The organism is Hyphomonas adhaerens MHS-3, from assembly GCF_000685235.1.
In the GTDB taxonomy this organism is placed as follows: Bacteria; Pseudomonadota; Alphaproteobacteria; order Caulobacterales; family Hyphomonadaceae; genus Hyphomonas; species Hyphomonas adhaerens.
Genome location: NZ_ARYH01000003.1, coordinates 113,880 through 225,876, shown reverse-complemented (window position 1 = coordinate 225,876; position 111,997 = coordinate 113,880). Strand labels below are relative to the sequence as shown.

Annotated in this window: 107 protein-coding genes and 1 tRNA gene (2 of these 108 only partly in view); 63 read left to right on the top strand and 45 right to left on the bottom strand. The window is 63.5% G+C overall.

What is annotated here, in order from left to right; all coding sequences use genetic code 11:
* The 6 genes from HAD_RS15370 to HAD_RS18195 form a co-directional block, all read left to right on the top strand.
* On the top strand, positions 1-71 hold the final stretch of the coding sequence (locus HAD_RS15370) for a DUF2314 domain-containing protein (RefSeq protein ID WP_035573280.1). 415 nt of this gene lie to the left of the window's left edge; 71 of the gene's 486 nt are visible here — the last part of the coding sequence; the start codon falls outside the window, past its left edge; its stop codon occupies positions 69-71.
* Positions 72-104: 33 nt separating this feature from the next.
* Positions 105-347 carry a CDGSH iron-sulfur domain-containing protein gene (locus tag HAD_RS15365; protein ID WP_035573277.1) on the top strand — a complete coding sequence of 81 codons (243 nt, stop codon included), beginning with the start codon at positions 105-107 and terminating at the stop codon, positions 345-347.
* A 52-nt stretch (positions 348-399) separates the two neighbouring features.
* Positions 400-2,295 (top strand): caspase family protein, encoded by a 1,896-nt coding sequence (locus tag HAD_RS15360; RefSeq protein WP_035573274.1) that lies wholly within the window; start codon positions 400-402, stop codon positions 2,293-2,295.
* Between the two features lie 95 nt (positions 2,296-2,390).
* Positions 2,391-4,601, top strand: coding sequence for a glycine--tRNA ligase subunit beta (glyS, locus tag HAD_RS15355; protein ID WP_035573272.1), 2,211 nt, complete (start codon positions 2,391-2,393; stop codon positions 4,599-4,601).
* Between the two features lie 215 nt (positions 4,602-4,816).
* Positions 4,817-7,510 carry a pyruvate, phosphate dikinase gene (ppdK, locus tag HAD_RS15350; protein ID WP_035573722.1) on the top strand — a complete coding sequence of 898 codons (2,694 nt, stop codon included), beginning with the start codon at positions 4,817-4,819 and terminating at the stop codon, positions 7,508-7,510.
* Between the two features lie 428 nt (positions 7,511-7,938).
* Positions 7,939-9,018, top strand: coding sequence for a cell wall hydrolase (locus HAD_RS18195; RefSeq protein ID WP_241765387.1), 1,080 nt, complete (start codon positions 7,939-7,941; stop codon positions 9,016-9,018).
* An 84-nt stretch (positions 9,019-9,102) separates the two neighbouring features.
* On the opposite strand, the gene HAD_RS15340 is transcribed toward HAD_RS18195, so the two are convergent.
* The 7 genes from HAD_RS15340 to HAD_RS15310 form a co-directional block, all read right to left on the bottom strand.
* Complete coding sequence (locus HAD_RS15340) at positions 9,103-9,912, bottom strand: SDR family oxidoreductase (protein ID WP_035573270.1); 810 nt, start codon at positions 9,910-9,912, stop codon at positions 9,103-9,105.
* 45 nt (positions 9,913-9,957) lie between these two features.
* Positions 9,958-10,812, bottom strand: a complete 855-nt coding sequence (gene nadC / locus HAD_RS15335; protein WP_035573268.1) for a carboxylating nicotinate-nucleotide diphosphorylase — start codon at positions 10,810-10,812, stop codon at positions 9,958-9,960.
* Complete coding sequence (locus HAD_RS15330; protein WP_051596363.1) at positions 10,812-12,350, bottom strand: L-aspartate oxidase; 1,539 nt, start codon at positions 12,348-12,350, stop codon at positions 10,812-10,814. The genes nadC and HAD_RS15330 overlap by 1 nt, the downstream gene beginning before the upstream one ends.
* A 1-nt stretch (position 12,351) precedes the next feature.
* Positions 12,352-12,816, bottom strand: coding sequence for a hypothetical protein (locus HAD_RS15325; RefSeq protein ID WP_035573265.1), 465 nt, complete (start codon positions 12,814-12,816; stop codon positions 12,352-12,354).
* 71 nt (positions 12,817-12,887) lie between these two features.
* The gene (gene nadA / locus HAD_RS15320; RefSeq protein WP_035573263.1) at positions 12,888-14,030 is read right to left on the bottom strand and encodes a quinolinate synthase NadA; all 1,143 of its coding nucleotides are present in this window, start codon (positions 14,028-14,030) and stop codon (positions 12,888-12,890) included.
* Between the two features lie 213 nt (positions 14,031-14,243).
* Positions 14,244-15,542 (bottom strand): amidohydrolase, encoded by a 1,299-nt coding sequence (locus HAD_RS15315; RefSeq protein ID WP_035573714.1) that lies wholly within the window; start codon positions 15,540-15,542, stop codon positions 14,244-14,246.
* 250 nt (positions 15,543-15,792) lie between these two features.
* Positions 15,793-16,362 carry a LabA-like NYN domain-containing protein gene (locus tag HAD_RS15310; protein WP_035573260.1) on the bottom strand — a complete coding sequence of 190 codons (570 nt, stop codon included), beginning with the start codon at positions 16,360-16,362 and terminating at the stop codon, positions 15,793-15,795.
* 157 nt (positions 16,363-16,519) lie between these two features.
* Between HAD_RS15310 and rpoZ the strand changes: the two genes are divergently transcribed.
* Genes rpoZ through recO form a run of 8 tightly spaced genes read left to right on the top strand, consistent with a single transcriptional unit; the run spans position 16,520 to position 23,283 of the window.
* A complete protein-coding gene (rpoZ, locus tag HAD_RS15305; protein ID WP_034766242.1) occupies positions 16,520-16,870 on the top strand; it encodes a DNA-directed RNA polymerase subunit omega in 351 nt (116 codons plus the stop codon).
* Positions 16,871-16,878: 8 nt separating this feature from the next.
* The gene (locus HAD_RS15300) at positions 16,879-19,134 is read left to right on the top strand and encodes a RelA/SpoT family protein (protein WP_035573249.1); all 2,256 of its coding nucleotides are present in this window, start codon (positions 16,879-16,881) and stop codon (positions 19,132-19,134) included.
* On the top strand, positions 19,124-19,705 hold the full coding sequence (gene pyrE, locus HAD_RS15295; RefSeq protein ID WP_035573247.1) for an orotate phosphoribosyltransferase: 582 nt from the start codon (positions 19,124-19,126) through the stop codon (positions 19,703-19,705). Before HAD_RS15300 ends, pyrE begins: the two co-directional genes overlap by 11 nt.
* Positions 19,705-20,448 carry a pyridoxine 5'-phosphate synthase gene (locus HAD_RS15290; protein WP_035573245.1) on the top strand — a complete coding sequence of 248 codons (744 nt, stop codon included), beginning with the start codon at positions 19,705-19,707 and terminating at the stop codon, positions 20,446-20,448. Before pyrE ends, HAD_RS15290 begins: the two co-directional genes overlap by 1 nt.
* Positions 20,445-20,855: a holo-ACP synthase gene (gene acpS, locus HAD_RS15285; protein WP_035573243.1), complete on the top strand. Its 411-nt coding sequence runs from the start codon at positions 20,445-20,447 to the stop codon at positions 20,853-20,855. Before HAD_RS15290 ends, acpS begins: the two co-directional genes overlap by 4 nt.
* Positions 20,852-21,601, top strand: a complete 750-nt coding sequence (gene rnc, locus HAD_RS15280) for a ribonuclease III (protein WP_084332000.1) — start codon at positions 20,852-20,854, stop codon at positions 21,599-21,601. The genes acpS and rnc overlap by 4 nt, the downstream gene beginning before the upstream one ends.
* Before the next feature lie 2 nt (positions 21,602-21,603).
* Entirely contained in the window at positions 21,604-22,551 is a 948-nt protein-coding gene (gene era / locus HAD_RS15275; RefSeq protein ID WP_035573241.1) for a GTPase Era, read from the top strand.
* Positions 22,552-22,557: 6 nt separating this feature from the next.
* Positions 22,558-23,283, top strand: coding sequence for a DNA repair protein RecO (recO, locus tag HAD_RS15270; protein WP_035573239.1), 726 nt, complete (start codon positions 22,558-22,560; stop codon positions 23,281-23,283).
* Positions 23,284-23,286: 3 nt separating this feature from the next.
* Here recO and HAD_RS15265 read toward each other — a convergent pair whose 3' ends face one another.
* On the bottom strand, positions 23,287-23,898 hold the full coding sequence (locus HAD_RS15265; protein WP_035573237.1) for a glutathione S-transferase family protein: 612 nt from the start codon (positions 23,896-23,898) through the stop codon (positions 23,287-23,289).
* 123 nt (positions 23,899-24,021) lie between these two features.
* Between HAD_RS15265 and HAD_RS15260 the strand changes: the two genes are divergently transcribed.
* Positions 24,022-24,210, top strand: a complete 189-nt coding sequence (locus tag HAD_RS15260; protein WP_156942306.1) for a hypothetical protein — start codon at positions 24,022-24,024, stop codon at positions 24,208-24,210.
* 4 nt (positions 24,211-24,214) lie between these two features.
* Here HAD_RS15260 and HAD_RS15255 read toward each other — a convergent pair whose 3' ends face one another.
* Positions 24,215-24,898, bottom strand: coding sequence for an extensin-like domain-containing protein (locus HAD_RS15255; protein WP_035573233.1), 684 nt, complete (start codon positions 24,896-24,898; stop codon positions 24,215-24,217).
* 130 nt (positions 24,899-25,028) lie between these two features.
* Here HAD_RS15255 and parC point away from each other — a divergent pair, with 130 nt between their 5' ends.
* Positions 25,029-27,263: a DNA topoisomerase IV subunit A gene (parC, locus tag HAD_RS15250; protein WP_035573231.1), complete on the top strand. Its 2,235-nt coding sequence runs from the start codon at positions 25,029-25,031 to the stop codon at positions 27,261-27,263.
* Between the two features lie 42 nt (positions 27,264-27,305).
* Here the strand turns inward: parC and HAD_RS15245 are convergent, their stop codons facing one another.
* Together HAD_RS15245 and HAD_RS15240 are read right to left on the bottom strand one after the other, a co-directional pair.
* The gene (locus HAD_RS15245) at positions 27,306-28,055 is read right to left on the bottom strand and encodes an SIR2 family NAD-dependent protein deacylase (protein ID WP_199285853.1); all 750 of its coding nucleotides are present in this window, start codon (positions 28,053-28,055) and stop codon (positions 27,306-27,308) included.
* A 32-nt stretch (positions 28,056-28,087) separates the two neighbouring features.
* Positions 28,088-28,546 carry an SRPBCC family protein gene (locus HAD_RS15240; protein WP_035573227.1) on the bottom strand — a complete coding sequence of 153 codons (459 nt, stop codon included), beginning with the start codon at positions 28,544-28,546 and terminating at the stop codon, positions 28,088-28,090.
* Positions 28,547-28,593: 47 nt separating this feature from the next.
* Between HAD_RS15240 and HAD_RS15235 the strand changes: the two genes are divergently transcribed.
* Entirely contained in the window at positions 28,594-28,956 is a 363-nt protein-coding gene (locus tag HAD_RS15235; RefSeq protein WP_051596362.1) for a helix-turn-helix domain-containing protein, read from the top strand.
* Here the strand turns inward: HAD_RS15235 and HAD_RS15230 are convergent.
* Both HAD_RS15230 and HAD_RS15225 read right to left on the bottom strand, forming a co-directional pair.
* The gene (locus tag HAD_RS15230; protein WP_206741287.1) at positions 28,932-30,137 is read right to left on the bottom strand and encodes an APC family permease; all 1,206 of its coding nucleotides are present in this window, start codon (positions 30,135-30,137) and stop codon (positions 28,932-28,934) included. The genes HAD_RS15235 and HAD_RS15230 overlap by 25 nt on opposite strands.
* An 81-nt stretch (positions 30,138-30,218) precedes the next feature.
* Positions 30,219-30,932, bottom strand: coding sequence for a VIT1/CCC1 transporter family protein (locus tag HAD_RS15225; RefSeq protein ID WP_051596405.1), 714 nt, complete (start codon positions 30,930-30,932; stop codon positions 30,219-30,221).
* 166 nt (positions 30,933-31,098) lie between these two features.
* Here HAD_RS15225 and HAD_RS15220 point away from each other — a divergent pair, with 166 nt between their 5' ends.
* Complete coding sequence (locus HAD_RS15220) at positions 31,099-31,653, top strand: LemA family protein (RefSeq protein WP_035573225.1); 555 nt, start codon at positions 31,099-31,101, stop codon at positions 31,651-31,653.
* 46 nt (positions 31,654-31,699) lie between these two features.
* Positions 31,700-32,059, top strand: a complete 360-nt coding sequence (locus HAD_RS15215) for a hypothetical protein (protein WP_035573223.1) — start codon at positions 31,700-31,702, stop codon at positions 32,057-32,059.
* 70 nt (positions 32,060-32,129) lie between these two features.
* Here the strand turns inward: HAD_RS15215 and HAD_RS15210 are convergent, their stop codons facing one another.
* The 8 genes from HAD_RS15210 to HAD_RS15175 all read right to left on the bottom strand — a co-directional run bounded on the left by HAD_RS15210 (position 32,130) and on the right by HAD_RS15175 (position 40,603).
* The gene (locus HAD_RS15210) at positions 32,130-32,450 is read right to left on the bottom strand and encodes a hypothetical protein (protein ID WP_035573222.1); all 321 of its coding nucleotides are present in this window, start codon (positions 32,448-32,450) and stop codon (positions 32,130-32,132) included.
* 268 nt (positions 32,451-32,718) lie between these two features.
* A complete protein-coding gene (locus HAD_RS15205; RefSeq protein WP_035573220.1) occupies positions 32,719-33,846 on the bottom strand; it encodes a pyridoxal phosphate-dependent aminotransferase in 1,128 nt (375 codons plus the stop codon).
* Positions 33,847-33,868: 22 nt separating this feature from the next.
* Positions 33,869-35,452, bottom strand: coding sequence for a TRAP transporter large permease (locus HAD_RS15200; RefSeq protein WP_035573219.1), 1,584 nt, complete (start codon positions 35,450-35,452; stop codon positions 33,869-33,871).
* Complete coding sequence (locus HAD_RS15195; RefSeq protein ID WP_035573218.1) at positions 35,442-36,110, bottom strand: TRAP transporter small permease subunit; 669 nt, start codon at positions 36,108-36,110, stop codon at positions 35,442-35,444. Before HAD_RS15195 ends, HAD_RS15200 begins: the two co-directional genes overlap by 11 nt.
* Before the next feature lie 14 nt (positions 36,111-36,124).
* Positions 36,125-37,234 carry a TRAP transporter substrate-binding protein gene (locus HAD_RS15190; protein ID WP_035573216.1) on the bottom strand — a complete coding sequence of 370 codons (1,110 nt, stop codon included), beginning with the start codon at positions 37,232-37,234 and terminating at the stop codon, positions 36,125-36,127.
* Positions 37,235-37,289: 55 nt separating this feature from the next.
* Positions 37,290-38,048 carry an arginyltransferase gene (locus HAD_RS15185; protein ID WP_051596361.1) on the bottom strand — a complete coding sequence of 253 codons (759 nt, stop codon included), beginning with the start codon at positions 38,046-38,048 and terminating at the stop codon, positions 37,290-37,292.
* 16 nt (positions 38,049-38,064) lie between these two features.
* Positions 38,065-39,909, bottom strand: coding sequence for an SLC13 family permease (locus tag HAD_RS15180; RefSeq protein ID WP_035573214.1), 1,845 nt, complete (start codon positions 39,907-39,909; stop codon positions 38,065-38,067).
* A gap of 46 nt (positions 39,910-39,955) precedes the next feature.
* Positions 39,956-40,603, bottom strand: a complete 648-nt coding sequence (locus tag HAD_RS15175; RefSeq protein WP_035573212.1) for a flagellar motor protein MotB — start codon at positions 40,601-40,603, stop codon at positions 39,956-39,958.
* 172 nt (positions 40,604-40,775) lie between these two features.
* Between HAD_RS15175 and HAD_RS15170 the strand changes: the two genes are divergently transcribed.
* From HAD_RS15170 to HAD_RS15155, 4 genes are all read left to right on the top strand, one after another.
* On the top strand, positions 40,776-41,633 hold the full coding sequence (locus HAD_RS15170; RefSeq protein WP_035573210.1) for an NAD(P)-dependent oxidoreductase: 858 nt from the start codon (positions 40,776-40,778) through the stop codon (positions 41,631-41,633).
* The gene (locus HAD_RS15165) at positions 41,630-42,631 is read left to right on the top strand and encodes a TIGR00341 family protein (protein ID WP_035573209.1); all 1,002 of its coding nucleotides are present in this window, start codon (positions 41,630-41,632) and stop codon (positions 42,629-42,631) included. The genes HAD_RS15170 and HAD_RS15165 overlap by 4 nt, the downstream gene beginning before the upstream one ends.
* Positions 42,632-42,659: 28 nt before the next feature.
* The gene (locus HAD_RS15160; protein WP_035573207.1) at positions 42,660-43,214 is read left to right on the top strand and encodes a GNAT family N-acetyltransferase; all 555 of its coding nucleotides are present in this window, start codon (positions 42,660-42,662) and stop codon (positions 43,212-43,214) included.
* A 126-nt stretch (positions 43,215-43,340) separates the two neighbouring features.
* Complete coding sequence (locus tag HAD_RS15155) at positions 43,341-43,778, top strand: FKBP-type peptidyl-prolyl cis-trans isomerase (RefSeq protein WP_035573205.1); 438 nt, start codon at positions 43,341-43,343, stop codon at positions 43,776-43,778.
* Positions 43,779-43,962: 184 nt separating this feature from the next.
* Here the strand turns inward: HAD_RS15155 and ftrA are convergent, their stop codons facing one another.
* On the bottom strand, positions 43,963-44,973 hold the full coding sequence (ftrA, locus tag HAD_RS15150; RefSeq protein WP_084332026.1) for a transcriptional regulator FtrA: 1,011 nt from the start codon (positions 44,971-44,973) through the stop codon (positions 43,963-43,965).
* A 79-nt stretch (positions 44,974-45,052) separates the two neighbouring features.
* Here ftrA and HAD_RS15145 point away from each other — a divergent pair, with 79 nt between their 5' ends.
* A complete protein-coding gene (locus tag HAD_RS15145) occupies positions 45,053-45,655 on the top strand; it encodes a tetratricopeptide repeat protein (protein WP_035573204.1) in 603 nt (200 codons plus the stop codon).
* Positions 45,656-45,692: 37 nt separating this feature from the next.
* Here HAD_RS15145 and HAD_RS15140 read toward each other — a convergent pair whose 3' ends face one another.
* Positions 45,693-46,547 carry a metal-dependent hydrolase gene (locus HAD_RS15140; protein WP_035573200.1) on the bottom strand — a complete coding sequence of 285 codons (855 nt, stop codon included), beginning with the start codon at positions 46,545-46,547 and terminating at the stop codon, positions 45,693-45,695.
* A 68-nt stretch (positions 46,548-46,615) separates the two neighbouring features.
* Between HAD_RS15140 and HAD_RS15135 the strand changes: the two genes are divergently transcribed.
* Positions 46,616-47,218, top strand: coding sequence for a TetR/AcrR family transcriptional regulator (locus HAD_RS15135; protein ID WP_035573199.1), 603 nt, complete (start codon positions 46,616-46,618; stop codon positions 47,216-47,218).
* Positions 47,219-47,234: 16 nt separating this feature from the next.
* Here HAD_RS15135 and HAD_RS15130 read toward each other — a convergent pair whose 3' ends face one another.
* Positions 47,235-47,789, bottom strand: coding sequence for a helix-turn-helix transcriptional regulator (locus HAD_RS15130; protein WP_206741286.1), 555 nt, complete (start codon positions 47,787-47,789; stop codon positions 47,235-47,237).
* A gap of 104 nt (positions 47,790-47,893) precedes the next feature.
* On the opposite strand from HAD_RS15130, the gene HAD_RS15125 reads away from it, so the two are divergent.
* Positions 47,894-48,697: a COG4705 family protein gene (locus tag HAD_RS15125; RefSeq protein ID WP_035573197.1), complete on the top strand. Its 804-nt coding sequence runs from the start codon at positions 47,894-47,896 to the stop codon at positions 48,695-48,697.
* Positions 48,698-48,760: 63 nt separating this feature from the next.
* Here HAD_RS15125 and hemB read toward each other — a convergent pair whose 3' ends face one another.
* Both hemB and HAD_RS15115 read right to left on the bottom strand, forming a co-directional pair.
* Entirely contained in the window at positions 48,761-49,759 is a 999-nt protein-coding gene (gene hemB / locus HAD_RS15120) for a porphobilinogen synthase (protein WP_035573195.1), read from the bottom strand.
* A gap of 29 nt (positions 49,760-49,788) precedes the next feature.
* Positions 49,789-50,325 carry a GNAT family N-acetyltransferase gene (locus tag HAD_RS15115; RefSeq protein ID WP_035573194.1) on the bottom strand — a complete coding sequence of 179 codons (537 nt, stop codon included), beginning with the start codon at positions 50,323-50,325 and terminating at the stop codon, positions 49,789-49,791.
* A 65-nt stretch (positions 50,326-50,390) separates the two neighbouring features.
* On the opposite strand from HAD_RS15115, the gene HAD_RS15110 reads away from it, so the two are divergent.
* Together HAD_RS15110 and HAD_RS15105 are read left to right on the top strand one after the other, a co-directional pair.
* Positions 50,391-51,530, top strand: a complete 1,140-nt coding sequence (locus HAD_RS15110; protein ID WP_035573193.1) for an isobutyryl-CoA dehydrogenase — start codon at positions 50,391-50,393, stop codon at positions 51,528-51,530.
* Positions 51,531-51,683: 153 nt separating this feature from the next.
* Positions 51,684-52,157 carry a hypothetical protein gene (locus HAD_RS15105; RefSeq protein ID WP_035573191.1) on the top strand — a complete coding sequence of 158 codons (474 nt, stop codon included), beginning with the start codon at positions 51,684-51,686 and terminating at the stop codon, positions 52,155-52,157.
* Positions 52,158-52,162: 5 nt separating this feature from the next.
* Here HAD_RS15105 and HAD_RS15100 read toward each other — a convergent pair whose 3' ends face one another.
* Positions 52,163-53,452 (bottom strand): APC family permease, encoded by a 1,290-nt coding sequence (locus HAD_RS15100; protein ID WP_035573189.1) that lies wholly within the window; start codon positions 53,450-53,452, stop codon positions 52,163-52,165.
* A gap of 108 nt (positions 53,453-53,560) precedes the next feature.
* Here HAD_RS15100 and HAD_RS15095 point away from each other — a divergent pair, with 108 nt between their 5' ends.
* From HAD_RS15095 to HAD_RS15085, 3 genes are all read left to right on the top strand, one after another.
* Positions 53,561-56,059 carry a zinc-dependent metalloprotease gene (locus tag HAD_RS15095; protein WP_051596360.1) on the top strand — a complete coding sequence of 833 codons (2,499 nt, stop codon included), beginning with the start codon at positions 53,561-53,563 and terminating at the stop codon, positions 56,057-56,059.
* An 80-nt stretch (positions 56,060-56,139) separates the two neighbouring features.
* Positions 56,140-57,795 (top strand): acyl-CoA dehydrogenase family protein, encoded by a 1,656-nt coding sequence (locus HAD_RS15090; RefSeq protein WP_035573186.1) that lies wholly within the window; start codon positions 56,140-56,142, stop codon positions 57,793-57,795.
* A 93-nt stretch (positions 57,796-57,888) separates the two neighbouring features.
* A complete protein-coding gene (locus HAD_RS15085; protein WP_035573184.1) occupies positions 57,889-58,728 on the top strand; it encodes a TauD/TfdA dioxygenase family protein in 840 nt (279 codons plus the stop codon).
* Between the two features lie 19 nt (positions 58,729-58,747).
* Here the strand turns inward: HAD_RS15085 and HAD_RS15080 are convergent, their stop codons facing one another.
* Positions 58,748-59,008, bottom strand: coding sequence for a PilZ domain-containing protein (locus HAD_RS15080; RefSeq protein WP_035573182.1), 261 nt, complete (start codon positions 59,006-59,008; stop codon positions 58,748-58,750).
* Between the two features lie 103 nt (positions 59,009-59,111).
* Between HAD_RS15080 and HAD_RS15075 the strand changes: the two genes are divergently transcribed.
* From HAD_RS15075 to HAD_RS15055, 5 genes are all read left to right on the top strand, one after another.
* The gene (locus tag HAD_RS15075) at positions 59,112-60,170 is read left to right on the top strand and encodes an enoyl-CoA hydratase/isomerase family protein (RefSeq protein ID WP_035573181.1); all 1,059 of its coding nucleotides are present in this window, start codon (positions 59,112-59,114) and stop codon (positions 60,168-60,170) included.
* A gap of 75 nt (positions 60,171-60,245) precedes the next feature.
* Positions 60,246-60,971, top strand: a complete 726-nt coding sequence (locus HAD_RS18190) for a DUF805 domain-containing protein (RefSeq protein ID WP_051596359.1) — start codon at positions 60,246-60,248, stop codon at positions 60,969-60,971.
* A 221-nt stretch (positions 60,972-61,192) separates the two neighbouring features.
* The gene (locus HAD_RS15065) at positions 61,193-61,687 is read left to right on the top strand and encodes a MarR family winged helix-turn-helix transcriptional regulator (protein ID WP_035573695.1); all 495 of its coding nucleotides are present in this window, start codon (positions 61,193-61,195) and stop codon (positions 61,685-61,687) included.
* 142 nt (positions 61,688-61,829) lie between these two features.
* On the top strand, positions 61,830-62,228 hold the full coding sequence (locus tag HAD_RS15060; RefSeq protein ID WP_035573180.1) for a VOC family protein: 399 nt from the start codon (positions 61,830-61,832) through the stop codon (positions 62,226-62,228).
* Between the two features lie 84 nt (positions 62,229-62,312).
* Positions 62,313-62,978: a hypothetical protein gene (locus HAD_RS15055; RefSeq protein ID WP_035573178.1), complete on the top strand. Its 666-nt coding sequence runs from the start codon at positions 62,313-62,315 to the stop codon at positions 62,976-62,978.
* A gap of 10 nt (positions 62,979-62,988) precedes the next feature.
* On the opposite strand, the gene HAD_RS15050 is transcribed toward HAD_RS15055, so the two are convergent.
* Entirely contained in the window at positions 62,989-63,564 is a 576-nt protein-coding gene (locus tag HAD_RS15050; RefSeq protein ID WP_035573693.1) for a c-type cytochrome, read from the bottom strand.
* A 278-nt stretch (positions 63,565-63,842) separates the two neighbouring features.
* Between HAD_RS15050 and mutL the strand changes: the two genes are divergently transcribed.
* Together mutL and HAD_RS15040 are read left to right on the top strand one after the other, a co-directional pair.
* Positions 63,843-65,723, top strand: a complete 1,881-nt coding sequence (mutL, locus tag HAD_RS15045) for a DNA mismatch repair endonuclease MutL (protein WP_035573177.1) — start codon at positions 63,843-63,845, stop codon at positions 65,721-65,723.
* 3 nt (positions 65,724-65,726) lie between these two features.
* Positions 65,727-66,395 carry an HAD family hydrolase gene (locus HAD_RS15040; RefSeq protein WP_035573176.1) on the top strand — a complete coding sequence of 223 codons (669 nt, stop codon included), beginning with the start codon at positions 65,727-65,729 and terminating at the stop codon, positions 66,393-66,395.
* Positions 66,396-66,401: 6 nt separating this feature from the next.
* On the opposite strand, the gene HAD_RS15035 is transcribed toward HAD_RS15040, so the two are convergent.
* The 3 genes from HAD_RS15035 to HAD_RS15025 all read right to left on the bottom strand — a co-directional run bounded on the left by HAD_RS15035 (position 66,402) and on the right by HAD_RS15025 (position 68,472).
* The gene (locus HAD_RS15035; protein WP_035573175.1) at positions 66,402-67,043 is read right to left on the bottom strand and encodes a hypothetical protein; all 642 of its coding nucleotides are present in this window, start codon (positions 67,041-67,043) and stop codon (positions 66,402-66,404) included.
* 62 nt (positions 67,044-67,105) lie between these two features.
* Entirely contained in the window at positions 67,106-67,423 is a 318-nt protein-coding gene (locus HAD_RS15030; protein ID WP_035573174.1) for a hypothetical protein, read from the bottom strand.
* On the bottom strand, positions 67,420-68,472 hold the full coding sequence (locus HAD_RS15025; RefSeq protein WP_035573173.1) for a proline iminopeptidase-family hydrolase: 1,053 nt from the start codon (positions 68,470-68,472) through the stop codon (positions 67,420-67,422). Before HAD_RS15025 ends, HAD_RS15030 begins: the two co-directional genes overlap by 4 nt.
* A gap of 95 nt (positions 68,473-68,567) precedes the next feature.
* On the opposite strand from HAD_RS15025, the gene HAD_RS15020 reads away from it, so the two are divergent.
* A complete protein-coding gene (locus HAD_RS15020) occupies positions 68,568-69,713 on the top strand; it encodes an alpha-hydroxy acid oxidase (RefSeq protein WP_035573172.1) in 1,146 nt (381 codons plus the stop codon).
* Here the strand turns inward: HAD_RS15020 and HAD_RS15015 are convergent.
* Genes HAD_RS15015 through HAD_RS14995 form a run of 5 tightly spaced genes read right to left on the bottom strand, consistent with a single transcriptional unit; the run spans position 69,703 to position 74,653 of the window.
* Complete coding sequence (locus HAD_RS15015; protein ID WP_035573171.1) at positions 69,703-71,109, bottom strand: FAD-binding oxidoreductase; 1,407 nt, start codon at positions 71,107-71,109, stop codon at positions 69,703-69,705. The two genes, HAD_RS15020 and HAD_RS15015, sit on opposite strands and share 11 nt — an antisense overlap.
* Positions 71,106-71,723 (bottom strand): FMN-binding negative transcriptional regulator, encoded by a 618-nt coding sequence (locus HAD_RS15010; RefSeq protein ID WP_051596357.1) that lies wholly within the window; start codon positions 71,721-71,723, stop codon positions 71,106-71,108. Before HAD_RS15010 ends, HAD_RS15015 begins: the two co-directional genes overlap by 4 nt.
* Before the next feature lie 9 nt (positions 71,724-71,732).
* Positions 71,733-72,671 (bottom strand): L-threonylcarbamoyladenylate synthase, encoded by a 939-nt coding sequence (locus HAD_RS15005; protein WP_035573170.1) that lies wholly within the window; start codon positions 72,669-72,671, stop codon positions 71,733-71,735.
* A 48-nt stretch (positions 72,672-72,719) separates the two neighbouring features.
* The gene (locus HAD_RS15000) at positions 72,720-73,916 is read right to left on the bottom strand and encodes a cytochrome b/b6 domain-containing protein (protein ID WP_035573169.1); all 1,197 of its coding nucleotides are present in this window, start codon (positions 73,914-73,916) and stop codon (positions 72,720-72,722) included.
* Positions 73,917-73,927: 11 nt separating this feature from the next.
* Entirely contained in the window at positions 73,928-74,653 is a 726-nt protein-coding gene (locus tag HAD_RS14995) for a YceI family protein (protein ID WP_035573168.1), read from the bottom strand.
* A gap of 119 nt (positions 74,654-74,772) precedes the next feature.
* On the opposite strand from HAD_RS14995, the gene HAD_RS14990 reads away from it, so the two are divergent.
* Complete coding sequence (locus HAD_RS14990) at positions 74,773-76,542, top strand: acyl-CoA dehydrogenase family protein (protein WP_035573167.1); 1,770 nt, start codon at positions 74,773-74,775, stop codon at positions 76,540-76,542.
* A 77-nt stretch (positions 76,543-76,619) separates the two neighbouring features.
* Positions 76,620-77,159 (top strand): DUF3833 family protein, encoded by a 540-nt coding sequence (locus HAD_RS14985; protein ID WP_035573166.1) that lies wholly within the window; start codon positions 76,620-76,622, stop codon positions 77,157-77,159.
* Positions 77,160-77,223: 64 nt separating this feature from the next.
* Here the strand turns inward: HAD_RS14985 and HAD_RS14980 are convergent, their stop codons facing one another.
* Positions 77,224-77,433 (bottom strand): cold-shock protein, encoded by a 210-nt coding sequence (locus HAD_RS14980; protein WP_035573165.1) that lies wholly within the window; start codon positions 77,431-77,433, stop codon positions 77,224-77,226.
* 225 nt (positions 77,434-77,658) lie between these two features.
* The gene (locus HAD_RS14975; RefSeq protein WP_035573164.1) at positions 77,659-78,831 is read right to left on the bottom strand and encodes an MFS transporter; all 1,173 of its coding nucleotides are present in this window, start codon (positions 78,829-78,831) and stop codon (positions 77,659-77,661) included.
* Between the two features lie 221 nt (positions 78,832-79,052).
* Here HAD_RS14975 and HAD_RS14970 point away from each other — a divergent pair, with 221 nt between their 5' ends.
* The 13 genes from HAD_RS14970 to HAD_RS14910 all read left to right on the top strand — a co-directional run bounded on the left by HAD_RS14970 (position 79,053) and on the right by HAD_RS14910 (position 91,796).
* Entirely contained in the window at positions 79,053-80,099 is a 1,047-nt protein-coding gene (locus tag HAD_RS14970; RefSeq protein ID WP_084331997.1) for a pseudouridine synthase, read from the top strand.
* Positions 80,100-80,151: 52 nt separating this feature from the next.
* A complete protein-coding gene (locus tag HAD_RS14965; protein WP_035573162.1) occupies positions 80,152-81,219 on the top strand; it encodes an MBL fold metallo-hydrolase in 1,068 nt (355 codons plus the stop codon).
* A gap of 70 nt (positions 81,220-81,289) precedes the next feature.
* Positions 81,290-82,171 (top strand): signal peptidase I, encoded by an 882-nt coding sequence (gene lepB / locus HAD_RS14960; RefSeq protein ID WP_241765384.1) that lies wholly within the window; start codon positions 81,290-81,292, stop codon positions 82,169-82,171.
* Between the two features lie 112 nt (positions 82,172-82,283).
* Complete coding sequence (locus HAD_RS14955; RefSeq protein ID WP_035573160.1) at positions 82,284-82,880, top strand: histidine phosphatase family protein; 597 nt, start codon at positions 82,284-82,286, stop codon at positions 82,878-82,880.
* 84 nt (positions 82,881-82,964) lie between these two features.
* Positions 82,965-83,210 carry an exodeoxyribonuclease VII small subunit gene (locus HAD_RS14950; protein ID WP_035573158.1) on the top strand — a complete coding sequence of 82 codons (246 nt, stop codon included), beginning with the start codon at positions 82,965-82,967 and terminating at the stop codon, positions 83,208-83,210.
* A gap of 7 nt (positions 83,211-83,217) precedes the next feature.
* Positions 83,218-84,114: a polyprenyl synthetase family protein gene (locus tag HAD_RS14945; RefSeq protein ID WP_051596355.1), complete on the top strand. Its 897-nt coding sequence runs from the start codon at positions 83,218-83,220 to the stop codon at positions 84,112-84,114.
* 39 nt (positions 84,115-84,153) lie between these two features.
* Positions 84,154-86,076 (top strand): 1-deoxy-D-xylulose-5-phosphate synthase, encoded by a 1,923-nt coding sequence (gene dxs, locus HAD_RS14940; protein WP_035573156.1) that lies wholly within the window; start codon positions 84,154-84,156, stop codon positions 86,074-86,076.
* Between the two features lie 70 nt (positions 86,077-86,146).
* On the top strand, positions 86,147-86,788 hold the full coding sequence (locus HAD_RS14935) for a hypothetical protein (protein WP_156942304.1): 642 nt from the start codon (positions 86,147-86,149) through the stop codon (positions 86,786-86,788).
* Positions 86,789-86,887: 99 nt separating this feature from the next.
* On the top strand, positions 86,888-87,538 hold the full coding sequence (locus HAD_RS14930) for a hypothetical protein (RefSeq protein ID WP_035573152.1): 651 nt from the start codon (positions 86,888-86,890) through the stop codon (positions 87,536-87,538).
* 176 nt (positions 87,539-87,714) lie between these two features.
* Positions 87,715-89,466: a class I adenylate-forming enzyme family protein gene (locus HAD_RS14925; protein WP_035573150.1), complete on the top strand. Its 1,752-nt coding sequence runs from the start codon at positions 87,715-87,717 to the stop codon at positions 89,464-89,466.
* 4 nt (positions 89,467-89,470) lie between these two features.
* Positions 89,471-90,487 (top strand): aldo/keto reductase, encoded by a 1,017-nt coding sequence (locus HAD_RS14920; protein WP_035573148.1) that lies wholly within the window; start codon positions 89,471-89,473, stop codon positions 90,485-90,487.
* Positions 90,480-91,133, top strand: a complete 654-nt coding sequence (locus HAD_RS14915; RefSeq protein ID WP_051596354.1) for a DUF938 domain-containing protein — start codon at positions 90,480-90,482, stop codon at positions 91,131-91,133. Before HAD_RS14920 ends, HAD_RS14915 begins: the two co-directional genes overlap by 8 nt.
* 51 nt (positions 91,134-91,184) lie before the next feature.
* Positions 91,185-91,796 (top strand): hypothetical protein, encoded by a 612-nt coding sequence (locus tag HAD_RS14910; RefSeq protein ID WP_035573147.1) that lies wholly within the window; start codon positions 91,185-91,187, stop codon positions 91,794-91,796.
* Between the two features lie 26 nt (positions 91,797-91,822).
* Here HAD_RS14910 and metG read toward each other — a convergent pair whose 3' ends face one another.
* Together metG and HAD_RS14900 are read right to left on the bottom strand one after the other, a co-directional pair.
* Positions 91,823-93,559, bottom strand: coding sequence for a methionine--tRNA ligase (metG, locus tag HAD_RS14905; protein ID WP_035573145.1), 1,737 nt, complete (start codon positions 93,557-93,559; stop codon positions 91,823-91,825).
* Positions 93,560-93,813: 254 nt separating this feature from the next.
* On the bottom strand, positions 93,814-94,293 hold the full coding sequence (locus HAD_RS14900; RefSeq protein WP_156942303.1) for an OmpA family protein: 480 nt from the start codon (positions 94,291-94,293) through the stop codon (positions 93,814-93,816).
* 371 nt (positions 94,294-94,664) lie between these two features.
* Here HAD_RS14900 and HAD_RS14895 point away from each other — a divergent pair.
* A tRNA-Thr gene (locus HAD_RS14895) sits at positions 94,665-94,740 on the top strand.
* 112 nt (positions 94,741-94,852) lie between these two features.
* Positions 94,853-95,842 carry a LysR family transcriptional regulator gene (locus tag HAD_RS14890; RefSeq protein ID WP_035573141.1) on the top strand — a complete coding sequence of 330 codons (990 nt, stop codon included), beginning with the start codon at positions 94,853-94,855 and terminating at the stop codon, positions 95,840-95,842.
* A gap of 47 nt (positions 95,843-95,889) precedes the next feature.
* Here the strand turns inward: HAD_RS14890 and HAD_RS18185 are convergent, their stop codons facing one another.
* The 3 genes from HAD_RS18185 to HAD_RS14875 all read right to left on the bottom strand — a co-directional run bounded on the left by HAD_RS18185 (position 95,890) and on the right by HAD_RS14875 (position 102,498).
* A complete protein-coding gene (locus HAD_RS18185; RefSeq protein ID WP_051596353.1) occupies positions 95,890-96,216 on the bottom strand; it encodes a helix-turn-helix domain-containing protein in 327 nt (108 codons plus the stop codon).
* A gap of 316 nt (positions 96,217-96,532) precedes the next feature.
* Positions 96,533-100,651, bottom strand: a complete 4,119-nt coding sequence (locus tag HAD_RS14880) for a translocation/assembly module TamB domain-containing protein (protein ID WP_035573139.1) — start codon at positions 100,649-100,651, stop codon at positions 96,533-96,535.
* A complete protein-coding gene (locus HAD_RS14875) occupies positions 100,651-102,498 on the bottom strand; it encodes an autotransporter assembly complex protein TamA (RefSeq protein ID WP_084331996.1) in 1,848 nt (615 codons plus the stop codon). Before HAD_RS14875 ends, HAD_RS14880 begins: the two co-directional genes overlap by 1 nt.
* Before the next feature lie 168 nt (positions 102,499-102,666).
* Here HAD_RS14875 and HAD_RS14870 point away from each other — a divergent pair, with 168 nt between their 5' ends.
* Positions 102,667-103,695, top strand: coding sequence for a calcium/sodium antiporter (locus HAD_RS14870; protein ID WP_035573135.1), 1,029 nt, complete (start codon positions 102,667-102,669; stop codon positions 103,693-103,695).
* A complete protein-coding gene (gene queF, locus HAD_RS14865; protein WP_035573133.1) occupies positions 103,688-104,155 on the top strand; it encodes a preQ(1) synthase in 468 nt (155 codons plus the stop codon). Before HAD_RS14870 ends, queF begins: the two co-directional genes overlap by 8 nt.
* Before the next feature lie 4 nt (positions 104,156-104,159).
* Here the strand turns inward: queF and HAD_RS14860 are convergent, their stop codons facing one another.
* Positions 104,160-104,783 carry a nitroreductase family protein gene (locus tag HAD_RS14860; protein ID WP_084331995.1) on the bottom strand — a complete coding sequence of 208 codons (624 nt, stop codon included), beginning with the start codon at positions 104,781-104,783 and terminating at the stop codon, positions 104,160-104,162.
* A 128-nt stretch (positions 104,784-104,911) separates the two neighbouring features.
* Between HAD_RS14860 and HAD_RS14855 the strand changes: the two genes are divergently transcribed.
* The 5 genes from HAD_RS14855 to HAD_RS18180 form a co-directional block, all read left to right on the top strand.
* Positions 104,912-105,607 (top strand): TetR/AcrR family transcriptional regulator, encoded by a 696-nt coding sequence (locus HAD_RS14855; protein ID WP_035573675.1) that lies wholly within the window; start codon positions 104,912-104,914, stop codon positions 105,605-105,607.
* Complete coding sequence (locus HAD_RS14850; RefSeq protein ID WP_035573131.1) at positions 105,607-106,788, top strand: efflux RND transporter periplasmic adaptor subunit; 1,182 nt, start codon at positions 105,607-105,609, stop codon at positions 106,786-106,788. Before HAD_RS14855 ends, HAD_RS14850 begins: the two co-directional genes overlap by 1 nt.
* Before the next feature lie 6 nt (positions 106,789-106,794).
* Positions 106,795-109,926 (top strand): efflux RND transporter permease subunit, encoded by a 3,132-nt coding sequence (locus HAD_RS14845; protein ID WP_035573129.1) that lies wholly within the window; start codon positions 106,795-106,797, stop codon positions 109,924-109,926.
* Positions 109,927-110,010: 84 nt separating this feature from the next.
* Entirely contained in the window at positions 110,011-110,826 is an 816-nt protein-coding gene (gene cysE / locus HAD_RS14840; protein ID WP_035573127.1) for a serine O-acetyltransferase, read from the top strand.
* 339 nt (positions 110,827-111,165) lie between these two features.
* Positions 111,166-111,997, top strand: partial view of an OmpA family protein gene (locus HAD_RS18180; RefSeq protein ID WP_156942301.1) — the 5' portion only. The gene runs 371 nt beyond the window's last position; the window shows 832 of its 1,203 coding nt (coding positions 1-832); the start codon lies at positions 111,166-111,168; its stop codon lies off the right edge, out of view.

Below are 111,997 nucleotides of genomic sequence, written 5' to 3'. Positions count from 1 at the left end.
TGATGAATTTGGCGCCCGACGCCAAAATCGATAACATCCGGGCCATGTTCCACGACTCGCCGGTGCCTTAGGCCCGGAGAGGATCGCAATGGCGGAGGCTGTACATGTCCGGAGACCCTGAAATCGGCGGGCGTGAGCCTGTGGCTGTCGAAGTCGAAGAAGGCAAGATCTACTGGTGGTGTGCCTGTGGGCGATCGAAGACCCAGCCTTTCTGCGATGGCAGCCACAAGGGCACGGAATTCGTCCCGCAGGGCTGGGAAGCGTCGAAAACCGGCAAGGTCTTCCTCTGCGCCTGCAAGCGGACCGGCAAGAGCCCTCTGTGCGACGGCAGCCATAACAAGCTTTGATTTGGTCCATAGCGGGCGTCGGGGTAACCTCTCTTTCGTGGGAGGAATTCAGATGTTCCGGACGGTCTGCCTGCTGTTGATCTCGGCCTGCCTTGCGCAGATGGCGGCCGCGCAAACCAATCGCGCCCTGATTGTCGGGGTCGGCGATTATGCCGAACTGACAGATTTACGGAAAACGGTCGGCGATGCGAACGGCTATTCCAGCGTGTTTGCCGATGATCTGGGCTTCGAGGTCACCCGGCTGATCAACCCGGATACCGATACATTCCTGGAACAGTTCGATGCGTTCCTGCAGACGATCGAGCCGGGCGACCGGGTGGCGTTCATCTTCTCGGGGCATGGCTGGTCGGATGGCGGGAAGAATTATCTCGCCCTGACGGACGCCCCTTATCACAGCTCGCTGCTGGGCCTGCGCAAGCGGACGATTTCGCTGAGCGATGAAGTTCTCGACGAAATCCGGGCGCAGCAGCCGGAAATGGTGTTCGCGGTCATCGATGCCTGCCGGGACAATCCGTTCGACACAGGCACGCGCAGCATGACCAAGGGCATGGCGCGCACCGGCATCACCTCCGACACGCTGGTTGTTTATGCCGCTGGGGCCAACCAGATGGCGCTTGACCGGCTGAGCCCCGACGATGATGTGCCGTATTCCGTTTTTACCCGCAGCCTGTTGCCGAAACTGAAGGATCCGAACTTTCCGCTGTCGTTCGCCGTTGGGGAAGCCAGTGAGGAAGTGTCCGAACTCGCCGCATCTGTGGAGCACACGCAGAAGCCGGCGATTTATTCCGATGTGGATCCCCGCTTCTGCTTTTCCGGCGAGTGCCAGTTCGGTGAACTGGATCAGGAAGAGAAGGACTGGATCTACATTTCCAGCGCCGGTTACGTGCAAATGGACGTCTGTTCCAAATACAGCCAGCACCTCAAGAAATATCCGGACGGCAAGTTTGCTGCGGTTGCCGAGCGTTACCTGTCGAACCCGCCCTGCGCGCTGGAGCGGCTGAAGCTCAAATCTGCGTCCTGGTATGCCGACCTTCAGGGCCACACCGACGAAATCTACGGCCTGGACTACGGCCCCAGCGGCCGGTTCCTGGCCAGCGCATCAGCGGACAATACGGCGCGGATTTGGGTGGTGGGCATGTCCCCGGCGGAGTTTGGCGAACTGTCGGTGCTGGAGGGCCATACCGAACCTGTCCTGTCCGTGCAGTTCAGCCCGGACGAGGAATATGTCGTGACGGCGTCCCAGGACGACACGGCCCGGATCTGGCGGTCGACGGGCGGAGACCCGGTGCAGGTGCTGAGCGGCCACACAGGGGACGTCTCCTTTGCCGATTTCAGCCCGGATGGCGCGCGCGTGGTCACCGCGTCCTATGATGGCACCGTCAGGGTGTGGGAGGTCGCGACGGGGGAGGAAGCTTTCCGGATCGACACGCATTCGGCGGCTGTACGCTCCGTTCACTACAGCCCGCTGGGGAACCGGCTGCTGACCGCGTCGAATGACGGCACGGTGCGGCTGTTCAATTCCAGCGATGGCTCGCTGGTTCGTACGATCGAGTCCGGCCCCGTGCCGGCGACCTATGCTGAGTCCGACGCCAATGCCGACCGGGTGCTGGTGGCCTCCGCCGACGGCATGGCGCGTATCTGGCGGGAGTCCGGCGACCCGGTTGTGCTGGAAGGCCATGACGGCCCCTTGTGGAATGCCGCGTTCAGCCCCGATGGCGAAATGGTGGTCACCAGCGCGGATGACCTGTCCGCCCGGCTGTGGGACGCCCGGAACGGCGCGATGCTGGCCAAAATCCAGGACCTCGGCGCCTTCGGGGCGAACTGGGCTGTGTTCTCGCCGGATGGGCAGATGGTCGCCGCCGCGATGAAGGGCGCACACCTCCAATTATGGAAACTGACCTTCGAGACGGAGTTCGTGCCGGAGGAAAGCGCCGAGCCGTCGCCCTGAGGCCTGCCGCCGAACTGCAGGATCAGCGCTTGACCCATGTGCGGGCGCCTGTAAGCCGTGGCGGTCTTTATCTTTCCTGACCAATGCAGGGCATTATGGCTGAGCTGCTTCTAGAACTCTTTTCCGAGGAAATTCCTGCGCGCATGCAGGCGAAGGCCGAGGCGGACCTCCGCGACGCCATGGAGAAGGCCCTGAAAGAGGCTGGCCTCAAATGGAAGCTGCTGGCTGCCTGTTCCGGCCCGCGCCGCCTCACCGTCTCGATCACCGGCCTCAGCGAGCGTTCGGCGGACGTGAAGGAAGAGCGCAAAGGTCCGAAGGTTGGTGCGCCGGACAAGGCCGTCGAAGGCTTCCTGCGCGGTGCCGGCCTCAGCGACATCAGCCAGGCAGAAGTGCGCTCCGATCCGAAGAAGGGCGATTTCTATGTCGCCGTGATCGAGACGCCGGGACGCGACGCGACCGACATCATCGCAGAGGCGGTGCCCGCCATCATCCGTGGCTTCCACTGGCCGAAGTCGATGCGCTGGGGCACGGGTGACCTGCGCTGGGTGCGTCCGCTGCAGCGGATCACCTGCGTGCTGGATGGCAAGATCGTGCCGTTCGACGTGGACGGCATCGCCAGCGGCAATCAGGTGGAAGGCCACCGCGTGCATGGCCGCGGGCCTTACACCGTGACCGGCTGGGAAGACTATTCCAAACAGCTCGAAGGCGCCGGCCATGTGAAGCTGACGCGGGCCGACCGCCGGGAGGTTATCCGCAAGGGCATTCAGGATGTCTGCGCCAAGGCCGGGCTCGACTGGATCGAGGATCTGGGCCTGCTGGAAGAGGTCACCGGCCTCGCGGAATGGCCGGTCGTCGTGTTGGGCGACATGGACCCGGATTTCCTGAGCCTGCCGCCGGAAGTGATCCAGCTCTCCATGCGCACGCACCAGAAATACTTCGCCGTGAACGATGCGAAGACCGGCAAGCTCGCGCCGCACTTCATTGTGGTGGCGAACATCGACGCGGCCGATGGCGGCAAGAAGCTGGCCGAGGGTAACTCCCGCGTCCTGTCAGCCCGTCTCGACGATGCCCGCTTCTTCTGGGACCTCGACAAGGCGAAGCCGCTGGACGAGATGGCGGAGAAGCTGTCGACCATCGCCTTCAAGGCAGAGCTCGGCTCGCTGGGTGAGAAGGTGGAACGTGTGGCGGCGCTGGCCCGTGAACTGGCCCCGAAAGTGGGCGCCGATCCGGACCTCGCCGAACGCGCCGCGCGGCTTGCCAAGGCAGACCTCGTGTCGGAGATGGTCGGCGAATTCCCGGAATTGCAGGGTGTGATGGGCCGCTATTATGCGCTGGAAGCGGGCGAGCCCGCCGCTGTGGCCGACGCGATCCGCGACCATTACAAGCCGCAGGGCCCGAGCGACAATGTGCCGACCGACCCGGTAGGCATCGCCGTCGCCCTCGCCGACAAGCTGGACACGCTGGTCGGCTTCTGGGCCATCAACGAGAAACCGACCGGCTCGAAAGACCCGTTCGCGCTGCGCCGCGCAGCGCTGGGCGTTGTGCGGATTATTCTAGAGAACGACATCCGGCTGGATCTTTTTGCGGTGGTCTTTGGGCGGACGTCGCTTTTGGGCATGGAACTGCTTTCTGGCATCACGAAAGAAATCAAGTCCCGTTACCTTCCGATACTTGAACGGCTCGGCATTGCTGATCGGCAGACCTTGTCTTCGGTGGATCAGGCAGCCTTGGATGAACTTTTAGAACACCACCTGCCTGAAACTCTTATGAAGGCTCCAGAAGACCTCCTCTCCTTCTTCGCGGACCGCCTCAAGCAACACCTCCGCGATCAGGGCCAGCGGCATGACCTGATCGACGCCGTGTTTGCGCTCGGCGAAGACGATCTCGTGTTGATCACCAAGCGCGTCGAAGCGCTCGGCGCCTTCCTCGGCACCGAAGACGGGGCGAACCTGCTGGCGGGCTACAAGCGCGCGGCGAACATCCTGCGGGCCGAGGAGAAGAAAGGCGCGCTGCCGGAGACCCTCACCGTCGATGGCGCGTTGATCGATGCCGGGGCGGATCAGGAGATCGCGCTGCACCAGACGCTCGGCCAGGTACGCCACGACATCGAAGAGCCCCTGAAAAACGAGGACTTCGGGGCCGTGATGACCGAACTCGCCAGGCTGCGCGGGCCGGTCGATGCCTTCTTCGAGCATGTCATGGTCAATGATCAGGATGCCGCCATCCGCGCGAATCGCCTCGCCCTGCTGGCCGATATCCGCGACACGCTGCACCGCGTAGCGGATTTCTCCCAGATCGAAGGCTGAACCGGCGGGCCGCCGTCCCGCATCGGAACAGATTTTCCTCTTCAAACCCTGACCGTTGGGATTTGATACAGCTATGTGACGAAAAACAACGTTGTCAGGGCATAAGCGACCTTTCAACCGCTGGCATTTGGCGCTGCGATGCAGCATAGGGTTTGCAATCCCCTCGCGCGCGAGCGGGCATGCATTGGCGCGCGCAGACAACGGAAGAGGACACCATGGGTGAAGCAGCACTGAAGCACGCGGAAGAGACCTGGGTTTACGCATTCGGCGGGGGCACCGCCGATGGCGATGCCTCCATGAAGAATTTGCTGGGCGGCAAGGGGGCGAACCTCGCCGAAATGGCCAAGCTGGGCCTGCCGGTGCCGCCGGGCTTTACGATCTCCACCGCTGTTTGCACCGCCTATTACGAGCTTGAGCGGGAATATCCTTCCACGCTCGCCCCGCAGGTGGACCAGGCGCTGGCCGATCTTGAGAAGAAGTCCGGCAAGGGCTTCGGCGATCCGGAAAACCCGCTGCTCGTGTCCGTGCGCTCAGGCGCGCGCGCCTCGATGCCGGGTATGATGGATACGGTGCTGAATCTCGGCCTGAATGAAGCGTCTGTGGTTGGCCTGGCCAAGAAGGCCGGCGACCGCTTTGCCTATGACAGCTATCGCCGCTTCATCCAGATGTATTCCAATGTCGTGCTCGGCATGGGCCATGACGAGTTCGAACACGTTCTCGACGAGTACAAGGACCGTCAGGGCATTGATCTCGACACCGACATGAGCGCCGATGACTGGCAGAAGATCATCGTGCTTTACAAGGAAACGGTCCAGAAAGAGCTGGGCAAGCCTTTCCCGGAAGACCCTAAGGAACAGCTGTGGGGCGCCATCTCCGCCGTGTTCGGTTCCTGGATGAATGATCGCGCGATCACCTATCGCAAACTGAACGACATCCCGGCCGAATGGGGCACGGCGGTGACCGTGCAATCCATGGTGTTCGGCAATCTGGGCGAATCCTCCGCGACGGGCGTCGCCTTCACGCGCGACCCGTCGAACGGGGAGTCGATCTTCTATGGCGAATATCTGATCAATGCGCAGGGCGAGGATGTTGTTGCGGGCATCCGCACCCCGGCCCCGATCTCGCGCGAGCGCGCTGACACGCTGGGCTCCGAAGATGCCCCGCTGGAAGAGGCCATGCCGGAAGTCTACGCCCAGCTGCGCGATGTCGCGAACACGCTGGAGCGCCACTACAAGGACATGCAGGACCTCGAATTCACGGTCGAGGACGGCAGTCTCTACATGCTGCAGACCCGCAACGGGAAACGCACCGCCGCCGCCGCGCTCAAGATCGCTGTGGACATGGCCCGCGAAGGCCTGATCACCGAGAATGAAGCCGTTCTGCGCCTGCTGCCATCGCAGCTGGATCAGCTGCTGCACCCGACAATTTCCGAAGACGCCGAGCGTGACGTGCTTGTGGTTGGCCTGCCGGCCAGCCCGGGCGCGGCTGTCGGCAAGGCCGTGTTCGATTCCGACGAGGCGTTCCAGTTGGCCGAGAAAGGCGAGGATGTCATTCTCGTCCGTGTCGAGACGAGCCCTGAAGACATCAAGGGCATGCACGCCGCCCGTGGCATTGTGACGGCTCGCGGTGGCATGACCAGCCACGCCGCCGTTGTGGCGCGCGGCATGGGCCGCCCATGTGTTTGCGGTGCCGGCGGCTTGCAGGTCGACAGCAAGGCCGGCGTGTTCCGCGTCATGGGCCGTGAAGTGAAAAAGGGCGACATCATCACCGTGGACGGCGCAACCGGCCAGGTGATGCTTGGGGCCGTGGACATGGTCCAGCCGGACCTTTCCGGCGATTTTGGTACACTGATGACCTGGGCCGATGCAGCCCGCCGTCTGAAAGTACGCGCCAATGCGGAAACGCCGCTCGACACCCGGACAGCGGTTGAGTTCGGTGCTGAAGGTATTGGCCTTTGCCGCACTGAACACATGTTCTTCGAAGAAGAGCGTATCCCGGAAGTGCGGGCCATGATCCTGTCAAACGACGTGGCGGGGCGCCGTGCCTCCCTGGACAAGCTGCTGCCGATGCAGCGGAGCGATTTCGAGGAGATCTTCCGCATTCTGGAAGACCGTCCGGCGACGATCCGTCTGCTCGATCCGCCGCTGCACGAATTCCTTCCGCATACCGATGAGGATATGGAAGACGTTGCCAAGGCGTCCGGTGTCAGCGTTGCTGAACTGAAGCGCCGCGCAGATGACCTGCATGAGAGCAATCCGATGCTGGGGCACCGCGGTTGCCGTCTGGGGATTACGTACCCCGAGATTTACGAGATGCAGGCGCGGGCCATCTTCGAGGCGGCGGTAAATATCGCCAACGAAACCGGCCGCAAGCCCATTCCGGAAGTGATGATCCCGCTGGTGGCGACCCACCGCGAGTTGCAGATCCTCAAAGCCGTGGTCGATGAGCAGGCCAAGGCCGTATTCGCCGAAACCGGCGTCACGCTCGAATATATGGTCGGCACGATGATCGAGCTGCCGCGGGCCGCACTGCGGGCTGGCGATATCGCGCAGTCGGCCGCGTTCTTCTCCTTCGGCACAAATGACCTGACGCAAACCACGCTGGGCATCTCGCGCGACGATGCCGGACGCTTCCTCAAGATCTATGAGGACAAGGGAATCTACGAAAAAGACCCCTTTGTCACATTGGACCAGGAAGGTGTCGGCGAACTGGTGAAAACCGCCGCTGAGCGGGGCCGTAACACCCGTCCGGGCATCAAGCTGGGCATCTGCGGCGAGCATGGCGGAGATCCGGCTTCGGTGGCCTTCTGCCACCGGACTGGCCTCGATTATGTGTCCTGTTCTCCCTACCGGGTGCCGATCGCGCGTCTCGCTGCGGCACACGCCGCGTTGTCGGAATCGGACAGCTGACAGTTTCGGTCTCGAATCGATTACAGACGGCTGTGGCAATCTTGCCACAGCCGTTTTTTTGCACCGCAACATATTCCGGTTCAAAAACGTAGAAATTTTACGAAAAATCAACAAGTTGAACGCTGGGGCGAAAATTACACCGAATTTACTCGCCTAATAGGCGATTCCAGCCTGACGGAATTGTCACTCCAGACTCTGGCCAGCTTCTTGCTAGGTAGCTGTTCGACAGCATATTCCGCTCATGAAACGGCGGAAAATACTGCCGGAAACAGTAAATCCAAGCAGTCCCGAAACTGCAAAACAGGGCGGAATGATATCGCCCAACGGGACTTAGGAGAGCGGTGATGTTAAGGGTTCTTCAACCACGAACGGCGACTCTGTCGTCAATGCGTGGGCTCCAAGGGCGGCTCAAGCGTTGGTGGATGGCCATGACGAATGAGGAACAGCGCGATATTGTCATTCGCGGCGCGACCGTAGCGGTCTGCGCTGTGGCGGCAACTGTGACCCTGCCGGTGATCGGCTCGGTCCAGTCAGATATTCGCGCACAAGCAGACTTCAGCGAGCAGGCCCAGCGGTTCGCGCAGATCGAAGATGGCGGCGCCAGCGTCCGTCTGGCCGATCATGCGCCGTCACTGCTGGACACGCCGTGGATCCGCACTGTCGAATACACTCTGGAGCGCGATACCGCCTCCTCGATGAGCCGCTATGCCAAGCGTGACCGGGATGGTGCGGCAATCGCCTCGCTCGTCTCTTTCCGGCCGGAGCACCTGAAGCGCGCGGAAGCGCTCGACTCCGAAGCGCATTGTATGGCGCAGGCCATCTATTACGAATCCCGGAATGAGCCGCTGGCCGGCCAGCTGGCCGTTGCCGAAGTGATTTCCAACCGGATGCGCGATCATCGCTATCCGGATACCGTTTGCGGTGTGGTCTTCCAGGGCGCAACCCGGACGACCGGCTGCCAGTTCACCTTCACCTGCGACGGCGCGCTTGGCCGCAAGCCGAAAGGCACGGCCTGGGAGCAGGCGCAGGAGATTGCGGCGCATGTCCTGATGAACCTGGCCGAGGATCGGACAGGCGGCGCGACGCACTATCACGCAACATATGTTGATCCGGTCTGGAGTGCTGGCCTGATCAAGACCGACAAGATCGGCCTGCACGTGTTCTACCGTTTCCCACGTGGCTCCGAATGGGCAAAGGTTCGCCGCGCCAGCGCGTCGCGGTCCGCTCCGGCCCCGGTCGTGGCTGCAGCTGAAACGAAAGACCTGAATAAAGAGACTCTGTCCGTCCTGCGTGAAGCGACGCCGGGCGAAATGAAGGTCGCAGGCACTGTCGATGCGACTGCGGCCCCGGCCACAGTGACCACGTCCACCCGCACGATCACCAATGGCGCCCCGCGCATGACAACGGCCCGGGACGATTCCTTTGAAGTGGCCTCCAACGACGCGATCGATTCCTATACCGCTGCCCAGGCCGCAAAGGCCGTCTCCGCAGCCGGCGGAATGCGCTGATCTGAAATTCTGAAACAATGAAAAAGCCGCCGGCATTCCACCGGCGGCCTTTTTTTGTTTTTGCGGGGCGCGGGTGAGGCTGGCTCAGTCGCGCGACGGGACGGACTTCTTCACCTGGTTGCGGATCAGGCCCGGTGCCCAACGGCTGATGAATTTCGCCCGCTGCGCGGCCTTGCCGGCCATATAGTGGATGTCGTCGCCATGTGCTGCGTCCCATGCCCGCTGCGCGGCGAGCGAGACGGGATAGACGTCCTGTCCGGCATCGCGGATCTCGTCGGCCATTTTGACATTGGCACCTTCGGTCGTGCCCATGTCCAGGATTGGCGTATCGATGAACCAGGGCATCAGGCTGGTGACGCGGATGTCGAGATCCCGGAATTCTGCGTCGAGCGCTTCCGTCAGCCCCCGGACGGCGAACTTCGTGGCGGAGTAAACGGCAAGACGGGGGGAGCCGACCATCCCGGCAGTCGAAGCCGTGTTGACGATGCGCGCGCCTTCCGTGTCCTTCAGCAGCGGCAGGCAGGCCTGCACGCCATTGATAACGCCTTTGACGTTCACATCGACGACCAGATCATTGTCGTCGCCGGAGATTTCCTCGAACCAGCCGTGCCGGCCGATTCCGGCATTGTTGAACAGGACATGCATCTTGCCGTCTGTCGCTTCCGAGAAGCTCTTTACGGCCAGTGCCCAATCATTGCGGTCGCGGACATCCAGTTTTGCGTAGACCGAATTGCCGGCCCCGAGTTCGCCGGCCACGTCTGCGAGGCCTGCCGTGTTCACGTCATAGAGACCGCAGAACCAGCCCTTTTCGGAAAAGAACCGCGCTGTCTCTGCGCCGATACCGGACGCGGCGCCTGTGATGAAAATGCTCTTGCGGCCGTTCGCGCTGGCCATGTCTGAAGTCCCTCCTGCGTGGGCAGTTGCCCGATGACCGCAGTGTCAGACCACATCCATTCCGAGGTCAAGGTTTGGCGCCGAATGGGTGAGTGCGCCGACCGAGATGAAATCCACGCCCGTCTCCGCAATCGCGGCCACAGTATCGAGGTTCACACCACCTGAAGCTTCCAGCACGACCTTGCCACCGGCAATGGCGACGGCTTCTCGCAGCGTGTCAGGGCTCATATTGTCCAGCAGGACTGCGTGCGGGCCATGTGGCAGCGCCTCTTTCAGCTGATCCAGCGAGTCGACCTCCACCTCGATCATCCGCAGGTGTCCGGCATACGCCTTCGCGCGTTCAAGGGCAGTCGAGACTGATCCGCAGGCCGCGATGTGGTTGTCCTTGATGAGAACGGCGTCATCGAGCCCATAACGGTGGGCCGTGCCACCGCCGCAGCGCACCGCGCGCTTTTCGAGGGCGCGGTGTCCCGGCGTTGTCTTCCGGGTACAGACAATAGTGGCGTTTGTATGTGCAATCTTGTCGGCGAATGTGCGCGTCATGGTGGCGACGGCGGACAGGCGGCCCAGGAAATTCAGCATCGTGCGTTCCGCGATCAGGATGGACCGCGCAGACCCTTCGAGGCGGGCGACCACATCGCCTTTCGCCAGAATGGAGCCGTCCGGCTTCTCGACGGTCAGTTTCACGGACGGATCGATCAGCTTGAGCGCATATGCCGCTGCATCGAGCCCGGCGATTACGCCCGTCTGGCGCGCCGCGATGACGACTTTCAGCTGGGTGTCCGGTGCAATGGTCGCGTCTGTGGTCAGGTCACCGGCGCGGCCGAGGTCCTCCGCCAGCGCCAGGCGCACAATCGGATCCAGGATGATGTCGGGAAGGGGCGGAGGAACGGGAGTCATTATGAAACGCTCTCTTCGAAGGGGCGTTGGAGGAACTGGCGATGAGGCTCGCCGGCTTCGGGAAAATCGGATCTGTAATGGCCGCCACGGCTTTCATGGCGGTCCTGCGCGCTTTTCACGATCAGTCCGGCTGACGTCACGGCCCGGGCCGGGCCATGTTGGGTGCGCAGCTGGTCGATCAGTTCAGCGACTTCGGCAAGTCCGGTGGCATTGCGCACAACGCCGCAATCCCGGGACATCGCCAGGCGAAGTGTTTGCAGGGCCTCATGCGGCAGCGCGTCCGGGACATGACCTTTGCTGGCGCGAATATCGGGCAGCTTTGCATCCCGCAGGCGTTCGGCAATACGGTGGGCGAAGACCACTGCTTCCAGCAGGGAGTTGGAGGCAAGGCGGTTCGCGCCGTGCACACCGGTCGATGTACATTCTCCGCAGACGGAGAGACCATCCAATGAAGACCTGCCCCAGAAGTCCGGCACGATGCCGCCCATGTGATAATGCGCTGCCGGGGCGATGGGGATCATGTCGACCCGCGGGTCGATCCCGGCTGATTTGCAGGCCGCAAAAACCGTCGGGAAGTGTTCGGGGAAATGCTCTCCGACCGCTTCGCGGCAATCGAGGAAAGCCCCGCGGCCGGATAAGCGCTCTGTATGTACGGCGCGGGCGACCTCGTCTCGCGGCGCCAGTTCGGCTAGTTCATGGTAGGATTCCATGAAACGTGTGCCGTCACGATTGCGCAGCGTGGCGCCTTCACCGCGTAGGGCTTCCGTGGCGAGCGGGGCCGGGTCGCGGCCGATGTCGATTGCGGTGGGGTGGAACTGGACGAATTCCAGATCAGCGACCAGGGCGCCGGCCTCCCAGGCCATGGCGATGGCATCCCCTCTTGCGGCAGGCGGGTTTGTGGTCACCTGGAACAGGCCGCCGGACCCGCCGGTGCACAGAACTGTCTCGCGGGCCGTCTGGGTGGACAGCCGTCCGGTCGCATCGCGCAGGATAACGCCCGCAACATTCAGCTGGTCGTCCTGCATCAGGCCGACGGCACGGACGCCTTCCACGATGCGGATGTGAGAGGCGGAATGAACCGCCGCGACGAGCGCGTCCATGATGGCCTTGCCCGCAAGGTCTCCGGCCACGCGGGCAACCCGGGGGTGGGAGTGGGCGGCTTCCAGCGACAGGGCGAGGGCGCCGTCGGGTGTTCGGTCGAACGGTACGCCGAGGGCGATCAGGTCCCGGACGCGGGCCGGGCCTTCTTCGGCGATGAGGCGGGCGATGATGGGATCCACCAGGCCCGCGCCGGCTGCGATCGTGTCGGCGGCGTGCTGTTCCGGGCTGTCATTCGGGTGAAGGGCTGCGGCGAGCCCCCCTTGTGCCCAGGCCGATGAGGCGGCCTGGCCGAGCGGCGCGGGCGAGATCACGATACAGGGGCGCGGCGCCAGTTGCAGCGCCAGGAACAGGCCGGCAAGGCCCGCTCCCACGATCAGGACATCGCTGCCGGCGTGTGGATCTGCCGTCAGGGTCTGGACATGTTGCCCGTCTGCCAAGTCAGGAAATACCGTTTGTTGCGCGCTGGAATTCCGCCGGAGCGGTCACCGCCGATACAAGCGCGCCGAACATGCGGTTCGCCGACTCGATGGTGAGGGTGAAATTGTCGGGGACGTAGATCAGGCCTTCGACTTTGGATTCCAGCATTTCCTCGATTTCCGACCGAATGGAAAGCTGATTGCCGAAACGCCGCGCCTTGCAGGACTGGCGCACGACAGAGCGGCCCCAAAGGGTGCAGACTTCCACTGCCGTCAGCTCGCAGGTGTACTGGTCGCTTTCCGGGTGAGGCGTCAGGTACATGGTTCCGGTCATCAGGCATTCCCCGCCGCGATAGGGCTTGGTGCGGAAACTCCACGTGCCGAGCACATCTGTGGGGTCTTCCTCTGTTCCGGCATGAACCGGGGTGGTTGCCAGCAGGGTCCCTGCCAACGCGAGCGCGGCCATGCGTGCCAGGCGGGAGGTCATGCTGCCACTCCTATTTGTCCTCACACGCATAACCTAGCGCCAGCGGCTGCCGACGCCAACGCCTCAGCCGCTTAAACCACCATCTCGATTTCGAGAGGCTCGAGGCCGGTCACGAAATCGAGCGGCTTTTCCATGCGTGGCAGGGCCATCATGGCATCGAGCGCTTCCTTGGCCCGCAGGCGCACATCTTCCGGAATGGTCACCTCATGTTCGCCTGTGACCAGGCAATCATAGATGTTCTCCAGCGTGATGCGCTTCATGTGCGGGCACAGATTACAGGGACGGATGAAGTTCGTGCCGGGGTTCTCGGCAGCAACATTGTCGCTCATCGAGCATTCCGTCAGCAGGACCACTTTCGGCGGGTGCTTTTCGGCCACATAATTGGCGAGCGCGGCCGTGGAGCCGGCATAGTCAGCCGCTTCCAGAACGTCCGGCGGGCATTCCGGGTGGGCCAGGATGACGACACCCGGGTGGGCGTCCCGCAGCTGGTGGACGTCTTCGGCGCTGAACATCTCGTGCACCTCACAGGCGCCCGGCCAGGTCATGATGCGGATGTCCGTCTGGGCCGCGACGTTCTTGGCGAGATACTGGTCCGGCACCAGGATGACGGTGTCGGAATTCCATTCCTTCGCGACGGCCTCGACGACCTGCGCCGCATTGGAACTGGTGCAGGTGATGTGGCACTCGGCCTTCACGTCGGCCGTCGTGTTCACATAGGTGACCACGGGATAATTCGGGTACTTCTCCTTGATCAGGCGCATATCGGCGCCCGTGATCGACGCGGCGAGCGAGCAGCCCGCGCGGGTATCCGGGATCAGGACCGTTTTCTCAGGGGCGAGAATCTTGGAGGTCTCGGCCATGAAGTGCACGCCGGCCTGGACGATGATATCGGCATCGACCTTGGACGCTTCGCGGGCGAGCTGGAGGCTGTCGCCCCGGAAATCACCGACGAGACGGAAAATGTCCGGCGTCATGTAATTGTGCGCCAGGATGACGGCGTTCTTCTGGACTTTCAGGCGGTTGATCGCCGCGACGAGCGGGGCCATTGCCGGCCACTCCATCGGCGTCACGAAATCCTTGACGAGCGGGTAAAGGTGGTCCGTTTCGGCGCGCACGGCGTCATCATAGGTAAGGCCGCGGGCTTCAGCCGCATTCGGGCCGCGCAGCGGTGTGGGGGTAGGGCAGCCAGGACCAGAATCGATCAGACGAGCCATGTCACGTCCTCCTTTGACCAACCGAGCACCTTTTGCTCGATTTGAGTATAATATGGCCCCGAAAGTGTGCGTTTCAAGGGGAAGACCTTCAAACGTCCGGGATCAGGGCGCTCGTGCGACAAGCTTTTAAAGCTTTTGCGCACTATGAGCAAAAGGGGGTTTAGCGCAGCCGGTGTGAAAACGCAATCACAGAAAGCCCGGGTTGGCGCGGCGTCAGTCCTTGAAGAGCTCCAGCGCCGCAGCGGTCATCGCATCGGTTCCGGTCTGGATCGTGCGGGCATAGTCCGGCGCAAACAGAGAGGAGTGCAGGGAAGGGAGCGGCATGCCATCGGCCTTTGCCTTGGCGTATTTCGAAGGCTCCACCGCACCAACCCAGAACAACACGCTCGGGATCTTGTCGGCGGTGCGGCTGTACTGGGAGAAATCCTCTCCGCCCATGACCGGTTTTACCTGACTCACATATTCCGAGCCCAGCTTCTTGCTGACCGCCTTCATGGCGCGGCCAGTGGTGTCCGGATCGTTATAAGTTGAGGGCGTATAGTCCGTCTCGATGGTGATTTCCGGTTCCGGCGCGTCGAAGGCCGCGGCTTCCGCCTTCGCGATGCGCTCAATGCCATCCAGCAGCATCTGGCGGGTATCATCGTCATAGGAGCGAACCGTCAGCAGAAGGGTGGCTTCGTCCGGAATGATGTTGTGCTTGGCGCCGGCCTTGAACGATCCGACAGTCACGACGGCGCTGTCCAGCGGATTGACGTTCCGCGAGACCAGGCTCTGCAGCGCTGTCACGATGTGCGAACCAATCAGGATCGGGTCGCGCGTCGTGTGGGGATAGGCGCCGTGCCCCCCGATCCCCTTCACGTGGATGTCGACGCTATCGACATTCGCCATGGCATAGCCGGAGGAATAGACGACGGTGCCAGACGGGGCATCGGCGGAGACATGCAGGGCAAGATTATAGTCAGGCTTGGGGAAGCGCTCGAACAGGCCGTCGGCCAGCATCGCTTCGGCACCGAGGCCGATTTCCTCGGCCGGCTGGGCAATCATGACTAGCGTGCCCTTCCATTTGGACTTCTGTGCGACAAGGGCGCGGGCCGTGCCGAGCCAGGCCGTCATGTGCACATCGTGACCGCAAGCGTGCATGACCTTGCTGTCGACGCCCGTCCAGGTTTGCGCTTCGACAGTCGAGGCGTAGGGAACGCCCGTCTGTTCCGGCACGGGCAGGGCGTCCATGTCCGTCCGGATCAGAACGGTGGGGCCATTGCCGTTTTTGAAGACACCGACCACGCCATAGCCGCCGACGCCCGGTTTGACTTCGCCGATATCGCGCGTCGCCTTGTCGACCACCCAGTCCTGTCCGACGCCGGTGGTCACTTCGAATCCGAGAGACTCCAGTTCGCTCGCCAGGATGGAAGAGGTCTTGGCCTCCTTGAACGAGAGTTCCGGCGCCTGGTGAAGCTGGAGATAGAGGTCGAGGATCGACTGGTCCGGCGTGCCGACTTCGCGCACAGACATGGCCGCCGGCTGGACCGCTGCCGTTTCGGAGGCTGTGGCGGCCGCTTCGGTGCTTGTGACCGCGCCTTTGGCAGGTTCGCCGGCCGAAGGCGCTTCGTTCTTGCTGCATCCGGCAAGGGCGAGGCCCAGGGCGAGGGTCGAAATGAGAGTAGGGCGCAGCATGGCAGGTCTCCGGAAAATAGATCGGCCGACCCTAGCAAGGTTTGCCCCACTGCCAAGTGCGGTGACAGCACGCAGACGGGAAGGTGGCCTACTCGTCTTCGTCGGAGGCCGGGTCATCCGATTGGTCACGGCGTGGCCGGGCGATCATGTCCGCGATATCTTCCAGTTCGATGAAGGCATCGGCCTCCCGGCGCAGGTCATCTGCCACCTGGGGTGGGCTGGATGTGTTCGTTGAAACGACCGAAACCCGCACGCCTTTGGCTTTCACCGCTTCCACGACGCGCCGGAAGTCGCCATTCCCGCTGAACAACACGATATGGTCCAGATGTGCGGCGGCTTCGAGCATGTCGACCGCGAGTTCGACGTCCATATTCCCCCGATGGCGCTTGCGGCCTTCGCGGTCCGTGTATTCCCGGGCAGCCTTCTTCACCACGCTGAACCCGTTATAGGCCAGCCAGTCGACCAGGGGGCGGATCGGGCTGTATTCGTCGCTCTCGACCAGTGCGGTGTAATAATTCGCCCGCAACAGCCGGCCACGGCCCTGAAATTCCTTCAGTAATTTTCGAAAATCGATTTCGAGCCCCAGTGCACGGGCGGCCGAATAGAGGTTTGCACCATCTATGAAGAGCGCGAGGCGCTCATCTTTGTAAAACGCCATGATTAAGCCTCGAAATGTCCGCAGCGGCGGGCGCGGCCGTAAATTGGGCAAAGTAAGACCTTACAGCTTAGTTTCCGCTGCAATCCGGCGCAAGGGACGGGTTGCGCGCCCTTGCTGCGCTGCATATAAGGGGCGGTTCAAAGGAGACTCTGAATCCATGGCCCGAGTGACCGTCGAAGACTGCATCGAGCAGGTACCGAACCGTTTTGATCTTGTGCTGCTTGCCGCGCACCGTTCCCGCATGATCCGCGAAGGCTCGCCGATCACTGTGGACCGCGACAATGACAAGGATCCAGTCGTCTCCCTGCGCGAAATCGCCGATCAGTCCGTTGACCTGAAAGTGGTGAAGGAAGCCCTCATCTCTGGCCTGCAGGACATCCGTCCGGGCGAAGAGAACGAGCGCGAAGCAGACCGTATGGCCCTCGAAGCTGCCCCGGCAGCGACGGAAGAAGATGTCATGCGGGCTTATCAGGCTGAGCTCGAATCCGGGCGCGACGACCGGCTCTAGGAGGTTCGATGGACGGCAGCACCCTTTCCGCCAAGGACAAAGGGGCTGGCGAAGCATCACCGGCCGCTGAGGCCGTGGGTGAACACCATGTCCTCACCCGCGAAGAACTGATTGCCAAGGTCCGCGCGTACCATCCGCGCGTGAAGTCCGAGCTGCTGGGCGCTGCCTACGATTTTGCCAAGACACATCATGGCGAACAGAAGCGCGATTCCGGCGACGCCTATTATTCCCATCCCGTAGAAGTCGCGAGCCTGCTGGCGGACGTGCATCTCGATGAGATCACGATCGTGGCGGGCCTGCTGCACGATGTTGTCGAGGATGTGGAAGAAATCGACATCGGCGAAATCGAAGTGCGCTTCGGCGCCGATGTGGCCGAACTGGTCGATGGCGTTACCAAGCTCGACCAGATCGAGTTTTCCTCCAAGGAAACGGCGCAGGCCGAGAATTTCCAGAAGTTCATCCTGGCGACGACCAGCGATATCCGCGTCCTCCTGGTGAAGCTGGCAGACCGGCTCCACAACATGCGGACACTGCATTTCCGCAAGAAGCCGGAAAGCCGTTATCGCACCGCGCGCGAGACGATGGATATCTACGCGCCGCTGGCGCGCCGGGTCGGCCTTTACCAGCTGGCAGCCGAGATGGAGGACCTGGCTTTCCAGGAACTCAACGCCGAAGCACGCCGGGCCATCCTCTATCGCCAGGAAGAACTGGCGCTGGAGAATGCTGACGATCTTGAACGCATACGGGCTGACCTGACTCAATTGATGGAAATGGCCGGCATCCCGTGCCGTATCAAGGGCCGGAGGAAGGCGCCTTACTCGCTGTGGCGGAAGCTGGAGCGCAAATCGATTTCCTTCCGCGATGTGGCTGACCTTTTTGCTTTCCGTGTGATCGTTCAGTCTACGGAAGAGTGTTATCGGGTTTTGGGAGAAGTCCACACGCTGTGGGCCTGCATTCCGGACCGGTTCCGCGATTTCATCTCCGTGCCAAAGCAAAACGGATATCAGAGCCTGCACACCACGGTGCGTGCGTCCGGCAACCGGCGGGTGGAGCTGCAGATCCGCACCGAGGCGATGGACCAGACCGCGGAGTTCGGTGTCGCGGCACACTGGGGCTACAAAAACAAGCAATATGGTTTCGATGCGGAATCCGCGAAGGCGGCAGGGCTTGATCCGGCGGCCAGCCTGGAAACGATTTCCGGACTGCTGCAGGACGGGGCCGATGCGCGGGAATTCCTCGAACATGCCAAGCTCGAAATGTACCGCGAGCACGTCTTCACGTTCACACCGAAAGGCAAGTTGATCATCCTGCCGGCGGGGGCGATGCCGCTGGACTTTGCCTACGCCGTCCATTCGGCTGTGGGCGATACGTGCGTTGGCGTGAAAATCAATGGCGAGATCAAGGCGCTGCGCCGGCCGTTGAAGAATGGCGATGTGGTGGAGATCATCCGCGGCAAAAGACCGTCAGCGGTTCATGGCTGGGAAGGACTGGCGATCACCGGGCGGGCCCGTTCGGCGCTGCGCCGGCTTGTGCGTGAGCGCGATACGGCGGACTTCCGCCGCCTTGGCGAAGGCCTGGTCAATCAGGCGCTGCGGCGCGCTGGCATCGATCCGGTCGATGTGAAGATGACCCATACGGCCCGGCTCGCCGGATTTGAGACACGTGAGGAGATGGCCGAAGCCGTCGGGCGCGGCAGGATCAGTTCAGCGGATGTGATCCAGGCAGCATTCCCTGGCTACAAGGCCGAGCCGATGGGCGACCCTTCCAAGACGAAGGTCGACTCCCAGCATGCCCCGCTGCTCGTGTCTGGCCATGACCTGACCCCCGGCGTGACGCTGCACCTCGGCAAATGCTGCTGCCCGCTGCCGGGAGACCGCATCATGGGCGTCCAGGTGCCGGACCAGGGGATCGTCGTGCACGTGGCGAGCTGTCCGAAGCTGGCAGAATATGACGACAAGCCTGACCTGTGGGTGGACCTGAGATGGACCGAGCTTGCCCGGACCGATGCCATGGCGGTCGGCCGGATCCGCATCAATGCCGCCAACACGCGCGGCGTGCTGGCCAAGCTCTGTGCCGCTGTGGCGCAATCAAACGGCAACATCGTCAACATCGCCACGGTGGAGCGTCAGAAGGATTTCACTGAGCTGGTCATGGAAATTGAGGTTGAAGACCTGAAACGCCTGACGCAGATACTGGCCGCGCTCCGGTCGCTCGCAGTGGTCGACCGGGCGGTGCGTGACCAGGAGGGTGAAGATGACCAATGAAGAAGTGCTCGCGGTGTTCCGCGAGGCAGGTGCGTTGCTGGAGGGGCATTTCATCCTCTCGTCCGGGCGCCGCAGCCCGGTGTTCCTGCAGAAAGCATTGGTTTTCTCCCAGCCGGACAAGTCCGAAAAGCTCTGCGCGGCGCTTGCGAAGAAGCTGACCGAGAAATTCGGCAAGATCGACGTTGTTGCCGGACCGGCCGTCGGGGGTATCATTCCGGGCTACGAACTGGCCCGCCAGCTTGGCTGCCGGTCGATCTTTGCCGAACGCGTGGATGGGCAACTTCAGTTTCGCCGTGGCTTCTCCATCACTGAGGGGGAACGCGTGCTGATCGCCGAGGATATCGTGACGACCGGCCTGTCTTTCCGTGAAACTGTCGAGGCGCTTGAGGCACTTCCGGGCGAAGTGGTTGGCGGGGCGTGTATTATCGACCGGTCGGGTGGCCGCGCCGATGTCGGGTGCGAACTTGTCTCGCTCGCATCGGTCAACTTCCCTGACTATGACGCCGACGACCTGCCGCCGGAACTGGCCCTGATGCCAGCCGTGAAACCAGGTTCGCGAGGACTCGCCTGATGAGCGGGCGGCTGCGCCTCGGGGTGAATATCGATCATGTGGCGACCATCCGGAACGCCCGTGGCGGTGCACATCCCGATCCGGCGCGGGCCGCAGAGATTGCCGCGGCTGCCGGGGCAGACGGTATTACGATCCACCTTCGCGAAGACCGCCGCCACATCCGCGACGGGGATCTCGACGCGATCCGCAGCGCATCCAGCCTTCCGATCAATCTGGAAATGGCGGCGACAGAGGAAATGACTGCGATTGCGTGCGGGTTTCGTCCGCATGCGGCCTGCATTGTGCCGGAAAAGCGTGAGGAGCGCACGACCGAGGGGGGCCTCGATGTCGCCGGCCTGCACAATCAGATCTCTCCCATTGTGCGCCAGTTGCGCGATGCCGGGGCGCGTGTGTCGCTGTTCATCGAGCCGGACCCGGTTCAGATCGCCGTTGCTGAAGTGCTCGGCGCGCCGGTCGTGGAGCTTCACACAGGACGTTATGCCGAGCTCTGGAATCAGGGCGGTGCCGAGGCCGCTGCACCGGAGCTTGGCCGCCTGCAGGCCGCGGCGGATGAAGCCCGCAAGCGCGGGATTGAGCCCCATGCCGGCCACGGTCTCACATTCGAGAATGTCGGCCCGATTGCGGCCATTCCTGAAATTGCCGAACTGAACATCGGCCATTTCCTGGTCGGCGAAGCGATCTTCATTGGCCTGGACGCTGCCATCCGCGAGATGCGCCGCCTGATGGATGAGGCACGCGGATGATCATCGGTATCGGAAACGATCTCTGCAATATTGATCGCATTGAAAAGACGCTTGAGCGTTTTGGTGAGCGGTTCGAGAACCGCGTGTTCACCGAAACGGAGATCGCGCTGGCGCGCCGCCGCCGCCGCACGGCTGAGACCTATGCAAAGCGTTTTGCCGCCAAGGAGGCCTGCGCCAAGGCGCTGGGCACGGGCGTGCCGCGGCGCGGGGTGCACTGGAAACATCTCGGCGTCGTGAACCTGCCGACAGGCAAGCCGACCCTGGCCCTGACCGGCGGCGCTGCAAAGCGCCTGGAGGCCCTGATGCCGGAAGGCCACGAGGTCGTCATCCATCTGACAATCACCGATGACCATCCCTGGGCCGAAGCCCATGTGATCATCGAAGCCTTGCCGGTGACCGGCCAATGAAGCCCGCCCGTCCAAAACGTACCCGCTTGCGCAGCAAGGGAAAGGCCGGTGTGCCGGTTCTCTCCGACGACCGCCTGAAGGCGGCACAGGACGTTCTCGGCTACAAGTTCAAGGATGCGAAGCTGCTGGTTCGGGCGCTGACGCATCCAAGCGCTGTCGGCGGAGGCGATCCGGTACGGGAGTCCAACCAGCGTCTGGAATTCCTTGGCGACCGGGTCCTGAACCTCGTCATTGCCGAGCGCCTGATGGCGCGCCGCAAGATGGAGAGCGAGGGCGAATTGGCTCCGCGCCTGAACCGCCTCGTGAAGAAGGGCGCCTGCGCCGATGCGGTGCGCCATCTGGACCTGCACGAGTTCGTCCTTTTGTCCGATGGCGAAGAAGCCGCTGGCGGGCGAACGCGGGAATCCACGCTGGGCGATGCCTGTGAGGCGATCATTGGCGCGATCTTCAAGGATGGCGGCCTCTCGCCTGCGCGCAAATTCATCGAGAAAGCCTGGGCACCGCAGTTTGCGTCCACCCCGGCGGAGACGAAGGATCCGAAAACCCTGCTGCAGGAATGGGCGCAGGGACAGGGCCTTCCATTACCGGACTATGATGTGCTGAGCCGGTCTGGCCCGGACCATGAACCCGTTTACGAAATCGAAGCGAAGGTCGAAGGACGCGGCAGTGCCGTGGCGACCGGACCTTCCAAACGCGAAGCCGAGCGCAGCGCTGCTGCCCTGCTGCTCCAATCGCTGGCAGGATAGATATGAGCGACACAGACATAACCCATGCCGGCTTCTGCGCCATTATCGGCGCACCGAATGCCGGCAAATCGACGCTGACCAATCTGTTGGTCGGTGCCAAAGTGGCCATCGTTACGCACAAGGTGCAAACGACGCGCTTTCCCGTACGCGGCGTTGCGCAGACCGATCACACGCAAATCGTGCTGGTCGACACCCCCGGTATCTTCGCGGCGAAGCGCCGGCTGGACCGGGCCATGGTGAAAGCCGCCTGGAGCGGCGCAGACGACGCCGATGCGATCGTGCACCTTGTCGATGCGGCGTCCTGGGTGGCGGACAAGTCGGGCAAGGAAACGGCGGCGCAGAAGCACTCGATCGAGGATGACCGCCGGGTTGTCGAACAGCTGAAAGCGAGCGGCCGGAAAGCCATTCTCGCGCTCAACAAGATCGACCTGTTCCCGCACGATCAGGTTCTGCCGATCATTGCGGAACTGAACGAGACGGGCGCCTATGAAGAGGTCCACATGATCTCGGCCGAGAATGGCGACGGGGTCGAAAAGCTGGAAGGGGCAATTGCCGCCCGTATGCCGGAAGGCCCGGCGCTTTACCCGCCAGACCAGGTGGCGGACCTGCCCATGCGTCTGCTGGCGGCGGAGGTGACGCGCGAGAAACTGATGCTGCGCCTGCACCAGGAACTGCCCTATCAGCTGATGGTCGAGACCGAGAGCTGGGAAGAACGCAAGGACGGATCTGTCCGGGTTCAGCAGGTCATCGTTGTCGGCCGCGAGAACCATAAATCCATGGTGCTGGGCAAGGGTGGCCAGACGATCAAGGATATCGGCCGCATGGCGCGTGAGGAACTCTCCGAAATGCTGGGCCGAAAGGTGCACCTGTTCCTTTTTGTGAAGGTCGACGAACGCTGGCAGGAACGCCGGGAAAGCTATCAGGGGCTTGGCCTGGAGTTTGATGTCTGAGGCAAGATGAACTGGTCCGATGACGGAATTATCCTTGGAGGGCGCCGCTTTGGTGAAGGCGGCCTTATTCTGGATGTTCTGACGCGGACCCGGGGGCGCCGGTCCGGCCTCGTCTATGGCGGCAATTCCCGTCGGCGCCGCGCGCAATACGAAGCGGGCAATTCCGTATCCCTCTCCTGGACAGGCCGGCTGGAAGATCAGCTGGGCCGGTTCGAGGTCGCCGAAGCCACCAAGGAACGGGTATCGCGCGTGCTGGACGATGCGAGGGCGCTGGCGGCGGTTTCGGCCATTACCGCCATCCTCAGAATGTCGCTGGATGAAGGTGACGTTGCGGGCTCGGCCATGTTCGAGGCGACGGAGCTGCTGCTCGACCAGATCGAGGCCCGCGAGATCTGGCCGGCGCTTTATGTGCGCTGGGAACTTGGCCTGCTGTCTGCGCTGGGCTTTGGACTTGATCTGGACGAGTGCGCGATCAGCGGCGCGAATGACGGCCTGACGCACGTCTCACCGCGAACCGGCCGGGCCGTACGGGGATCGGAGGCGGAAGACTATGTCTCGCGACTGCTCCGGTTGCCGTCCTTCCTCGTCGCGTCTTCAGCCCCCGTCGGCGGCGAGGATGTCGCCGACGGGCTGAAGCTGACAGGATACTTCCTGGAGTCGCGGGTGTTCCACGCGATGAACAGGGCCATGCCGCCGGAACGGGAGCGGCTGATAAAGCGATTGGTGGGCTGAGGATCAGGCCTTGGCGCTCGGGCGTTCACCGACTTTGGCGAACCAGGCCGCATAGTTCTTGAATTCCGGATTTACCGGCTGTCCGACGGCATTGCCGAAAGCCTGGAAACAGAAGAGCAGGATGTCTGCCAAGCCGAATTCATCGCCCGCAACGTAGGGCTGGTCTGCCAGGCGGGCGTCGAGGAATTTGATCTTGTCCTGCGCGCACGCTTTCAGGCCGTCCGCTGCTTCCGGAATGCAGCGCATGCGGTCCTTGAACATCGGCAGGCCTTCGGACGAGCGGAACCCGTTGCCCATTGGCTCGACAATGTTGAGGTCGACCCAACGGGTCCAGCGGCGATTCTGGGCCCGCTCTTCCGGCGTATCGCCAATGAGCCTGTCGCCCGGAAATTTTTCATCCAGGTATTCGCAGATGGCTGTGATCTCTGTGACGACAGAACCGTCATCGAGAACAAGGCAAGGCGTCTGGCCGGCGGGATTGGTTTTCAGATAGGGCGCCTGACGGTTCAGGCCCTTCTGGATATCGAGGTCTTCCAGCGGAATGTCGATGCCGCGTTCCGCCATGAACATGCGAACGACATGCGGGTTGGGGCCGACCGAGTTGATGAGTTTCATGTGCTTCCTCCCAGAATGCTTCGCTCGTCATCTGCGAGCCTGAAGCATTCATAGTCGGTTCAGACAGCGCCGTCATATGTGACGTCGGGGTAGATGGGCGTTTGCTTCCTGGAGGCTGATGCCATGAAAAATTCGATGATCCTCGCCGGCGTGTTGCTGGCAGCGAGCCTGTCCGGCTGTATCGCCGTCACCGGCGTGCATGACGAGGATGTTGTGCGGGCCAATACCGACCTCGCGATCCGCGTCTGCGGCGGCGAGGCGAACGTCAAGGAGGTGACCGAGGACGGTTACCGCTGCCAGACCCGCCCATAGGGGTTTAACGACAGGTGCTGCCGGGACCCATATCCATGTGGAAATGGTCCCGGTGCGCCGCATTGTAGTCCGGGCCCAGCGTCACCGAGAACAGGTCGCACGCGCCGGAATGCACCTTTTTCAGGAATTTGGCTTCCTTCCCGCCTTTTCCCCAGAAAGTCTTCACGTCGATCAGACGGCCGTCTTCCAGCCGGAAACCCGAAATATCGACCGCATTGCCATGCGCATGTTCTGACAGGCGGCCGGATCCGGCGATATTCCGGCAGGAAAAGCTGCCATAGGTCTCGATCCGCGCGAGGGGCGAGCCGAGGATATCCACTGCCGCCGGGCGGGCGACATGGCGCTCCCACACATAAAGCGCCGCCGCCTCTCCACAGGTCATGCGCAACGTGGCGGAATAGGGCGTGAGGGTCCGGTCAAGGGTCAGGGCATTGTAAAGGCCGCACTTTTCCCCCTTCGGCGCATCGTCGAGGCGCGTATAGAGCACGCCAGCCCTGTCCAGCGCCGGGAAGCAGACCTGCGGATGCTTGGCCGCACGGGCCAGCTGATGGCCCGTGCCGAGGCCAATTCGGTCGCTCAGGTCGACCGGCGCGAAGGGATTATGCCGGGGCGGCGCCGACAACAGGAACAGCGCCACGCACAGCGCGGGGACGGTCAAGAGGACAAACCAGGCGCGTAAGTGAGGCATCTGCAGTCAGTACCTATAGGGTTCCTTAACCAAAGGGCTATTTCTGTTAACTTAAGACTGTTCGCGACTCGCAGGCGATTCTGCCCGCGGACCTGCACCAGAATGTGGCACGAACCGAGAAGGGGCCAGAATGTCCGACCTCAAGGATGGCGAGCCGGAAGACCGGATCATCAATGAACCCATGAGCGAGGCGCTTTCCAAGCGCTATCTCGCCTATGCGCTCTCGACGATCACGGCGCGGGCCCTGCCGGATGTCCGCGACGGCCTGAAGCCCGTTCAGCGGCGTATCCTGTACGGCATGCGCGTGCTGCGGCTGGACCCGGAAGGCGGCTATCGCAAGTGTGCGAAGATCGTCGGCGATGTGATGGGTAACTTCCACCCGCACGGTGACAGCTCGATCTATGACACACTGGTGCGCCTGGCGCAGGACTTCACGGTCCGCTACCCGCTGGTCGACGGTCAGGGGAACTTCGGCAACATCGACGGCGACAGCGCCGCCGCCTATCGTTACACCGAAGCGCGGATGACCGTTGCAGCAGAATTGCTGCTGGACGGGCTCAGCGAAGACGCGGTCGACTTCCGGGCGAACTATGCCGAGAACGATGAAGAGCCGGTCGTCCTTCCGGCTGGCTTCCCGAACCTGTTGGCCAATGGCGCAAGCGGTATTGCCGTCGGCATGGCGACCTCGATCCCGCCGCACAATGCGGCCGAAGTGATCGATGCGGCGCGGCTGCTGATCGAGAAGCCGAAGGCCACCACAGCCGAACTCATGGACTTCGTGAAAGGGCCGGACTTCCCGACCGGCGGCATCATTGTCGAACCCTATGAGTCGATGCTCGACGCCTATGAGACAGGCCGCGGCAGCTTCCGGATGCGGGCGCGTTGGGAAACCGAAGACACCGGCCGGGGCACTTACCAGATCGTCGTCACCGAAATTCCCTATCAGGTGCAGAAATCGCGTTTGCTGGAGAAGCTGGGCGAACTGATCGAAGCCAAGAAAGTTCCGCTGCTGGACGATGTGCGTGACGAGTCCGCTGAGGATGTCCGCCTGGTCCTCGTGCCGCGGTCCAAGACGATCGAGCCGGACGTGCTGATGGAAAGCCTGTTCAAGGTCTGCGATCTTGAAACGCGCTTCAGCCTCAACATGAACGTGCTGCACAACGGCGCGCCGCAGGTCATGGGCCTGAAGGATGTGCTGCAGGCCTATCTGGAGCACCGCCGCGAGGTCGTCGTTCGCCGGGCGCAGCATCGCCTCGACAAGATCGAGAAGCGCCTCCACCTGCTCGACGGCTACCTCAAGGCCTTCCTCAATATCGACGAGGTGATCCGCATCATCCGGACCGAGGACGAGCCGAAACCTGTCCTGATGGAGACGTTCAGTCTGACGGATGTGCAGGCTGAAGCGATCCTTAATCTCCGCCTGCGCGCCCTGCGCAAGCTGGAAGAAATGGAGATCCGCGGTGAGCACAAGAAGCTGACCGAGGAACGCGAACAGCTGGTCCTGCTGCTCGGATCGACACGCCGCCAGTGGACGAAAGTGTCGAAAGAGCTGAAAGCGGCACGTGATGCCTTTGATCCGGACTCGGAGCTCGGCCGCCGCCGTGCCACCTTCTCCGACGTCAAGGAAGTGGACCTCGCCGCCGCCCTCGAAGCCTCCAAACCCAAAGAGCCGATCACGGTTGTCCTGTCGCAACAGGGCTGGATCCGCGGCATGAAGGGCCACGGCCTCGATACCAGTTCCGTGAAGTTCAAGGATGGGGACGAGCTCTACCTTGTCGAGGAAGTGATGAGCACGGACAAGCTCATTCTGATGTCCTCAGACGGACGGTCCTTTACCATGGCGGCCGACAAGCTGCCCGGCGGACGGGGGCATGGTGAACCGATCCGCCTGACGATTGACCTGGAAGACAGTGTCGACATCATCGCCATGTTCCGGTTCGAACCTGATCGCAAACGCGTCATGGCGTCCTCCACGGGCTATGGTTTCGTGGTCGACGAGAAGGAGCTGGAGTCGAACCGCAAGGCCGGCAAGTCTGCCGTGAACACCGGCAAGGGCCATCTCGTCTGCTGCCCGGTCGTCGAAGGCGACATGCTTGCCGTCGTCGGCACCAACAAGAAGATGCTGATCTTCCCGCTGTCCGACCTGCCGGAAATGGCACGCGGCAAAGGCAACAAGGTGCAGGCCTATAGCGGCAAGGCAGAGTTGAAAGACCTGATCACCTTCGACAAGCGCGACGGCCTCATCGTCATGACCGGCGGGCGCCACCGCGCCTTCCCGGAATGGAAAGACTGGAAAGGCCAGCGGGCCCAGGCCGGCAAGGTCGTTCCGAAAGGCTTCCCGAGAAGCGGGACATTTACAGGCTGATAAAGAGCGCCCGGCCAGACAGCCGGGCGTTTTTCATTCCACTCAGTAAACCCGCGCGACGGTCTGCTTCATAAGTGGTCCGATCTCCGTGTGCAGAACAAGGTCGGCATAGGAGTCGTGGTCGGTTTCGTCGCGATTGACGATCACCACCGTGGCGCCCGTGCGCTTGGCGATCACCGGCAGTTCGGCGGCCGGGTAGACGACCAGCGATGACCCCAGCACGATGAATAGGTCGCTGAGGGCGGCCTCTTCCATGGCGCGGTTCATTTCGTCTTCCGGCATGGCCTGGCCAAAGGAGATGACCGCCGTCTTCACAAGTCCGGTGCAGAAGACGCAGGTGATGTCCTCGCCAGCTTCCCAGCGGGGCTTCAGGTCTTCCAGTTCGTAGCGTTTGCTGCACTGCAGGCAGCGGGCATAACTGGCATTGCCGTGCACCTCGATCACCCGGTCGTCGGCCACGCCGGAGGCCTGGTGGAGATTGTCGACATTCTGGGTGATGACACTGGAAACCTTGCCCATCTGGACGAGGTCGGCCACGGCGTGGTGGCCATCATTGGGCTTGGCGCCGGTCCAGCCGGCGGGATTGTTGAACACCCGGTTCCAGGCCTCGGTCCGCTGCTCGCGGGAGCTGACGAAATCCTGGAAATAGATCGGTTTCATCTTGCTCCACACGCCGCCGGGGCTGCGGAAATCGGGAATGCCGCTTTCGGTCGAGATGCCCGCGCCGGTGAAAACCACGGCGCGGCGGCATTGAGAAATCAGGCTGGCAAGTTCTTCGGGTGCGTCAGTCATGTTCCTAATGCTACACAATTTTCCGGCTTGGGCTACTTGTACATGCCGTCGCGCAGGTTGATGCCATGTTCGACCCACGCCTTCATCGCGCTCAGCATCTGCGACCAGCCCATGCAATTGCCATAGGATTTGCCGAATCCCTGTTCGGTCGCAGGCCAGCCTTCCTCAGCAATGGAGACAATGGTGCGGCCGTCGCCGGTCGGCTCGAAGCGGATCGTGACTGTCGTTTCGACGTCAGAGCTGTCGTCGCCGCCTTCGCCCCATTTGAAGACGATGCGCTTGTCCTGCTCCACTTCGACAACCTTCACCGGGAAGGCGCCGGGGAATTCATGAAAGGCCCACATCACGGTAGCACCTTTCTCGATACGGCCTTTCGCACCCCCGGTTGTGAAGTATCGGGACAGGATGTCCGGGTTCACGAAGGCCTCGAAGACTTCGGACACCGGTCGGCCGATGCGGCTGCTCACTTCGAATTTGGGTTTGAATTCCATCACCACATCTCCTTGCCCTCTGACCCAACATGTTATAAAAACATAACATGTCAAGCGATACCAACGACGACCTTATTTTCAAGGCCCTGGCCGCGCCGGTACGGCGGCAAATTCTCGATGCTCTGCGAGACAATCCGCAGACGACAGGCGAGCTGTGCGCCCGGTTTCCGGATCTCAACCGGTGTACGGTGATGCAGCATCTTCGCGTACTGGGAGAGGCGGATCTGGTGCTGGTTCGCCGGGTTGGGCGCGTGCGGTGGAATTACCTGAACGCCATTCCGGTCAAGCGCATTCATGACCGTTGGATCGGGCCTTATGCCGCCCGCGCGGTAGATATGCTGGACGAATTGAAAACCCGCCTGGAAGCAGACGAGGCTCCGGCGTCTCAGCCTGCACCTTCCACGGGCTGACCCAAGAACATGACGGCGGCGCCCAGGATGGCGAACGCCGCGAAGGCGGTGCCGCGTATGGGGGCTTTCGCTTCCCGGAAGGCGCCCACGGACGCGATCGCGCACTGCAGCGCGTAGTAATAGGCGAACGCTTTCGAGGCGAAGCTGATGATCTGGAAGATGTGCGAGAACCAGGTCAGGCCCAGCCCGATCAGGACGAGGATCAGGTAAGCCATCCGCGGCGACATCCGGCCTTTGGACAACTCTTCCACCAATCCGCCTGCGCCGCTCGTGTCCGCAATGGCGGCGCTGAATTGCGCCGCCAGGGCCGCGACGATCAGCATTGCCGGCAGAACGGCCGAGACGATCCTCATCATGTCGACGATCGCCGTTTCCGTCAGCGGCACGGTTTCGGCATCGAAGGCGTAGGTCAGCAGCAGGACATAAATCATGTAGATGGCGGTCGCGAGCCATTGCGAATACTGCATCGAGCGGACCCGCATGGCGGGCTTGTATTCATCGCCCAGATAGCGGGATGTCTCGAACCCCTGCACGGTGATGATCAGGCCAAACGCCAGTGCGATGCCGGTCCAGCCCGTTTCGGCCGGCGCCATGGCGACGAGGTGTCCGCCCCGGGCTTGGCCGGCGAAATAGATGCTGAGGCCGGCCAGAAAGCCTGCAATGATCGCGAGCTTCAGGCTGACGGTGACCTGCTCCATCCGCTCCATGGCCGAGAAGCCGCGCAACCAGCCAACCGCAAGGATCAGGATCAGCGCCGCGCTGGTGACCGTCTTCGCGGCGGCGGGGGAGTTGAGCGGCGTCATCTTCACCGCAAAAGCGCCGAACAGGTTCAGGTAATAGGCAACCGAAATGCAGTAGGCGAAGGACAGGGCCCAGGAGGCGATATATTCGGTCCGCTGTTCCAGGGACGAGCGTTTCGGGTGGCGGTCAATGTTCGCGATATTGAACCGGATTGCCGCGCCGAACGAATAGGCGGCGAGGCACAGCAACGCCATCACCGCCGGCGCATACTTGCCATAGGAATGGGACAGGATCGGCCCGAGGACGAGAAAGCCGCTGCCGATGATCGAAGCGAGCGGCGTCACCGTCGCACGCCAGGCGCGGAGATCGCGCACGCGCGGCCACATCAGCAGGCCGAGAATACCAAGCGTGATGACGCTGATGAGGATTTCCTGCAACAAGCCGGCCGGTTCCTTCAATGCCCTGAACAGAATGGATGAGACTGCACCGGGTTCCGTTTACGGGGCGTTTCGGGCTGCCGTCTACACGACTGTCCCGAACAAGTGGCCGATCACGCCGGTCACAACCATGGCGGCAACGCCCCAGAAGACGACGCGTGCGGACGCGCGCAGCTTGCTGGCTCCGCCCGCCCTGGCCGAGGCGGCGCCGAGGATTGCGAGGCTGATCAACGAGACCACCGCCACGACCGGCGTGATCTGGCCGAGCGGCGCGATGGCCGCGGCGAGGATCGGCAGGGCCGCGCCAATGGTGAAGCTGGCGGCAGAGCTGAAGGCCGCCTGCACCGGCCGGGCGGCGACCGCGTCGTTCATGCCCAGTTCGTCGCGCGCATGGGCTTCGAGCGCATCATGCTCCGTCAGCTGGCGGGCCACTTCGCGGGCTGTTTCCTCGTTCAGGCCGCGGCTCTTGTAGATGTCGGTCAGTTCCTGCAGCTCGGCTTCCGGATGGCTCTTGAGGGCTGCCCGCTCCACTTCGAGGTCGGCTTTTTCAAGATCGGCCTGCGAGGAGACGGAGACATATTCGCCCGCCGCCATCGACATGGCACCGGCCACCAGGCCCGCCAGGCCTGCGGTGAGGATGGCGCCCGTCGAAGCCTCTGCCGAGGCGACGCCGATGACAAGGCCGGCGGTCGACAGGATACCGTCATTCGCCCCCAGCACGGCCGCGCGCAGCCAGCCGATCCGCTGGAAATAGTGGTGTTCGGTATGGATGTAGGTATCGGCAGATTTGGGAGGCATTTCTGTCATGACGGGATCCTCTGCGGTTTTCCATGCGTGGCCAAACAGGGCCCGATGGTCAAGCATGCATATCGCCCCGGCTTCGCCAATGCTGGCGGGCTTTCACTTGCGCGATGTCGCGGTGCCGTTTAGGCGTTGAGACACAAGGCTTTCCGGAGGGACACCCATGCTTATTGCGCTTGGCATTATCGTCGCCATTATCGGCTTTATCATCCTGATCTACAACGGGTTGGTGATGAAGCGGCAGCGGGTCAACCAGGCCTTTGCCGACGTTGATGTGCAGCTGAAACAGCGCCAGAACCTGATCCCGAACCTCGTGGAAACGGTCAAAGGCTATGCCAAGCACGAGCAGGAAACCTTCCAGCAGGTGATCGAGGCCCGCAACGCCGCGCAAAGTGCGTCGACCCCCTCCGAAATGAGCCAGGCCGAGGGCATGCTGACCGCGTCGCTGGGCAAGCTGTTCGCCCTCGCCGAAGCCTATCCCGACCTGAAGGCCAACCAGAACTTCATCCAGTTGCAGAACGAGCTGTCCTCCATTGAGGACAAGCTGGCCGCCGCGCGCCGCTTCTACAATTCGGCGGTTCAGGACTACAACACCTCCCGCGAACAGTTCCCGGGCTCCATCATTGCCGGCATGTTCAATTTCGAAGGCCGCGACTTCTTCGATGTCGGCGTCGAAGGCCGCGAGGCGCTCAGCACACCGCCGGAAGTGAAGTTCTAGGCGCCTGCCGAATGTGTTAATCTCCTGCCGAACACGGGAGGTGACCATGAAAAGATTTATCGGATCGGCGGCAGTCCTGACTGTCGCCGTCCTTGTATCCGGCTGTGCCTCCGGCGCCAGCAGCGCCGGCTGGAGCGCGTCGAGCTGGAACGGCCTGGCGCCGCAGAATGTCTATGGCGGCAATTACCAGTTCTACGCGGCGCCCGCCGAAGGGCAGGGATTCAAGCTGAAATTCTCGGTCAAGACCGACGGCAATTTCAATATCGCCAGCGCCGGCCCGCCAGCCGAGGCAGACCTTGAAGCCGCCGCCAAAGCTGCTGCGCCGGAAGGCTGCACGCTCGTGTCGGTGGCGCGCACGGCGGATGGCGGTGCGATCGCCGATTATGATTGCGGCGAGACGGAATAGGCTGGCCAGCGCGCGCGACGCCCGTAAAGGCGCTTGGTCGGCAGGCTAAGTTTTCGAAAGCATCTCTGCGTCAGGTTTCCGGCAGAGGCAGGTTTCGCGAAGACGCGGGCACGCCTCCGCACGGCGCCCGAAACGCAGCAAGGCGGTCAGGGCGCACATCGAACCGATTATAGGAGGGCTGCATGGCCGTGCCGTCGCAGGCCGTGGCAAGCCGGGCATTCGGATACGGCGACGGTGTCAGACTTTGCCGTTCGCGCTTCTGCGACGGCATCCAGTCAATGCTCGTCAGGAATACGCGCCCATTCGGTGAGACGCTCCAATGGTACTGCACGCCTCTTCCATAGGCGGCCCGCACCGCTGCGCGAAGCAGCAGCACCTGGACCCAGATCATGGGCCAGAAATACGTAAGGTGCGGCGGAAAGCCTGCGGGTGGATGAAAGAGTGACATGTGCCGGACTATACGTCAGGCCACGGAGGTGTTGGATAAGTTTCTTTTTGGGTGTGTGGTTACGGCAGGTTTGGGTCGCCTGGCTGGTGGATACGTACCTGCTTGCGTCATCCTCGTCCGCGCAGCGGCTTGGGGATGACGTCCACAGAACAAAAACCGTCGAAGCCATGACCATGCATGACAAGCCATGACTATACCGGACTAAGCCGGACTATAGTTTGCTGAACCACGGAACCAGCCGGTCGATCGCTTCCTCGATTTGCGGCGTGGAGAGCGCGAAGGAGAAGCGCATGAAGTGCTTGCCGTCGACGGGGTCGAAGTCGACGCCCGGCGCAGTGGCGACGCCCGTCTCTTCCAGCAGCTTCAGGCAGAAGGCGAGGCTGTCGTCTGTGTAGCGCGAAACATCGGCATAGACATAGAAGGCGCCATCCGGCGGGGCGATCTTTTCGAGGCCGAGCTTTGGCAGCGCTTCCAGCATGAGTTCGCGGTTGCGGCGGTAGACCTCGACATGGCCGTCCAGTTCCTCGCGCGCATCCATGGCCGCAAGCCCGGCATGCTGGGACAGCGAGGGGGCGGTGAGGAACAGGTTGCCGATATAGGCGCCGGTGCGGCGGGCCATGTCCGGCGGAGAGACCAGCCAGCCAAGCCGCCACGGCGCCATGGAAAAGTATTTCGAGAAGGAGTTCACGATGAAGGCGTCCGGCGCATATTCCAGCATGGAGTGGATCTCCGGGCCGAAACTCAGCCCGTGATAGATCTCGTCTGAAATGATGCGGATGCCCTTGGCCTTGGCAACATCGGCGATGGCGGCAAGTTCCGAGGCCGGGATGATCGTGCCGGTCGGGTTCGCGGGGCTGGCGATGATGACGCCCTGCGGCGCCGGGTCCAGCGCGTCGAGGGCGGCGGCGGACAACTGGTAGCGCGTGTCTTCCCCGCAGGCGATTTCCACGCCTTCAAAGTTCAGGGCGCGGACCGTGTTGCGATAGGCGACATAGCCCGGCCGGGCAAAGGCGATGCGGTCGCCCGGCGAGAAGGCCGTGGCCAGCGCCAGCACGAGGGCAGGCGAGGCACCGTTCGTGATGGCCAGGCGCCCGGGCGTCAGGTCCACGCCGTACATGTCCTTGTAGTGCTGGCAGATGCGCGCCTTCAGGGGCTGGCTTTCCCAATAGCCCATCGGGTCTGTGTCCAGCACTTCGTGGCTGCGGGCGATGGCGGCTTTCGGCGCCGGTGTGGAGGGCTGGCCGAACTCCATATGCAGGATGCTGCGGCCTTCTTCCTTCAGTTCATGCGCGCGTTTGGAAATCGTGATCGCGCGGAACGGATCGATGTCTTGTCCCATGGGAGAAATACTTCTTGGTGGTTTACTTGGCGACGAGGGAGGGGAGCCAGGTGGCAAGGCCCGGCAGGGTGGCGACCAGCGCGATCATGATCAGCTGCAGCATGATGAACGGGATGGCCCCGCGCCATATCTGCATCGTGGTGACTTCGGGCGGGGCGGCGCCGCGCAGGTAGAACAGGGCGAAGCCGAAGGGCGGGGTCAGGAAGCTGGTCTGCAGGTTCAGCGCCATCAGGATGGCCAGCCAGACCGGGTCGAAGCCGAGCAGGATCAGCGGCGGGGCGACCAGCGGCACGACCACGAACACGATCTCGATGAAGTCGAGGAAGAAGCCCAGCACAAACATGACGATCATGGTCATCAGCAGCGCGCCCCAGCGCCCGCCCGGCATGGCGTGCAGCACGTCCTTCACGATGTCGTCGCCGCCGAAACCGCGGAAGACGAGACTGAACAGCGAGGCGCCGATCAGGATGAGGAAGACCATTGATGTGATATGCGTGGCCGATTTCAGCGCCGGCATCAGCTGGCGCATCCGGCGCAGCACCAGCAGGCCCGCGCCGATGGCGGCGAAGAAGATCAGCGTGGCGAGCAGGGTGACGACCACCCCCGCCGTGTTGGCCGCGCTCATGTCTTCCACACCGAGACGCAAATCCATCGTGTTGCGCACGACAAGGACGAGGATCAGGCTGATCAGGCCGGCCATGATGACCGGCGTCAGGCGGCTGCTGGTCTCGCGGGAGAGACGCAGGCCGGCCAGAAGGATGGCCCCGGCCGCGCCGATGGCGGCGGCTTCGGTGGGCGGGGCAATGCCGCCGAGGATGGCGCCCAGCACGGCGAAGATGAGGGCCAGCGGCGCCCCGAACCCGAAGGCGACTTCCTTGAAGGTCAGCGGGGCGGTGTCGTCGTCCACGGTCACGGCCGGGCAGCGATTGGGCTTGGTCACGGCGTTGAAGGCGATCCAGGCGAGGTAGAGCCCAACCAGCAGGAGGCCGGGGATCAGCGCGCCTGCGAACAGGTCTCCCACGGAGACGACGAGCGACTTGCCGCCGCCCGACAGGCTGGCCTGGCTGGCCGCGTTGGACACGGCATCCGCCAGCAGGATCAGCACGATGGAGGGCGGGATGATCTGGCCGAGCGTGCCGGACGCAGCGATCGTGCCGCTGGCAAGGCGCGGGTCATAGCCCTGCTTCAGCATCGACGGCAGGGCGATCAGCGACATGGTGATCACGGTCGCGCCGACAATGCCGGTAGAGGCCGCCAGCAGCGCGCCGACCAGGACGACAGCATAGCCAAGCCCGCCATTCAGCTTGCCCAGCATCCGGCTGGCGATGTGCAGCAGGTCTTCGGCCACGTGCGAGCGTTCGAGCACCACGCCCATCAGCACGAACAGGGGCACGGCAATCAGCGTCGTGTTCTGCATGATCGAGCCGCCCTGGATCCGGCTGGGCAGGGAGCGCAGCATCGGTTCCGGGAACACGCCGAGGCCGATGCCGATCAGGGCATAGATCAGCGCGGTGCCGCCAAGGGTCAGCGCCACGGGATAGCCCATCAGCAGCGCACCGATGGCGCTGGCGAACATGAGCAGGGCGAGGATGATCTCAAGCTCCATGAGCGCTCTCCGTCTCGGAGGTGGCAGGAACTTCATTCTCCAGCTTGCCGGTCAGGCGCAGGGCCGCCTTCAGCGCTTCCGACACGCCCTGGGCCAGCATCAGCACGGCAAAGGCCGGCACCAGCGTCTTGAACAGGTAGAGGAAGGGCAGGCCGTCGGACTCGCTGGAGCCTTCGAACAGCGACCAGGCGCGGGCGAGGCCTTGCTCACCGGTCGTCAGGAGGCGGATACAGATCGGGAAGAGGAAGAAATAGATCCCCGCCAGTTCGATCCAGTTGCGGCCATCGGCGCCGAAGCGCGGGCGCAGGATATCGACCCGGACATGGCCGTCATCACGCAGCGTCGCCGCCGCGCCCAGCATGAACATCGCCGCGAACGCATAGATCACCAGCTCATTCAGCCAGGTGAAGCTGATGCCATAGGTGTATCTCAGCACGACCACGGACAGCTGGAAGAGGACCAGCAGCAAGGCGCTGGCAATCGCGCCGCCGAGGGCGATGCTGCTGATCGCGTCGATGATCGCGCTGACGCGTTTGGCCAGCGCTTCCACGAGGCCGGGCACAACCAGCGTGATCAGCGGCAACAGGAAGACCGGCAGCAGGGCGATGCCCACCCATTTCAGGATTGTGCCGAGGTGAAGGAAGAAGGCCGGATCCATGACGGGCTGACCGGCTATTTGTTCGCGTCGCGGGCGGCGTAATAGGCGCCGTCCGAAATGGTGGACCAGCCGCGCATCAGCTTCAGCGATTTTTCGAAACTGTCATAGATGCGCTTCTCGATGCCGTCCTTGCCAGAGGCGGCCCGCACATCCCATGCCGCTTCCGCCATGGCGGTGACGACTTCCGGCGGGAAACTGCGCAGCTGCACGCCGTGCTCGTTGACCAGCATGTCGAGGTGGACCGAGTTCTGATAGGTGAATTCGCCGAGCGAGGTGTGGTTCACGCTTTCACACGCCGCTTTGACGACGGCCTGTTCGCCGGGGGAGAAGCTGTCCCAGACACGGCGGTTGATGCCGCAGGCAAGGCTGGAGCCCGGCTCGTGGAAGCCGGGGCCGTAATAGTAGGGCGCCTCCCGGTAGAAGCCGAGATAATAGTCGTTCCACGGGCCGACCCATTCGGTCGCGTCGATCGAGCCGGTCTGCAGCGACTGGTAGATCTCTCCGCCCGGAATGGCGATGGACGAGCCGCCAAGCGCGCGCAGCACATCGCCGCCCTGTCCCGGAATACGCATCTTGAGCCCGACAAGATCGTCGAGGCTGTTGATCTCCTTGCGGAACCAGCCGCCCATCTGGTGGCCGGAATTGGCCGCCTGGAAGGCCTTCACGCCGAACTGGCCGGACAACTCATCCCAGAGTTCCTGCCCGCCGCCGAAATCGATCCAGCCCATGATCTCCTGCGCCGTCATGCCAAACGGCACGGCGGTGAAGAACGGGTAGGCGGAGGATTTGGCCGTCCAGTAATATTCGGCGCCATGATACATGTCGGCCGAGCCGTTCGCGACGGCGTCGAAACACTCAAAGGCCGGGACCAGTTCGCCGGCCGCGAAGACCTTCACCTCGATCACGCCATCGGTCTCGGCCATGATGCGGCGGGCGACGCGCTCGGCCGCTTCACCGAGGCCCGGCAGACCTTTCGGCCAGGTCGTGACCATGTTCAGCTTGCGCCGGTTGCGGGTGATCGCCGGGGTGCCGGCCAGCGGTGTGGTGCTGGGATTGGCAAAGGCGGCGGCTGCGCCGCCAAGGCCGAGCACACCCGCGCCAACGAGGTTGCGTCTGTTGATCATGCGTTTCCTTCCCCATTACCCGCCAAGGTGCCCCGGACCCGGTCTCTTTACGGACCTATTCGTCGTCGCGGAGCAGTCTCCACCGGTCTCCGTCGAGCACCTCAAGCGGTTTGTAACGGCGCTTGTAATCCATTTTCGGGCTGCCCTTGACCCAATAGCCCAGATAGACGTGCGGCAGGCCAAGGTCCTGCGCATGCCGGATATGGTCAAGGATCATGAAGTGGCCGAGCCCGCGGCTCTCCAGATCCGGGTCGAAGAATGTGTAGACCATCGAGAAGCCGTCATGCAGCACATCGGTGATCGAGCAGGCGACCAGCGGCGCGTCTTCTTCCGGCCCGTCGCGGTATTCGAAGATCAGGCTTTTCACCGGGCTTTCGCCGACCATGGCCGAATAGTCGCGATAGGACATGTCCGACATACCGCCGCCTTCGTGGCGCGTATTCAGATAGGCCTTCAGCAGGGCGTATTGTTCCCGCGTCGGTTCAGCCTCGACCTGGTGGCGCACGAGGCTGCCATTGCGCTGCATGGCCCGCCGGTCATTGCGGGACGGGATGAAATCCCGCGTCGGCACGCGCACGCTGCGGCAGGCATTGCAGCGCGGGCAGGCCGGCCGGTAGGCAATGGTCTGGCTGCGCCGGAATCCCGACTGGCTGAGCAGGTTGTGGACGAGATCCGATTCGGTGATCGAGAGATTCGTGAAAGCTTTGCGCTCGCGCCTGCCTGGCAGGTACGGGCAAGGGCTCGGATTCGTTACGTAAAAACGCAACGAACGCTCCAGACCGGGGGGCAGGATCTTCGAGTCCGTAAATTTCATGTGTCTGACACTACACTTACAGATCGAACCGCCAAGAGGCGAAGACTGTAAACACGCACCAAAGCACAAAAACGAGCGGTCCGCCGAAGCGGACAAAGTCCCCGAAACGGTAATGGCCGGGGCCCATGACCAGCATGTTCGTCTGATAGGCGATCGGCGTCGCGAAACTACAATTGGAACCGTATATGACCGCCAGCAGGAAGGGCAGCGGGTCGCTCAGGTTCATCTCGTGGGCCGCTGACAGGGCAATCGGCGAGAACAGAATGGCCGTTGCGGCGTTCGAAAGCAGGTTGGTGAGGATGGCCACGGCCAGGAACAGGGCCGACAGGACAGCCAGCGTGCCATAGGGCGAGGCGACATTGACCACAGTATGGGCGATGGCGGAGGCTGCGCCGGTCTTCTCCAGCGCCATGCCCATGGCCAGCGCGGCGCCGATGACGAGGAAAATCCGCAGGTCCAGGGACCGGCTGGCCTGACGGTAATTGAGACAGCCCGTGACAAGCATGGCCACGGCCGCCAGCACCGAAGCGTGCAGGATCGACAGCACGCCGGAAGCCGCTGCGCCAACCATGACGAGAGAGATGATGCGGGCCGCCAGCGCCTTGGTGGTCAGCGGGATTTCGGTCTGCGACCATTCCAGCAGGATCAGGTCGCGGCTCTGGCGCATTTCCAGGAACGCGTCAGGCGGGCCGCACAGCAGGAGCGTGTCGCCGGATTCGAGGCGAATCTCGCCGAGCTTGGTGCGAATCATGCGGCTGCGGCGCTGGATGCCCAGCGTCACGGCGCGGGTGAGGCGGCGGAAGCCCAGCATTTCCACCGTGCGGCCCACCATGCGCGAGCCGGGCGCGATGACAGCTTCTGTCAGGGACAGGCGGCGCGGCTTGCCGCTGTCGTCCAGATCTCCGCCTGCAGACTGCCAGACTTGCTGGAGGAAGTCCGGCTGGCGGGCGAGGACGTTCTGCAGGGCCGCCCGCGTGGCGGCGACGATCACAAGATCGCCGGGGCGCAGCTTGATGTCTTCATAGGGCGGCAGGAAGGCGCGTTCGCCGCGCTGGATCATGCGCACAGTCATGTCGGGCAGGTCGGTGAACATGCCGGCGATGGGCTTCTTGCCTTCCAGGAAATGACCGTGCGTGACTTCGATCTGGGTCAGGAACTGCTTCGACGAGGTCGGCGCGATGTCTTCTGTCAGGCCCTCGCGGACGGGCAACAGGAAGCGCGAGAAGACGAGCAGGTAGATCATGCCGGCCCCGGCCAGGAGCAGGCCCATCGGCGACTGTTCGAAGAAGCCGAGCTGGCGGCCTTCGAGCCGGTCGAAGGCTTCGGCGGCCAGCAGGTTGGTCGATGTCCCGATCAGCGTGGTCATCCCGGCGAAGATCGAAATGAAGCTCAGCGGCATCATCAGCTTCGATGCCGAGGATTTCATCCGGTGCGCGATGGCACTCATCACCGGCAGGAACATGATCACGATTGGCGTATTGTTGACGAAGGCACTGATCGCGAACACGGCGAGAAAGGCGAGCAGCAGGGTGATCCGCGGCCGCCGGTCGTAGCCGGACAACAGCGCCTTGGTCGGGCCTTCGAGCGCGCCCGTCTGGAACAGGCCCTGTCCGATGACCAGCAGGGCCATGATGGTGATCAGGGCCGGATTGCCGAATCCGGAGAGCAGGTCCTGCGCACTGATCGGGGTGCCGTCCTCGCCATGCGCGCCCGGCAGGGTGAACAGGACCAGCAGTGCGGCGATGACGCAGACCGAGACCAGTTCCATCGACCAGCGGTCGATCATGTAGAAACAAATGGCGGCACAGACGACGCCGAGGCTCGCCCACATAGGCCAATCTGACAGGAATGCTGCGAGCATCGGAGCTCCGGGACTTTCTGGTGTAGCCCCCGGAAACCGGAGGGCGTTAACCCTCTACTTGTACCAGTATGCTGACCCGCCGGTTAACGGGCAAGTGGGGCTGTGCTGCGACCAGGGGGCGCGTATCGGCCAGACCGGCCACGCCGCGGATACGCTCCGAGGCGATCCCGGCGGCTTCGAACACGCGCCGCGCCTCGTTCGCACGGTCGGAAGACAACTCCCAGTTGGAATAACCGGGGGAAAGGCTGGGGAAGGCGTCGGTATGGCCTTCAAGGACAAGGGTCCCCTCCGTCCCGGCAAGGGCCGTTGCGGTTTCGTGCGCCAGGGCCCGGCCGGTGTCGGTGAAGCGGCCGTCGGCGCGGTTGAACAGCGGGCGCTCGGCCGTGTCGACAAGGTCGATGCGGATGCCATCTGCCTCTTTCGCCAGCACGACGCTGGATCCGGCGGCAACAAGGGCCGGGTTCTCGCTGAGCGCGCTGAACACGCGGTCGGCTGCCGAGGCGCCGGATGTGACGGCCACGGCGGTGGCGGCATCGGGGGTGCGGTTGTGGAAATAGTCGGCAATCTCGGCCCGGTCGTCGGCGGAGACGCCGCTGACCAGCCACATGAGAAGGAAAAACGCCATGAGCGCCGTCAGGAAGTCGGCATAAGCCATCTTCCAGGTGCCTGCCTTTCGGGCGGGCGCAACGGGCATTCTGCCCGCGCCTTGTGAAGAGTAACTGGCATAAGCCATCTGCTCGCTCGAACCCTCTCCTTCTGAGTGGTCTGCTCTTTCTAACAGGCCTTGGTGAAGGTCAGGTCACGCGAGACGGTGGGATTTAGATGAAATTCGATCTATCTGGTACGGGCAGAATTGGAGAATCGACATGGCACGAACGGCATTTCTTGGCCTCGGGGTGATGGGGTTTCACATGGCGGGCCATCTGGCCGCCAAGGGGCATGAGGTCGTGGTCTGGAACCGCACCCGCTCGAAGGCAGAGAACTGGGCATCTCAGCACAAGGGCGAGGTGGCGAAAGATCCGGCCTCGTCGGTCTTCGGCGCCGAATATGTCCTGCTCTGCCTGGGAGACGATCCGGATGTCGCCGAAGTCTTTGCCGCGCTGGAGCCGAATGTGGCCGCGGGTATGGTCGTGGTGGATCACACCACCGCCTCGGCTGATCTCGCCCGCGACCTCTATGCCCGCTGCAAGGCGAAGGGCGCACACTTCCTGGACGCGCCGATCTCCGGCGGGGAAGCCGGCGCACTCAAGGGCGCCCTGACCATCATGTGCGGCGGCGACGACCCGACCTTCGAACAGGCACAGCCCATCATGGCGGCCTATGGCAAGCGGATGACCCATATCGGCTGTGCCGGGTCCGGCCAGCTGGCCAAGTCCGTCAACCAGATCTGCATCGCGGGAATCGTGCAGGGCCTCGCCGAAGGCCTGCACTTTGCCGAGAAGGCCGGCCTGGACACAGCCGCCGTGATCGAGGCGATCAGCGGCGGCGCGGCACAGAGCTGGCAGATGGAAAACCGCTGGAAGACAATGGTGGATGATCATTACACGCACGGTTTTGCCGTCGACTGGATGCGCAAGGATCTCCGCATCACGCTGGAAGCGGCGCGTGACAATGGCGCGACCCTGCCGGTGACCGCGCTGGTCGACCAGTATTACGCCGATGTTCAGGCCATGGGCGGCAATCGCTGGGATACGTCCAGCCTGCTGGCCCGGCTGAAACGATGAGACGGCTCGACATCCATCTGAAGGCGGGCGACCGTTTCGATAATGTGCTGAGCGCCGTGAAGGCGTCTGAGCCGGTGGATTATTACATCCTCGATACCGAGCAGAAGGACCGCAGGCTGATATCCGTGTTCATCCGTGAAGGGGTGGAACAGGTTCTGATGGATAATGTCCAGTCGGCGCTGGAAGGCAGCAATGGCTGGCGCATCAGCATCCTGCCGATCGAAGCGACCGCGCCCAAGCTGGAAGAAGCGACGGAAGGCAAGCAGGCAAAATCACAACAGGCGACGCGGGAGGAGATCTATTCCGACGTCAAAACCGGCGCCCGGCTGGATCGCAATTTCATCGTGATGGTGATCCTGTCGACCATCGTGGCCACGATTGGCCTGAATTCGGATGGGGTTGCGGCGGTGATCGGCGCGATGGTGATTGCGCCGCTGCTTGGCCCGGTTCTGGGCTTTTCCATGGGCGCGGCGCTGGGAGACGACGGCCTGTTGAAGCAGTCGACGTTGACGCTGGCCGCTGGCATCGGCGTCGCCCTCGCGCTTTCGCTCGCATTGGCTTTCGTCTTGCCGATCAATCTGGAGAGCCGCGAACTGATGACGCGGGCCGAGGTGCGGCTGGATGGGCTTGCGCTCGCCATGGCGGCGGGCGGGGCAGCGGCGCTGTCCCTCACCAGCAGTCAGTCTTCGGCGCTTGTCGGCGTGATGGTTGCGGCGGCGCTGCTGCCGCCCGGCGCGGCGGTCGGACTGTTTGCCGGCGCAGGCGAATGGACCCTGGCGCTGCGGGCCTGCCTGCTGCTGGCGCTGAACGTGGCGGCGCTGATCCTGTCGGCGCTGATCGTTTTCCGGCTGCGCCGTATCCGGCCGCGGTCATGGATCGAGCAGAAGAATGCCAACCGGGCTGTCCTGCTGAATGCCCTTTTATCAGGCTTTGTGCTGATCGCGTCCGTGGCGCTGATACTTTATCTTGATCTCGGGAACAAAGTGTCGATCGGATAAGACGAGACAGACAATTCCAGAGTTTCAGATGGCCGACCCAAACCGATTCCGCTCACGGATTGCGACGGAAGACGATGTTCCTGCAATCATCGACCTGATGCGCGCATCCATCGCCGTAAACATGCGGGCCTTTCTCACCGAAGCGGAAATCAAGGCCGCGCAGGAGACGATGGGGGTCGACAACAGCCTGATCTCGGACCGGACCTATTTCGTGATCGAGACCGACGAGGACGGCGAGACCGTGATGGTCGCCTGTGGCGGCTGGGGCAAGCGGCGCACGCTGTATGGCGGCGATCACTCTCTCGGCCGGGATGACAGCCTGTCCGACCCGGCGAAAGACGCGGCCCGTATCCGCGCCATGTACACCCATCCGGACTGGATCCGTCAGGGCCTCGGCACGATGCTGCTGGAGCTGGGCGAGGGCGCGGCGCGCGAGGCGGGATTCGGGGTGATCGAACTCGGCTCCACCGTGCCTGGCCGCCCGCTTTACGAAGCCCGCGGGTACGAAGCCTTCTTCACCGAGCACCACACCGGCGCGAATGGGGAGCGGAATACCGTGATTCATATGCGAAAGCCGCTGTAAGCAGGCGGCTGCGCGGGTTTACATCCGGGCCTGAACTTTTAGGTTGGAGGGTGAGACCCCCAAAGCACCCGCGAGAGCGACGCGGCCTTTGATGACCCACACCCCACCGAAAAGATTGGATTTATCATGACGCAGGTCAAAAACGGCGACACCGTCAGCATTCACTATACAGGGACGCTGAACGACGGCACGACCTTCGACAGTTCCGAAGGACGTGATCCGCTGGCCTTCCAGGTCGGCTCCGGACAGATCATCCCGGGCCTCGATTCCGCGATGCCGGGCATGGCAGTTGGCGACAAGAAAACCGTCAACGTGCCGTGCGACCAGGCTTACGGCCCGGTCAATCCGGACATGCGCCAGCAAGTGCAGCGCACTGAGATTCCGGCCGAGATCCCGACCGAAGTCGGCACGCGCCTCCAGATGCAGGCCCAGAACGGCCAGGCCATCCCGGTCGTCGTCGTCGATGCAAACGAAACCACAGTGACGCTGGACGCAAACCACCCGCTGGCCGGTCAGGACCTGACCTTCGCCATCGAGCTGGTCGAAATCAAACCAGCCGCCTGAGGCAGCTGACGACCATCTTCCGGCGCCGTCTTACATCCTGCGGGGTGTGGATGCGTTGAACAAACAGATTGTGGCCCGCGTGCAGGAATGCCGCGGGCCACATGTTTTTTGCGGAAGGCGAGCGATACGCGTCTGCAGGCCCGGATTTTCCCTTCAGCTATATCATCTGTAAGCAGAGTTCCGTTCAGCTTTCCACCGCCTCGAACCGTTTGCGATAGGCCAGCGGAGACGTGCCGGCGATTTCGCGGAAGGCCGTGCGGAACGTCTCGACCGAGGCGAAGCCGGACTGGAGGGCAATGTCGGCCGTGTCGAGCCGGGTCGTTTCCAGCAGGTTCATGGCCCGGAACACCCGTTCGCGGCGCAACCATTTCAAGGGCGTGGTTCCGGTGCCTTCCCGGAACCGGCGCAGGAAGGTCCGTTCGCTCATGCCGGCAAGATCGGCGAGGCAGGTGATTGTCAGGGGACGGTCAAGTTGTTCCCGGGCCATGTCCAGCACGCCGGCGATGGACTTGCCGGGCCGCTCCTGCACCGGGGCCTCGACATATTGGGACTGCCCGCCATCGCGGTGCGGCGGGGCCACGAGGCTGCGGGCGACCTTGTTGGCAACGCCGGACCCGAAATCCTGCCGGATGACGTGCAGGCTGGCATCGATGGCGGCGCTGCTGCCGGCGGACGTAATGATGCTGCCCGCATCGACATAGAGCACGTCCTCAACCAGATCGATCTCCGGAAATTGCTGCTTCATGCGGGTCAGGTAAGTCCAGTGGGTCGTGGCCTGGCGTCCGTCGAGCAGGCCCGCATGGGCCAGGACGAAGGCACCGGTGCAGTAGGAGACGAGGCGGGCCCCGCGGGCATGCGCCGCCGTCAGCGCATCCAGCAGGTCGTCCGGCGGCGTGTCTTCCACGTCGCGCCAGCCGGGAATGATGATCGTATCTGCGTCTTCGGTGATCTCCAGCCCGTGCTCCGCCGAGATCGAGAAACCGCCCATGGCCCGGTTTGTCCCGGAAGGCGCCGCAACGCGGAAATCGTACCAGTCCACGCCCAGATCCGGCCGTTCCCAGCCGAAGATCTCGGCCGCAATGCCGAATTCGAGCGGCCAGAGCCGGTCATAGGCAATGGTGACAACACGATGGGGCAGGGCAGATCCGTTATAGGGCAAGAGGGCCTCCGGAATTGGCGAAAAACGACCAGACATTGTCATTATCGCCAATTCCGGCCGGAAAGGCAAACCCCTAACTTCGCGGCATCTTTGGATACAGCGAGGAGAATTTCTCATGACAACTTCAATTGCCTGCGCTTCCCGCGCACGCCGGCCGGCTCTGCTGGGCGGCCTTCTGGCCTTGTTGGTCCTGCCAGCCATGGCCAGCCCCGCGGGCACCTATGTCCGTACGATCGAGGGCGAAGCCCCCGTCTCGGAGCGCTGTGCAGAGGCCGCCGCCCATGCCGGGCGTCACACCGCTTCTGGCATCGCTGTCTGCACCGCAGCGATTTGGGATGCCGGCCGCAGAACCAAAACGAAGGCCGCAAGCCTGACGAACCGGGCCCTGCTGTATCGCAGCGCCGGTGATGTAGAGTCAGCTGTGGATGATTGCAGGCGCGCACTGGCACTGGTGCCGGATCATCCGGAGACGGCCGTGACCTGCTCTGCGGTGTACATCAATTCCGGAGCGCCGCGTGCGGCCGTCAATCTGCTGGAAAGCGCGCCGCTGCCTGCGCCCGGTTTGCAGTATCGCTACTACCACAACCTCGCACTCGCCCATCACGATCTGGGGGAGTATGCGCAGGCATATGATTATCTTCAGAAGACGCTGGCGGCGAAACCGGGTTTCGCACCGGCCGTGGAACTGAAGAAGCAGTACAGAGTCGCTGGAGAATAGGACGCGGCAGGAGGCGGGGGCGTTTCAGCCCCCGTCTTCACTCTGCCGGAACGGCCGTGAATTCTTCTTTCCAGGCTGCCATCTCTTCGCGGTTGTCATGGTCCCACGGGTGGAAGCCGGGCTTGAACCAGGACAGCCAGGTTTTCCAGCCTGTGCCGAACAGCGATGGCTTCTTCCAGAGGAAGGCTTTCACGGCACGGTCGGCCTCTTCCTGCGTGTAGCCATCGGCTTTCAGCAGCTCTGCGGCATAACCGGCAATGTTCTTGGTGAAATTGGTGGTGATGAGCAGCATCGACAGGCAGCGCCGATAATAGCGCTTCAGCGGCGACCAGTCTTTCGTCGCTTCCAGGAACACGTCATAGGCCACGGCCTTGTGTTCGGTCTCTTCCATGGCATGCCAGCGCCACAGGCGTTCCAGTGTCGGGTCGGTCTTGCTGAACAGCGGGCCGTAATCGGTGTGCAGATCCATCATCAGGTCCGCCATCATGGCGGTGAAGTGCTCCAGGCAGATCGTTGCCATCAGGATACGGAAGTTTCCGCCTTCATAGGCGAATTTGATGTTCTCCCGGATTTCGGATTCGATCGCGTCGACCGGGTATTTCGAACGGTCGATCTTGTTGTTCAGCAGGTGATGCTCGCGTGAGTGAATGGCTTCCTGGCGGATGAAGTCTTTCACATCCTGTTCCAGCTTGCCCGAGACGTCATTCTTGTAGGCCTTCACCGCGTCGATGAACATGCGCTCGCCATCCGGGAAGGTCAGCGACATGGCGTTGAACACAGCCGTCGCGACCGGGTCGCCATCCAGCCACGGGCCATTATCGGCGGCGGCCATGTCGAAATGCAGGTCGCGGGGCAGAATCGTTACATCTTCAGGCGTGCGTTTGGTCGTCATGGTGCTAGGAACCTTGAGGAAATATCTGGACAACAGTCTTATGCTGACAAATAACACTACTGACAAAAATGTCAATAAAGAGTAACGACACCCCGAGAATCCGGCGCAGTCCGGAAGAGTCCCGCGCCAACATCCTGGCGGCGGCGGAGCAGCTGCTCGTGGAGCAGGGCCCGCAATCCCTGCGGCTGGCCGATGTGGCAAAGGCCGCCGGGGTCGCCAACGCCACGGTGCTGCACCATTTCGGCTCGATCGACGCGGTCCAGCAGGCGCTGATGGAGCAGATGATCGGCGAGCTGGTCGACAGCATCATGGCGATCGAAATCCCGGCAGACGCGCCGGTGGAAGCCCGCGCGGTCGGCCTGAAGACGCTGTTCGATGCGCTGGAGACGCCGGGCGCCGCGCGCCTTGCCGCCTGGCTGGAACTGACCGACGAGACGAGCCGCCTGACTGTGGTGCGCGAAGCCGTTCAGGACGTGGCGCAGAAGAAGATCTCGCAAGCCGGTGTGCCCGAAGACGTCGCCGAAGACATGATCCTGCTGAGCGTCACGCTCGCGCTCGGCGTCGGCCTGTTCGGCCCGTCACTCGGCAGGTTGATCGGCAAACCGGAGGGCCGGGCAAGGGAACTGACACTTCAGATGCTGCTCGCGAATTTCCAGCGGCTGGCGGGGTGAAGAGGGGCTAAAAAGGTCAGGACCGGGCCGGTTCGCTTGCGGATACCGATGGTTTGTCGAGTAGATCATCGATGAAGACGGAGACCAGCGTCGCCTGGCTGTTCACGCCGGCCTTGGCGTAGATCTGGCTCAGTTGTGACCGGATCGTTCCAGCGGCTGCGCCGCGCAGCCGGGCAATCTCGGCCACGTCGCAGCCCTTGAGGGCGAAGAGCGCGACCTCGCCTTCGCCTTTGGTAAGGCCCCATTCCCTGAAGCGCAGATCAATATGCTCGGCAAACGCGCCCCGCGCCCGCGACAGCGCCTGTTCCTTGCGGCGCAGATCCCGGGTGAGGCGAACGATGTTTCGGGAACTGAGGATCACGCCCGTCAGCAACGCGACGGCGATCACGCATTCCATCGCCAGTTCGAGCCGGGGGCCGTTCGTGCTGGCCACGAGCCAGTCTTCGAACCCGTCGGCAACGAAGAAGGCCGCCGCGACGACCTGCAGCGTCATCAGCCCCACCGGAAGCAGCAGTGACCATTCCGGAAGCCGCGCCACTCGGCGGGCGCTGGCCTGGGGGGAATCTTTCATAGGACATCCGCTTAGTTTGAGCGCTTTAAGCGCCCGCTTATGGGCATTCCCACGCGCCGGGTTTAGCAGCCACACCGGATTTCAATCAACCAGGGAGCTGAAGCGTGACCCAAACCGAAAAAGCCGTACTGACCAAAGTGCCCGCCATCACCTTCGGGTTCTGGATCATCAAGATCCTGGCGACCACGTTCGGCGAGACGGCGGGCGACAGCGTCTCGATGTCGTGGCTGGGCGAGACAACGGCCAATGCGTCCACGTCATTCTGGCAGAACGGTTATCTGATCGGCACGGGTATGTTCGGCCTCGTTCTGGCGGTTCTGGTGTATGCGCAAATTCGCGCCAGCCGGTTCAATGCATGGCTCTACTGGGCGACCATCATCGCCTCGACCACGGCCGGCACGACCATGGCCGATTTTGCCACGCGGTCGATGGGCATCGGCTATCCGGGTGGGGCGCTGGTCTTGCTTGCGGCCGTGCTGGCGTCCTTGCTGGTCTGGCGGCAGGTGCTGGGCACCGTTTCCGTCAGTTCGATACACGAGCCGCGGGCGGAGGTTTTTTACTGGCTGACGATCACCTTTTCCCAGACGCTCGGCACGGCGCTTGGCGACTGGATTGCGGATGGACCGCTCGGCTATCTGGGCTCAGCCGTCATCTTCGGTTCGCTGCTGGCGCTGATCGCGCTGGCCTGGTTCCGCACATCGATTGACCGGGTGGCGCTGTTCTGGGCGGCCTTCATCCTGACGCGCCCGCTCGGGGCCGTCGTGGGGGATTTCCTGGACAAGCCCTACGCGCAGGGCGGGCTTGAGCTGAGCCGCGTCTGGGCGACGGTGGTGCTCGGCAGTGCCATCGCGGCGTTGATCCTGCTGGTCCGCCAGAAGGCGGCCCCTGCGGAGGTGAGGGAGGCGTGAAGGCAGAGGTTTCAGTCTGTGCCAATCATCCTTCGACTTCGCTCAGGATGAGTTTGGCGCGGGCTATGCCCCCAGCGTCTCCGCCGCCTTCTCCGCAAAATAGGTGATGATCCCGCTCGCGCCGGCGCGTTTGAAGCACATCAGGGATTCCATGATCACGCGGTCGCCGTCGATCCAGCCGTTCTGGGCGGCGGCCATGATCTGGGCGTATTCGCCAGAGACCTGGTAGGCGAGGGTCGGCACGCCGAAGGTCGATGAGACGCGCTGGACAATGTCCAGATACGGAAGACCCGGTTTCACCATCACCATGTCGGCGCCCTCGGCGAGGTCCAGCGCGACTTCGCGCAGGGCTTCGTCTGAATTGGCCGGGTCCTGCTGGTAGGTTTTCTTGTCGCCCGAGAGGGACTGGGCCGAGCCGATGGCATCGCGATAGGGCCCGTAGAAGCCGGAGGCATATTTCGCGGCATAGGCGAGGATCATCATGTTGGTGAAGCCTTCCTCGTCGAAGGCTTCGCGGATGGCGGCGATGCGGCCGTCCATCATGTCCGAGGGGGCGACGACGTCTGCGCCGGCCTTCGCATGGGCGAGGGCCTGCTGCACGAGGCGCTCCACCGTGGCATCGTTCGGGATCGTGCCGTCCGGGTCGAGCAGGCCGTCATGACCGTGGCTGGTATAGGCGTCGAGTGCGACATCGGTGATCAGGCCAACGCCGGGGGCGGCTGCCTTCATGGCGCGCACGGCGCGGGGCACGAGGCCGTCCGGGTCGACCGCGCCGGTGCCTTCCTCGTCCTTGCCCTCCGGGCCGATATAGGGGAACAGCGCGATGGCCGGAATGCCGAGGCTTTCAGCGCGTTTCGCTGCCTTTGCGGCCTCTTCCACGCTGAGACGGTCGATGCCCGGCAGGCTGCCGACCGGCACGCGGCCTTCGCCGTCATGGACAAAGACGGCCCAGACAAGATCGGCGGGCGTCAGCGTGTTCTCAGCGACAAGGCCGCGGACCCACGGGGCCTGGCGCAGGCGGCGCATACGGGTGTTCGGAAAGGATTGGGGGAAAATAGTCATTGCTGACTTAGTATCCAAAACGGTGTCGGCTACAACCAGCCAATTTTACGCACCATGAAACAGCGCTGCGAGACATCGAGGCTCTCGGCCTGGATGCGTTCCAGCTCCAGCATCCAGTCCGCCATGTCTTTCCGCGGAATCTCGCGGAATCCCAGTTTGCCGTAGAACGGCCCGTTCCATGGCACGTCCCGGAAAGTGGAAAGGGTCACCTGCTTCAGGCGGCGCTGCTTGGCCAATTGGAGGACATGGCGCATCAGGCCCGTTCCGAGGCCCTTGCCACCACAATCAGGGTGCACGCTGATCTGGTCCAGATACAGTGTGCCGCCCCGGGGCGAGACGAGGGCGAAGCCGACGGGCGTGCGGTCCGGCGCGCAGATTTTCAGCAGGTCACCGGCCTCGATCGCCTGCAGCATGACGGCTTCCGGCACATGATCGTGCAGCGCATCGTCCGACAACAGGCCCGTTGGCGCGAACAGCTGGCCGGCGGCCAGGTCCACCTCGATCAGGCGGTCGATGTCCTCCGGCAGGGCCGGTTCGATATCATATTCTGATCGGATCTGTTGCATTGACAATACCGGTGACACGCGGGAATGCCCGACCTATTACTTGAGATAGTCAAAAGGTGGAACCCATGAGCGCGTTGTTTTCCGACGAACAATTGATGATTCGCGATATGGCGCGGAAGTTCGCGGAAGAGGAATTGCTGCCGCACTCCGAAGCGTGGGACCAGAACAGCCACTTTCCCGTGGATGTGATCCGCAAAGCCGCAGAGCTGGGCTTTGCCAGCATCTATGTGAAGGAAGATGTCGGCGGCGCAGGCCTGACGCGCACGGATGCTGCGCTGATCTTCGAACAGCTGGCCTATGGCGATGTGTCTACCGCGGCCTTCATTTCCATCCACAATATGGCGAGCTGGATGATCGACACGTTCGGCTCTGACGCGCAGCGCCAGGAATGGCTGCCGCGCCTGACCAGCATGGAGCTGATCGCGTCCTACTGCCTCACCGAGCCTGGCGCCGGATCCGACGCGGCCAGCCTGAAGACCAGGGCCGTCCGGGATGGCGACGATTACGTCATTACCGGAACGAAACAATTCATCTCTGGCGCGGGAACCTCTGACATCTACGTCCTGATGGCGCGCACCTCGGACGATGGCGCGAAGGGCGTGTCGACCTTCATCATTCCGAAGGACACACCCGGCCTCAGCTTCGGTGCGAACGAACGCAAGATGGGCTGGAAGAGCCAGCCAACGCGGCAGGTGATCCTGGACGCCGTGCGCGTCCCGGCGGCGAACCGCGTGGGCGAGGAAGGCCACGGCTTCAAATTCGCCATGGCAGGCCTCGACGGTGGGCGCCTGAACATTGCGGCCTCAGCGCTTGGCGGCGCGCAGCTCGCGCTGGACAAGGCCCTCGCCTATGCGAAAGAGCGCAGCCAGTTCGGCAAGGCGATCGCGGACTTCCAGGCCACCCAGTTCAAGCTGGCCGACATGGAGACCGAATTGCAGGCCGCGCGTGTGATGCTGTACGAGGCGGCCGGGCGGCTCGACCGCAAGGATCCGTCCGCGACGCGCTGGTGCGCCATGGCGAAGCGCTTCGTCACGGATACGGCGTTCAACGTGGCCAATGACGCGCTGCAGATCCATGGCGGCTATGGCTACCTCGCCGACTATGGCGTGGAACGCATCGTCCGTGACCTGAGAGTGCACCAGATCCTCGAAGGCACGAACGAGATCATGCGCGTCATCATCAGCCGGGACATGCTGAAGGATTAAGGTGTCCGCATAACGCCAACTGAACATTACAAAAAATTGTGGCCTGCCTGAGTGGCGCTGGCCATGATTTATGCCGTAGTTTCCTCATTGTGGCTGGGGAAGCGCTGATCTGATTGTCAGTGCAGTGTCCACACAAGCCATGAGGAATCCGTCATGACGGTTGTCCGCGCAACTCTCGCAACCCTGTCCATCCTCGCATTCGGCGCGTGCGCCACTGCGCCGCCCAATCTCAACGATGACATGATCATCCCCGGCGAACGGGTCGGAAATGTCGAGCTCGGCATGTCGCTGGCCGAGCTGTTCGCCGTGAAGGGCACGCCGCACAAGACGATCCCCATCGCGGGAACGGGCGCGACCAGCTATAATTATGATGGCCTGACGGTCGGCGCCGACGACAAGGTCTACTGGATCATTGCCCGCGATGCCCGGTTCCGCACACCGGCCGGCGTCGCCAAAGGCAGTGAACAGATCTTCGCACGCGGCGTTTATGGTACGCCGAGATGCGTCGTCACGCGCGGCGACATTACCGTCTACGACTACAATGACGTCTATTTCGAAGTCGACAATGACACAGGCAAGGTCAGCCAGATCGGCATCCAGAAAAACACGCAGACCTGCAACGGCTGACCGCTTCAGTCCGCCTTGCGTTCAAGGCGTTTGTAAAGGAACTCACCCAGGAAACAGGCTGCGATGATTCCGCAGGCGATCAGCAGGTTCAGCAGATTGGTCTGGGCCGTGTGGACCAGGAGGGCCGCAAGCGCGGCAAGGCACAGCGCTGCGCCAAGACCCGTGATCCATCTCGACCCCTTCACCTCCGATGCCTTGCGGACGGCCGCCATATTGACCACGGCAAAGATCAGCAGGAAGCCGATACTGCCCGTCGTCGAGATGCTCTCCAGTTTCAGCGTGTTGACCAGAACAAGCGTGGCGACGGCGGTGAACATCAGGCCGATCGGCTGGTTCCAGAACTGGTGCGTGAACTCGCTGGAGAGTTCATCGTCTTCGGCAATCTCGTAGCTGACCCGGCTGCCGCCATAGAGGGAGGCGTTGATGGCGGAGAAGGTCGAGATCAGCGCCGCCACCGTGATGATGGTAAAGCCCAGCTGGCCCAGCATGGGCTTCGCCGCTTCCGCCAGCACATAATCCTGAGCATCCTTGATCTGTCCGAAGGGCAGGGAGCCGACGGTGATCACCGCGATGGCAAGATAGAGCACGATCACGAAGCCGACCGAAATATAGTAGGCGCGCGGAATGTTCTTCTCCGGCGATTTGATGTCCGGCGCCGCGTTGGCGATCAGTTCGAACCCCTCATAGGCCACAAAGATGATCATGCCAGCGGTGACCAGCGTCAGCGGAGACTCCCAGTGCGCCACATTGAGCTGCCCCAGATTCTCGTTTCCGATCAGGCCGTAAGCGCCGATTCCGACAAAGCCGAGCAGGATCAGAAGCTTGATGATGACCGCATAGGACTCAATCGCGCCGACGATTTTGATGCTGTAATAATTGATCGCGGTGGCGATCAGGATGATGGCGCTGGCATAGATATGCGGATCGATTTCCTTGTCGCCTGTGATGGGCATCAGGTTCGGCGCATATGATCCGAAGGCGGAGGCATAAAGTGCCAGCATGATGATGTAGCTGACCCAGAGCAGATTGTTCACGCCGCCGCTGAACACGCCGCGCCCGAAGCCTTCATTGACGAAGCGGACCGTACCGCCCCGGTCCGGATAGGTGCGCGACAGGTGGACATAGGAATAGGAGGTGACGAGCGCGATCAACCCGGCGAACAGGAAGGCCACGGGCGTGCCGCCCTGGGCGAGATCCGCCGCAAGGCCAAGCACCGCAAAGATGCCCCCGCCCACCATGCCGCCAATGCCGATTGAGACAGCTTCCCGAAGGCCGATTTTGTCTTTGTCTGCCATAAATCCACCGATCCGCCAGAAAACAGGCTTTCGCTCATAGGTGCAATTGCGTCTCGTGGCCAGTTGCTGCACGGTGCGCGCTTTCCCGGGTTGATGTGGAGTCTTTCGATGCGCGTTGCTGCTTTCCTGTTTTCGGTTTTGGCTTTGGTCTGGGCGGGGGCGGCAGCAGCTGACGATCCAAAGAGCTGGGGCGAGGCGACGAGCGGGCTGACGCGGGCCGATGGCTTCCTGCCTTACTATGCCGATGCCAAGGGCGGGCGCATCCTCGCAGCCTTCCCGGAGCCGGACGAAGACGGTGTCTCGCTGCGCGCAATCCAGGCGACCGGGCTGACCGCCGGGCTCGGCTCCAACCCCATCGGACTGGATCGGGGCCGGTTCGATGGCGGCTCGCTGATCGCCTTCCGCCGCGTCGGCAAGAAGGTGATCGCGGAGCAGGAGAACTGGAGCTACGTCGCCAGCGCCGACAATCCGCTTGAGAAGAAAGCTGTGCGCCAGTCTTTCGCCAGCTCCTTCCTCTGGTCCGGTGATGTGATCGCCGAAAGCCCGAGCGGAGACTTGCTGGTCGATGTCTCCGGCTATCTCACGCGCGACGCGCTGGATGTGAAAGCCACCCTGAAGGGCAACCCCAAGGGTGGTAGCTTTTCTCTGGCCGCAGACCGGTCGATGCCGGATGCGACGGCTGCGCTCGCTTTCCCGGACAATGTCGAATTCGACGCCTTCCTGACCTTCACCAGCGAAGACCCGAAAGCCGAAGTGCTGGCAACCGCCGCCGATGGCCGGGCGATCACGCTGGTCCAGCATGTCTCGCTGGTGCGCCTGCCGGACGATGGCTACACGCCGCGCGCCTTCGACGTGCGCAGCGGCACGATCGACGTGCCTTACTACGACTTCTCCGCGCCGCTGGACGGGCAGGTGCGCAAATCCTTCGCCCGCCGGTTCCGCCTGCAAAAGCAGGATCCGGCTGCGGCCTCCAGCCCGGCGAAGGAGCCTATCGTGTTCTACGTCGACTCCGGCGCGCCGCCCGAGATTCGCGATGCGCTCATCGAAGGCGCGTCCTGGTGGGCCGATGCGTTTGCGGCAGCGGGCTTCCCGGATTCCTATCGCGTGGAGGTCCTGCCCGAAGGCGCCCATCCGCTCGACATCCGTTACAATGTGATCCAGTGGGTGCACCGCCAGACGCGCGGCTGGTCCTATGGCGGCGGGGTGTATGACCCGCGCACGGGCGAGATGCTGAAAGCCAATGTCATCCTCGGCAGCCAGCGCGTGCGGCAGGACCGGATGATTTTCGAGGGGCTGGCCGGCGCATCGAAGACGGGCACGGGCGAAGCGGACGATCCGGTGCAGGTGGCCCTGTCCCGCATCCGCCAGCTCGCCGCGCACGAAGTCGGCCACACGCTGGGCTTCGCGCATAATTTCGCCGCCTCCACGAATGACCGCGCCTCGGTGATGGATTATCCGGCTCCGTGGGTGAAGGTCAGCGAGAACGGCCAGCTCGACTTCTCCGAAGCCTATGATGTCGGGATCGGCGAATGGGACAAGGTCTCCACGACCTGGCTCTACGCCCAGTATCCGGAAGGCGCCGATGACGACGCCGAAGGCGGCAAGCTGCTGCGCGCCGCTTATGGCAGCGGCCTGCGCTTCGTGGATGATCCGGAGGCACGCGGCACAGGCACGGCCCATCCCTATGGCAGCGTCTGGGACAATGGCGAGGATGCGATTGCCGAACTCTACAATACATTGCGTGTACGGAAGATCGCGCTGGATCGCTTCGGCCTCGATGTGATCGAACCGGGGGCGGACACGGCCCGCCTGCGCCAGACGCTGGTGCCGGTCTATCTCTATCATCGCTATCAGGTGGCGGCGGCGGCAAAGTCGGTCGGGGGGTATGAGTTCTATTATTCCCGCCGGGGCGATGGGGGCGGCATGGCACATGCCGTCGCGCCGCAGCGCCAGCGGGCGGCCCTTGCGGCGCTGCTGGTCACGCTGGAGCCGACCTCTCTGGACCTGCCGGATGGCGTGCTGAACCAGCTGACCCCGCCGCTTGCGGCCTTCTCCTACAATACGGGCGGGGCGGAATATTTCCCCGGCAACACCGGCCCGATGTTTGACCTGCTGACCGCCGCCGATACGGCCTCGCAGACAACCATCGATGCGCTGCTGCACCCGGCCCGCGCCGCGCGGCTTGTGGAAACGAGCCGGCGTGACCCGGGCGCGTTGTCATTCGAGGAAATGCTGGCCGGGCTGGAGCGGGAAGTCTTCACGCCCGCGCCGACGCCGCGCCAGGCCGAGATCCGCCGCCGCCAGCAGGCACGTTTTGTTTCGTCGCTGATTGCGCTCGCAAGTGATCCGGCCGCGTCGCCGGGCGTCACGATGCGAGCCGATGCCTTCCTGAAAGGGATGAACCAGCGCCTGAAACCGGCCCGCCGCACAGATCCGGTTGATGCGGCTGCCCGCGAAGACCTGCAGCGCAAGATTGCTGCGCATCTGGACCGTCCGGCCCCAGCCGCCGCGCCCGGCGTGACCGAAGTCGACGTACCCCCCGGCAGCCCCATCGGCTCGGGTGCGGGCGAGGCCGGCTGGTTCGACGATCTGGTCTTCGCGCAATAGGAATGTGACGCCCCGCCCCCTTCCGGGGGTGGCGGCGTCGCCCTATGGTGAGGCCCGAACCACAGGCGGAGGGCCTCGCCATGCAGCATTACGCACCCCAGTCGGAACTTGAGACGCACACCGTTTCCAACCAGCCGAAAGCCTTCGGCGATGTCGATCTGTTCGCTTCCGACAGGGCGCTGAAAGGCGCAGTGGAGAAGGCGGGCGGCGGCGTCCATGCGGCGAAGCTGTCGGCATTCGGCAAGCGCTGCGGCGCGTTCGAGACGCAGGACTGGTCCCGGCAGGCGCAGGAGAATTTGCCGAAACTGAAAAGCTTTGACCGGTTCGGCCACCGGCTGGACGAGGTGGAGTTTCACCCGGCCTATCACAACCTCATGTCGCTCGGCCTCGATAGCGGGCTGTCTGCCTCGGCGTGGAATACGGGGGATGCGGGCCATGTGCTGCATGGCGCGATGATGATCCTGATGAACCAGGCCGATGCGGGCGTGACGTGCCCGATGTCCATGACCTATGCCTGCGTGCCCGCGCTGCAGGCCGATCCGGAGATCGCCGCCAAATGGGTGCCGCGCGTGCAGGCTGCGTCCTATGACCCGCGCTTCATTCCGGCAGACCAGAAGACCGGCGTGACCATCGGCATGGCGATGACGGAGAAGCAAGGCGGCAGCGACGTGCGTGCCAACACGACCCGCGCGGTGCCGGACGGGCAGGGCGCGTATATTCTCACCGGGCACAAATGGTTCTGCTCCGCCCCGATGTCTGATGCTTTCCTCACCCTCGCGTATACGGATGAAGGGCTCACCTGTTTCCTTGTGCCGCGCTGGAAGCCTGACGGCACGCGCAACGGCATCCATGTCATGCGCCTGAAGGACAAGATGGGCGACAAGTCCAATGCCTCATCAGAGATTGAGTATCATGGTGCCTGGGCCGAGCGGCTGGGTGAGGCGGGCCGGGGCGTGCGCACCATTATCGATATGGTCCAGCACACGCGATATGACTGCATCCTCGGTTCGACCGGCGGTATCCGTGCGGCGCTGGTTCAGGCGCTGTGGCACACGTCCCAGCGCCGGGCTTTCCAGAAGGCCCTGATCGACCAGCCGGCCATGCGCGCCGTGCTGGCAGACCTTGTGATCGAAAGCGAAGCGGCCACCGCCATCGCGATGCGCGTCGGCGCCAGCCTCGACCGGGCGGCAACGGACGAACAGGAGGCCGCCTTCATGCGCCTTGCCACGCCGCTCGCGAAATACTGGGTGTGCAAGCGCCAGCCGGGCTTTGTCTATGAGGCGCTCGAATGCCATGGCGGGGCAGGCTATGTGGAGGAAGGCCCGATGCCGCGCCTCTACCGCCAGTCGCCGCTGAATGCGATCTGGGAAGGCTCCGGCAATGTCATCGCACTGGACGTGTTGCGCGCGCTCTCGCGGGAGCCGGACAGTCTGGAAGCCGTGCAGGCGGAGCTGAAAAAGCCGCTCGGCCGGCACCATGCCTATGATGCGCATGTTGGCCGTCTTGCGGAGTATCTCACGCCCGGAAACCTGCACGAAGGCACGGCCCGCGGATTTGCCCGCGATGCGGCGCTGGCGCTGCAGGGCGCCGCGCTTCACGAAATGGCGCCGGACTTTGTGTTCGAGGCCTTCTGTGCCCAGCGCCTCAGCAGCGACCGCAACGGCCTCCTCTATGGCGACGTCTCGCCGGATGTCGACCAGGCCCACCTGATCGAACGGGCCATACCGGCGGTATGATTCCGGTCCTGCAAAGGAAACCGTTTTCCGAAGCGTCCGCAGCCGGTATAGTGGCACCCAAGATGCCTAAAAGAGGCACATTGGGAGGAAACCATGCAGATCGAAACCTTGCCCGGCGTGGGTGCGGAAATCACCGGAATTGACCTGAAGACTCTGACGGACGCGGAATTTGACGCGATCCGCCAGGCCTATGCCGATCACGGCGTCATTTTCTTCCGTGACCAGGACCTGACCGAGGATGACCATATCGCCTTTGCCGAACGCTGGGCGCCGATCAATGTGAACCGCTTCTTTGCCGCCCATCCTGATTATCCGCAGATCGCCATGGTCGCGAAGGAAAAGGACCAGAAGGACAATATCGGCGGCGGTTGGCACACGGACCATTCCTATGACGAGGAACCGGCCATGGGCTCCATCCTTGTCGCGCGGGAGCTGCCGGAGCGCGGTGGCGACACGATGTTCGCTTCGATGTACCGCGCATATGAGACGCTGGACGACGCCATGAAGAAAGAGATTGAGGGCCTGCGCGCCGTTCACTCTGCCAAACACATCTTCGGCTCCAGCGGTGCGACCTACTACAACACGACCGATGCCGGCGGGAACCGGATCGGCAATGCGGCGGCGGCCGATGTGCTGGCCGACGTGACGCATCCCGTTGTCATCACCCATCCGCTGAGCGGCAAGAAGGCGCTCTATGTGAACCCGGCCTTCACGGTGAAAATCGCCGGCAAGACGGACGAGCAGTCACAGGCCTTGCTGTCGCGCCTCTATGCGCACGCCATGGACCAGGCGCACGCCTATCGCTTCAAGTGGCAGCCGGGCTCGATCGCTTTCTGGGACAATCGCTCGACCTGGCACTGGGCGATGAACGATTATCACGGCCACCGGCGCATCATGCACCGCATCACACTGGAGGGGTGTGCGCTGAACTGATGGCGTACTGCGGGGCCGGTCAGATAAATTCGACGCCGGTCTCGCTGCCGAACTCCCATCGGCGCATGCAGACGCGCTCGCCGTCGAACAGGCAAGAGGTCAGCACGAACTGTTCCGGAAGGTCTACACCTTCGGCCACAGCGATGCGCGCACCGCCGCACGAGATATCGCGAATCTCGCAAGTCACCCATTTACGCCACCCGATGCGGAGACGCCCGACAGCCTCAACCTGGCAACGGACCTCCCTGCGATCGAGGGCTTCCACCTCAAACGCATACATTCGCCAGACTCCCCTCTGAGCGAAACCCCGCTTAGATGTCAGAATCGGGTTAACAGCTCGCGCGGTTTGTTTGTAAAATTTCAAGGTTGAGTGAGGGGTTTTGATGACTGAAGATGTTTCCATCCGGGTCGAAGGCGGCGTTGGCCGCATCACGCTGACCCGGCCGTCGGCGCTGCATGCGCTGAATACGCCCATGTGCGCCGCCATTCTGACAGCGCTTCAGGGCTGGTCTGGCGATGACGCGGTCAACCTTGTCCTGATCGACCACCAGGAAGGCACCCGTGGCTTCTGTGCGGGCGGCGATATCCGCATGCTGGCGGAAAGCGGCGCAGGCGATGCCAGCGAGGCGCGGGCATTCTTCGCTGTCGAATACCGGATGAACGTCGCCCTGGACGAATTCCCGAAGCCGGTGCTGGCCATTATGGACGGTGTCACCATGGGCGGCGGCGTGGGCCTGTCGGTACACGGGTCTCACCGGGTCGCCACCGAGCGGACGCTGTTTGCCATGCCGGAGACGGGTATCGGCCTGTTCCCGGATGTCGGTGGTGGCTGGTTCCTGCCGCGCCTTGCCGGTGAGCTTGGCACCTGGCTCGCCCTGACAGGCGACCGGCTGAAAGGCCAGGACGTGGCCGCGGCCGGCGTGGCGACGCATTTCCTGCCCTCGGAACTCGTGCCGAACCTGATGAAACAGATCGCCTCGGCAGACTTTTCCGTTGGCGCAGCGGAAATGCTGAACGAGATCCTGCGGACGCTGACGCATTCCATCCCGGCAGGCGGGTTCGAGGCGAACCGTGCCGTGATCGACACATGCTTTGCCTTCGATAATGCCGAAGAGATTGTCTCGGCGCTGGAAGCCGATGGCGGCGACTGGGCGCTTTCCCAGGTCAAGTCGCTACGGTCGAAATCGCCCGAGACGGTCAAGGTGGCCTTGCGCCAGTTGCGCGAAGGGCGTCAGCTGACCAGCTTCCGCGACAACATGCAGATGGAATACCGCATCGGCTGGCGGAAGGTGCAGAGCCATGATTTCCAGGAAGGCGTGCGCGCGGTCATCATCGACAAGGACAATGCCCCCTCATGGGATCCGGCGACGATCGAGGATGTGCCCGATGAGATGGTCGACAAGTATTTCGCGCCGCTCGGCGAAGACGAATTGACGTTCTGAGTCTTATTCAAGGACTGGACAAGCCCTGCAAGTATTCCCGATAGTCTTCAGGCAACAATGTTTGAGGTGTAGCGCATGCGCGGGCAGGTCCTGAAGGCGGATGGTTCAGACGGGCCGGGACTTATTCTCGGGGATGATGGCGTTCGCTACACTTATGAACAGGCGCAGGTGCGGGGCGGCAGTTCGCTGGCGCCCGGCCAGAAAGTGGACTTCATGGGCCTTGGCGACGAGGCGCGGGATATCTATTCCCTCGGGCCCGCGCCGCAGGCCACAGCCCCAGAGCCTGCCCCCTCCGCGGTCTCAGCGCCCGCTGCGGCGGTGCAGGCACCGCTTTCCCAGCCTCAGGCGCAGGCCGCCTCACCGGTCTATGGCAGCAAGCCGCCAGCCGTGCCGGGCGACGGCGTGTGGACCTATTTCATTCGCAGCATCACGAAGAACTATTTCCGCTTTACTGGGCGGGCCCGGCGCCAGGAGTACTGGGGTTACACGCTTTTCAACGTGTTGACCTATATCGTGGCGTTCATGCTGGACGTTGTTCTCAGCGTCATTCTTTATGGCGGCGACGACTTTGCGCCCTGGCTCACACTGCTCTGGTTCCTCTATCAGATCATCCCGTCGATTGCTGTGACGGTCCGGCGACTACATGACCAGGATCTTTCAGGCTGGCTCTATCTGATCACCTTTGTGCCCTATATCGGCTGGCTTGTGATCTTTGTCTTTATGCTGATCGACTCCCGTCCGGAGTCCAATGTGCACGGGCCAAGCCCCAAATACGATCCCGCCGCAACGGCGTTTGCCTGATCCTGTCCGGAAGTTCGGCCGATGTGCCGGACGGAACCCGTGCCGGGCGGGCGCGGGCGGATTTCGTGAATCAGAAGTAAAATTGTTTCGTAAAAGTAACGGTTAATCAAAACGGCCGAATATTAACTAACGACTTGCTCAATACCAACATGCTTATCAGTTTATTAGGATAGCACGTGTAGTTCTGTTCAAACTACAACAAAAGTTGAGTGGTGGTTGAAATGATGATTGCTGAATTGCAGGAAACTGCAGAACTGAGCCTGGGTGAGTCTTTCCTGAAGTCTCTCTCTCTTCTTGAACAAGCGCACCGTCGTCTTCACGATGTTGTCAAAGACGATCTTGAACGTGGCGGCGAACGCTCGCTGACAGGCGTCCAGGCGCTGCTGATCTACGAGATCGGCGAGGGTGAGGCTCCGGCTTCGGTCCTGCGTGCCCGGGGTGCTTTTGCCGGCACCAGCCTGTCCTACAACGTCAAGAAGCTGCAGGAAGGCGGTTATCTGATCCAGACCCGCTCTGAAGATGACAAGCGCACAGTCACGCTGCGCCTGACTGAGCGCGGCCTGAAAGTCCGCGCCCGTGTCGCGAAACTCTTCGAGAAGCAGGCCAATGCGCTTGAGCCGACAGCCAGCGTGCGTCCGGACGACCTCTCGCAGCTGAACAAGACCATCACGCGCCTTGAGCGCTTCTGGTCTGACCAGATCCGTTTCCGCCTCTAAGAAGCGGTTCGGTAAATACCCTGGGAGAAAGCCCCCGCCTCGTGCGGGGGTTTTTGTTTTTGGGAATGCAGTTTTCCTGCTTGACCTAAACCTTGGTTGAGGTCCCACAAGGCGGCCCTGAGACGAACAGGGAGACCTCGCCATGACACTGGAACAGGCGCGAATCCGCATTGCGCGGCCTACGGACAACCTTGATGCCCTCCTGCCATTCTATCGCGATGGTCTCGGGTTCAGGGTGCTCTACGAGTTCGGTGGCCACGGAAACTTCGACGGCGTGATGCTGGGGCATCCGAACGCGCCATACCACCTCGAATTCACGGTGGCACATGGGCACATCGCAGGGCGCGCGCCGACCGAAGACAATTTGCTCGTCTTTTACCTGCCACAGCGAAACCGGTTCGACGCGGTCTACCGCCGCCTGCGCGCGGCCGGTTTCCTGCCCGTTCCCGCCTTCAATTCCTATTGGGACGACAAGGGCGTGACCTTTGAAGACCCGGACGGATACCGCATCGTCCTGCAGAACGCGTCCTGGGATCTGTAGCGCGTCAACCCCCAGGAGAGTCTGCTGGTCGCTCCCCTCAATCCCTGCTAGCCGAAAGTCATGCGGGGATTGAGGGGAATATGTTTGGCGGCTTTGGCCGTCGCCGGTTCGGCAGAGGCCGGCCCATGGGCGCAGCGGCAAGGGGATATCTATGCGCGCGTCAATCTCTCCGCCGAAAGGCTGGATGGCGAAGATGGACGCCGCGGGGATCTTTATGGCGAGTATGGTCTGGGCGGCGGCTGGATGGTGACCGGCAAGGCGGAAAGCGTGCGCTATGATGGCGGCACGCAGGATCGCGATGCCTATCGCCTCTCCGCACGGCGCCAGCTCTGGTCAAACAGCAAGGGCTGGGCCATCGGCGCCGAAGCTGCCGTCCTGCACGGCACGACACTGGCCGGCGTGTTCGGGTGCCAGGGGGCCGGCGGCGAAGCGCGGGTCTCCGCCGGACGCAGCGGCGTCTACAAGACCCGCAATTATTACCTCTTCGCTGACGCGGCCTGGATTCACCAGGAAGGCGGATGTGACCGCCAGCGCTTTGAGTTCGGATACGGCAGCGACCTTGGCGGCAACTTCTTCACGACAGAGCAGGTGTGGCTGGAATACGGGCGCCAGTCCGCAAATTCGATCAAGACCGAGACCCAGATCGGCTACCACTTCCCTGCTGCGGACGTATCGGTCGGCTACCGCGAGGAATTCGGCGGCGAGTTCGACGAGCAGGCAATCCTGCTCGCCGTGACTGTGCGCCGCTAACCTTCAGGGCTTATTCGCCCGTGTAACCCGTCTGGGTCATCAGGTAGGCGATGACTGCGGTCCGGTCGTCAGGACGGCGGACACCGGCAAAGGTCATCCGGTTGCCTTTCAGGAAGGTCTGCGGGTTCTCCAGCCAGTGATCGACCTTGTCAGGCGTCCAGATGAAGTCGGCTTCCTTCAGGGCGTCAGAATATTGGAAGCCCTCGGACGTACCAGCTTCGCGCCCGAACAGGCCGTAGAGGTTCGGACCCACCAGCGCGCCGGCGCCTTCCGCCGTCGTGTGGCAGGACTGGCAGAGTTTGAACGTCCGGCGGCCGCGCGCATAGTCGGCCGTGTTGTACGGTGCAGGCAGGCTCGCAAACTCGGGCGAGCCTTCGCTGGTGTCGGCGTCGGCCGGGGCAGCAGTTGGCACGGCCGACGGCTCGGCGGGTGTCTCCACCGCCGGAGCTGCCGCTTCCGGTGCCGGCGTTGCGGCCGGTGTTTCCGCAGCAGGCGCTGCGGGGGCGGAACTGTCGCCGGAGCCACCGCAGGCTGCGGTCATGCCAGCAAGAACGATAAGAGAAGCGGAAACGAGAGAAAGTCGCATAGAATCAAGGCCTCGGACTGTGATTTCGAATGCATACTGATCCGTCTTGCCCGACAATGCAAACCCGCTCGACAGGGACGTGAGTTAGGCAAAAAAGACTTTTAAAACAGCATGTTAAGGCGGTCGGGCGAGCCTGTTTCAGGCGAAGCCCGGAAGTGAAAATCCATCGCACCGCACTGATTTTACACAGTTTTTGGCTTATTGCCGCAGGGATGGGCAGGGCGGAGTCCTGCCGCGCGCCGGGGGACAAAACCGGCCCGGCAGGGTAAGATTGAAGCATGGCTGATTCCGTGCGTCCCCGTCCCCAGATCCGCAAACTGCCCCCCGATGTCGTGAACCGGATCGCGGCAGGTGAAGTGGTTGAACGTCCGGCGGCAGCGGTGAAGGAACTCGCCGAGAATGCGCTGGACGCCGGGGCCACGCGGATCGACATCGCGATCGAGGCGGGCGGCCTGAAACGAATGACGATCGAGGATGATGGCTGCGGCATGAGCGCGGACGATCTGCTGCTCGCGCTGGACCGGCACGCAACCTCGAAACTCTCGGCCGGACAGGATGGCCGGGTGGACCTGCTGAACATCCACACGATGGGCTTTCGCGGTGAGGCGCTACCCTCCATCGCCTCGGTCAGCCGCATGACCATCACCTCGCGCGCCGCCGGTGAAGAGGCCGCCGATATCTTCATCGAGGCCGGGCGGATTGAAGGCCCCCGGCCCGCGGCCTTCACTGGCCGGGGCGAAACCGGCACACGGATCGAAGTGCGCGACCTGTTCCACGCGACGCCCGCGCGCCTGAAATTCATGAAAGGCGAACGCTCCGAAAGCATGGCCGTGACCGACGTGGTCAAGCGCCTCGCCATGGCCAATCCGCATGTCTCATTCAGCCTGGAGAACAATGGCCGCAACGTGCTGCGCTATGCAGCGGAGGCCGAGGGTGAAGCCGGGCGCCTGGCCCGTCTCGGTGCCATCATGGGGCGGGACTTCCGCGACAATGCCGTGGCCATCGAGGCGGAACGCGAAGGCGTGACGCTGACAGGGTTCGCCGGTCTGCCGACGCTGAACCGCGGCAATGCGCAGATGCAATTCCTGTTCGTCAACGGGCGCCCGGTGAAAGACCGGATGCTGAACGGCGTGATCCGCGCCGCCTATCAGGATTTCCTGGCGCGGGATCGCCATCCGCTGGCGGCCCTGTTTGTGGAACTGGACCCCGAATATGTGGACGTGAACGTCCACCCGGCAAAGACGGAAGTCCGCTTCCGCGATGCCGGGAATGTACGTGGCCTGATGATTGGCGCCTTGCGGCATTCTCTGGCGGATGCCGGGCACAGGGCGTCCACCACGGTGGCGGGCTATGCGCTGGGCAAGGTGCGCCCGGAAGGTGCGCCGACCGGGGCGCTGTTCGCGTCACGGCCCGCCTACAACCCCACCAGCATTTCACCTGTCCGGGCGCCGTCCAGCTTTGAGCCTGCGCCGCCGCCCGGCGGATGGGCCGAGTCCGCCGAGCCTTATGCGCCAGACACCTACGAACGTGACGTCGCGCCCAGCGCCCGCGTCGAGCCGGAAACGCAGGCCACGGAAGACTTCCCGCTCGGCGTCGCCCGGGCCCAGCTGCACGAAACCTATGTCATCGCCCAGACACAGGATGGCATCGTCATCGTTGACCAGCACGCCGCGCATGAGCGTCTCGTCTATGAGGACATGAAGCGCCAGATGGCGGCGGGCGGTGTGAAGCGGCAGGCGCTGCTCATCCCGGATGTCGTGGAGCTGACGGAAGACGAGGCCGCCCGCGTGGTGGAACGCGCCGAAGAGCTGGCCGAACTGGGGCTGGAGATCGAAGCCTTCGGTTCGGGCGCTGTCTGCGTGCGCGCCACCCCCGCCCTGTTCGGGGAGATGGACGCCGCAGGCCTGATCCGCGACCTCGCGGACGACTTTGCCGAATACGATGCGGGCCTCGTCCTGAAGGAACGGTTCGAGGAGGTCATGGGCAACATGGCGTGCCGCGGGTCCGTCCGCTCGGGCCGGCGCCTCAATGGCGAGGAAATGAATGCGCTGCTGCGCCAGATGGAGGCGACGCCCCATTCCGGCCAGTGCAATCATGGCCGCCCGACCTATGTGGAACTGAAGCTTGCCGACATTGAAAAACTGTTCGGGCGCCGCTGAGACATGACAAAATTCGACGCTCTGATTTTCGACTGCGATGGTGTGCTGGTCGATTCCGAAGTGATCGCCATCCAGTGCGAGCGGGAAATCCTCGCTGGCTGGGGGCTGGACTATGCGTTCGAGGCCTTCGTCCAGCGCTTTGTCGGCCTGCATAACCGGGACTTCCACAATGCCATCGCCGCCGATGCGCAGGCCGCCGGACTGACGCTGCCGGAGGATTTCCGCACAGCGCTGCACGCCAATCACTGGAAGCGGTTCGAGGCAGAGCTGAAGGCGATTGATGGCGTGCTGGATGCCGTCGCCGCATTCCCTGGCCTGCAGGCGGTCGCGTCATCTTCTGAAGCTGACAAGCTGGTCCGCAAGCTGGAACTGACCGGCCTGCACGAGACCTTCGCGCCGCATGTCTTTTCGTCAGACCTCGTTGCAAACGGGAAGCCCGCGCCGGACCTGTTCCTGCTGGCGGCAGACCGGATCGGCGCGCGCCCGGACACCTGCGTCGTCATCGAGGACAGCGTGAACGGGGTGAAGGCCGCGCGGGCGGCGGGCATGACGGCCTGGGGCTTCACCGGCGGCGGCCATGCCGATGCCGGGCTGGCCGGGCGGCTCACCGAGGCCGGAGCACATGGTGTGTTCGCCTCCCACCGGGAGATCGCGGACGCGCTGTCAGGCTGACTTCAGTCAGGCTTTCGGGAACACGTCCTTCAGCGGGGCCCATTCAGCTTCGTGGGAACCTTCGAAATTCGGCTTTCCCGGCGCTGTCAGCTGGCCCGTGGGCTTGGTGTAGCTGTTGATCTTGCGTTCCGGGTTTTCACGCCACTGGATATTGAAGGCCCAGTATTTCGGGAAGAAGTAGAGTTTCGAATAAGGCAGGTGATCGTGGATCCACCAGGCCAGTTTCTGCCAGTCGCCTTCCTCGTGAAACGCATCATAGAAGGCCGGAACGATGATGCAGGCCGTCGCGCCCATGTTCCCGTCGGCATCGCGCCGGTCCCAGATATGGGCGGCGTGGTTGCTTTCATTGGAGCCGCAATTGTAGCCCTTCTTGTTCTCGCGTTGCATCTGGTTGCCGAAGCCGTTGACCTCCGACGACCGGTAGGCGGAACGGATGGCGATGCGGCCGAACACATCCTGAAGCGGCTCAAGCAGTTCGGTGCACAGCTTCGTGCCGGCGGCGATGGCGAGATCCGGATCGTCGGGCACGTTCGACAGGCCGTGAATGGCCGCGATGTCGGAGAACAGCATATCCCGCATGAAGAAGCTGTCGGACAGCCGGATGCGGCCGAATTCGGATAGGGCCTCGACGCTCATGGGTGGTTTCATTGCAGTCTCCTCATTGCACGCGGAGACTGCAAATCCGGTGCCGCTTCCGGTTGTTGGCGCTGTTAGTCGCCGGGGGCATCCATCACGGAATAGATTTCCGGTGTGCAGGTGCCTTCGGTGATGCGTTCGCGCTGGAGGGTCAGCGTGTCACCCACGTCCGGCAGCTTGCCAAGATAAGAGCCCGGCACCCAGAACTCCCCCTCTTCCCCCATGAACAGGGCGCCGTCTTCGTCGACCTCCGTGACCGTGCCTTCGATGACGGAAGTCTCATAGCTGCATGGCCCTCCCGCAATCGGGCCGGGATCGTCCGGGCCGCAGGCGGCGAGGCCGCCGAGGAGCCCGCCAACGAGAATGAGCCTGGTCAGGGTACGTTGCTTCATTCGGTTTCTCCCTCGTCCACGGACTCGATGAAGTCGATCATCCCCGTGAAATAGCAATCCGGATTGTCATACTGGGTGAGGTGGCCTGCATCCGGGCAGATGTTCAGCTCCGCGTTCGGAATCTCTTCCGCCATCTTCGCCATGAAGGCAGGGTCCATCGTGTCTTCCTGCCCACCGGTGATGAGGGTCGGCACGGTGATCCTGTGCAGGTCTGCCAGCCTGTCCCAATCGACGAGCGATCCGCCGGCGCCCATTTCGCTGGGCCCCTGCATGGCCAGATATTTTTCGCCATTCATGTGGTCGAACGAGCCAAGCACTTCGGGGGGCCATTCCTCCACCGGGCGCCGCAGGATGTGCTGGGTATAATAGGAGTTCATCAGCAATTCCATGTAGCGTGGATTGTGGAAGTCTCCGGCAGCCTCAAAGTCAAGGATCTCCTTCAGGACGTCCGGGTCCATCTGCGGCTGCAGCACATTCTTCGAATAGTCGTTATAGGCCGGAATGCTGGCCATCATGTTTGAGATGATCAGGCCCTTGAGATGGTCCTGATGCGCGAGCGCATATTCCATGCCGAGCATACCGCCCCATGACTGGCCGTAGAGATAGAAATTGTCTGCGTCGAGGCCGAGGGCTTCGCGGACCTGGTCGACCTCGCTGACGGCGGCTTCGATGGTCCACAGGTCCGGATCGTTTGGCTGGTCGGACAGCCAGGAATCGAGCTGGTCGTAGTAGAAGAACTCGATCCCGGCGGGTGAAAAATAGTCCTCGAAGGGCTTGAAGAGCTCATATGTAGCGCCGGGGCCGCCATGCAGTAGCAGCACCTTGATGCGCGGATTGTCGCCCACCTGTTTGGTCCAGACCTTGAAGTTGCCTTTCGGCGTGGAGATCGGGACCATCCGGACGCCCGCCTCGTCGGGGGCCGCGGCCGGGACATCGGCAGCGGGGTCGGCGGCCGGATTGTCCGGCGCACCAGCCGGACCTGCGGATGGCGTACACGCGGCGAGACCGAGAACAAGTGCGGATATTGCGATTGGCAGAAGCTTGCGCATAGCGCCCCCCTTAGCTTACCTGTTACCGGCAAGCCTATTCCTGTTCAGGTGGGCCGTAAAATAAAAACAATAGATGAGGCAAAGGGGAACCCGCCGTGGCCAGCGTTGCAACCGCAATCAATATCGACGATCTGCGCAAATTGGCGCAGCGGCGCCTGCCGCGCATGGTGTTTGACTATATCGACGGCGGGGCGGAAGACGAGCTCACGCTGCGCCGGTCTGTTGATCGGTATGCCGAGTATGAATGGCAATGGAACTCGCTGGTCGATGTCACGAAGCTGGACCCGTCGACCACGCTGTTCGGCCAGAAGAATCCGATGCCGTTCTTCATCTCGCCGACCGCGGCGTCGCGGCTGTTCCATCCGAGGCAAGGGGAACTCGCCGTTGCCCGTGCGGCGCAGAAGGCCGGCATCGCCTATTCCGCCTCCACGCTGGCCAGCCAGACCCTGGAAGACATCGCCGCCGCTGCGCCCGATGTGCCGAAGATCATCCAGATCTATGTCTGGAAGGATCGCGGCATCGTGCGGGAGTTTCTCGCCCGTGCGAAAGCGGCAGGGTTTGTGGGCTGTGTGCTGACGGTCGATGCGGCGGTCGCCGGTTACCGCGAGCGCGATCCGCGCAATGGCTTCTCCATCCCGCCGAGAGTGAATTCGAAGACGGCGACGCAGGCGCTGGCAAAGCCCGGCTATCTCTGGGACGTTTTGACGGGCTCGAAGATTGGCCCGGCAAACTTCGCGCAGCAGGCAGGCGGCGGCGACGTGATGGGCACGATCAACAATTTGTTCGACCGCACCATGACCTGGAAAGACGCCGAATGGATGGCCAGTGAATGGGGCGGCCCGTTCGCGGTGAAAGGGATTGCGACGGTCGACGATGCCGTGCGCGCCGTGGACCATGGCGCCAGCGCTGTGTGGCTGTCCAATCATGGCGGGCGCCAGATCGACACGTCTGTGCCGGTGATCGACCTCATCCCGGAAGTCCGCGACGCGATCAATCCGAAGATCGAACTGATCGCCGATGGCGGTGTGCGCCGGGGCAGTCATGCGCTGAAGCTGATTGCCCGCGGGGCGACCAGCGTGGCCATCGGGCGGGCCTATCTCTACGGGCTCGCGGCCGGCGGTGAAGCGGGCGTCAGCCGGGCCATCCAGATCCTGAAGGACGATGTGGAGCGTGGCCTCGGCCTGTTGGGCGTGCCGCGCCTGGCCGACCTGGACGGAAAGCTGCTGCGCCTCAGACGCTGACGACGCGGTTCGGGTTCATGATGCCTTTGGGGTCCAGCGCCGTCTTGATGGCGCGCATCGTGTCCGTGGCGGCCTGCGGGCGCAAATTCGCCAGCTCGTCGCGTTTCAGCCGGCCGACGCCATGCTCGGCAGAGATCGAGCCGTCGAACTCCATCACCGTGTCGTAGATGATCCGCGTCAGCGCGTCGAAATGCTCGCGCAGGCCTGTCTTCTCAGGTGGTTCGATGACGGAGTAATGCAGATTGCCGTCGCCGACATGGCCGAAGATGACGAAGTCTGCGGTCGGCAGCTTGTCCACGATGCGGGCATTGCAGGTTTCCATGAAGGCCGGGATCTTGCTGACCGGCACGGAGATGTCCTGGTTCAGTGAGTTGCCATAGGCGCGTTTGGACAGCGGGATCGTCTCGCGCACCATCCACATGGCTTTCGCCTGGGCAAGGCTTTCGGCGATGGCCGCGTCCTGGATCAGGCCTTTCTCGAAGGCGGCTTCGAGCGCCGTCTCCAGCGTCTTGCGCGCCATGGCTTCGTCCGAGAAGGACACTTCCATCAGCACGCGCCAGCCAAGGTTCGACGGCAGCGGATCGCGCGTGCCTTCAATGTCGGCCACCACCATCTCGACCGCATTGGCCGGGATCATCTCGAAGCTCGTCACCGTGTCGCCCGCCATTTCGCGGACATGCGCCAGCAGTGCGATCACCTCCTGCGTGGTCTCCACCGTCACCCAGGCCGTGGCACGTTGCACTTTGGGGAACAGTTTGAGCGTCGCGGCGGTCACGAGGCCGAGCGTGCCTTCGGCGCCTGCGAACAGGTGCTTCAGGTCATAGCCGGTATTGTTCTTGCGCAGGCCCGACAGGCCATCCCAGATTTCGCCGGACGGCAGCACCACTTCCATGCCCAGCAAGAGGTCGCGCATCATGCCATAGCGCAGCACATTGACGCCGCCCGCATTGGTAGAGATCAGGCCGCCAATCGTGGCGGTGCCTTCGGAGCCGAGCGACAGCGGGAACAGGCGGTTCACCTCTTCGGCGGCGGCTTGGGCGGTCACCAGCGGGGCGCCCGCCTCCACCACCATGGAATTGTTGAACACGTCCACGCTGCGCACCTTGTTCATGCGGCGCATGGAGACGCAGATCTCGCCGTGCGGCACACCCGCATCGACAAGGCCCGTATTGCCACCCTGCGGGCAGATCGCGACGCTGTGCTGGCTGCACAGTTTTACCAGCGCGGCGGCCTCTTCCGTACTGGCCGGCTTGGCCACGATGGGTGTGTCACCCTTGATGAAGCCGCGCCATGCCTGCGCGTGTTCGGACAAGACGTCCGGATCTTCGGACCAGCCCTGTGGGCCGAGCAGGTCTTTCAGGGCGGCGAGGAAGTCTGGGGGCAGTGTCTGGGTCATGAATCCATTTTACGCATTTCTGCGGCGAGCGCGACACCGTTTTCCGTCGCATCCAGTGCGTCGATGACCCCGGCGCGTGCGCTGGCGGGTTTGTCCTGGTTCAGTTTGGCGATGCCCTCGAACCGTTCCGGGCGCAGCTCGAACGCGACGAGGCCGCGATACAGCGCCTCCAGCCGCGCGGGCGTCATCTTGGCCGTTTTCCAGATGGGCTTCGGGGCGAGGCCGCTTTCGAAATGGTCGGAGAGGTCGTCGATCAGCTGGCGCATCGCGGCATCGTCCAGCCGGGTGACCGGCCCGGCCGCCTCGACGGAGATATAGTTCCAGGTCGGCACCTGGTCGTCGATGCCGTACCAGTCCGGCGAGACATAGGCGTGCGGGCCGGTGAACACGGCCAGTGCCGGGCTGCCAGCCAACAGGGCCTTGGTCACCGGATTGGCGACCGAAAAGTGGAAGCGCAGCGACAGGGGCCCCCCTCCCCCGGAGGGAAGAACAGGGGCGTGCGCCGCGACAGGCTGGCCATCGCTCACCGCGCTGATCACCGCGAAGGGATGATCCAGAACGCGCTGACGCAGCACGGCAGGGTCTGTGACGTGAAACCGGCGGGCAGGGTGCATGGCTTGCTCCTAGTCCCGGTGCGCCGCGCGGGCGAGGCGGTCGTTGATGGCCTCGCCGAGGCCTTCGTCCGGGATGCGGGCGACGGCAATGCGGTCATGTTGCGTATCGAGCGTGCGCAGGGCGGCGAAGAGGTTCTTCGCAGCTTCACGCAAATTGCCCGTCTCCGAAAGATTAAGACCCGGGTAGGGCGTCTCACCAAAGGCGAGCCACCCCTCGCCCGGCTCTGGCGCCTCGGCATTCAGGCGGATGCGGGCATTCGGGGCGTAGTGGCTCTTGAGTTGTCCGGGGGCGGAGATTCCGTCTGCTTCCTCGCGCGCGATGAGCGGCGCGCCGAGGGCGGCCTCAAGGGCAGGCGTTTCCAGCGCGCCGGCGCGGAGCAGGACAGGGCGCTCGCCCACGAAGCTGACAATGGTCGACTCGATTCCGCGATCACAGGGGCCGCCGTCGAGGATCAGGTCGACCTTCCCGTCCAGGTCTTCCTTCACATGCTGCGCCGTCGTGGGGCTGACATGGCCGGAGCGGTTGGCAGACGGCGCGACCAGCGGCTTGCCGAAGGTCTCGATCAGCGCCCGGGCACCCGGATGGGCTGGCATGCGCAGGGCAATCGTGTCCAGCCCGGCGCGGGCGATATCGCTGACCGTACCGGTGGGCGCGACAGGCAGGACCAGGGTCAGCGGCCCCGGCCAGAACTTCGCGGCAATCTCGCGGGCCTGATCGGAGAACACAGCCTCCTGCTCCGCCATTTCCATGTTCGCGACATGCGCGATCAGCGGGTTGAAGCGCGGGCGGCCCTTGGCCTCATAGAGGCGGACCACGGCATCCGGATTGGCGGCATTGCAGGCGAGGCCGTAGACCGTCTCTGTGGGCATCGCCACGAGGCCGCCGCCGCGCAGATGCATGGCGGCGAGGCTGAGCGTTCCCGGCTGGATGGGCACGATGGCGGTCATGGAGCGCGCCTTAGCACCCGTCCCGCCCGGCAGGAAGCCGCCGCCGCATTATTCCCGGCGGGTGGCGGTGCCTTTGACGGTGACCGTGACGTCGTCGCTCACCCAGTCTCCGCCGGGGTCAGACTGCTGGCCAAGGTTCAGGCCCGCGCGCGAGAGCGTGGTGGTGCCCTCGAAGGTGGCGGTGTCGCCCTCGATCATGAGGCTGAAGTCGAACGGCACGTTGACTGCCTGCTCCTTCACCAGCAGCGAGGCTTCGGCGGTGTAGCCGCCATCCGGTGCGGCCGCGAAGTTGATCAGGCTGACCTTCACGACCGGATACGTGCCTGTGTCGAACCATTCGCCGCTTTGCAGCGTGTCGTCATAGAGTTTGGTACCGGTCTGGGCCGAGCCGGGCTGGACCTCGACCGTGACGGCGGAGCCTTCCAGGTCTTCCGGGTCGAACAGGACATTCGCATTCCAGCGCGTGAACGTGCCGGAGAACGGCTTGTTCTGATAGGTGCCGGCAAAGGCGATCTCGGAGGTTTCGCCGTCGATCTCCCAGTTGCCGGCGTCCGCGGGAACGGTGCCGGTCGATGCGGGGCCTGCCGGTGCGGGGGGCGCGGACTTCATCAGCGGCACAGCGGCGATGATCGCAAACAGGAGTGCTGCGCCGCCGAACGCGATCGCATAGCCTTTGGGTGGCGGGGGCGAATGCGGGCGGCCGAACAGGCCGGGGATCATCCGCTTGAACACGCCTTGTTCCGCGGCAACTTCATGCTTCACGGCGCCCGCGACATGCAGGCCGAGCAGCACGATCAGGACCCAGGCGCCCTTGGAGTGCAGGAATTCCACAATCTCGTGGACCACCCCGCCCCGCAGGCCTTCTGTGAACGGAAGGTGGGGCCAGCTGACCGTACCGAACAGGACGGTCGAGACCTGGAACTTGGACGTCGAGACCAGCAGCCAGCCGAGCAGCGGCAGGCCGATCATCAGGGCATAGAACCCGATATGAACACCGTGGGAGAGGCGTTTCTCCCACGGCGTCATGTCGTCGGGCAATGGCGGCGGTGGATTGCGCCACCGCCACAGCACCCGCGCCACGCTGAGGAACAGGATCGCGATCCCGATCGATTTGTGCAGCTGGAAGCGGGCTTCATTGTCTTCCATGTTCCATCCCAGCCAGATCATGAACAGGATCAGGGCCGCGATCGCCCAATGGAGGAGGATCGCGACGACTGTGTATCGATTGGAGGATGGAGCATGCATGGAATGGGGCCTTACTCAGATTCGCTGGCGTCTGCTGCCTTGGCGAATTCTGTTTCGATCAGCAAGTCCACCTCGTCGCTGAGGCTCGGCACCATGAAGTCGAGGCCGAAGTCGGAGCGCTTGATCGTGCCTGTGGCCGAGAAGCCCAGGCGAGGCGAATCCGGTGCCCACGGGAAGCTGGCGGTGCCATTATAGGTCACGTCCAGCGTCACCGGCTTGGTGACACCGCGGAAGGTCAGGTCGCCGGTGACCGTGCCGGTATTGGCGCCGGTCGCGGTGACGTCGGTGGACTTGAACGTGATGGCCGGGAAGGCCGTGGAATTGAAGTAGGTCTCGCTCTCGGAGATTTCCTGGTCGAACGTGTCGAACGGGCTGTCCGGGTGGCCAGCCTTGAAATCAAACGGGTAATCGGTCTCGACAGAGGTCGGGTCGACCGTGATGTCCAGCTGGCTGGCCGACAGGTCTTCCGGATCGAAATCCAGCGTCCCGGAAATGCCGGTAAAGCGTGCAGTGTAGTTGGACAGGCCGAAATGGCTGATTTTCCAGGTCAGCGAGGCGTGGCTGGGGTCGAGTTCATACGTGCCGGCCGGGCCGAGTTCCGGTGCCGGGGCTTCGGCAGGGCCTGCCGTGGTTTCAGCCGCGGCCGTTTCCGGGGCAGCTGGGGTTGCTTCGCTGGTTGCCGGGGCGCCACAGGCGACGAGGGCAATTGCAGAAACGGAAAGGAGGAATGTGCGCATGGGTGTTAGTGCCTTTTGTTGCTCAGGTTGCCACACAGTATAGTGCGCCGCTGGACAGTCGCCACAGGTGCGCTAAAGCCTGCGCCCAATATCACTTATGCACTATCGGAGATAAATTGATGGCCTATGAAGCCCCGATCCAGGACATGGCCTTCGCGCTGCAGTCGGTTTCCGGCCTGCCAAAGCTGGAGGGCCTGCCGGGCTTCGAGTCCTACGATCCGGATCTGATCGCACCGATTCTGGACGAGGCCGCAAAGCTTGCCCGCGATGTGCTGGCCCCGCTGAACCAGCCGGGCGATGCGGCGGGCGCTGTGCTGACAGAGGATGGCGTCAAGGCTGCGCCCGGCTTTGCTGAGGCCTATGCCCAGTTCCGTGAAGGCGGCTGGATGGGCTTGTCGGCGCCGGAGGAATGGGGCGGACAGGGCCTGCCAAAGACGCTGGCGCTGGCCGTGATGGAGATGGTCCATTCGGCGAACATGGCGTTTGGCCTCTGCCCGATGCTCAGCTTCGGTGCGATTGAGGCTTTGCTGGCGCATGGCACCGACGCGCAGAAGCAGACCTATCTGCCGAACCTCGTCGCCGGGAACTGGACCGGCACGATGAACCTGACCGAGCCGCAGGCCGGGTCCGATGTCGGCGCATTGAAGACAAAAGCCGTGCCGAATGATGACGGCTCCTACGCGATCAGCGGCCAGAAGATCTTCATCACCTGGGGCGACCATGACATCGCCGAGAACATCATCCACCTGGTCCTGGCGCGCCTGCCGGATGCGCCGGCCGGGTCGCGCGGCGTGTCGCTGTTCCTGGTGCCGAAATTCCTCGTCGGTGAAGACGGCAGCCTCGGCGAACGCAACAGCCTGAAATGTATCGGCCTGGAAAAGAAGATCGGCATCCACGCCTCCCCCACCTGCGTGATGGAGTATGACGGCGCCACGGGCTGGCTGATCGGTGAAGCCAACAAGGGCCTGGCCTGCATGTTCACGATGATGAACTCGGCGCGGCTGAATGTCGGCCTTGAGGGCGTTGCCGTGGGCGAGGCGGCCTATCAGGCGGCGTTCGAATACGCGCAGGAGCGCAAGCAGGGCAAGGCGCCGGGCGTCGATGGCCCCGCCCCGATCCTGCACCATGCCGATGTGCGACGTACCCTGACGACCATGCGCGCCCGCGTCGCGGCAGCCCGCGCCATCTGCTATGCCTGCGGCGTTGCGGCAGACCTTGCCGACGCGGCAACAGACGAGCAGGCGCGCCACGCCGCCAAGCTGCGCGAAGACCTGCTGACGCCGATCGCCAAGGCGTGGTCCACCGACATGGGCGTCGACGTTGCCAGCCTCGGCCTGCAGATCCATGGCGGCATGGGCTTCATGAACGAGACGCTGGCAGCCCAGCTCTATCGCGACTCCCGTATCGCGCCGATTTATGAAGGCACGAACGGCATTCAGGCGATCGACCTGGTGGGGCGGAAACTCTCAGGCACGAATGGCGAGTCCATGCGCCTGATCCTTGGCGACATTGATGCCACCATCCGCGAAGCCCGCGCGACGAACGAGCCGCAGCTTGTTCAGATTGCGGACCGTTTGCGCGCCGGGGCCGACGCCCTGCGCGAAGCGACCGACTGGATGCTGGCGGCCATGAAAGAGCGCGATCAGGACAAGGCGCTCGCCGGGGCGACGGCCTATCTCGCGCTGGCAGGCGACGTGATCGGCGGCCACTTCCTGACGCGCGCCGCGACCGCCGCCCGGTCAAGCGACCCGGCCAGCCGCGCCCGCAACCTGGCCCTTGCCGGCTTCTTCGCCGAAACCGCGCTCGCTGAAGCGCCGGGCCGTGTGCCGGGCATCGTCGAAGGCGGCCAGACCTTCCTGGAAGGCAGCGAGGCGTTGTTCGGGGTCTGATCGGGCTTGCGCCGCTCTGCGGACTGGCTCGCGCTGTGCGCAGTCATCCGATCACCGGCATGCCCCGTAACAGGGGCATGAAAAAACAACTTCCAGCTCTCGCCGCCCTCGCCCTTGTCACCGCCTGCGCCACCCGGCCACCCGTGCCGGAGGCCGCCAATGGCGGGGCTTTCGTCATCGAACGGGACCTTGCCGGATCCCATGTGGCCCGGGGCGAGTTCAAGGCCATCACCGGTGTGCACCGAACCTTCACCGCCCAGCTGACCGGCACATGGGACGGCCAGACGTTCACCCTGGTCGAAGACTTCGTCTATGACGATGGCGAAAAGGACAAGAAGACCTGGAAACTCCAACGCGTCGCGCCGGGCGAATACACCGGCACCCGCGAAGACGTGGTCGGCACCGCGCGCGGCTTTCAGGATGGCGACGTGTTCCGGCTCGAATATGACGTCCGGTTGCCGTCGGAGAACGGCAAGGGCCGCAAGGTCCGCTTCCGGGATGTTCTGGCAAATGACGTAGACGGAAAAGTTCTGAACACGGCGACGGTCGGCTGGTTCGGCTTCCGCGTCGGGTCTGTGTCGCTGGTCATGGAACCGGCGGAGGACGGAGAGGAATAGCCCCCAAAGAAAAAGGCCGCCTCCCGAGGGAAGCGGCCTTTCTTAACCTGATAGTCCGGAAGGACTATTCGGCTTCGATCGTGTCGACGGCGGTTTTGCCGTTGCGCTTGTCGACTGCCGTGGTGAAGGAAACCTTCTGGCCCTCGGTCAGGATGCGCATACCGGCGCGCTCAAGTGCGGTGGCATGAACGAAAACGTCCGTGCTGCCGTCTTCCGGAGCGATAAAGCCGAAGCCTTTTTGATCGTTGTAGAATTTTACGGTGCCACTAGTCATGGGACACTCCTGTATATAGTGCGGGCCTGCGACATGCGGGCTCGCGGAAGTTCGAGTTTTGTTTGGGAGGTCTCTGAATAAAGCGGCAGGGGTAACCCTGACAGTCCATGCCTGATTGTCCGGCGAAAAGTCGAAACGCTCATTTAGGGGTTTTTCAGCCCGGCACAAGGGTAAACCTGCTTTTCTCTGAAATAAATTATTCAGAATGCTGAAAATTTCGCGCGTTTACTGGGCTTTCAGTCCCGGCAGGGTCAACAGCAATATCACGGACAGGCAGGATCCGCCCGCCGCAATGCCTGCCAGCGGGGCCAGTCCTGCTGTCACAAACGGGGCGGCGATGGCCGTGCCGATGGCGGTCGTGGCGAGGATGAACAGGATCACCAGGGCCGCGCCGCGGGCGTCGTCCCCGTCCGAAGCCAGGATCGCGCGGAAGAAACCCGGCGGGCCGCGCAGGCCGAGGCCGAGGTTCACCGGCACGAACAGTGCCGTGATGACCCGCGCGTCCGCTGCGCCGTTCAGGCCATAGACGGTAAGGCCGATGAGGCCCAGCGCCGAGATGCCCGAGCCAAGCAGGATCATCCGCTCCGGCCCGACCATGTCCGCGAGGCGGCCAGCGATGTTGGAGGCCACGACGAAGAAGGCGATGCCGGTCACCTGCATCAGGATGAAGGCATTGAGGCTGAGGCCCAGCGCCTTGGTCATCATCGCCGGGGCGCCGAACACGAAGATCAACAGGCCGCCGAGCGTGAACGCCTGGCTGAGGGCATAACGCAGATAGGCGCGATTGATCAGTAGACGGAAATAGCTGCCTTCGCCGCGCGTTGGCGGCGGCACCGGCAGGCTGGACCCGAGCCCGCGGACGAGGAGGGCGACGGCAAGGCTGAGCGCGGCGATCACGTAGAACGAACTGGTCCAGCCGAATGCGGCCAGCAGCCAGACGCCAGCGACCGGGGCAAGGGCAGGCACCAGCGACTCGACGCTGCCCATCAGGCCCAGCGCGCGCACGGCGCCAGCCTCGCTGAACATGGCGCGGATCATGCCCGGTGCAAACACGGCGGCGGCCGAACCCGACAGGCCTTGCAGGAACCGCAGGCCGACAAGTGCGGGCAGGGACGGCGCCAGCGCGCAGGCCAGCGAAACGAGGGCATAGGCGATGAGGCTGGAGATCAGCAGGGCGCGCTGGTCGGTGCGTGCGCCAAGCTCGCCGAACAGGATCAGGCCTACGCAGGTGCCCGCGACGAACGCGGCCAGCACCAGCTGTGCCATGGCTGCGCTGCCGCCCAGCACATCCGGCAGGCCGGGCACGGCGGGCAGCACCAGGTCTGTCCCGGCAAGGCCGAGAGTCGTGCCGAGCAGCAGGAGCGCAAAAGCGAGCCAGGGGGCGGAGGCGGTTTTCATGGAGGCGGGCTTATCGGAGAATCCTGCCTGTCTGTCGATGGGGGAAATGTGACAGCGGGTATTTCAGGGCCGGGCTGGCCGTATAGATGGTCCATATACGGTGTATATAGGGTGTTCGTGATTGCCTGAGGGGCGGCTTATCCAACAGTGAGCGCGTCGGTTGCGGGGCGGCCGAGGGGCCGATAAGACAGGCGCCAGAAGCGGCAGGAAACCCACACATCATGGCCTGGACAAAGACTTATGAAGGCGCGGAGCCGCTGCGCATCAACAAGTGGCTTGCCGAGGAAGGTGTCTGCTCGCGCCGCGAGGCGGATGCGCTGATCCTGAAGGGCCTGGTCAAGGTCGATGGCGAAGCGGCGATCGCCGGGCAGAAGATCGAGGCCGGCCAGACGCTGACCCTGCTGCAGAAGGCGACCCGCCAGCTGGACAACAGGCTGTCGCTGATTTTCCACAAGCCGGAAGGCATCGTCTCTGGCACGCCTGAAGCAGGTGAAATTCCCGCCGTGCGCCTGATTACGGCCGAGACGCTGTCCGGCAAGGCACACGCGATTCCCGGCCGCTACAACAAGCTCGCGCCGCTCGGCCGCCTCGACAAGGACAGCCGCGGCCTGCTCGTCCTGTCGGAAGACGGGGTTCTGGCGAAGGCGCTGATCGGGCCTGAGAGCACGGTCGACAAGGAATATCTGGTCAAGGTGAAGGGCGAAGTGACGCCGGACAAGCTGGCCCTGCTGCGCCATGGCCTGGAGCTGGACGGGCGCAAGCTGAAGCCGGCGCAGGTGGACCAGGTGAAGGCGCACGAGCTGCGCTTCGTGCTGAACGAGGGCCGCAACCGCCAGATCCGCCGCATGTGCCAGCTGGTGGACCTGCGCGTCGCAGACCTGATGCGCGTGCGCGTCGGCTCGCTGGAACTGGCGGGCCTGCCCGAAGGCAAGTGGCGCCCGATCAGCGCGCGCGAGCGTGACGCCCTGCTCAGCGGTGCGGCGCCCAGCCCGCGCCCGTCGAGCCCCCGTGCCCCGCGGGAGGCGCAGGACCGCCCGCCGCGCGAAACGCGGGAGCGGCCTCAGCGCGGCGAACGCCCGGCCCGAGGTGAACGGCCCGACCGTCCGCCGCGTCCAGGAAAGCCATCCGGCAAGCCGGGCGGAAAAAGCGGTCCGCCGCGCGGTGACCGCAAGCCTGACAGCAGGGAAGAAAAGCCCGTCAATCCGATGCGCGGCCCGAAGTTCAAGCGCACGAAACTGGGACCCCGCAAGCGGTCGCCGATCAAATAGCTGACCTTGCGTGACGGCTCGACGGGTTGAACGCCCGGCCTATTCTGGCGGCATGGACGGATTCACAACAAAGACACCCAAGCGCCCCGGGCTGGACTACCTGCACGGTGAGGCGGCCCCCGATCATGGCGGGATGATGGAGATCACGCCGCGTATCCAGTGGATTCGCATGGAGCTGCCTTTCTCCCTGAAGTTCATCAATGTCTGGCTGATCGAGGATGACGATGGCTGGACGATCGTCGATACGGGCATGCCGCTGAAGGAAACGCGGGACGCCTGGAAGGCCATCCTCGAATCGCGCGTTACGCCGGAAAAGCCCCTGAAGCGCGTGATCGTCACGCACATGCACCCCGATCATGTCGGCTGCGCAGGCTGGCTCTGCTACAAGTACGGGGCCGAACTGTGGATGAGCCGGCTGGAATACACGACGTGCCGCATGTTGATTTCGGACACGGGCCGGGAGGCGCCGGAGGCCGGGGTCAGCTTCTATCGCAAGGCCGGCTGGGACGAGGCGGCACTTGATAATTACCGCGAGCGCTTCGGCGGGTTTGGCCGCGGCGTTTCGAAAATGCCGGACAGCTTCTTCCGCCTCAGCGATGGCGACACGTTCGAGATGGGCGGTGAAACCTGGGAAGTGATCACCGGCAACGGCCACTCGCCGGAACATGCCTGCCTGTTCTGTCCGGCTCAGAATATCGTCATCTCAGGGGACCAGTTGCTGCCGCGCATTTCCTCAAATGTGTCGGTCCACCCGACCGAACCGGCGGCAAACCCGCTGCTGGACTGGATGTCGAGCTGCGAGAAATTGCTGGAGCGCCTGCCGGCGGATGTGCTGGTGCTGCCGGCCCATAACGAGCCGTTCCGCGGCGCGCACAAACGCCTGCGGCATCTGATCGACGGCCATGAAGTGGCGCTGGAGCGTTTGAAACAGCGGCTCGCCGAGCGTCCGCGCAAGGTGCTGGACACGTTCGTCGCGATCTTCGGGCGGAAAATCGCACTGGACGAACAGGGCATGGCAACCGGCGAAGCGCTGGCCCATTTGAACTGTCTGATCTATCGCGGTGAGGTGAAAGCCGAGCCCGGGCCGGACGGTGTCACGCTCTATCATCTCGCTGCCTGACTTCATTCGCAGCCTATTGGCAGTTTTCGGCTTCGCAATCAGTTGGGATTTCGTCTAAGAAAGGCCCCTCTTGAAAGACGATAGCGAGGCCTCGATGGCACGAGATGGCGAAAAGGCCGCGCAGGGCGCCGACGACGCGCCCACAACACTCGCCGACAAGGTGAAGCAGGAATTGAAGGAATGGGGCGCCACGCTGGCTGTGTTCGTTCCGTTGTTCATGCTGTTCTCCGGCCTCGCTTACGAGCAGCGCGTGATCCCCTCCGAAAGCATGGTGCCGACGCTTCAGGTGTCTGACCGCGTGGCGGTGGCCAAGTTCGCCTATGGCTATGACCGCTATTCGCTGCCGTTCAGCCTGGGCCGCTACCTGCCATTGCCGAAGGGGCGCATCTTTGCGCGTGACCCGAAGCGCGGCGATGTCGTCGTGTTCGAGCATCCGCACGCCGGCAAGGTGATGATCAAGCGCGTGATCGGCCTGCCGGGCGATCAGGTCCAGATGATCGACGAGCAGGTTTACATCAATGGCGAACCGCTTCCGAGCGAATATGTCCGCTCCGTCCGCTATGTTCCGCACGGCACCAACTGGGTGGCGACGGCATATGAATGGCGCGAGACGGCGGAAGACGGGAAAAGCTGGATGACCGACCGCCAGGAAGCGGGTGACCGGGGCGACAATACGGTGCTGTTCATCGTGCCCAAGGGCCATGTCTTCATGATGGGCGACAACCGGGACAATTCGCTCGACAGCCGTTTCCTGTCCGGCCACTGCCCGCCGGTCGGCAATGTGGTCGATCGGGCAGGGTGTCCGCTGGCCGTTGACCCGAAAGAGGCATCCGTCGGCTTCGTGCCGATGGATCACCTGATGGGACGGGCCGATACGGTCCTGATGAGCTTCTATCGCTGCAAGCTGATGGATGGCGAGAAGTGCCCGAAACGGGTGTGGAAGGGACTGTAGCCCGCTGGAAAGCCGGGATTACTGCCTTGTCGCTTCCGGCCAACCTCGCTAGTGGCTGGAAGTTCGCGGGGCAATTCGCCCTATCGGACTAGAACGGACGGACCGCACGGCGATGCCAGGATCGACATCGACAGCAGGCCGGCGCGGCCCCATCGTGATTTCGCGTCACGGCAAGCCTGCGCTGGACCGCACCGCCGGGCCGCGGCTCGATTGGCGCCAGTACAAGGATTGGTGGGCCCGCTACGAGGAAAGCCCGCTGGCCGAGGGGCAGGTCGCGCCGCAGGCTCTGAAAGACGCGGTGAAGGATGCCGACCTCGTCTTCGCGTCCGGCCGCATCCGCGCACAGGAAACGGCTGCCCGCGCGGCGCCGCACATGACGGCGGAAAATGACCCGATCTTCAACGAGGCCCCGCTGCCGCCGCCGATGCTGCCGCGGGTGCGCTACCTTCCGAAAACGTGGAACATCCTTGCCCGGGCGGCCTGGCTGAACGGTCATGCGCTGGACGGGGAAAGCGTCGTCCAGGCGCGTCTGCGGGCCATGGAAGCGGCGCAGAAGCTGCACGAAGCGTCCGAGGATGCAAAGGTCTACCTGGCCGCGCATGGCTGGTTCAATCGCATGATGCGGCCGGAGCTGAAGAAGCTCGGCTGGAAATGCGTCCGCGACGGTGGAGATTCCTATTGGAGTTTCCGCGTCTACGAATACCGGTGAATCCCGGGTCGAAATCGAATTGACAGAGGTTGTGATGGGCCCGGCACGGCTCTAGTGTCCGGGCGATCCGAAACGTGAGGCGACATGGCAGACCCGAAGGAAAAACCCGTCGACAAGATGAGCTTCGAAGAGGCGCTTGCCGAACTCGAAGGCATCGTGCGCCAGCTGGAAGCTGGTGAGGTCGAGCTTGAAAAATCGATCGCCATCTATGAACGCGGCGCCGCCCTGAAGGCGCATTGCGAATCGCGTCTCAAGGCAGCGGAACTGAAGGTCGAACAGATCGTGCAGGGGGCCAGCGGCCCCTCCACAGAACCTGCAAGCTTCGACTAGGCCTGCCATGGGGGAGGTGATCGACTTCGATCTGCGCCTGAAGGAAGTTGCCGACAAGGTGACGGTGGCGCTGGACCAGCTGATCCCGCCCGCGTCCGGGCCGGAGGCAGACCTGATGCGCGCGATGCGTCATGCCGCCCTCGCCAACGGAAAACGCATGCGGCCCTTCTTCCTGCTGGAAGCCGGTGCCATGTTCGACGCGCCGGAAAAGTCGCTCCTGCGGGCGGCGGCGGCGCTGGAGTGCGTGCATTGCTATTCGCTGGTGCATGATGACCTGCCCTGCATGGATGACGATGATTTCCGCCGCGGCCAGCCGACGGTCCACAAAGCGTTCGACGAAGCGACGGCCGTCCTGGCGGGCGATGCCCTGCTGACGCTGGCCTTCAAGATCCTCTCGTCCCGGGAGACTCATCCGGACGCCGAAGTGCGGGCCAGGCTGATCGAGCGGCTCGCCGATTCCGCGGGGGCGCGGGGCATGGTGGGCGGCCAGATGATCGACATGCTGGAGAGCGAAAGTCCCCGTGACCTGAACACGATCACCCGCATGCAGCGCCTGAAAACCGGCGCTCTGATCTCCTACGCAACCGAGGCGGCGGGAATCATCGGCCATGCGCATGAACAGGAACGCAGTGCTCTGGCCGGCTTTTCGAACGATCTCGGCCTGGCCTACCAGATTGCCGACGACCTGCTGGATGCGACCGGCGATGAGCAGGCGGTTGGCAAGGCGCTGGCCAAGGACGAAAACGCCGGAAAGGCTAATTTCGTTACGATTCTGGGCATCGACGGGGCCCGCCAGCGGGTACAGCTCCTGGCGGACCAGGCGAAGGAACACCTCGCAATTTTTCGCGAAAAGGCCAATATACTGCTGCAATCAGTCGATTTTGTTCTTGATAGAACACACTAGACAGACAGAACGCCGTCACCCAGAAGGTCCGACAGAAAGATGACCGACACCAGACCCAACCGCCTGCTCGACGCGATCGACTCGCCCGACGACCTTAAAGGCCGTTCGCGGGCAGAGCTGAAGCAGATCGCGAATGAAGTGCGCGAAGAGGTGATTGATGTCGTCTCGGTGACCGGCGGGCATCTCGGGTCCGGCCTCGGCGTCGTCGAACTGACGGTCGCCATTCATTCGATCTTCGATACGCCGAAAGACAAGCTGATCTGGGATGTCGGCCATCAGTGCTATCCCCACAAGATCCTTACCGGCCGCCGCGACCGCATGCGCACGCTGCGCCAGGGTGGTGGCCTGTCCGGCTTCACCAAACGGTCGGAGAGCGAATACGACCCCTTCGGGGCGGCCCATGCCTCGACCTCGATCTCTGCCGGGCTCGGCTTTGCCAAGGCGCGGGACATCCAGGAAGAGAATTCCAATGTCATCGCAGTGATCGGCGACGGCTCCATGTCAGCCGGCATGGCCTATGAGGCGATGAACAATGCGGGCGCCGACAAGTCGCGCCTGATTGTCATCCTGAACGATAATGACATGTCCATCGCTCCGCCGGTCGGGGCGATGAGCAACCACCTCTCTCAGCTTGTCTCTTCGCGGCCGTATCGCGGCCTGCGCCGGATTGCCAAGAAAGTCGTTGCGCCGATGGGCCTCGAAAGCCCGGCCCGGCGTGCGGAGGAGTTCCTGCGCGGCTTCGCCATGGGCGGCACGCTGTTCGAGGAACTGGGCTTCTATTATGTCGGCCCGGTCGACGGGCATGACCTCGATGTCCTGATCCCGATCCTCGAAAACGTGAAGGCCATGCGTGACGGGCCGATCCTGATCCACGTCGTCACGCAGAAGGGCAAGGGCTACGCCCCGGCCGAGAATTCCGCCGACAAGTATCACGGCGTTTCGAAATTCTCCGTCATCACGGGCGAACAGTCCAAGCCGAAACCGAAGGCGCCGGCCTACCAGAAAGTTTTCGGCCAGACGCTGACGCAGCTGGCGGAAAAGGACGACCGGATCTGCGCGATCACGGCGGCCATGCCCTCCGGCACGTCGACCGATATCTTTGCCGCAAAATTCCCTGACCGTCATTTCGATGTCGGGATCGCCGAGCAGCATGGCGTGACGTTCGCCGCGGGCCTCGCCGCAGACGGCATGAAGCCGTTCTGCGCGATCTATTCCACCTTCCTGCAGCGCGGCTATGATCAGGTCGTGCATGACGTGGCCATTCAGAAGCTGCCTGTGCGCTTCGCCATCGATCGCGCCGGTCTCGTCGGCGCCGATGGGGCAACGCATGCCGGCAGTTTCGACATCGGCTATCTCGGCGCGCTGCCAGGCATGATCTGCATGGCGGCAGGCGACGAGGCCGAACTGGCCCGCATGGTTCTGACGTCACTGGAAATCGACGACCGGCCGAGCGCCTTCAGGTATCCGCGCGGCGAAGGCGTCGGCGTGGACATGCCGGAGGTGCTGACCCCGCTGGAAATCGGCAAGGGCCGGGTCATCCGCGAAGGCACCACTGTGGCGATCCTGTCCTATGGCACGCGCCTCGGCGAAGCGATGAAGGCGGCAGACATGCTGGCCGCGCAGGGCTTGTCGGCAACGGTTGCCGATGCCCGCTTCGCCAAGCCGCTGGACACAGACCTGGTCGACCGGCTCGCGAAAGAGCACGAAGTCCTGATCACGATTGAGGAAGGCGCCACCGGCGGCTTTGGCAGTTTCGTTCTGGAATACCTGGCACGCAGCGGCGGGCTCGACAGTGGGCTGAAGATCCGGCCGATGACGCTGCCGGACGAATTCCAGGACCAGGACACGCCTTACAACATGTATGAGACTGCCGGTCTCAACGCCCGGCATATCGCCGCCCGCGCCATCGAGGCGCTTGGCCGGGGCGACATTGCCGAAATCGAGCGTCTGGCCAGAGCTTGACCCGGGCCTGACGCAGTGCCTAACTGAAATGCAATTTGCGGCGCCGGGCGAAGCCCGGTTAGGTGCGGTCATGCGTGTTTACCGTTCCTTTCTGGCGGCCCTGATGCTGGCCGTCGCTGCCGCTTGCGCATCTGCGCCCGAGCCGGCCATTCCCTTTTCAGACCGCCTGGCGGCAGCTGAAGCTGCGCCGAACCCCTATCAAACCGATGCAGCGCTGACGGCGCTGCTGGCCGATCCGTCGCTGAAACAGGACGAGCGGGCTGAAGCGCTTTACCGGCGTGGCAGCCTGCGCCGACTGGCGGCGGACAACCGGCGCGGCGCCGTGGCCGACCTTGAGGCGATGCTGGCCCTCGCCCCCGACCATCCGCGCGCGGGGCAGGCAGAGATCGAACTTGATCTTGCCCGGTCAGACCTCGAAGCGCTTGAACCCCGCCTCGGCTATATGCTGACCCTGTCGCAATGGTTCGACGTTTCCTGGACGTTGGGCGACCGAGAGGCGCCGGCTCTGCGGTACCAGAAATCAGGCATCAGCCCGAATGAAGCGCAAACGCAAAGGCTGAAAGACGCAGGATTCATCTGCGGTGCGGACGGGGCAGGTGGACCGGTGCAGGGCGCCGGGGATCCGCGCGACTGGCTGGAAGGCCTCACCTGGTGCAATCCGCTGTCCGAACCGGTCGAAGCGGAGGCAGAAACGGGTGATGTGGAGGGGTAAAGACCACACAAAATTCACAATCCGGCCCTGCCACCGTACGTGTTGCACGTCTAACAACAACGCCATTGCCTCAACCTTGCCTGTACGGAGCTTCCGATCATGATTCGCCTCAGCCTCGCCGCCGCCGCATCCGCCCTTGTCCTGGCCGCCTGTAGTTCGACGCCCACCCCGGAAGCCGAAACGGCTGTCGCCGTTTCCACCACGATCGAGGTGTCGCCCTATGAACTGGCGATGCAGACCGTCGAAGAACTGGTGACCGCTGGCAACACACAGGCCGCGATTGACCGGCTGACCCAGTTGACGGGCAACCCGTCGCTCAACCGCGATGAGCTGGCGGAAGTGCTTTATCGCCGCGGCGAACTGCGTCTTGGCGAACATGGCTACGACACAATGGGCGCGATTGAGGACTTCGAGGAAATCCTGGCCGACTACAGTGATACCGAGTGGAGCACGGCGGCCGCCTCCATGCTGGACAGCGCCCGCGGCAAGGCGACGTCACTGAACGCGCTCCTCGCTCAGCCGGAAACGACCCGGACGCAGAAATTCAACATCCTGATGGAACTGGGCCGCCATGACGACGCCATCGACCTGATGCTGGCCAATGACCTGACGCCGGACAATGAGGCGCTGCTGGCCATGTACCAGATCGGTTACCTCTGCGAGGACGATGCCCTGACGGGCCGGACCTATGACCTGACCGAGCCGGACGGAACCTATCACGAGCTCCGTTTCTGCGACTTCGGGAAATAACCAGACGTAGACTGTAGTATCTATTGCAGCTCGCAAGCGCGATTCAGGGATATTTCTGCAGTTCCTGCCGTAAGGTAAGGTGCCAGAATCCCTGAACCGCGGCCTTGCGGCCTCTTCAAACCCGGCCCTCGGCGTGGTTGTGTGGCGCGAACCATATAACCTTCCCGAGGAAACCCATGTCATCAGAGCTGCTTCCCCCCAATTGGCCCGCCATGTCCATCGCCGAGGCCAACGCCGCCCTTGCGGCCCCAGGTTCTCCGGTCGAGGTGGAAGACACGGTTGTGGATGGCGTCCCGTCCAAGGGCTACACGAACGCGCCGCCGAACATCCATTCGATCCTGTTCCTGGCGGCCATGACGCATCCGGACCGGGACTACATCGTCTACCAGGATGAGCGCGTCACCTATAAGGCGATGCTGCGCGCGGTGGAGAATTTCGCCGCCACGCTGCGCGACACGTATGGCGTCACCAAGGGGGACCGCGTGGCCGTGGTCATGCGGAACTATCCGCAGTGGCCGGTTGCCTTCTATGCGGCGCTGAGCCTGGGCGCCATCGCGACGCCGATGAATTCCTGGTGGACCGGAGAGGAGCTGCAGTACGGCCTGTCCTTTGCGGGCGTGAAGGCAGCGGTCGTCGATCCGCAGATCTTCGAACGCATCCACGAACATATGGAAGACCTGCCGGACCTGAAGCACGTGATCATCGCACGCGACCCGGGTGACGAGCACAATCATCCGTGCGTCTCCACAATGGAAGAAGCGATCGGTCCGGCCAATTCCTGGGCGGACCTGCCGGAGCTTGGCATGCCGAACGTCGATGTCGGCCCGGATGACGACGCCACAATCATGTACACGTCGGGCACGACGGGTAAGCCGAAAGGGGCGCTTGCGACCCACCGCGCCGTCATCGCGAACATGTTCAACTCGCTGACCTGTACGGCGCGGATGTACCTGCGCAAAGGTGAGCCGGTGCCGGAGCCGGATCCTGAAGTGACGCGGGCAACGCTGATGTCGATCCCGTTCTTCCACGCTACCGGGTCCTTCGCGATCCTGATCCCGACCGCCCTGCGCGGCGACAAGATCGTGACGATGTACAAATGGGACGCCGGGGAGGCGCTGCCGATCATCGAACGTGAACGCATCACCAGCGTTGGCGGTGTGCCGGCGATCGCCTGGCAGGTGCTGGAACATCCGGATCGCGAAAAGTACGACCTGTCCTCGATCGAGGTGGTCTCCTATGGCGGGGCGCCGTCTGCACCGGAACTTGTTTCCACAATCAAGCGCCGCCTGCCGAATGCCGCGCCCGGCAATGGCTGGGGCATGACAGAGACCTGCGCGACGGTGACGCTGAACATTGGCGAAGACTATGTGAACCGTCCGACCAGCGCAGGCGCGCCGCCGTCTGCCGTGGAGCTGAAAATCTGCGACCCGGAGGGCAATCCCGTTGCTGAAGGGGAAGTCGGCGAACTGTGGTGCAAGAGCCCATCGAACTGCAAGCTTTACTGGAACCGTCCGGATGCCACCGCGGAGACGTTCCGCAATGGCTGGGTCGTGACGGGTGACCTAGCCCGCCTCGACGAGGAAGGCTTCCTCTACCTGGTCGACCGCGCGAAAGACATGCTGATCCGCGGCGGCGAGAACATCTACAGCATCGAAGTGGAAAGCGCCCTCTACGACCACCCGGCCGTGATGGACGCTGCCGTCGTCGGCATTCCGCACAAGGTGCTGGGCGAGGAAGTCGGCGCGGTCGTGCAGCTGAAGCCCGGTATGAGCGTGAGCGAGGATGAGCTGCGCGCCCATGTCGCCAATCAGCTGGCCGCGTTCAAGGTGCCGGTCGAGATCCATTTCAAGGAAGAACCGCTGCCGCGCAATGCAAACGGCAAGATCCTGAAAAACGAATTGCGGGAGCAGTTCACACCACGGGGATAATCGAATGGGCGTACAACGTCGCAAGATCGGAGACCGGGAGGTTTACCCGGTTGGCCTTGGCTGCATGAACATTTGTCATGCCTATGGGCCGCCGCTTCCGGAGGATGAGGCGAAGGCGCTCCTCACCCGGTCGCTCGACCTTGGCTACGACTTTCTCGACACCGCGACGATCTATGGTGTTGGCCGAAGTGAAGAGCTGATCGGCGAGGCGCTCGGCCACCGGCGCCAGGAATATTTCCTGGCCAGCAAGTGCGTGCTGGACGTCCGCGATGGCGAGCGTGTGCTGGATGGCCGGCCCGAGGCCATCAAGGCCGCGTGCGAAGCGAGCCTGAAGCGTCTGAAAACAGATGTGATCGACCTCTATTATCTGCACCGGCCGGATCCGAATGTGCCCATCGAAGACTCAGTCGGCGCACTGGCGGACCTTGTATCCGAAGGCAAGATCCGGTTTGCGGGCCTGTCGGAAATGGGGGCGGAGGACCTGCGCCGCGGCGCAGCAGTCCATCCCATCGCGGCGATGCAGTCTGAATATTCGCTTTGGGTTCGCAACCCCGAGATCGCCGTCATGCAGGCCTGCGAAGAACTGGGCACGGCGCTGGTGGCTTTCTCGCCGGTTGGCCGCGGCTTCCTCGCGGACCCGCCTGCGGACCCCGCAAATTTCCATGAAACGGACATGCGCGTCCGCGCATTTCCGCGCTTCAGGCCGGAGTACTATTCGGGCAACCTGCCCCTGCTGGCTGAGGCAAAAGCCATGGCAGAGGAGGCCGGTTGTTCCGTCGCCCAGCTCGCCATTGCCTGGACGCTGGCAAAGGGCCCGAACGTGCTGCCGATTCCCGGCACGACGAACCTGAAACATCTGGAAGAAAACCACCGCGCGGCAGAGGTAACGCTGACGCCGGAACAGGTTGCGCGCCTTGATGCGCACTTCGCGCCGGAACGGGCGGTCGGCCCGCGCTACAATAGGATTGGGCAGGCGACTGTGACGACAGAGATGTACGATTTCGAGAAGGCGAATGGCTGACGAGAAGCCAGTCGCGCTGGAGCCTCGCGAAGATGGCGGCGATGGCCGCCGTTACGCGCCCTCGACCGCACGTAACCGCGAACCCGTCCGCGATGTGTTTGCCGCGCAGGGGCTGACCAGCGGGCAGGTGCTGGAGATCGCATCCGGTACCGGCGAGCACGGCGCGTTTCTGACCGATGCCTTTCCCGAGCTGCACTGGACCTATTCCGATATCGATCCGGCGGGCCGCATCAGCCAGCAAGCCTGGCGCGGCGCGGCCGAACATGACCGCCTGTCCGGGCCCTTGGCCATCGACGCCTCATCGGACAACTGGGGAGAGGTTGAAGGCAAGGCGTGGGACCTGATTGTCTCCGTGAACATGGTCCACATTTCGCCCTTCGCTGCGACCGAGGGCCTGTTGCGAGGCGCCGGACGACTGCTGAAGCCAGGCGGGCACTTGTTCCTCTATGGCCCCTACGCCCGGAATGGTGACATCGCCCCGTCGAATGCTGCGTTCAGCGAGAACCTCCAATCGCGCGACCCGGCCTGGGGCGTGCGTGACCTGGACCTCGATCTCGTTCCGCTGGCGTCCCGGGAAGGGCTCCGGCTCAAGCCGGTGATTCAGATGCCATCAAACAATCTGTCAGTATTATTCAGGCGGTCGTGACCGGTGCGGTCCTGATCATAACCACCAGCGTTTCGGGAGCATCGGGAAAACATGTCGGACCACACAGACCGGATACTTGGAAAGATTCATGAGCTTGAACTGGAGCTCGAAGCGGAATTTGCCAAAAAACGGGCGGGGTTCCGGTATGGCATGGAACGCGGCCGCATCCTGTTCGATCAGGAAGTGGTCCGCCGGCACCATGAGCTGCGGAAGGCGCTGATCCCATACCTGTTGAGCGCGCGTTTCTGGGTCGTGGTAACCGCGCCGGTCATATATTCCCTGATCGTGGTCTTTGTGGTCCTGGATCTCTGGGTGTCGCTCTACCAGGCCATTTGCTTCCGGGTGTATGGCATTCCTCAGGTCAGGCGCCGCGACTATCTGGTGTTCGACCGGAAAAGCCTCGCTTACCTGAATGCGATGGAGAAGCTGAATTGCGCCTATTGCTCCTACGCGAACGGCGTGATCGCCTATGTCCGCGAAGTTGCTGCGCGCACGGAACAATACTGGTGCCCGATCAAGCAGGCGCGCCGTGTGATCGGCAGGCACGCGCGCTATGCGGAGTTCACCGAATATGGAGACGCAGAACACTACCGGGAACGGCTGCGCAGCCTCCGGGAAGACTTGCGGGACGAAGCGGAGCCTGAGACCCCGCCCGACGCCTAGGTCCGATTTGCCTTTGCTGAAAGGCTCTAGTCTTCCTTGCCACCGCCGAAGCGCTCAGCCCATTCGGCAACCTGGGCGTCTTCGATCTTCTGGAAAAGGACTTCAGGCGGTGAGATGGCCATGCCATGCGGCAGGGCATCCAGCAGGGCGGCAAAGTCAGCATCTGCCGCCGGGAAGTTCCGGTTCTCTTCCGGGATGTTCAATGCGTCGAGAATCTTCTTCGCGGCGCCCGGTATGATGGGCTGGGCGATGATGCCGAACAGCGCCGCCAGGTTGAGGCCCGCGCGCACACCAATGGCTGCCGCATCGACATCCGATTTGTACTTCACCCACGGCTCGGCCTTGGTGAGATACTCGTTCCCTGCAGCCCAGATGGCGCGCGTTTCGGCAGCGGCCTTGCGGAACTCCATCGTTTCGTAATGTTCGATCAGGCGGGGCAGGCGCTCTTTCAGCTCATTGACCATCCACGCTTCAGCGTCGCCCGGCGTGCCGGCATCCGGCACCTGTCCATCGAATTTTGAAGCGGTGTACTTGGTAATCCGGTTCACGAAATTGCCGAGCACGTTGGCGAGGTCGGAATTGACGGCGCTTTGGAAGCCTTCCCATGTGAACGCCGCGTCGGAGCCTTCCGGCGCGTTGGCGATCAGATACCAGCGCCAATAGTCCGCCGGCAGCAGGTCCAGCGCCTGATCCATGAACACGCCGCGCTTGTTGGACGTTGAGAACTTGCCGCCATACCAGGTGACCCAGTTGAAGGCTTTCAGCTTGTCGACCGTCTTCCACGGCTCGCCGCAGCCAAGTAGCGTCACCGGGAACGATACGGTGTGGAATGCGACATTGTCCTTGCCCATGAACTGGACATACTCGACTTCGTCGGCGCCCTTGTCTGTCTTCCAGAGGCTTTCCCAGTCATTGCCGGTTGCCTCTGCCCATTCCTGCGTCGCGGAGATGTAGCCGATCGGCGCATCGAACCAGACATAGAAGACCTTGTCTTCATAACCGGGACGCGGGTTGCCGTCCGCATCCGTTACTTTCACGCCCCAGCTCAGGTCACGTGTGATGGCACGCGCGATCAGGCCTTCGTCCAGCCATTTGTTGGCGATGGAGACCGCAAGGCTCGGCCACTGGGCGCCCTTGCTGTTCACCCATTCGCGAATGCGGTCCTGCATCTGGCCTTGGAGCAGGTAGAGGTGGTTGGTATCGCGGATCTCGATGTTCCGGCTTCCTGAAACCGACGAGTACGGATCGATCAGGTCGACGGGGTCCAACAGGCGTCCGCAATTATCGCATTGGTCGCCGCGGGCTTTTTCAAAGCCGCAGGTCGGGCAGGTGCCTTCGACATAGCGGTCCGGCAGGAAGCGGCCATCGTCCACTGAGTAGACCTGCTGGGATGTCCGCTCCTCGATGAGGCCCTGCTTTTCCAGCGCCTGGGCAAGATGCTGGGTAACCTTGTGGTTTGCCGGACGAGACGTGCGGCCGAACCAGTCGAAGGCCAGGCTGAAGCCTTCGCCGGCGGCACGCTGGATTTCATACTGTTCGTCACAATAATCCTGCACGCTGACGCCAGCGGCCTGCGCTGCGAGTTCCGCGGGGGTGCCATGTTCGTCCGTGGCGCAGATATAGGTCACATCGTGGCCGAGGAGGCGCATCACCCGGGAATACACGTCAGCCGGAAGCATCGACCCGGCCAGATTGCCGAGATGCTTGACGCCGTTGATATACGGCAGGGCAGAGGTGACGAGGATGCGCCGGGGTTGCGTCATGGGATGTCAGTCTTTTCCGTTTTGTGCCTTCAGGACCGCGATTCGAGGCCTTCCAGCCGCGCGGAGCCTGTCTTTTAACGCGGACTGCAGGAATTGAAAGAAACGGAGCAGACAAAAACCTTCGTCACGACAGTGTCTTGGCGACTCCGGGCGTCAAGAAAAGCCCCGGAACGGCAGGGCCGGTCCGGGGCAGTCGACGGTGCAGGCGCGGTGATCTGACCTGCACCGTTTTGGAGGGGGAGGGGAAATCGGCCTCAGAGGCCGTAAACAGGCTTTACGTCCAGATTGAGATCCACGCGGCGGGCCATCGGCTCCACAGGCACCTCAGCCGACGCCGCATTGGCGTTGACTTTGCGGAAGCTCGTCTCGATGCGCGGGGCAGAGACGCCCCGGTCTGACAGGGCCTGCAGCACCGCTGCGGCGCGCGCTTCTGACAATTGTGCCAGCTCGGCGTCCGTGTGGGCCTCTTCAGATACGACAGAGACGTCGATATCGGTGACGGCGCAGCCATCCAGACTGTTGGTGGCAGCATTCAGTGCCCGGACGGAATAGGAGGACAGCATGGTCTCGTAGGCCGGGAAGTAAATGGACAGCTTCATGTCCTCGCAGACCGGCTTGCGGGCCACATAGACAGGCTCTGCCGGGGGCGGCTTTGGTGCGTCGGAAACTGCCGGCAGCGCGGCGAGCGCTCCAACCAGGCCAAGACCTGCGGCCGCGAATAGCGTGCGTTTCATAACGGTCTCCTTCATGCTCATCTCTTGCTCCATCAATCCCTGGGAACTCTTCCGGTTCCTGTGCCCTTGCATGAACAAAGGGATAGGCGCGGTTTGCGGCTGAAATGTGCACCTGCCGGGGCGAATGAGGCGGAGCCAAGGAAATTGGAAGGAATCCGGAAATTGGCCGGGAAAGCGCTTTTAAATCATCAGTCTGGATGGCTCTGGCGGCCCGCATTCTCGCCTCACAGGAGAATCCTGGCAGCAAATATGGCAAGTCCGGGGCAGGGAAGCGGTCCAGGCCAGTCCGGAAGACTGTACTTCCTCTGCCAGGTGTGGAGCGCCTGCTTGCATCCGGCGGAGCTTCCGATTAGTGACGGGGTTCCTCATGGGCCGGCTTAGCTCAGCTGGTAGAGCATCTGATTTGTAATCAGAGGGTCGCGGGTTCGAGTCCTGCAGCCGGCACCATGCAGGAAAATACCGCATCCTGTGGCCAAATATCCCATCGCATGTGCCAAAGTATTGCGCTGGCGGCGGCTTGCCTGTGTAGTCACCCCTCCAATGGGAAGAGGTGACGAGCGTGAGCGAACCGGAAGGCATTATTCTGACCGAACGGATGGATTGGGATAACATGCGCGTATTCCGCATCGTGGCGGAACTCGGCAGCATGAACGCCGCCGCCCATCGTCTCCAGGAATCCGCGCCCACGATCGGCCGCAAGATAGACCAGCTGGAAAAAGACCTGAACACGGTCCTGCTCGTGCGGACGACGCGCGGGGTTGAGCTGACCGATGCTGGCCGGATCGCGCTGAGCCACATCCACGCCATGGCCGAGTCGGTCGGTGAGGTCTTTGAGTATGCCGGTAATCGTGACCGCGATGTCGAGGGGCGTATCGTGCTGGCCACGGGGGATGGTCTGGGACCTTACTGGATCGCGCCGCGCCTGCCGGAGTTCCAGGCCGCCAATCCGAAGGTCCAGCTGCGCATGCGGGTCGTGGATGCCGTGCCGGACCTGCTGGAAGGCGAGGCAGATATCGCGATCCAGTTCACCGAGCCCAAATCTCCGGAGATCATCGGCCGAAAGCTGGGCGTGCTGCACTATATGAGCTTCGCCTCCGACGCTTATCTGAACGAGTGCGAGCAGCTGCCCAACAGCCTGTTCGAATATTTTCGCTACAAGACAATCCTTCACGAAGGCTATGTGAACCAGATCGAGCGCTGGGCGCCGCGTGTGGCCGAGCTGAAGAAGATGATCGACTATTCGTTGGTAACCAACTCCGCGGCTGCCATGATCGAGGTCTGCGCGCATGGCGGGGGCATTGCTGTCCTGCCATCCTATATCGGCGAGGTGGACGAGCGGGTGAAGCCGCTGAACCTGCCGGAGATCGCGCCGATCCAGTTCTGGCTGACTTATACAGAGCGGGTGCGGCGGCTACCTCAGGGGCAGGCCGTGCTGGATTGGCTGTGGACCATTTTCGACGAACGCCGGGTCGCCTGGTTCCGGGATGCTTTTGTGCATCCCGATCAGGTGAAACATGGCGCTGAATCCCAGATCACCCGGACTTTCTAGGCGTACTCGAAAGCCGGGCGTTCAGAACTTCCAGGACTAGGGCAGGATCAGTCTGCCGACAGGGCCTTCAGCACGCGGGCCATGGAGCCGAGCTTGTCGACGGAATTGGCCCGGTTGATCCAGGAGTGGCATTCATTGCGGGCCTTCTCCAGCGGATCAGGGGCATTGCCCTTGTTGGAGTTGGCGTCTTCGAACAGGTCGGTGATATCAACGCGCAGCACGTCGGCGACGTTCGAAAGCATGCCGGCGCTCAGGCGGTTTGTGCCGGTTTCATACTTTTGCAATTGCTGATGAGAGATGCCGAGTTCGGATCCGAGCTCAGCAAGTGTCATGTTTCTGTCGAGGCGAAGTTTGCGTATTTTTTCACCCACCATCTGGTCGATTGCGGTGGGGGCGCGGGATGTAGTCTGTCGGCGAGATGGCACGTCCAATATCCTCAGAAGTTTACAGATTATCGGAGTCCAAAATCTTCTCTCTTAGGGTGTAGAAGCAATGTGAGGGCTTATAAAAAATTTGAAGGACGCACCCATAGGGGTTGTTCGATAGCGAATATTACATTCTCTTGGACCGTATGTATAGGCACTCTAATCGCCTATAATAACGGAGATTATCCTTAGGGGTGCCGAGCCCCAATTAAAGGTGGAAGTTCGTCTGTAAGTTGCTGAGACATCAGGGGATTCCGGCCCAGTGTCAGTAGTCCTTTTTCCACCGGATGGAGACCTTGCTGTCGCCTGTGGCATTGGTCTCTGACGTTACGGAAACCTGTGGCCGGGGTTGCCATTCGACCTCGACAGAGCTGCCCTCGGCACCTGCAGATTTCAGTTCCAGATATACGTCATCGCTCAGATATTGACCAACACCAATTTGAGCACCGCCAGTTTCAGATGTTCCGATAGAGAATCGGTCGATGCCGAGCGCGGCCTGGAACTCGCTGGCGGGGTCAAATCCGGTCGAGTTTCCGGACAGTTTGGCAATGGTGCTGGCCAGCTGAGCAGCTTCCAGCGCGGACAGGTCCATGGAGGAGCGGCCAAACAGGAGCCGGGACAGGATCTCGTCCTGCGGCAGGTCGGGGGAGCTGGAGAGCTCGATGACCGGCTTCACCGGTGAGCCGGTCACATTTACCCGGACATCAAAGTCATTCACGGACCGTTCGGCGGCCAGGTCGATCCGCGCGCGGTTCACGGGGCCGTCGAATGTGATGGTGCCGGAGTCGAACACGAAAGGCCGGCCGGCGAGGTCGAGGTCCCCGCGGACCAGTGTGGTTGTGCCATCAAGGCGTGGGGCGGCGGGGGTGCCGGTCAGTTTCAGGTCCGCCCGCCATTCGCTGTCGAGGCCGCGTCCGGTCACGTAGACGCGGCGATCGGCATTTATGTCGATGTCCAGCGCCAGCGTCCGGCGCAGGCGGCTGGTGTCGGCTTCGGGCGGCGGGTCGTCGGTCCAGCGCACGTCCAGCGCGTGCGGACGGGAAGATGGCAGGTTGTCCAGCGAATAGCGGGCCTGGGTGATGGTCACTTCCCCTGACAGCCGCCGGGTCTCGGCGCTGTCGGTCAGCACCAGCTTGCCGGTGCCGCGGGCATGATCGCCATCCCGATTGAAGAGGAGCAGGTTCCGGAACTCGGCGTCGAGGTCCGTACCCTCACCGGCGAGACGTCCGTTCAGCGAGAAGGTGCCGCCTCCCGGGGCGCCGGCCTTGCCGGTCACTTTGAGGACCGCTCCGTCATAATCGGCATCGGCTGTGATGCCTGACAGCTGGAAGCCCATGCTGCCGAGTTCATAGGTGCCGTCCCGGATGCTGGCGCTGGCTTCATACTCTGGCGCCTCCAGCGTTCCGGAGAGGCTGGCCGAAGCGTCGATGGACCCGCCGACGTCGTGTCCGAACGCCAGCGCAGCGGTGCGCAGTACGGCAAGGTCTCCGGTCAGGCTGGCCTGGCCCGTCAATGGGGCCGTCCGTTCCGGCGCGACCAGTTTCCCGGCCTCGGCCGTCACGGGCACAACGGCGCCGCCTTTCAGGACAAGGCGGCCGCCATAGTCGCTGCGCAGGTCCAGGGAGAGACCGCTGCGGGTCAGTGTGCCGTCGAGGTTCATCATGAAAGAGGAATCGAGCCCAGGCACGTCGCTGGCCGCCACAATGTGAATTGTGCCGGACGGGTCTGCGCCGAAGACCTGCATATCGCCATGACCTTCGAGGTGGGTGCGGTTCGTCGTCGTTTCGTAGAGGGCGAGCACCGGGCTGAGGTCGATGCCGGTCGCATCGAAGACGAGACGGGTGTCATCGCCGCCCCCGGTAAAGCCCGCCTTGATCCGGCCGCTCAGCAGGGAAACATCGGCGTCGAGTTCCGGTGTCTCGCCAAGGCGCCAGTGCGCCGGTGCGGCGGTTGCGATCGGTTCGCCGAGCGCCGTACCGGAGAGTTCGAACATGCCGTTTGCGGCCGGGGCGCCGAAACTGGCGGAGGCGATGAAGGTCAGGTCGGTGGGGTAGTTGGGCACCTCGGAGATGAACCGGGCGCGGATATCGTAGCCTTCGGGCGCATTGCGCAGCGTGGCGTTTGCCTTGTCGAACACAATTCCCCGGCCCGGGCCGAGGGCGAGGTCGGTGACCGTCAGATCCGCTGCCAGGGCCAGCGGGTCGCCGTCCTGGCGCTCGAAGTGGATTGAGCCTTTGGCCTCGCGGGCCTCGCCGCTGCTCCAGGACAGGGCGGTGCCGTCGACATTGATATCGCCCGTCAGATCGCCGGAATCTGCAAGCGTTACGGCGCCGGTGAACGCGCCCGGGCCGAGGGTGCCGGTCAGGTCTGCCAGCTGTGTGGTGCCATCGGCGCGGATGAGGTTGGCATCGGCCGAGACAGCCTCGCCATCCGCGGTGGCGCGCAGGGTCAGCGGGCCGGAGATGCGCGCTTTGGTGCTGGTCAGCTTCGCGGTGAGGGCGAGGTCGTCGACCTGGCGCCCGGCGCCTGTTGCGCTGCCGCCGGAGGTGTCGATGTCATAATGAAGGGCGCCCGGACGGCCACCAAGCTGGACTTGCGCATGACCAAGCGTGACCTCCCAGCCACCTGCGCTGACTGGGGCGGACTGTGTCAGCGAGGCCCGCACATCACTGTTGCCTGACCATGCCCAATTGCCTGCCGCCGTGACGACCGCCCGCTGGCCAGCCAGCCGCGCAGACGAAATGTTCAGCGCGCCGGGCTTCACCTGAAGCGAGGCCTTGAGCGTCGGGGCCGTGCCGGTCAGCTGGACGAGCGGGTCCGGCAGTCCGGCGAGCTCACTCGCGGCGAGGCTGAAATCGATGGCCGGCCGGGTGAGGGCGCCGGTGACCGAGAACGGGCCGGTCAGCTGGCCGCGCGCGCCGCCGGGCAGCGGGTCGAGCGCGGTGTCGAGTGTGCCGGAGAGGTCGAGCGTCTGTGCGGCAAGGTCGATCGTGCCAGCGACCCCGACGCGGCCTTTGGACAGGACGGCGTCTGTCTGGTCGAACACGACCTGCCGGGCGGCGCGGTCATAGCGGCCCTCGACGTGGAGGGGCGTCGTCTCGCCGAACAGCGGCGCGGCGGCGCTGATGCGGCCCAGCAGACGGGTGATTTTCAGATCGCCCGAAAAGGTGATGTCCGGCTGGCCGATGGTGACTTTGACGGGTCCGTTGGCCTGTTCGAAGGGCAAGGCATTTTCGCCGCTGACCTTCAGTCCGGCCTTGCCTTGCAACAACCAGTCGTCCCGGTCCTTCGCGGCCGTGCCGATGAAAGAGAGCTGGCCCGGTTCACCCAGAATGGGCTGGAGGTCCGCGACCTCGACATCCAGGTCGGCGGCCTCCGTCAGAGTCCAGCTGCGCGTATCGATGTTGCCGCGAACTGACAGCTGACCGGCCCGCAGGGAGGTTTCCAGACCGAAGGGCGCCTCGCGCCGCCCGGTGGTGCTTTCAAGGCGGATGCTGGCAGTCTCGCCGACCAGCGACACGATCTGGCGGCCCAGCATGGGCAGGCGCGTGGCGTCGAGGTCTGCATCGGCGGTGAGGCGCTTGTCCTTGATCTTCAGCCGCGCGGTGGCGGCGGGCTGGTCGCCAATGATCAGCGTGGCGTCGCCGGTCGCGGCTTCGGGCGTGCCGGACGCGGTTGCCTTCAGTGAGACGCCCGTGCCGGTGTCGAGGCCGATCAGGTTTGCGATCACGCCGCCGGGGGCGCCATTGATGTCGGCATCCAGGCTGAAGGGGCCGGTGTCGTCGCGGCGCAGGTCGATCAGGAAGCGGTCGCTGCCGGTGTCGCGCGGCGAGGCATCAAGGCGGGCGGCCAGCGTGCGTCCGGCCTGGTCATACCGGCCGGTGACATCGAAATGTGCTTCCGGTCCGGCAAACCCTTCCTGGAAAGCAAGGTCGGGAATTCTCAGGCTACGGAGCTTGATGCGAATGTCTGAACTGCCGCCGCTGGAGGGCGCCTGGTCTTCTGTCACTGGGCGGCGGATGAAGTTGAGCTCCCCGGCGGACAGGGCCTTCACGTCAACGAGGCCGGAGATGAGGGCCATGGGGGCCCAGTCAACCGACACGTTCTGCGCGACGACCCATTCGCCCTCTGCATCGCGCACGGCCAGGCGGCGCAGATGCATCTTGCCCAGCGGGTCACCGGAAAGGCCTTCGGCGTCGATCGTGCCATAGGCGCCCGCCTTGCGTCCGTCGATTTGCGACAAGAGCCAGGCGCGTCCGCCATCGCTGGCGATCCAGAGGCGCGCGGAGATGACGGCGATCGTCACGGCCAGCAGCAGGGCCGCAGCTGCCGTCAGCCACGGGTGTTTCCGGATTGGGGCAAGGAAGGTCCGCAGGGCTGCCATCAGAAGGCCTGCCCGATGGAGATATAGACCTGCACCGGGTCGTCCCCGTCACGCGGACTGATCGGCGTGGCGATGTCGAGCCGGATCGGGCCGAAACCCGGATAGTAGCGCACGCCAAGACCGAAGGCGCTGCGCAGGTCTCCGAAGACTTCGCCGAAATCAGCGGCGGCAGCGCCCGTGTCGACAAAGGCGGCGTAGCCCCAGCGCTTCGACTTGCGCCAGCGCAGTTCAAGCGACGCATCGAACAGCGCTTCGCCACCGACATAGTCGCCATCGGCGTTCTGCGGCGACAGGGACTGGTAGGCATAGCCGCGTACCGTGCCACCACCGCCTGCGAAGAAGAGGCGGTCGGCCGGGACGTCCGTATCGCCGAGGAAGCCGCCCGCTTCGACGCGTGCTGCGGCGACCAGGCTGTCCGTAAACGAATGGTAGGTCGTCGCATTGGACAGATAGCGGGTGTAGACGGCATTCACGGTGCCGGTGGAGACACTGGGTTCCAGCGTCAGGAACAGGCGGTTGCCGTCCTGCGGGTCCAGCGTGTTCTTGACCGTGTTGTAGGTGGCGCTGAGCGGCGTGAAGAAGGTGACCTGATCAATCGGGTCCGAGGGGCCGGAGCGCGTCAGGGCGTATTCGACGGTGCGGGTTACATCGACATAGGCACCGGCCGAGATGGTGAAATTCTTGTTGAACGGCTGTGACAGGGTTGCGCCGGTTTTCAGGCCGGTCAGGTCGTAGGCATCGGTCTCCAGCTGCCGGGCACCAATTTCCGCATCCAGCGTCCGCCCATAGCGGCCGATATTGGGCAGTTCGTACTTGGCGGTCAGGTTGCGGCTGATATTGGCGACGGCGCCTTCCACGCGCACCTTGTCGCCGCGGCCCGTGATGTTGCGCTTCTCCCAATAGGTGTCGATCCCGGCGCCTTCCGTCGTGGACAGCGATGCGCCGACGCCGACAGAGCGCGGTTTCGATTCCGCCAGCAACAGCTCGACCGGATAGGTGCCGTCCGCGTCCGGCGTCTCGGATATTTCGATGCCGATCCCGTCATACAGGCCGGACGAGCGCAGGCGCGTTCTCAGCGTCCGGATCTTGTCCGGCGTATAATACTCGCCCGGCTGCCAGGTGCGCATGACGCGGACGGCCCGAGGGCGCGTGGAGATTTCGTCTGGCAGCACAAGCTCGCCGAGCTTGACGCGCGGGCCGGGGATCAGCGTGTAGGTGACCTCGACGTTCGCATCCGCGCGGGACGCCAGAACGTCGATGTCGCCGCTGATGGCAAAGGCGTAGCCCGCATTCTTCATATGGCTCACCAGCAATGCGTCCATCCGTTCGATGGAACTGGTGTGCGCGGGACCGCCGATCAGCAGACCCTTTTGGGCCTTGTTGACCTCCTCCCGCGTGCCGGCGTCGATGTCGCCAACGAAATCCACCGTGACGGAGGCGATGCGGAAGCGTTTGCCGGGGGTGATCTCGATCCGGGGCGTACTGGTGGACTGTTCGATCCGTTGCGGCACGGCACGGGCGGCGAGATAGCCTTCGGAGGCGAGGAATTCCTCGACCGTCCCGGCGGCGCGGTCAGCCCGGCGCCGGGCCTCCAGCAGGGAGGCAGGCGGGGCCTGATAGGTCTGCAGGACCGAATCCGCGCGGTCGGCGAGATTGTCGGGGATGCCGTCCAGGTCGGCCGGCGTGTAGACGGTCCCGGTTACGCCGCCATTCGCGCCGTTTCCACCCAGCAGCGAGCATGCCGAAAGGCTGCCAGCCAGCGCCAGGCTGGCGGCACAACGGGCGAGGCCCGTGCCCGTCTGACGCGGGCGGGAAGATAAGTGACGGCTGGCCATCGATTTAACCATGCGAGTTCTGGACCATATTCCTCTGTATCTCGTGAATATGGGGGCTGAGATTGCCTGAATCCTGCATGAACTGCGGTAACTTCCTGTTAGGTGGATGGCGCTGATACGAGGCCATTGTGCGGTGCGGCCCGTAAACTATGTTTGTCCGGATCTCCGAAAGGGCCCCTAATGGACTATCTGATGGTGGTGGCGGGCCTCGTCCTGCTGATTTTCGGCGGCGAGGGGCTCGTTCGCGGTTCGGTCGCGGTTGCCCGCAAGCTCAACATATCAGAACTGGTGATCGGGCTGACCCTGGTGGGGTGCGGCACATCGATGCCGGAACTGGTGACCAGCCTGCGTGCGATCGACACCGGCGCGGTGGGCATCTCCATCGGTAACGTGATGGGGTCCAATGTGGCAAACATCCTGCTGGTGCTGGGCGCGGCGGCGCTGGTGCGCCCGATCCTGACCAATCCGAGCGCCCTGAAACGGGACGCCGCAGTCGTCATCGTTGCCACGGCGGCGCTGTGCTGGCTGATCTGGCTGGACGCATTCACGCGGCTCAGCGGCTTCCTGCTACTGACGGTGCTGGTCCTCTACATCGCCCTGTCGCTGATCGCGGACCAGAGAGGCGACACGCCCGAGGCCGAGATGCATGTCGGCGAAGGCGAGATCGTCGAGGCGCCCTATGGCATCGTGAAGGGGCTGCTGATTGCGCTCGCCGGGCTGGCAGGCATCGTGTTCGGCGCCCGGTTCATGGTCGACGGCGCTGTCGGCATCGCGCGCGATATCGGCGTCAGCGAGGCGGTGATCGGCATGTCAATCGTCGCCATCGGTACCAGCCTGCCGGAACTTGCCACCTCGCTGGCCGCAGCCCGGTCCGGCAAGGCGGATGTGGCGATGGGCAACATTATCGGCTCCAACATCTTCAACATCCTCGGGATCCTCGGCGTGACGGCGCTCGTGCACCCGTTCAGCGTGATGCAGAGCCACACCGGTGACATTGCGGGCGAGGCCATGCAGGCGGGCGCGCAAAGCATTGTCAGCTCCACCGATATCGGGGCGGTGATCCTGTCGCTGTTCCTCCTCTTCCTGTTCGGCATCACCGGGAAGCGGATTGCCCGCTGGGAAGGGGGCCTTCTTCTGGCAGGCTACGTGCTTTACATGGGACTCCTGTTCAATCTCATCCCGGTGCCGGCCCTGTTTTCAAATGTCTGACAATCCGATCTACCAGAACCTCGGCCAGCTCGGCCAACACACCGCGCAACCGCAAAGCCCGGAAGAGGCTCAGCTGGAGCGCGTGCCCAACCCGCATGCCGGCACGCTGTACCTGACGCGCTTTGTGGCGCCGGAATTCACCTCGCTCTGCCCGGTGACCGGCCAGCCGGATTTTGCCCACCTCGTGATCGACTATGCACCGGGCGACTGGCTGGTGGAGTCCAAGAGCCTGAAGCTCTACCTCACCAGTTTCCGCAATCATGGCGCCTTCCACGAGGACTGCACCGTCTCCATCGGCAAGCGCATCTTCGAGTTTACCGAGGCCAAATGGCTGCGCATCAGCGGCTACTGGTATCCGCGCGGCGGCATCCCGATCGACGTGTTCTGGCAGTCGGGTGAGGTGCCTGCGGGGCTGTATGTGCCGGACACCGGCGTCGCGTCTTACCGGGGACGCGGCTAGGGCGTCAGCCCTCCCACCTCGTGATTTTCTCTGCCATGTCGGCGCGGGGGCGCTCAGGCGGATCGCAGGTCGCTGTTCCCAGATAAATGAATCCGGCAACGCGTTCGCCGTCTTCCAGGCCAAGCAGCTTGCCGGCGTCATCATCGAAGGCGGGCCATTCCGACAGCCAGTTCCCGGCCCAGCCGCTGGCATTGGCGGCCAACAGGAGATTGTAGCAGACCGCGCCGGTGGAAAGCTCCTGTTCCCAGACGGGCGTTTTGCCATCGTCCACCGGTGAGGAAATCACAGCGACTACGACAGGCGCGCGCAGCAGCAGTTTGCGAGCATTTTCGACTTCCGGTTCCGGGTCACCGCGGCCGGCGCGAATCTCCGCCAGGCCAATGCCAAAGCGGGCACGGGCGTCCCCTTCAAACACGACAAAGCGCCAGGGGGCGAGCTTGCGGTGATCCGGTACGCGGGCCGCGATCTGCAGCAATTCGTCCAGATCGTCCGGCGAGGGGCCGGGCGGGCCGATGAACTGCTTGTTGGCCGACCGGCGCAGGGCAAGCAGGGTGCGCGCCTCTGCGCTGGGCCTGACAGGAAGCATCGGTTCACCGAGCGGCGGGGCGGGAGGAAACCTTTTCGTCATATGACGTCCCTACATTGAACTGCACCGGGCGAAAAGCGGGCTTTCAGACTCTGTGCTTGCCGGGAGGGCGATGGCAGTCTATTTTGGTGAACAGTGTTCACTTTTTGAACGATGATCGTGGTCGCGGCATGGATTCAGACTACCCTCTTGAACAGACCCCGGCGTCGCGCCGGCGCAACAAGGTGCGTGAGGCAATCCTTGCGGCAGCCGAGCGCATGTTCGCGAAAGAGGGCGAGAGCGGCCTGTCGATCCGGCGGCTGGCCGAGGAGATCGATTACTCTCCCTCGGCGATCTACAAATATTTCGGGTCAAAGGAAGAGCTGCTGGAGGAGCTGAAGGACAGTTTCTTCGAGCGCCTTCTGGACCAGGTGGACCGGGTATCCGCCGCCAATATGGATTTTCACCAGCGCGCCCGCGCCTGCGTCACCACCTATGTCGCCACCGCGACCGCCCGGCCGCACCATTATGCGGCGGCGTTCTCCTCGATCCCGACGCCGGAGGAACTGGCGGCGCGCCGGCAGCTCAGCTGGGAAGATTTCATCGCCACCCCCAAAGGGCAGGCGTTCAAGATCCTGGTGGACCTTGTCGAAGACGGTCAGGCGCTCGGCGTGTTTGACCAGGCGCTGGAGCCGATCAAGACGGCCAAATCCATCTGGGCCTCGTCCCACGGGCTGGCCCTCCTGATGATCCACATGCCGATCCTGCCGGACGTCCAGCCCTGTCCCACCCAGACCGATGGCGACTTTGTCGCGTATCATGCAGATATCGTCATGCGCGGCCTCGCCGTACCTGCTGAACCTCCGCACAAGAACGGAACACGCTGATGACCCATTCGCACCCTTACGAGGGCAATGAGATCAGGGAGAAGAAGCCGACCGTGCTGAAAGGCCTGGTCTTCCTGCTGCTGCTCGTCGCGTTCGGCGCCGGCCTGTTCTACGCCGCCACGCGCCTGCGGAGTGCAGAAGGTCCGAAAGTCGCCCATGACGCCCCGGCGCCGCTGACCGTTGCGGTCGTCAAGGTCGAACCGACGGACGCATTCGACCTGAAGGAAAGCTATACCGGCCTTGCCGAAGCACGCCGCACCAGCATGCTGGGCTTTGCGTCCAGCGGACGCATCGCCGAGATCCGTGCCGATGTCGGTGATCAGGTGAAGACCGGCGACCTGTTGGCGAAACTCGACACGCGCAGCCTGCAGGCACAACTCGCCTCGGCCCGTGCCCAGGTGCAGGAAGCCCGCGCCTCGCATGACCTGGCCCTCAGTACGGTGCAGCGCCAAAGGCAGCTGAAGCTGCAGGGCCATGTCTCGCAACAGCGCGTCGACGAGGCCGAAGCGCAGGCGAACACGGCACTGGCCAGGGTCGAGGCCGCCAAGGCGCAGGCCGACACGCTCCGCGTGCAGATCGACCTTGCCGCCATCACGGCCCCGTTCAACGGCGTGGTGACCCAGCGCCTGACCGATGAGGGCGCCATTGCCGCCGCCGGCCAGCCGATCCTGGAACTGGTGGAGAAGAGCCATCTGGAAGCCCGCCTTGGCCTGCCGGCCGCCAGTGCGGCGTTGCTGGAACCGGGCAAGGAATACACGCTGGTCGCCGATACGGGCGAAGTGACGGCGCGCCTGCGCAATATCACCGGCGTCATCGATGCCAACCAGCGCACGGTCGGCGCGATCTTCGACATCGAGAATCCGGACACCGTCGCAGCCGGTGCCGTCGTGCGGCTGGCGCTGGACCGCAGTGTCGGCGAAGCGGGCTTCTGGGTTCCGGTGAAGGCGCTGTCGGCGGCCTCCCGCGGCTTGTGGACGGTGTATGTTGCCGATCCGTCCGATACCGGCTGGACCGCTGTGCCGCGTCCGGTCGAAATGGTGCACAGCGATGGCGACCGTGCCTATGTGCGCGGCCCGATCCAGCCGGGAGAGCGGATCATCGTCGACGGGCTGCAGCGTATCACGCCCGGCATGCCGGTGACGCCCCGCGAGTCCCAGCGGGCCGACCTTTCGGACGGCTGACGGGCCATGATCAAGGCGCTCAGTCTCTTCTACCGCCTGCCGCGCCTGACGGTGCTGTCCATGCTGATCATGCTGATCGGCGGGCTTGGAGCGATGTTCACGCTGGGCCGCCAGGAAGACCCGACGCTGATCGAGCGGTACGGCACGGTCGTGGCGTTCATGCCGGGCGCCGACGCCGAGCGGATGGAAGCGCTTGTGACCGAACCGCTGGAATCGGCGCTGATGGAATTGCCGGAGTTGGAAGAGGTCCACTCCACGTCCCGTGCGGGTGTGTCCCAGATCTCGCTGAATGTGCGCGAGGATCTGAACGCCACCGAAGTGGACAATGCCTGGACGCTGGTTCGCCAGAAGGTGAGCCAGGCACAGGGAGAGTTTCCTGAAGGTGTCTCACCGCCCGAAGTGACACAGCAATATGTCGGCGCCGCAACCATGGTGGTCGGCATCCGCTGGGACAGCGAGGAAGACCCGCCCATGGCGGTGATGCGCCGCCTGGCGCTGGACCTGCAGGACCGGTTCGAGCGCCTTCCGGGGACGGAACTGACGGAGACGTTCGGCCTGCCGGCGGAAGAAGTGCGCGTGGTCATGGATCCGGACGCGCTGGCGGCGACGGGGCTGTCTTTCCGGCAGGCGGCCGTGGCGCTCGCGGCCGGGGATTCCAAGGCCCCGGCAGGGCGATTGCGCGCCGAGGGCGGCAATGTCGGCTTCCAGATCGGCGGGGAGTTCGACTCCATTTCCCGCGTGCGGTCTGTGCCCATCGTGCAACGGGCGGATGGCACGGCGGTGCGTCTCGGTGACATCGCGGACGTGCGCAAGGGACTGGCCGATCCGCCGGTGAACATGGCGTTCGAGAATGGGCACCGGGCGATCCTGATCGGCGTTTATATCTCGCCCGGCCAGCGCGTGGACAAATGGGCAGACACGGCGCATGCCGTGGTTGAGGATTTCGCGCGCGATACGCCGCCGGGCCTGACCATCCGCACCATTTTCGACCAGAGCACCTATACGAATGCGCGCCTCAACGGGTTGGCGCAGAACCTGCTGATCTCGGCCGGGATCGTCTTCTGCGTGCTGTTCCTGACAATGGGCTGGCGGTCTGCCTTCGTGGTCGGCATGGCCCTGCCGCTGACGGTGGCGCTGGTGCTGATCCTGTTCAAGGTGTTCGGCCATCCGCTGCATCAGATGTCGGTGACCGGCCTTGTCATTTCGCTCGGCCTGCTGATCGACAATGCCATCGTGGTGGTGGACGATTTCGACCAGTGGCGGGTGCGCGGGCTGAACCGGCTGGACGCCATCGAACGCAGCCTCAAGCACCTGTTTGCGCCGCTCGGCGCCTCCACGCTGACCACGGCGCTGGCCTTTGCGCCGATTGCCATGCTGCCCGGCGCGGCGGGGGAGTTTATCGGCATGATCGGCCTGTCGGTCGTCTTTGCAATCTGTTCCTCTTTTCTGATTTCGATGACGGTGATCCCGGCCATGGCGGGCTGGTTTGACCGGACACGCGGCTGGGAGCGGGGCGAGGCGACCCGTCCGCGCCGCTGGTGGCGGGACGGCATCACCATCAACTACATATCCGACGGTTACCGGGCGACGGTCGAAGCCGTGCTGCGCTTCCCGCCGCTGGGCATTGTGCTCGGCATTGCCCCGGCCCTTCTCGGCTTCTGGCTGGCGGGCCAGTTGCCGAACCAGTTCTTCCCGCAAACGGAACGCGACCAGTTCCAGCTGACGCTGCAGCTGCCGCCCGAGGCGAGCCTGTCCGATACCGAAGCCGCCACGCAGCGGGCAACCGAACTGATCCGCTCGCTCGAGGGCGTGAAGGATGTGACCTGGGTTCTGGGGGAACCGGCGCCGCGGGTCTATTACAACGCCATCAACAATACGCGCGGCGTGGAGGGGCTGGCCTCCGGTTGGGTCCAGCTGGATAACAACCTCCGTACACGCCAGATCGTGGCGGACGTGCAGCGGCTGGTCCGGAGCGAGTTCCCGTCGGCCCGCTTCCTGGCGTTGCCCTACGAGCAGGGCCCGCCTGCCGATGCGCCGGTCGAATTTCGCATCCTCGGCGATGATTTCGAAACGCTGAACCGGCTTGGCGACGAGACGCGCGCCGTGCTCGCCCAGACGCCCGGCGTGACCTATACGGTGGCCTCGCTGCAGCTTGGTGCACCGACCATGAGACTCGATGCCGACGAGACGGCCGCTGCCCTGACAGGGGAGCGCCTGACCGACATTGCGGCCGACCTCAATGCCGAACTGGAAGGGGTGCGCGCGGGCTCCGTCCTTGAAGGCACCGAGGAGCTGCCGGTCATGGTCATCGCGCCGGACAGCCGCCGACAGGAGCTGTCGAACCTGCGCTCGGCCACGGTTGGCTCAGGCTCGGGCGGCACGCCGCTGTCGGCGCTGGGCCAGCTGTCGCTCGATCCGGAGACGGCGGTCATCACCCGCTGGGATGGGCAGCGCATGAACCAGATCCTCGCCTATCTCGAACCCTACACGATCCCCGCGCCGGTGCTGGCCGATTATCAGGCGCGGCTCGACGCGACGGGCTTCACCGTTCCGGCGGGCTACCGCGTCGTGGTCGGCGGGGAAGCAGAGAACTCCGCCGAGGCGGTGACGGACCTCGCCAGCGTGGGCGTGCCGCTGATCCTCGTGATGGCCGGGGCGATCATGCTGGTGTTCAACTCCTTCCGCATGATGGTGCTGATCCTGTCGACGGGGTTCCTGTCGATCGGGCTCGCCTTCTTCGGCGTGTGGCTGTTCAACCTGCCCATGGGCTTCAACGCCATTGTCGGCAGCCTGGGCCTGCTCGGCATATCCATCAACGCGTCGATCGTGGTGCTGAGCCTGCTGAAGGCAGATCCGTGGGCGATGGCCGACGATGTGATCCGCCAGCGCGAGATCGTCGTGGACGCCACGCGCCATATCGTGGCGACGACGCTGACGACGATGGGCGGCTTCATCCCGATCCTCCTGTCGGGGGACAATTTCTGGCTGCCGCTGGCGGCGGGAATCTCCGGCGGCGTGGCCGGATCGGCCCTGCTTTCGCTGTATTTCACGCCCGCGATTTTCCGGATCATGACCTACAAGCCGGTGCGCCGCCTTTTCGGCTACCGCCCCGCCGTACCGGAGACCTCCGGCGAGTAAACCGGATTGTGAACGGGGCAGGGCTTGATGCCTGCGGCAAGCTGCCCCATGTGAAGCCCACACCCTGAGCAAGAGGGACCCGGAATGCCAGACACCAATCCCGACATCGGCGCCCCGCCGCCCGCCTGGAAGCGTTTGCGCTTCGAAGCTGCTGCCGCTGCTGCAGATGAGCCCTCGCTGGCCGGCTATATCAATGCCGCCATCCTGGCCCACGACACGCTGTGCGATGCGCTGGCCTATCACCTGGCCGAAAAGATCGGGGATTCCACCATCGGTACCCAGCAGGTGCGGGATATCCTGTCGGATGCCTGCGACTCCCATGACGAGCTTGTCGATGCGGCCGAGGCCGACATGATGGCTGTTCTGGAGCGCGACCCGGCGTGCCGCGGCCTGCTGCAGCCCTTCCTGTTCTTCAAAGGCTTCCAGGCCCTTCAGACACATCGCATCGCCAATGTGCTGTGGCGCGAGGGCCGCGAGACGCTGGCCTTCCACTTCCAGTCCAGGGGCTCCGAGCTTTTCGGCGTCGACATCCACCCCGCCGCCCGCATCGGCCGGGGCGTGATGCTGGACCACGCCACAGACATCACCATCGGTGAGACGACCGTGGTCGGCGATGGCTGCTCCATCCTGCAGGGCGTGACCCTTGGCGGCACCGGCAAGGAAGTCGGCGACCGCCACCCGAAGATCGGGCGCGGCGTGCTGGTTTCCGTCGGGGCGAAAGTGCTGGGCAATATCCATGTTGGCGACGAGGCCAAGGTCGCTGCCGGGTCGGTCGTCCTGAAAGACGTGCCGGCGCACTGCACCGTGGCAGGCGTTCCGGCGAAGATCGTGTCTGGCCCGTCCTGTTGCCAGCCGGCCCGGACGATGGACCAGTCGCTGCCGGACGCCGCTGACGACTGAGGCATCCATTGGGCGGCTGCAGTCTTCCGTTCCCGGAAGACCCGGCCTGAAAATCCCGCGAGCCCCGCTGAAATGCCGGTGATTCCGGCGTTTCGCTGGTTCAGGCCCCATTCCCGTCTTTTCCAGTTTCATGGCAGGCCAGTTCCCGCCCGGCGGGACTGACCCCGGCCGGAATTCGTGTGCCGCACGAACCCGGCCCCCCCGCGAGCGCTTTTCTTCATGCCTGAGGGGCCTGCACCGATGCGCAATGTTGTTGCTCCGAAACGTTTCGACTAAACTTGCCGGGCTAATGTGTTCGCATTCCATGAGAAATTTCCGCGTCAGAAGGAGGCGGCCGGGGTGAGCTTTGAGACCGTCGACGGGGAAGAAGGCGTGCACGTTGTGCAGGCGCGCCGGCTTGTCCGCAGGACAGGGCACCTGCCTTTCATTCCCTTTGGCCTGGTCCCGCTGGTCGGATTGGGCGTGCTGTTCCTGATTGCGCTTGGTCCTTTTGCTTTTGGCGTCCAGAGCGCGACCAAGCGTGCCGTCAGCGAGGCGCTGGCCGCCAATGGCGTGGACTGGGCGCGGACCTCCGTCAGCGGACAATCGGTCCGTCTTTCGGGGGAACCGCCGTCTGGAGCGGAGGCGCACAAGGCGCGGCTGATCGCCAAGGAGGCCGCCTCGGCCACGCCGTTCGGCCTGGCCAGACCGGCGAGGCGCGTGACCGTGCCGCAAGGGCCGTACAAGGCCCGGCCGGACGCCCAGGAGACGAAGGAGGTCTCTGCCGTCGCGCCGCTCAAGGATGTCACCGACGAGGCCGCCGCATCGCCCGCCTGGCATTTCGCCCTGTCCCACGGCGTGCTGACCCTGAACGGAGCGATGCCTGACCAGGCAACGAAAGACACGGTCGTCCGCCATGCCTTCAACAAGATTTCTCCACCGCGGATCACGGGGGTCGACGACCAGCTGGACATCACAGGCGTTGAAGCGCCGGAAGGATATATCCAGGTGGCGATGCGCGGCGTGAACACCATCACCCGGTGCGACACCGGCCGCGCCGGGTTCGAGAACGGACGCTTCAGCCTGCGCTGCGAACTGCCGGATTCCGATGCGGCCGAAGTCCGCCGCGAGGCGATTGCGTCAATGCCGTTCGGCACAGTCGATACGGTCGATATCCTGCCGCACGATGCAG

What these genes read in the sequence shown, in the direction of transcription:
- HAD_RS14850 (WP_035573131.1), top strand. Translation starts at nt 105,607, where the DNA reads ATGACCCATTCGCACCCTTACGAGGGCAATGAGATCAGGGAGAAGAAG.
- HAD_RS14875 (WP_084331996.1), bottom strand. Translation starts at nt 102,498, where the DNA reads ATGGTTAAATCGATGGCCAGCCGTCACTTATCTTCCCGCCCGCGTCAG.
- parC (WP_035573231.1), top strand. Translation starts at nt 25,029, where the DNA reads ATGTCCGACCTCAAGGATGGCGAGCCGGAAGACCGGATCATCAATGAA.
- HAD_RS14965 (WP_035573162.1), top strand. Translation starts at nt 80,152, where the DNA reads ATGGACGGATTCACAACAAAGACACCCAAGCGCCCCGGGCTGGACTAC.
- HAD_RS15015 (WP_035573171.1), bottom strand. Translation starts at nt 71,109, where the DNA reads ATGACCCAGACACTGCCCCCAGACTTCCTCGCCGCCCTGAAAGACCTG.
- HAD_RS14920 (WP_035573148.1), top strand. Translation starts at nt 89,471, where the DNA reads ATGGGCGTACAACGTCGCAAGATCGGAGACCGGGAGGTTTACCCGGTT.
- HAD_RS15215 (WP_035573223.1), top strand. Translation starts at nt 31,700, where the DNA reads ATGAAAAGATTTATCGGATCGGCGGCAGTCCTGACTGTCGCCGTCCTT.
- HAD_RS14945 (WP_051596355.1), top strand. Translation starts at nt 83,218, where the DNA reads ATGGGGGAGGTGATCGACTTCGATCTGCGCCTGAAGGAAGTTGCCGAC.
- HAD_RS15220 (WP_035573225.1), top strand. Translation starts at nt 31,099, where the DNA reads ATGCTTATTGCGCTTGGCATTATCGTCGCCATTATCGGCTTTATCATC.
- HAD_RS15290 (WP_035573245.1), top strand. Translation starts at nt 19,705, where the DNA reads ATGAGCGGGCGGCTGCGCCTCGGGGTGAATATCGATCATGTGGCGACC.
- HAD_RS15185 (WP_051596361.1), bottom strand. Translation starts at nt 38,048, where the DNA reads ATGAAATTTACGGACTCGAAGATCCTGCCCCCCGGTCTGGAGCGTTCG.
- HAD_RS15255 (WP_035573233.1), bottom strand. Translation starts at nt 24,898, where the DNA reads ATGCCTCACTTACGCGCCTGGTTTGTCCTCTTGACCGTCCCCGCGCTG.
- HAD_RS14950 (WP_035573158.1), top strand. Translation starts at nt 82,965, where the DNA reads ATGGCAGACCCGAAGGAAAAACCCGTCGACAAGATGAGCTTCGAAGAG.
- era (WP_035573241.1), top strand. Translation starts at nt 21,604, where the DNA reads ATGAGCGACACAGACATAACCCATGCCGGCTTCTGCGCCATTATCGGC.
- rpoZ (WP_034766242.1), top strand. Translation starts at nt 16,520, where the DNA reads ATGGCCCGAGTGACCGTCGAAGACTGCATCGAGCAGGTACCGAACCGT.
- HAD_RS15085 (WP_035573184.1), top strand. Translation starts at nt 57,889, where the DNA reads ATGCAGATCGAAACCTTGCCCGGCGTGGGTGCGGAAATCACCGGAATT.
- HAD_RS14855 (WP_035573675.1), top strand. Translation starts at nt 104,912, where the DNA reads ATGGATTCAGACTACCCTCTTGAACAGACCCCGGCGTCGCGCCGGCGC.
- HAD_RS14910 (WP_035573147.1), top strand. Translation starts at nt 91,185, where the DNA reads ATGTCGGACCACACAGACCGGATACTTGGAAAGATTCATGAGCTTGAA.
- HAD_RS15100 (WP_035573189.1), bottom strand. Translation starts at nt 53,452, where the DNA reads ATGGCAGACAAAGACAAAATCGGCCTTCGGGAAGCTGTCTCAATCGGC.
- HAD_RS15205 (WP_035573220.1), bottom strand. Translation starts at nt 33,846, where the DNA reads ATGGGACAAGACATCGATCCGTTCCGCGCGATCACGATTTCCAAACGC.
- HAD_RS15210 (WP_035573222.1), bottom strand. Translation starts at nt 32,450, where the DNA reads ATGATCTGGGTCCAGGTGCTGCTGCTTCGCGCAGCGGTGCGGGCCGCC.
- hemB (WP_035573195.1), bottom strand. Translation starts at nt 49,759, where the DNA reads ATGACTATTTTCCCCCAATCCTTTCCGAACACCCGTATGCGCCGCCTG.
- cysE (WP_035573127.1), top strand. Translation starts at nt 110,011, where the DNA reads ATGCCAGACACCAATCCCGACATCGGCGCCCCGCCGCCCGCCTGGAAG.
- HAD_RS15365 (WP_035573277.1), top strand. Translation starts at nt 105, where the DNA reads ATGTCCGGAGACCCTGAAATCGGCGGGCGTGAGCCTGTGGCTGTCGAA.
- acpS (WP_035573243.1), top strand. Translation starts at nt 20,445, where the DNA reads ATGATCATCGGTATCGGAAACGATCTCTGCAATATTGATCGCATTGAA.
- nadA (WP_035573263.1), bottom strand. Translation starts at nt 14,030, where the DNA reads ATGGCTCGTCTGATCGATTCTGGTCCTGGCTGCCCTACCCCCACACCG.
- rnc (WP_084332000.1), top strand. Translation starts at nt 20,852, where the DNA reads ATGAAGCCCGCCCGTCCAAAACGTACCCGCTTGCGCAGCAAGGGAAAG.
- HAD_RS18195 (WP_241765387.1), top strand. Translation starts at nt 7,939, where the DNA reads ATGACGAATGAGGAACAGCGCGATATTGTCATTCGCGGCGCGACCGTA.
- HAD_RS14995 (WP_035573168.1), bottom strand. Translation starts at nt 74,653, where the DNA reads ATGCGCACATTCCTCCTTTCCGTTTCTGCAATTGCCCTCGTCGCCTGT.
- HAD_RS14870 (WP_035573135.1), top strand. Translation starts at nt 102,667, where the DNA reads ATGGACTATCTGATGGTGGTGGCGGGCCTCGTCCTGCTGATTTTCGGC.
- HAD_RS15025 (WP_035573173.1), bottom strand. Translation starts at nt 68,472, where the DNA reads ATGCGCAAGCTTCTGCCAATCGCAATATCCGCACTTGTTCTCGGTCTC.
- HAD_RS15065 (WP_035573695.1), top strand. Translation starts at nt 61,193, where the DNA reads ATGATGATTGCTGAATTGCAGGAAACTGCAGAACTGAGCCTGGGTGAG.
- nadC (WP_035573268.1), bottom strand. Translation starts at nt 10,812, where the DNA reads ATGACTCCCGTTCCTCCGCCCCTTCCCGACATCATCCTGGATCCGATT.
- HAD_RS14985 (WP_035573166.1), top strand. Translation starts at nt 76,620, where the DNA reads ATGAAAAAACAACTTCCAGCTCTCGCCGCCCTCGCCCTTGTCACCGCC.
- HAD_RS18185 (WP_051596353.1), bottom strand. Translation starts at nt 96,216, where the DNA reads ATGGTGGGTGAAAAAATACGCAAACTTCGCCTCGACAGAAACATGACA.
- ppdK (WP_035573722.1), top strand. Translation starts at nt 4,817, where the DNA reads ATGGGTGAAGCAGCACTGAAGCACGCGGAAGAGACCTGGGTTTACGCA.
- HAD_RS15190 (WP_035573216.1), bottom strand. Translation starts at nt 37,234, where the DNA reads ATGATCAACAGACGCAACCTCGTTGGCGCGGGTGTGCTCGGCCTTGGC.
- HAD_RS14970 (WP_084331997.1), top strand. Translation starts at nt 79,053, where the DNA reads ATGGCCTGGACAAAGACTTATGAAGGCGCGGAGCCGCTGCGCATCAAC.
- HAD_RS14915 (WP_051596354.1), top strand. Translation starts at nt 90,480, where the DNA reads ATGGCTGACGAGAAGCCAGTCGCGCTGGAGCCTCGCGAAGATGGCGGC.
- HAD_RS15260 (WP_156942306.1), top strand. Translation starts at nt 24,022, where the DNA reads ATGAAAAATTCGATGATCCTCGCCGGCGTGTTGCTGGCAGCGAGCCTG.
- HAD_RS14880 (WP_035573139.1), bottom strand. Translation starts at nt 100,651, where the DNA reads ATGGCAGCCCTGCGGACCTTCCTTGCCCCAATCCGGAAACACCCGTGG.
- HAD_RS15130 (WP_206741286.1), bottom strand. Translation starts at nt 47,789, where the DNA reads ATGAAAGATTCCCCCCAGGCCAGCGCCCGCCGAGTGGCGCGGCTTCCG.
- HAD_RS15075 (WP_035573181.1), top strand. Translation starts at nt 59,112, where the DNA reads ATGACTGAAGATGTTTCCATCCGGGTCGAAGGCGGCGTTGGCCGCATC.
- HAD_RS15360 (WP_035573274.1), top strand. Translation starts at nt 400, where the DNA reads ATGTTCCGGACGGTCTGCCTGCTGTTGATCTCGGCCTGCCTTGCGCAG.
- HAD_RS14860 (WP_084331995.1), bottom strand. Translation starts at nt 104,783, where the DNA reads ATGACGAAAAGGTTTCCTCCCGCCCCGCCGCTCGGTGAACCGATGCTT.
- HAD_RS15005 (WP_035573170.1), bottom strand. Translation starts at nt 72,671, where the DNA reads ATGACCGCCATCGTGCCCATCCAGCCGGGAACGCTCAGCCTCGCCGCC.
- HAD_RS14900 (WP_156942303.1), bottom strand. Translation starts at nt 94,293, where the DNA reads ATGAAACGCACGCTATTCGCGGCCGCAGGTCTTGGCCTGGTTGGAGCG.
- ftrA (WP_084332026.1), bottom strand. Translation starts at nt 44,973, where the DNA reads ATGTCTGGTCGTTTTTCGCCAATTCCGGAGGCCCTCTTGCCCTATAAC.
- HAD_RS15080 (WP_035573182.1), bottom strand. Translation starts at nt 59,008, where the DNA reads ATGTATGCGTTTGAGGTGGAAGCCCTCGATCGCAGGGAGGTCCGTTGC.
- HAD_RS15195 (WP_035573218.1), bottom strand. Translation starts at nt 36,110, where the DNA reads ATGGATCCGGCCTTCTTCCTTCACCTCGGCACAATCCTGAAATGGGTG.
- HAD_RS14975 (WP_035573164.1), bottom strand. Translation starts at nt 78,831, where the DNA reads ATGAAAACCGCCTCCGCCCCCTGGCTCGCTTTTGCGCTCCTGCTGCTC.
- HAD_RS15200 (WP_035573219.1), bottom strand. Translation starts at nt 35,452, where the DNA reads ATGGAGCTTGAGATCATCCTCGCCCTGCTCATGTTCGCCAGCGCCATC.
- HAD_RS15160 (WP_035573207.1), top strand. Translation starts at nt 42,660, where the DNA reads ATGGCCGACCCAAACCGATTCCGCTCACGGATTGCGACGGAAGACGAT.
- HAD_RS14990 (WP_035573167.1), top strand. Translation starts at nt 74,773, where the DNA reads ATGGCCTATGAAGCCCCGATCCAGGACATGGCCTTCGCGCTGCAGTCG.
- dxs (WP_035573156.1), top strand. Translation starts at nt 84,154, where the DNA reads ATGACCGACACCAGACCCAACCGCCTGCTCGACGCGATCGACTCGCCC.
- HAD_RS15165 (WP_035573209.1), top strand. Translation starts at nt 41,630, where the DNA reads ATGAGACGGCTCGACATCCATCTGAAGGCGGGCGACCGTTTCGATAAT.
- HAD_RS18190 (WP_051596359.1), top strand. Translation starts at nt 60,246, where the DNA reads ATGCGCGGGCAGGTCCTGAAGGCGGATGGTTCAGACGGGCCGGGACTT.
- HAD_RS15010 (WP_051596357.1), bottom strand. Translation starts at nt 71,723, where the DNA reads ATGCACCCTGCCCGCCGGTTTCACGTCACAGACCCTGCCGTGCTGCGT.
- HAD_RS15340 (WP_035573270.1), bottom strand. Translation starts at nt 9,912, where the DNA reads ATGGCCAGCGCGAACGGCCGCAAGAGCATTTTCATCACAGGCGCCGCG.
- HAD_RS15245 (WP_199285853.1), bottom strand. Translation starts at nt 28,055, where the DNA reads ATGACTGACGCACCCGAAGAACTTGCCAGCCTGATTTCTCAATGCCGC.
- HAD_RS14935 (WP_156942304.1), top strand. Translation starts at nt 86,147, where the DNA reads ATGCGTGTTTACCGTTCCTTTCTGGCGGCCCTGATGCTGGCCGTCGCT.
- HAD_RS14955 (WP_035573160.1), top strand. Translation starts at nt 82,284, where the DNA reads ATGCCAGGATCGACATCGACAGCAGGCCGGCGCGGCCCCATCGTGATT.
- HAD_RS15140 (WP_035573200.1), bottom strand. Translation starts at nt 46,547, where the DNA reads ATGACGACCAAACGCACGCCTGAAGATGTAACGATTCTGCCCCGCGAC.
- HAD_RS15095 (WP_051596360.1), top strand. Translation starts at nt 53,561, where the DNA reads ATGCGCGTTGCTGCTTTCCTGTTTTCGGTTTTGGCTTTGGTCTGGGCG.
- HAD_RS15035 (WP_035573175.1), bottom strand. Translation starts at nt 67,043, where the DNA reads ATGAAACCACCCATGAGCGTCGAGGCCCTATCCGAATTCGGCCGCATC.
- HAD_RS15040 (WP_035573176.1), top strand. Translation starts at nt 65,727, where the DNA reads ATGACAAAATTCGACGCTCTGATTTTCGACTGCGATGGTGTGCTGGTC.
- pyrE (WP_035573247.1), top strand. Translation starts at nt 19,124, where the DNA reads ATGACCAATGAAGAAGTGCTCGCGGTGTTCCGCGAGGCAGGTGCGTTG.
- HAD_RS15060 (WP_035573180.1), top strand. Translation starts at nt 61,830, where the DNA reads ATGACACTGGAACAGGCGCGAATCCGCATTGCGCGGCCTACGGACAAC.
- HAD_RS15105 (WP_035573191.1), top strand. Translation starts at nt 51,684, where the DNA reads ATGACGGTTGTCCGCGCAACTCTCGCAACCCTGTCCATCCTCGCATTC.
- HAD_RS15000 (WP_035573169.1), bottom strand. Translation starts at nt 73,916, where the DNA reads ATGCATGCTCCATCCTCCAATCGATACACAGTCGTCGCGATCCTCCTC.
- HAD_RS14980 (WP_035573165.1), bottom strand. Translation starts at nt 77,433, where the DNA reads ATGACTAGTGGCACCGTAAAATTCTACAACGATCAAAAAGGCTTCGGC.
- recO (WP_035573239.1), top strand. Translation starts at nt 22,558, where the DNA reads ATGAACTGGTCCGATGACGGAATTATCCTTGGAGGGCGCCGCTTTGGT.
- glyS (WP_035573272.1), top strand. Translation starts at nt 2,391, where the DNA reads ATGGCTGAGCTGCTTCTAGAACTCTTTTCCGAGGAAATTCCTGCGCGC.
- HAD_RS15170 (WP_035573210.1), top strand. Translation starts at nt 40,776, where the DNA reads ATGGCACGAACGGCATTTCTTGGCCTCGGGGTGATGGGGTTTCACATG.
- HAD_RS15030 (WP_035573174.1), bottom strand. Translation starts at nt 67,423, where the DNA reads ATGAAGCAACGTACCCTGACCAGGCTCATTCTCGTTGGCGGGCTCCTC.
- HAD_RS15175 (WP_035573212.1), bottom strand. Translation starts at nt 40,603, where the DNA reads ATGCCCGTTGCGCCCGCCCGAAAGGCAGGCACCTGGAAGATGGCTTAT.
- HAD_RS15225 (WP_051596405.1), bottom strand. Translation starts at nt 30,932, where the DNA reads ATGCCTCCCAAATCTGCCGATACCTACATCCATACCGAACACCACTAT.
- HAD_RS15315 (WP_035573714.1), bottom strand. Translation starts at nt 15,542, where the DNA reads ATGTCTGTGCGCGAAGTCGGCACGCCGGACCAGTCGATCCTCGACCTC.
- HAD_RS15235 (WP_051596362.1), top strand. Translation starts at nt 28,594, where the DNA reads ATGTCAAGCGATACCAACGACGACCTTATTTTCAAGGCCCTGGCCGCG.
- HAD_RS15135 (WP_035573199.1), top strand. Translation starts at nt 46,616, where the DNA reads ATGTCAATAAAGAGTAACGACACCCCGAGAATCCGGCGCAGTCCGGAA.
- metG (WP_035573145.1), bottom strand. Translation starts at nt 93,559, where the DNA reads ATGACGCAACCCCGGCGCATCCTCGTCACCTCTGCCCTGCCGTATATC.
- HAD_RS15155 (WP_035573205.1), top strand. Translation starts at nt 43,341, where the DNA reads ATGACGCAGGTCAAAAACGGCGACACCGTCAGCATTCACTATACAGGG.
- HAD_RS15180 (WP_035573214.1), bottom strand. Translation starts at nt 39,909, where the DNA reads ATGCTCGCAGCATTCCTGTCAGATTGGCCTATGTGGGCGAGCCTCGGC.
- HAD_RS15325 (WP_035573265.1), bottom strand. Translation starts at nt 12,816, where the DNA reads ATGACCTCCCGCCTGGCACGCATGGCCGCGCTCGCGTTGGCAGGGACC.
- HAD_RS14925 (WP_035573150.1), top strand. Translation starts at nt 87,715, where the DNA reads ATGTCATCAGAGCTGCTTCCCCCCAATTGGCCCGCCATGTCCATCGCC.
- HAD_RS15050 (WP_035573693.1), bottom strand. Translation starts at nt 63,564, where the DNA reads ATGCGACTTTCTCTCGTTTCCGCTTCTCTTATCGTTCTTGCTGGCATG.
- queF (WP_035573133.1), top strand. Translation starts at nt 103,688, where the DNA reads ATGTCTGACAATCCGATCTACCAGAACCTCGGCCAGCTCGGCCAACAC.
- HAD_RS14845 (WP_035573129.1), top strand. Translation starts at nt 106,795, where the DNA reads ATGATCAAGGCGCTCAGTCTCTTCTACCGCCTGCCGCGCCTGACGGTG.
- HAD_RS15300 (WP_035573249.1), top strand. Translation starts at nt 16,879, where the DNA reads ATGGACGGCAGCACCCTTTCCGCCAAGGACAAAGGGGCTGGCGAAGCA.
- HAD_RS15145 (WP_035573204.1), top strand. Translation starts at nt 45,053, where the DNA reads ATGACAACTTCAATTGCCTGCGCTTCCCGCGCACGCCGGCCGGCTCTG.
- HAD_RS15110 (WP_035573193.1), top strand. Translation starts at nt 50,391, where the DNA reads ATGAGCGCGTTGTTTTCCGACGAACAATTGATGATTCGCGATATGGCG.
- mutL (WP_035573177.1), top strand. Translation starts at nt 63,843, where the DNA reads ATGGCTGATTCCGTGCGTCCCCGTCCCCAGATCCGCAAACTGCCCCCC.
- HAD_RS15310 (WP_035573260.1), bottom strand. Translation starts at nt 16,362, where the DNA reads ATGGCGTTTTACAAAGATGAGCGCCTCGCGCTCTTCATAGATGGTGCA.
- HAD_RS14930 (WP_035573152.1), top strand. Translation starts at nt 86,888, where the DNA reads ATGATTCGCCTCAGCCTCGCCGCCGCCGCATCCGCCCTTGTCCTGGCC.
- HAD_RS15265 (WP_035573237.1), bottom strand. Translation starts at nt 23,898, where the DNA reads ATGAAACTCATCAACTCGGTCGGCCCCAACCCGCATGTCGTTCGCATG.
- HAD_RS15240 (WP_035573227.1), bottom strand. Translation starts at nt 28,546, where the DNA reads ATGGAATTCAAACCCAAATTCGAAGTGAGCAGCCGCATCGGCCGACCG.
- HAD_RS15090 (WP_035573186.1), top strand. Translation starts at nt 56,140, where the DNA reads ATGCAGCATTACGCACCCCAGTCGGAACTTGAGACGCACACCGTTTCC.
- HAD_RS15115 (WP_035573194.1), bottom strand. Translation starts at nt 50,325, where the DNA reads ATGCAACAGATCCGATCAGAATATGATATCGAACCGGCCCTGCCGGAG.